Origin of the sequence: Micromonospora sp. PLK6-60 (assembly GCF_019890675.1) — a bacterium.
Lineage (GTDB): Bacteria > Actinomycetota > Actinomycetes > Mycobacteriales > Micromonosporaceae > Micromonospora.
The window spans coordinates 56,783-145,627 of sequence record NZ_JAIOAA010000015.1; the positions used below are offsets into that span (position 1 = coordinate 56,783).

Consider the following 88,845-nt stretch of genomic DNA (forward strand, 5'->3'; position numbering starts at 1 on the left):
CGCTGGCGGTGGCGTTCTCCACGGGCGCCGTGTCGCCGGCCGTCGGCGCCTCCGCCGCCGTCGCGTCGCCCGCGGCCTCGATCGCTGCGGCCTCGATCGCCGCGCCCCTGGCCCTGGATCGGCCGCCGACCCTCCGCACCGCCCTGACCGCCGCCGACCGGCCCGCCGTCGCCAGCCGGCCCGCCGCCGACCGGGACGGCCGCGACGTCGCGGCGTACGCCGTGCCGGTGCACGCCGGGCGGCGCGCCGCCCCGGTCGCGCTGCACCCGCGGGTCTCCCCGGTGGCGCCGGCCGTGCCCGCCGGCCGGCCGGCCGCAGTGGCCGGCTCGCGTGGGCCGCCCGCGGCCTGATCCACCGGCGGGCCGGGCGCCCGCCCACCGCGTCCCTCGACCTGACTTCCCGCACCCCGCCCGCGACGGCTCCCGTCCCGGCGGGTGCGGATCCTCTCCACCGCGTTCCGCTTCCGCGAGGTGCCGCCGATGAACACCGTTCTCTACCAGTTTCTGATCGAGGTCCCGCAGGCCGCCGCCATCTGGTCGGCGCTGCTCGTGCTCGCCCTGACCACCCTCGCCGTCCTGGTCGCCCGCCCGGAGCGGGACCGCCCGGCCGAGGAGCCCAGCGTCGCCGAGTTGGCCGCCACCGAGGCGGCCGACCTGCACCGGTACGCCGAGGAGGTGGCTGTGGCCGCCGGCGGGGCCGCCCAGACCGCCCGCCGACGGCGGGCCGAGTGGCTGGCCACCCAGGAGGCCGTGGACCTGGCCTGGCAGGCGTACGACGAGGCCGAGTCGGCCGCCCGCCGGTTCGCCGGCGCGGCCGCCCTGCCGGCGCCGCGCACCCCGCGTACCCCGGCCGAGTACGCCGCCCGCGAGCGGTGGCTGCACCAGGCGGTGATGGCCGCCCACTGGCGGGGTGAGCTGACCGCGCGGCAGGTCAGCGACGTGTTCGGGCGGCGGGACGGCTGGGATCCCCGCCGGCACCCGGCCGACCAGGAGATCGTGCTGGCCCGGGCGGTCCGGGACGGGAAGCTGGCCGTCTACCGTACGGCGAGCGAGCGGGAGCGGTCGGCGTGGCGGGCGGCGGAGCTCGCCGCGGAGTCGGCCCGCGCCCTGTCCGCCGAGGCGTACGCGGCGGCCGAGCGGCTGCGGCGCGACGTGGTCGTGCGGCCGCGCGCGGTCGCGGTGCCGGCCGCCCCGGCGGCGACCGCGACCCGCTGGCGGCCGGCCCGGGTGGGCTGAATCCGGCTACCTGTTGCGCGCCGGCGGAGGCGGGGCCCGATCGCGGCACGTTGTGCCCTCGCCACCTCGGGAAGGCCCGACATGCCGCACGCCGCACCCTCACCGCCTGGGGAAGGCCCGACATGCCGCACGCCGCACGCCGCACCGAGCGTCCGGCGTCCGGCGTCTCGCGTCCGGCGTTCCGCGCTGAATCGTTGCCAGGAATTCGGTGACCCCCGTCACCCGTTCCCGGAAACGGTCATCGCGCCCAGTCGGGGGCACAAATATGATCAATTTCGGGAATTGGGTGACGGTGCGTCCTGTTGTCGCCGTACCGTTCCGGAAAATGCGTCTGCCCCATTGAGCGAAGTCAGTGCCGGCTCGCGAAAACCGGCACTTTGCTGATCATGGTTTACGCAGGTGGCATGGGGTTGGCAGGGCGGTGACCGGCCAGTAGTGTCGGCGCGTCCGCTGCGGTTTTCGAGCGCGAAATGGCGACGCCGCGCGGGCCCGCCGAATCGACGATCACGAGCCGGGGACCCAGGTAGTTCCGGGGTGAATCCGCGAGCCACGGCCCGCGGTAGGGCGCTCTTCCCGCCCGAATCCGTCAGCTAACCCGGTAGGCGGTGTCGGAAGGAGTTCCACGCCCGTGCACCACCCCACCCCTCGGTTGTTCCGCCTCCACGGTGCCGCGGTGCCGTCGTCCGCCCCGGGCGGGCGTACGAGCTGAGCGCCGTTCGCCCCGCCGCCTTCGGGCGGCGACATCCCCGCGAGCGGTCCGCACCCCGGCCGACGTCCCCAGTCACGCGCGAGTCCCTCCGCGCGTCGGTCCGGTGCGCCGCTCTCCCCCCGTACCGTGGAGGAAACACGTGAAGCACCACTTGAAGCGGCAGCTGCGGCGCCTCGCCACCGAACGTCCGTACCAGGTCGTGGCCGCCTCGGCCGCGGCGCTCGTGGTGGCGTCCACCGGCGGTGCGCTGCTCGTCAACGCCGATGCCGCCGAGGCGCCGGCCCGGCCGGAGACCGCGGCGGTCGCCGAGATCGCCCCCCGGGCGAACGACGTCGCCAGCCGTGGTGAGGTGCGCGCCGCCACCACCCCGTCGGCCAGCCCCTCGGCCACCGCGTCGCCCACGGCGACCCCGACGCCGAAGGCCAGCCCCACCGCCAGCCCCGCCGCCACCGCGAAGGCGAAGGCGAAGGCGGCGGCGAAGAAGGCCCCGAACCCCGACCTGACCCCCGCGGCGAAGAAGCCGCCGGCGTCGAAGCTGCTCGACTACACCTACGAGGCGCAGACCACCTTCTACTACTGCGGCCCCGCCGCCGTCCGCAACGCGCTCTCCGCCAGCGGCGTGCGGAGCACCCAGGACGACCTGGCCGTCGCGCTCGGCACCACGGAGATGGGCACCAACTCCGCCGAGGACACCACCCGGGTGCTCAACCAGATGGTCAAGGGCAACCCGTACCGCACCACGATGTTCGCCGGCAGCCCGTCGGCCGGGCAGATCGACGGGCTGCGGGCCGACGTGGTGCGCAGCGTCGCGGCCGGGCGCGGGGTGGTGGCCAACATCGCCGGGGACGCCACCGACACCAACGGCGGCTGGCACTCGTTCCCGGGCGGCCACTACATCGCCGTGGTCGGCTACCAGGACAACGGCCGGACCGTCCGGATCGCCGACTCGGCGGACCCGTCCCTGCCGGCGTACTGGATCAGCGTCACCGACCTGGCGAACTGGATCGCCACCCGGGGCTACTCCGCCTGACGAGTACCGCCACACCGGGCGCCGGCTCCCACCCTCGGGAGCCGGCGCCCGACGCTTTCCCGACTCGTCCGCCCCGGGCCCTCGCCACCCGCTGCGGCCGGTGGCACACTGCCGCCTATGGCCGACGATCCACCGCTGCTGCTGCTCCTGCACGGCATGGGCGCCACCGGCGAGGTGTGGCTGCCGTGGGCGCCGCTGCTGGAACGGGACTGGGCCGGCCGCTGGCTGGCGCCCGACCTCGCCGGCCACGGCTGGACGCCCGGGCTGTCCGGATACACGTTCCAGGGGCTCGCCGGTCGGGTCGCCGAGGGGCTCGACGCCCGCGACCGGCTGGTCGTGCTCGGGCACTCGCTGGGCGGGGTGGTCGCGCTGGCGCTGGCCGCGCGCACCGCCGGGCTGCCGGTGGCGGCCGTGGTGGGTCTCGGGATCAAGGTCGCCTGGTCGGCGGCCGAGCTGGACAAGGCACGCGAGCTGGCCGACCGGCCGGTCACCTGGTTCGCCACCCGGGACGAGGCGGCCCGCCGGTACCTGCGGGTGGCCGGCCTGACCGGCCTGCTCGCCCCGGACCATCCGGTGGTCGACGCGGGGCTGCGCCGCGAGGACGGCCGGTGGCGGCTCGCCATGGACCCCGCCGCGTTCGCCGTCGGCGCGCCCGACCTGCCGGCCCTGCTGGCGGCCACCGACGTCCCGGTGCTGCTGGCGCGGGGCGAGCACGACCCGATGGTCACCGACGCGCAGCTCGAGAAGCTGGGCGTGCCGGTGGTCACCCTGCCCGGGCTCGGCCACAACGCGCACGTCGAGGACCCCTCGGCGGTGCTGGCCCTGGTCGAGCCGTACCGGTGAGCCACGGCCCGGCTCGCGCGTCGCACGGACGTCCGCCGGAGCGCCGCCGGAGACGGACGTAAGATCCCACGGGTGACGAAACGCCAGTCCTCCGTCGCGCCGACCGGCGAGGACACCAGCCGCACCGGCCCGCCCGACGTCCGCCCGTCGGACAGCGCACCTACGCAGCAGGAGCCGGCGGCCGCGGGCACCGGCGAGCCGCCGGCCGCGGGCACCAGCGACCCGGTGAGCGGTACGGAGCCCGCCGGCGACGCCCGACCCGCCGGTGCGGACGGACCCGCGGCCGGTGCCCCCGAAGTGGCCCGGCGGCCGTGGTGGCGCGGGTTCGGGCTGCTGGCCGGGCTGGTCTACCTGGCGGTGGCGCTGGTGGTCACCGGGCGCGGCTGGGCCGACCCGCACGGGACCTTCATGGGCACCCGGCCGGGCGACCAGAGCTTCAACGAGTGGATGCTGGCGCACGGCGCCCACGCCACCGTCCACCTGGACAACCCGTTCTTCACCACCCTGCAGAACGCCCCGGCCGGGGTGAACCTGATGACCAACGTGGGCATGCAACTGCCCGGCCTGGTGCTGACCCCGGTCACCCTGCTCGGCGGGGCGGCGCTGTCCTATCTGGTCTTCCTCACCCTGAACCTGGTCGCCACCGCCCTGGCCTGGTATCACGTGCTCTCCCGGCACGTGGTGCGGACCCGGGCGGCGGCGTTCCTCGGCGGCCTGTTCTGCGGCTTCGCGCCGGCCATGGTGTCGCACAGCAACGGGCACCCGCACATCACCGCCCAGTGGCTGGTGCCGTTCCTGTTGTGGCAGGTGGTCCGGCTGGCCCGGCCCGAGGGCAGCCCGGTCCGGATCGGGCTGACGCTGGGCGCGTTGGTCGTCGCGCAGTTCTTCGTCGGCCTGGAGATCCTGTTCCTGGTCGCGGTGGGGTGCGCCCTGGCCGCGCTGGCGTACCTGCTGCTGAGCCCGCGCCGGGCGGTGCGGGCGGCGCCCCGGGCACTGGCCGGCCTGGCGGTCACCGGCGTGGTGGTGGCCGTGGCGACCGCGTACCCGCTGTGGATGCAGTTCGCCGGCCCGCAGCACCGCACGGGCCACCCCGGCGACCACGACGTGTACGCCCTGAAGCTGGCCTCGTTCGCCGCGCACGCCACCCGGACCGTCTTCGGCGGCGACACCAAGGGCCTGATCGCCAACACAACCGAGGAGGCGAGCTTCTTCGGGGTGCCCGCGCTGCTGCTCGCCCTGGGCGTCGCGGTGCTCCTCGGGCGGCTGCTGGTGGTGCGGATCCTGGTCGCGGTGGGCGTGCTGACCGCGCTGCTCTCGATGGGCTCGACCTGGACCTGGGGCCGGGAACGGACGGACGTGCCGGCGCCGTTCGCGCTGCTGGCGCACCTGCCGGTCTTCGACTCGATGGTGATCGCCCGGTTCGCCCTGATCACCACGGTGACGCTCGGCCTGCTGCTGGCCCTCGCGCTGGACCGGCTGCTCACCGCCACCGCCGACGCCGCGCCCGCCCGACGGCGGGCGGTGCGGCTGGCGGGCGGGGCGGCGCTGGTCGCCGCGCTGCTGCCGATGGTGCCCACCCCGCTGCCCACCGAGGCACGCCCGCCGGTGCCGGAGTTCGTCACCTCCGGCGCGTGGCGCGCCCACGTCGCCGAGGGCCGGACGCTGGTGCCGGTGCCGGTGGACAACCTGACCTCGATCCGCTGGGGAGCCGCCGCCGTCGCCGGTTTCGCCGTCCCGCAGGGCTACTTCCTCGGCCCCACCTCACCCACCGACGACACCGGCCGCTGGGGGGTCGAGCCGCAACCGACGGCCGTGCTGCTGCGCGAGGTCGCCGAGGGCGACCACCGGGCGACAATCACCGAGGTGGAACGGGCCCGGGCGGTCGCCGACGTGCGGTACTGGCGGGCCGACGCGGTGGTGCTGCCGATGGACCACCCGCGCGCCGCCGAGTTGACCGCCGTGCTGGACGCCTGCTTCGGCCCGGGCCGCCGGGTCGACGACGTGCAGGTCTGGGACGTCCGCCCGCTGACCCGCTGACCGGCGGGCGGTGGGCGGCGGCCCGGTCAGGGCGACGACGTCCAGACCAGCGCCAGATAGCCGCCGAAGTACGCCGAGACGGCGGTCAGCAGGACGAGCACCGGATACGCCCGGCCCCGCCGCGCCCGGGCCAGCGCCCCGGCGACGGGCAGCAGCAGGGCGAAGGCGGGCAGCAGGAACCGGCCCTTGGAGTGGTAGTAGCCGGCGGCGCCGATCGTCGTCACCAGGAGCAGCCCGCTGTAGAGCAGCAGCGGCCACGGCTGCCTGTCCATGATGCTCAGCACGAGCAGGGTGAGCGCCGCCAGCAGCACCAGCGCCACCATGTAGTGCTGGAACCGGGAGGGCGAGTCGAGGATCTCGCCGGTCCGGCGGAGGGTGAACGCCCCGCCGTCGAACGACGAGTTCCAGCCCTCGCCCTGGATCCGGAACCAGCCGTCCAGGCCGCCGGTGCGGTCGCCCACCCAGACGATGAAGCCCAGCCAGCCCAGCGGCGCCAGGAGCAGCGCGGTCAGCGGTCGCCACCACGGGCCCTGCCGGCGGATCAGCGCGACCAGCGCGGCGAGGCCCACCACCGCGATCAGCGACGAGGCGGTCGGCCGGGTCAGGCCGGCCAGCAGGCAGAGCAGGCCCGCGGTCAGCCACCGGCCGGTCAGGACGGCGTACAGCGCCCACGCGGCGAAGGCGGTGAAGAGCGCCTCGGTGTACGCCAGCGACTCGACCACGGCGTGCGGCACGACGCCCCAGACCACGGCCAGCAGCACCCCGGTGCGGCGGTCGGCCAGGTGGTTGCCGATCGCGAACAGCCCCCAGGCGGCGGCGAGCGACCCGAGCCAGGAGACGGCCAGGGCGGCCTGCTGCGGGTCCATCGCCCAGGACTGGTCCAGCAGGCGCACCAGCCACGGGTAGAGCGGGAAGAACGCCATGTTGCTGTGCAGGCTCTCGGCGTGGTCGTAGCCGCGCGTGGCGATGCCCAGGTACCAGTCGCTGTCGTACCGGCCGGCGAGGATCCCCTGCAGCCGGACTCCGCGCGCGGAGCCCCAGATCCAGAGCGTCACCAGCCCCACCGCCCGGACCAGCGCATACCCGACCAGGGCCGGCCAGGCCAGGGCCAGCGCCGCCAGCGGCCCGCGGCGCGACCGCCGGGCCACCACGGCGGTGGCCGGCTCGTCCGGCGGGGTGTGGGAGGGCGTCGTCTCCGGAGGGTCGGGTACGGGGTGGGGCCCGGGATGGCTCGCCTCGTCGCGACTGCTTTCCGCTGCGACGTCCATGTCTGTTCCTTTTTGGGCGCTGCCCAGCCGGGCCCCGGTACGGGCCCCGGTGAAGCGTCTGATGATCAGGAAACTGCGCGATGCAGCCTAACAAGGCATCAAACGGCCGGCGGGTACCACCGGCAGATCGGCGGCGGCGAGTCGCGGCGGGCGGCGCGGATCAGGACAGCAGGTCCGCCACCGCGTCGGCGGCGGGGGCGTCCACCGGCAGCGCCTCCGCCGCGACCACCGCCGTCACCGGCAGCTCCCCGTACAGGTGGGGGAAGAGCGCGCCGCCGCGCGAGGGCTCCCACCGCAGTGCGGCGCCGAGCCGGTCCGGGTCCACGGTCAGCAGGGTCAGGCCGGTGGCCCCGGCGAAGTGCCGCCGCGCGGTCTCCACCACCTGGTCGGCGGCGGAGAGGTGGATGAAACCGTCCTGGTGGTCGACGGCGGAGCCGGTGAACCGGCCCCGGCCCAGGGCGTCCGCCCACTCCGTCGACGGCAGCAACTTGTAGATCACCCACTCAGCGTACGGCGGTGGCCGGCCCGCCACGGCCTGCGCGGTTTTCCCCCGACCGGCCGCGCCGGGGCGGCATGCTCAGGTGGAGCCGGCCGGTCGGCGCGGCGACGGACCGGCGCCGGGAGGACACATGGAGAGCTACCACGAGGACTGGACCGACGGGCAGCGCGCGGTGTACGACGAGTGCTACCGGGCGGGCGCCGAGTGGGCCGCCGACCCGGACACCCCCGACGAGGACCTCCAGCACCTGATCAATCTCGGTCAGGCGGACGACGACACCCTCGCCGACTCCGAAATCGACCACCCGGCGCTGGTGGACGCGGTCACCCAGGCCACCGGGGAGAACGTGACAAGCGTCCCGGCCAGTCACGACGACCCCGGCTTCCGGGGCTTCACCGACGGCGTACGCGACGCGGTCTCCGACGAGGTCTTCGGCCTGTAGACCGCGCGGCACCCTCGCGTCGGCCGGCGCGGACCGGCCCCGGTGCGCTGCCCGGCCGGCCCCTCCCGCCGGGCCGCCGCGTCTGCCACCATTCGTGGTCGACAGACCGACGAACGGGGGGTACCGGGTGCGCATCCTGCTGGTCGAGGACGACCGTCGGGTCGCCGCGGCCCTCTCGTCCGCGCTGACCCGGCGCGGCTACGAGGTGGAACACGCCGCCACCGTCGCCGCCGCGCTCTCCGCCGCCCCCTGTGACCTGGTGCTGCTCGACCTGACCCTGCCCGACGGTGACGGCACCGACCTGTGCCGGGAACTGCGCCGGCGCAGCAGCCAGCTCGGCATCATCGCGGTCACCGCCCGGGGCGAGGAACGGGACCGGGTGCTCGGCCTGCGGCTGGGCGCCGACGACTACGTGGTCAAGCCGTTCTCCATGGTCGAACTCCAGGCCCGGATCGAGGCGGTGCTGCGCCGGGCCGCGCACACCCGGCCGGAACGCAGCGTCATCGAGGCCGGCCCGGTCCGCATCGACGTCGAGGGCCGGGCGGTCACCGTCGCCGGCCGGGCGGTGGCCCTGACTCGCAAGGAGTTCGACATCCTGCTCTCGCTGGCCCGGCAGCCCGGCGTCGCCGTGCCGCGGGACCGGATCCTGCTCGACGCCTGGGGCACCACCTGGGCGGACCGGCACACCGTCGAGGTGCACGTGGGGTCGTTGCGCGGCAAGCTGGGCGACCCCACCCTGGTGGAGACCGTACGCGGGGTCGGCTACCGGCTCCGCGGCGAGTGAGGAGACCGGGTGCGTCGTCGGCTGGTGATCAGCTATCTGCTGCTGATGGCGCTGGTGCTCCTGGCGTTGGAGACCCCGTTGGCGGCCACCCTGGCCACCCGGGAGACCGACCGGGTACGCGCCGACCGGCTGGCCGACGCCACCCGGTTCGCCTCGCTGGCCCGCCCGGCGCTGCGCAGCGGCGCCCCCGGCTCGCTCGGCACCGAGCTGCGCGCCTACCACCAGCTGTACGGCATCGACGCCGCGGTGGTCGACCGGGAACGCCGCACGGTGGTCAGCTCGGCCGGCTGGCCGGTCGGTGCGGCCGGCGAGGAGGCGCTGGACGTCGCCCTCTCCGGCCAGCAGGTCAGCGGCCCGGAATCGGTCTGGCCCTGGGTGGACGGTCCGGTGGTGGTGGCGGTGCCGGTCAACGACGGCGGCGAGGTGCTCGGCGCGGTGGTGACCGCCACCCCGGCCGACCGGGTCCGCCGTACCGTGACCGCCTGGTGGTTGCTGTTGGCCGTGATCGGCCTGGTGGCGGTGTCGGCCTGCGTGCTGACCGCGTTCGGCCTGGCCGGCTGGGTGCTGCGCCCGGTGACCGAGTTGGACGCGGTGACCCACGAGATCGCCGAGGGTGACCGGGGCGCCCGGGTCCAGCACCGGCTCGGCCCGCCCGAGCTGCGCCGGTTGGCGGCCAGCTTCAACAACATGGCCGACGTGGTGTCGGACGTGATGGACCGGCAACGTGCCTTCGTCGCGCACGCCAGCCACCAGCTGCGTAACCCGTTGACCGCGCTGCGGCTGCGGGTGGAGGAGCTGGGGCCCAGCGTCACCGACCCGGACGGCCGGATCGAGCACCGGCTGGCGCTGGAGGAGACCGACCGGCTCGCCCTGGTGCTCGACGCCCTGCTCACCCTGGCCCGGGCCGAGCGGACCGAGAACGAGCGGGTGGTGGTGGACGCCGCGACGGTGGCCGCGTCCCGGGTCGCGGCGTGGCAGCCGCTGGCCCGGCATCGCGCGGTGACGCTGCGCCTGGCGGTGCAGACCACCCCGGCGTACGCCCGGACCGTGCCCACCGCCATCGACCAGTCGCTGGACGCGCTGATCGACAACGCGGTCAAGTTCAGCGGGGCCGGCGGGACGGTGACGGTGACCGTGCGGGGCGCCGACGGGGGGATCGGGCTGGAGGTGCGCGACACCGGTCCGGGCATGACCGAGAGCCAGCTCGGGAAGGCCACCGAGCGGTTCTGGCGGGCACCGGAGGCGCAGAATCTCGACGGCGCCGGGCTGGGCCTGACCATCGTCGCCGTGCTGGTCGACGCCTCCGGCGGCCGGCTGACCATGCGCCCGGCCGAGCCCCGGGGGCTGGCCGCCGGCCTCTGGTTCCCGGCGCCCGCCCGCGACCCGGCCGGCCCCGACGCCGCCCCGGACCCCGAGGGCGGTGACCCGGACGGCCCGGATCCGGCCGCCTCGGACCGCGCCGCCGCAGCGGTCGACCCCGCCCCGGCGGTCGCGACCCGCCCCGGTGATTCGTCCACGTCGCCACCCTCGTAGCGGCGGGCGAACCGCCCGCCGTCAGAGCGCGCGCCGGCCGGCGTCCGGGCCCGGCGCCTAGGCTCTCTCCGGCCGATCATTGCCCGGCTGCGGCGGGCCCAGACGGCGACCGGTGGCGTTGTCGGTTCGTCCGGATACAACATCGATATCCGGACGAACCGCTGCCTTGCCGGACCGCGCCTCGCACCGACTGATCGGCAGGACAGGGCCTAGTTGCGGGGCAGGTGAACGACGCGCAGGAAGGCCGGCACCAGCCAGGGGCGCGGGCCGCCGACGACGACATCGCGCCGGGCCAGCGCGCGCGGCACGCTGAGCCGGCCGAAGAGCATCAGGTTGAAGCGCGCCGGCCGGAACGTCACCCGGGCGTCGGGGCGGTCGCCGGCCGCGCCGAGGCGCACCCGGCCGTCGCGCAGGATCAGCAGCGCCGGCCGGGTGTGCGCGGACCGGAACTCCACGCCGATCGGCCGGCGCGGCCGGCGCGCCCCGGTGTCCAGCAAGGCGCCGTGGTCCCGGCGGATCATCTCGACCAGGAACTCGTCGAGGAAGAGGGCCGCGTCGGCGTCCGCCATCGGCCAGGGCCGGGACAGCGCCCGCGCGACGTCCCAGCCGTGCACCAGGAATTCGTTGACCAGGTGGGCGAGGAGACCGGTCGGCGGGACCAGCGCGCCGCCGAGCCAGCGGACCGCCCGGGCGTCGGCGGTGGCGCCGGTGCCTGCGGTAGTGGCGGCGGCGGTGGCGGTGGCGTCGGGGGTGGTGGTGGCGGCGGTGGCGGCCAGGAGCCGGTCCACCGCCACCTGGAGTTGGCCGGCCAGCCGTCCGGGGTCGCGCTCCGGCAGGTGCCGCAGGACGACCGCGTTGGCGTCCCGGACGGTGTCCACCGTGGTGCCGGCGAGCAGCCGGTCCAGGCCCGGCACGGGCAGCGGCGGCGCGCCGGGGTCGAGGAGGGCGCCGTAGTAGGCCGCGAGGGACAGCAGGTGGGCCGCGGTGTCGGCGACCGTCCAGTCCACGGTGGCCCGGGCGGTTCCGTCGCCGGAGGCGCGGACCAGCGCGGTGAACCGCTCGGCGGCGCGGCGGGTCGCGTCCCGGGCCCGCCGCCCGGCGTCCGGCAGCTCGACATCGGTCACATCTCACGCTGGCATGTCGGCCGCTCCGGCCGCATCTCCCAACCTGCCGTCGCGGCCGCCACCGCTGAGCTCCGGCTGGCGGCGCCGGCCGAATCCATGGTCGCCGGTGCGCACGCCCGGGGGCCGAGGACCGCTTCGGGCGGGCTCGGGGTCGGGCGGGCTCGGGGTTGGGTGGTTCGGGATCGGGTGGTTTGGGTCAGGCGCTTCGGGGTGGGGCCACGCTTCGGGGTGGGGCCAGGCCGGTTCCGGTCGCGCTGGCCCGGGAAGTCACCCGGCCTGCGGGCCTCGGGCCGGGAGCCGGCGGTACCTCATCCGCGCCCTACCAACTTGACCTCACCAACGAATCACCGACCCCGCTCATTGCCGCATGCGGGTGCGACCGAGCCGTCGAATGATTCGTTTACGACATCAAGTCGGTAGGGCGCGAACCGCACCCCTCACAGTCCAGGCCCTGGCGCGCCCGCCGCTGCGGCAAACCCGTCCCCAACAGCCGAGGCGGGGCCTTGGTGTTGGGCGCTTGGGGCGGGGCCGTGGTGCGGGGCGCTTGGGCGGGGCGCTTCGGTGGGGGCGGCTACAGGGGTCGCGCGGTCCGGGGCCGACGACCCTCATCGCCGGGTGGGCGGTCAGCGACCCCCGGCCGCCAGCCGCTGGGAGGTCAGGGCTTGGCGCGGCGGCTGTGCACGCCGGCCGCTGTGCACGCCGGCCGTTGGGCACGCCGGCCGTTGAGCACGCCGGCCGTTGAGCACGCCGGCCGTTGGGCACGCCGGCCGTTGGGCGGGCCAGCCGCTGGGCAGGGTCAGGGCTTGGTGCGGCGGTACCACTCGGCCGCACCCGGATGCAGCGGTACCGGGTCGGTGGCGATCGCCGAGCGGGGGCTGATCCGGCCGGCCGCCGGATGCGCCCGGGCCAGCTCGGTCCGGCGCTCCATCAGCAGCCGGGTGATCTCGCGGACCAGCGGGTCCGGCAGGTTCGTGGCGACGATCAGATAGTTCGGGTTCGCCACCGTGCTCACCGGCTCGGTCAGGTACGCCGACCGCGGCACGTCCCGGGTGACGTAGACCTCGCCGTGCGCGCGGCGCAGCCGCTCGGTCCACTCGCCCAGGTCGACCACGCGGGTGGCGGTGGTGGTGGTCAGCTCCCGCACCGCCCGCACGGGCAGGCCGCCGGAGAAGAAGAACGCGTCGACCCGGCCGGCGCGCAGCGCGGCCACCGAGTCGTCGAGGCCGAGGTGCTGCTGGCGGACCCGGCCGTCGAGCTGTGCCACGTCCAGCAGGCGGGTGGCGGTGATCGCGGTGCCGGAACCGGGCGCGCCCACCGACACCCGGCGCCCGGTCAGGTCGGCCAGCGTCCGTACCGGGCTGCCGGCGAGGGTGACCAGGTGCAGCAGGTCGTCGTAGACCCGGGCGACCGCCCGCACCCGCCCGGCCGACTCGGTGGTCAACGCGTCGGCCTGGGTGAACCCGAGCTCGGCCTGCCCCGAGCCGACCATCCGCACGTTCTCCTCGGACGCGGCGGTGACCACCACGCTCGCCCGTACCCCGGGCAGTTCCCGGTTGAGGATGCCGGCCAGCGACTCGCCGAAGGCATGGTAGACGGCGGTGGGGCTGCCGGTGGCGATCCGGATCGGGATCGGCCCGGCCGGCTCGTCCCGGCACGCGCCGAGCTGCGGCAGCGCCGCCAGCAGCAGCACGCACACCACCAACCGGGCCCACCCTCGGCGGCCCGGGCGCAGCCGGCCACGGTTCACAGGCAGCACTCTGCGCCGCCCGGCGTCGCGGTGCAAGCCCGGACGCGGGCGGTCGGCCGGACCGGGCGGGAACGTCCCGGTACGCGGCAACTCGGGCCGGGCGGTCCAATGCCCGGCGGTAGCTCGGGCCGCGCGGCGTAGGTCGGGGCCGGGCGGCGTAGGTCGGGCCGGGCGGTCGCCGCGCGGCGGTGGCTCAGGCGGGGGTGGCCGCCGGGGAGAGGGCGGCGCTGTCCAGGATCCGGAGCCGGTGCGGGCCGTCCGCGACCGACACCACGAAACAGCCGGCGCCGGGACGCAGCAGGGCGGGCACGTCCAGCAGGGCGGCGCCGCGGACCAGCACGGCGGCCAGCTCCCGGTCGACCAGCCGGACCCCGAGGATGTGCCGGCGGACGTGCCGGCCACCGGCCAGCAGCGCCGACCGCCAGGCCGCGGCGGCGAGCCGGGTACGCCACACCCGGCGCACGGTGGACGCGCCCGGCTGCGGGCCGAGCAGTTCCCGGCGGCCCTGCCGCCAGCCCGCCGCCACCAGTTCGGCGTACGCGGACCGGTGCGTCCCGGGCACCGCCAGCCGGTGCAGCTCGTAGCGGCGGCGCAGCCCGCCGGTGGTCACGTCGTGCTCCACCGGCACGTCCAGCCGGGCGAGCAGCTGGCGCATCCGGTGCGCCGCCTCCGGGCGGTTGAACTCGGCCGGCGCACCCCGGTAGGGCCCGGCGCCCCGGCGGCCGGTGTCGGCGGGCGGCGGCACGCAGCGGACGAGGCAGGCGACCTCGAAGGCGTCGGCGAGGGTGTGCCAGTCCAGTGGCGGCGCCGGGCGGGGCCGGTCGAGCAGCATGGTGTGCGGGGCCATCACGGTGCTCCTTGGGGCGTCGGGTACGTCTACCGTCGCCCGCCGCCGCCCGGGAGGAAACGGATCGGCCCCAGCCTTGAGCAAAATTTGCGGCTAGAGCTCCCGCACCACGACGTCCACCTGCCGGGGCCGGCCGGGCGCCGTCGGCTGCTCCAGCACCTCGTACTTCAGGTCGCGCAGCGCGGTGAGCAGCGCGGCGGCGGTGCGCGGCCGGGCGTCGGCGGTGAGCAGGTCGCGGACCAGCCGGCCCTTGGTGGCCTTGTTGAAGTGGCTGACCACCGAGCGGACCGGCGACCCGTCCACCTCCCGCTCGTGCAGCACCCGCACGGTCACCATCCGCTCGGCCAGCGGCCCGCGCGGTGCCCAGGTCGCCGCGTACGCGCCGGAGCGCAGGTCCAGCACCGGGCGTTGGCCGGCCGCCGCCGTCAGCGCCGGACCGAGCGCCCGCCGCCAGTACGCCGCCAGCGCGCCCACCCCCGGCAGCCGCGCCCCGATCGGGCAGCGGTACGGCGGGATCCGGTCGGCCAGCCGCACCGCGCCCCAGAGGCCGGAGCTGATCAGCACCGACCGGCGGGCGAGCCGCTCGGCGGCCGGCGGCAGCGTGGCCAGGTCCAGCGCCTCGTAGAGCACCCCGGTGTAGATCCGGGCGGCCGGGGCGGTGGCCGCGGCGCGCAGCCGGGCGTTGCGGCGCAGCTCGTCGCGCTGACCCTCGCTCAGGCCCAACGCCGCCAGGGCCGCCCGCTGGTCGGGGGCGGTGCTGGTGGCGATCAGCGCGTCGAGCACCTCGGCGCGGGCCGGGTTCAGCTCCGGCAGGGACAGCCGGGACAGGTCCAGCCGGCGGCCGGTCCCGGCGTCGGCCTTGCCCTCCGAGGGCGGCAGCAGGATGAGCACCGGGCCAGCGTACGGGCCGGGTCAGCGCCAGGGCCGGAAGGCCGGCTCGGGGTGGTACACCCGATAGCCGCCCACCTCGACCACGGTGGCGGTGGCGGCGCGGTCGCCGAGCAGCGCGCGCAGCCGCCGGTCGGCGGGGGAGTCGGCGGTCAGCACGTATCCCGGCCGGGCCGCCCCGGCCACCCGCGTCCAGTACGGCGGGTAGCGGTTCTGCCCCGGCGCGAGCTGGCCGTCGAGCACCGCGCAGGTCACCGCCTCACCGGTGTTGAAGATCAGCCGATTACAGGTCCAGTACTCGCCGTACACCTCCCGCAGCCCGTGCCGCCGCACCGCGTCGGCCAGCTCGCGGGCCCGCCGCTCGTCGGTGCGCGCCGCGCCCGTGCCGGTCACGAAGCCGACCGTGCCGACCAGTACGGCGGCGGTGAGCGCGGCCAGCAGGCCGGCGCCGAGGACCCCGCCGACCCGGGCGGCCACCCCGGCCGCGCCCCGGTGCAGCCGGGCGGCGGCGAGCCAGAGCGGCCAGAGCACCGCCGGCAGGGAGAGCTGGAGTACCGACAGGTAGCGGGCGTTGTCCAGCGGCCCGGTGGCGGCCAGCGGGCTGCGCACGTACGCCAGCAGGGTCAACCCGGCGCCGACGAGCAGCGCGAGGTGGGTGAGCGGGCCGACCCGGACGGCGGCCGGGCGGCCCGCGGTCCGGCGGTAGGCGACCACCGCGAGTCCCGCCGCGCCGACCAGCAGCAGCGGATACAGCAGCCCGAACCAGGACGGTACGCGGGCGCAGCCGGTCACCGGGCACAGCCCGGTGGCCAGCGGTACGCCCGTCAGCAGGCCGCCGGAGAGCCGCGCCGAAGCCGGCGGGGTGGCGCCGGCGGCCCCGCCGAGCTGCCGCAGCACCGACAGCGAGTCCTCGCCGGGCGGCGCGAGCAGGTTGTCCCAGAGCAGCGGTGCCGCGCCGAGCAGGAAACCGGCCAGCAGCAGCATCCCCGCCCAGCCGACCAGGTCCCGGCCGGCCACCGCGACCAGCAGTAGGCCGGCCACCGCCAGGTACGGCACGATCAGCCAGTCCGACCAGATCGACAACCCGGCGAGCAGGCCGAACAGGCCGATCGCCAGCCAGCGGCGGCGGATCCGCCGGTCGGCCAACCCTACCGCCACCAGCAGCATCAACAGCACCGCCGGCTTCACCTCGGGCCGGCCACCGACGGCGGTCAACTGGTCCCGCACCACCCGCTCGGAGCCGAGCGCGAGCAGCCCGACCACGAAGGCGGCGAACCACGGCGAGCAGATCCGCCGGGTCAGCCGGTAGGTCAGCCAGAGGAAGGCGGCGTAGAGCGCCAGCACCGGCAGCCGCAGCACCGGCCAGCTCGGCCCGGCCACCGCGATCAGCGGAGCCGCCAGGTAGGACTCGACGGTGCCCATGTAGCGCTGCCCGTAGAGGAAGACCGGATGCTCCCGGCCGGCGGCGATGTGCATCGCGGCCAGCCCGAACGTCGCCTCGTCGCTGTTCGAGGCGGGCAGCGTGGCCAGCACCAGGACCAGCCGGTAGCCGACGCCGCCCAGCCCGAGCAGCAGCGCGACCAGCGCCGGTGTGTCCGGACGCGGCCGCCACCGCCAGCGGTGCCGCACTGAGGTCGACACGACCACGCCCCCGTCGTCGTCCCGCCCGGAGTCTGTCACGTGCCGGGCGGCACGCGCGGCGGATCGGGCCAGCCGGTGGGCGGGCGCTCGCCTGGCCGCTGCCGGCGGGGTGTGGCAGGGTTGCAGCGTGCCACCTTCACCAGCCACCGGCGAGCTCGCCGTACCGACCCTGCACCGGGCCGCGCGGCTCGAGGACGCCGTCCACCAGTTGGTGGAGCGCCGGCTGCGGCGCACCGGCTGGCAGATGAAGATCGTCGCGTACGCCGGCTACGGCGCGCCGGGCTGGGCCCGGGTGATGTGCCGGGTGCTGCTCGGCCGGCCGGAGGCGCGCGGGAAGGGCAAGCCGGAGAAGGTACGCGGCTGGCGCAGCTTCACCACCCTCCCCGCCAAGCACGTCCGGGTCAAGATCGAGGCCGGCGGGGTGGTGCACGAGGCGCGCGCCGACCGCAGCGGCTTCGTCGACACCATGGTCGAGGCCGACCTGACCCCCGGCTGGGCCACCGTGCGCCTCAGCGTCGCCGACGCGGAGCCGGTGGAGGCGCTGGTACGCGTCGTCGACCCCAGCGTCCGGTTCGGCATCATCTCCGACATCGACGACACGGTCATGGTGACCGCGCTGCCCCGCCCGCTGCTCGCCGCGTGGAACACCTTCGTGCTGGACGAGCACGCCCGCACCGCCGTGCCCGGCATGGCGGTGCTCTACGAGCGGCTGGCCACCGCGCACCCCGGCGCCCCGGTGCTCTACCTCTCCACCGGGGCGTGGAACGTCGCGCCCACCCTGACCCGGTTCCTGTCCCGGCACCTCTACCCGGCCGGCCCGCTGCTGCTCACCGACTGGGGGCCGACGGCCGACCGGTGGTTCCGCAGTGGGCGGGAGCACAAGCGGGCCACCCTGGCCCGGCTGGCCCGGGAGTTCCCCGACGTCCGGTGGCTGCTGATCGGCGACGACGGCCAGCACGACCAGGAGATCTACCGGGAGTTCGCCGCCGCGCACCCGGAGAACACCGCCGCGGTGGCGATCCGCCGGCTCTCGCCCACCCAGGCGGTGCTGGCCGGTAGCCTGCCCGCGCCGGCCGGCCAGTCCTCGTCCGGCCCGGTCGGGCAGAAGTGGCTGTCCGCCCCGGACGGCGCCGGGCTGTGGAAGCTGCTGCGCGACGCCGGCCTGGTCTGAGGGTCGGCGAGCCGTACTCTGCACCGGCTCTGCGGTATCCGGCCGATGGGTGGCGTCGTTGTTCAGGTGCACCCCACCTGGCACGCCGGTATGCGGCCCGGAGAATGCGTTGAGGTCATGCAGACGTCCGTAGCGGAAAAGGTTTACAGCAACGAGGGGAACGCCCCCGTGGTCGACCTCGTGGACCGCAATGCGGTGACCGTGCTCGACGTCGGGTGCGGTGCGGGGGACAACGCGGCTCTCCTCCGCCGACGCGATCCAGGTAAGAAGATCTTCGGCGTCACCGGGTCACCCGCCGAGAGTCAGCTTGCCGCCAGGCACCTGGACGGTTGCTGGGTCGCGGACCTGGAACTCGACCTGCCCGAGGATCTGGAGAACAGCCGGTTCGACTGCATCGTCTTCAGCCACGTGCTCGAGCATGTGCGGGACCCGGCGGCTCTGCTCAGCCGCTTCGCCGGCATGCTCTCGCCCGGGGGATCCTGCGTCATCGCCGTGCCCAACGTGCTCAACTGGCGTGAGCGGATGCACTTCCTGCGCGGCAGGTTCGAATACCAGGAGACCGGGGTCCTGGATGCCACGCACCTACGCTTCTTCACCTACCGGACCGCCGTGCCGTTGCTTCTCGGTCGCGCGGCGGAGCTGCGGGTGGAACATGTGGGCGTCACCGGCCATCTGCCCCTGTCGCGGCTGCGTCGCATCCTGCCGAGCCGTGTCTGCGACCGCCTCGACGCGATCGGCTGCGCCCGCTGGCCCAACCTCATCGGATGGCAGATCCTCATCAAGGCCCGCCGCGACCTGTGACAGCCCGGGCGTGGTGGTCAGCTCGCCGAGGGGCGGAGCCAGAGCACGCCCAGCGGCGGCACCCGCAGCGCCGCCGACGAGGGCATCCCGTGCCACGGGACGTCCTCGGCGTGCACCGCGCCGAGGTTGCCGACCCCGGAGCCGCCGTAGTGGTGGGCGTCGGTGTTCACCACCTCGGTCCAGGTGCCGCCGGCCGGTAGCCCGATCCGGTAGTCCTCCAGCGGCAGGGCGGAGAAGTTCGCCACGCAGACCAGCGTCTGGCCGTCGGGGGCGATCCGGACGAACGAGACCGTGTTGTTGGCGACGTCGTCGCCGGAGATCCAGCGGAAGCCGGCCGGCTCGGTGTCCTGCGCCCACAGCGCCGGGGTGGCCCGGTAGGCCCGGTTCAGGTCGCCGACGAGCCGCTGCACCCCGGCCCGGGCGGGGTCGTGGGTCAGGTACCAGTCGAGGCCGCGCTGCTCGCTCCACTCCCGGTCGTCGGCCAGCTCGCAGCCCATGAAGAGCAGCTGCTTGCCGGGGTGCGCCCACATGTACGCCAGCAGCGCGCGGACGTTGGCCAGCCGCTGCCAGGTGTCGCCGGGCATCTTGCCCGCGAGGGAGCCCTTGCCGTGCACCACCTCGTCGTGGCTGATCGGCAGCACGTAGTTCTCGCTCCAGGCGTACGCCAGGGAGAAGGTGAGCTGATGGTGGTGGTGCTGCCGGTAGATCGGGTCCTTCGAGGTGTAGAGCAGGGTGTCGTGCATCCAGCCCATGTTCCACTTGAACCCGAAGCCGAGCCCGCCCTCGGCGGTGGGCCGGGTGACCCCCGGCCAGGCGGTGGACTCCTCGGCGATCATCAGCACGCCCGGGTGGTGCTTGTAGACGGTGGCGTTGGTCTCCTGGAGGAAGGCGATCGCCTCCAGGTTCTCCCGGCCGCCGTGCACGTTCGGCGCCCACTGCCCCTCCTGGCGGGAGTAGTCCAGGTAGAGCATCGAGGCGACCGCGTCGACCCGCAGGCCGTCGACGTGGAACTCGTCCAGCCAGTAGAGCGCGTTGGCGACCAGGAAGTTGCGCGCCTCCCGGCGGCCGAAGTCGAAGACGTACGTGCCCCAGTCGGGGTGCTCGCCGCGGCGGGGGTCGGGGTGCTCGTAGAGCGGGGTGCCGTCGAAGCGGGCCAGGGCCCACTCGTCCTTGGGGAAGTGCGCCGGCACCCAGTCGAGGATCACCCCGATGCCGGCGGCGTGCAGCCGGTCGACCAGGTGGCGGAACTCGTCCGGGTCACCGAAGCGGGCGGTGGGGGCGTAGTAGCCGGTGACCTGGTAACCCCAGGACCCGCCGAACGGGTGTTCCATCACCGGCAGGAACTCCACGTGGGTGAAGCCCAGCTCGGTGACGTACGCGGTGAGCTGCTCGGCCAGCTCCCGGTAGCTCAGCCCGGGCCGCCAGGAGCCCAGGTGCACCTCGTACACGCTCATCGGCTCCTGGTGCGGCTGCCGCCGCGCCCGCCGGGCCAACCAGTCGGCGTCGCCCCACTCGTACCTGGAGTGGTGCACCACCGAGGCGGTGGCCGGCGGCGCCTCGGTGCGGGTGGCCATCGGGTCGGCCTTGTCCCGCCACTGCCCGTCGGCGCCGAGGACGCGGTACTTGTAGCGGGCGCCGGCCGGCACCCCGGGCACGAAGACCTCCCACACCCCGCTGGAGCCCAGCGAGCGCATCGGCCAGCCGTCGTCCGGGCCCCAGCCGGTGAAGTCACCCACCACCCGAATCCCGCGCGCGTTGGGCGCCCAGACGGTGAAGGCCACCCCCTCGTCGAAGACCCGGGCGCCGAGCGCCTCCCACAGCCGCTCGTGCCGGCCCTCGCCGATCAGGTGCAGGTCCAGCTCGCCCAGCGTCGGCGGGTAACGGTAGGGGTCGTCGAGCACCGCGCCGTCCACCTCGACCCGGTAGTCGAGCACCTCACCTGGCACGTCGGCGGCGAAGACACCGGCGTCGTGCACCCGCTTCATCGGGTGCCGCTCGTCGCCCACCAGCAGGGTCACGTCGGTGGCGCCGCGGCGCAGGGTGCGCACCGTCGTCCGCCCGCCGGCGGGGTGCGCCCCCAGCAGCGCGTGCGGATCGTACGACTGGCCGGCGATCAGCTGCTCCATCGGGCGTCCTTCGGGGCGGGTGCGGTCGGGGCGGCGCCGCGCTTGCGGCCCTTGCCGCGGCGCGGGCGCGACGTGGCGCCGGCCGGGGCGGGCTCGCCCGGCAGGCCGTCGGGCTGGGCGGGCCGGGTCGCGGCGGTGCCGCCGGACAACTCCTCCGGCACGGCCGCCACGGTCAACTCCACCGGGGCGGCGACCGCCGGCTCGGGTGCGGGTGGTGGCGCCGGGCGGCGGACCGTCAGCACGTGCGCGGGTTGCAGGTACGGGTCGAGCCGCACCGCGTTGCGCTGCCCCCAGTCGTAGCTCGCGCCGGTCAGCTCGTCGCGCACGCCGAACCGCTCGTGCCAGTCGAAGCCCAGCGCCGGCATGTCGAGGGTGGTGTTGCCCCACTGCACGGTCTGCGGGTCGAACGAGCAGACCACGATCACCGTGTTGCCGGTCTCCGGGTCGTGCTTGGACCAGCAGAGCAGCGCCGGGTTGTCGATGTCGTGGAAGCGCAGATTGCGCAGCCGGTGCAGGGCCGGGTTCTCCCGGCGGATCCGGTTGAGGGTGGCGATGAACGGCGCCAGCGAGCGGCCCTGCGCCTCGGCACCGGCCCAGTCCCGGGGGCGCAGCTCGTACTTCTCGTTGTCCAGGTATTCCTCGGCGCCGGGGCGGGCGGTGTGCTCGAAGAGCTCGAACCCGGCGTACATGCCCCAGGAGGGGCTCAGCAGCGCGGCCAGCACCGCCCGGATCTTGAACATCGGCGGGCCGCCGTGCTGCAACGACTCGTGCAGGATGTCCGGGGTGTTGGGCCAGAAGTTCGGCCGCATGTAATCCGCCGCCGCGACCAGCTCCTCGCAGTATGCCCGCATCTCCGCCGCCGACGTGCGCCAGGTGAAGTACGTGTACGACTGGGTGAAACCGATCTTGCCCAGCCCGTGCATGATCGCCGGCCGGGTGAACGCCTCGGCCAGGAAGAGCACGTCCGGGTCGACCCGCTTGACCTCGGCGATCAGCCAGTGCCAGAAGTCGAACGGCTTGGTGTGCGGGTTGTCCACCCGGAAGATCTTGATGCCCTCGCCGACCCAGTGCAGCACCACCCGCAGCACCTCGGCCCGGATGCCCTCGGGGTCGTTGTCGAAGTTCAGCGGATAGATGTCCTGGTATTTCTTGGGCGGGTTCTCCGCGTACGCGATGCTGCCGTCGGCCCGGGTGGTGAACCACTCCGGGTGCTCGGTCACCCACGGGTGGTCCGGGGCGCACTGCAACGCCAGGTCCAGCGCCACCTCCAGGCCCTCGTCGGCCGCGGCGGCGACGAACGCGCGGAAGTCCGCCGGCGTACCCAGGTCGGGGTGGATGGCGTCGTGGCCGCCCTCGGCGGCGCCGATCGCCCACGGCGAGCCCACGTCGTCGGGCCCGGCGGTGAGCGAGTTGTTGCGGCCCTTGCGGTTGACCCGGCCGATCGGGTGGATCGGCGGCAGGTAGAGCACGTCGAAGCCCATCGCCGCGACCCCGGCCAACCGGTCGATCGCGGTCCGGAAGGTGCCGGAGCGCGCCGGCTCGTCGATCGTCGCCGGCACCGCCCCCTCCGAGCGGGGGAAGAACTCGTACCAGGCGGAGAAGAGCGCCCGGGGCCGGTCCACCCAGATCCGGTGCCGTTCACCGGTGGTCACCAGCTCCCGGACCGGGTGGTCCCAGAGCAGGTCGGCCAGCTCCAGCGCCGGGGCCACCCGGCGGGGCAGGTCCAGCGCGGTGTCCGCCAGCGCCGCGACCGCGGCCCGCACCCGGTCGGCGTCCGCCGCCGGCACCAGGTCGACCGCGGCGGTCAGCACGCGTACGCCCTCGGCCAGGTCGTTGCCCAGCTCGGCCGCCCCCTGCCCGGCGGCGATCTTCTTGGTCACCGCGTTCTGCCAGGTCAGGTACGGGTCCTGGAACGCCTCGACGGCGAACACCCACTCACCGACCGCGTCCGGGCGGATGACGGCGTGCCAGGTGTCCTGGCCGGGCTCGCCGGGACGCATCCGGGTGAACGGGCGGGCGCCGCCGTCCGGGCCGAGCCAGACCACGTTGCAGCCCAGCGCGTCGTGCCCCTCCCGGTAGGCGCGGGCCGACACCGGCACGAGTTCGTCGACCACCGCCTTGGCCGGGTAGCGACCGCAGGCGACGGCGGGGGAGACGTCTTCGATGGGGAACCGTCCGCTCACCCGCTCAACCTACTGCGCGAGATCGCTTCGCGCTCGGCTCGGCGGCTGCCCGCTACCCCCTGGAAGGACCGCCTTACCGACAGGCCGCACCTGGGCCTTACCCCGGCCGCGGGCGCCCCGACATGCCGCCCATCGGGCCTACCTCGGCCGCAGGCGCGCCGAGATGCCGCACATGGGGCTTACCTCGGGCGGGGATGCCCCGACATGCCGCGCATGGGGCTCAATGTCTCGGCCGCGGGCTCCCCGTCGCGCGGTGACCGTGCCGGGTGCCCCTCGTAGGCTACGAACTTGATGTCGTAGACGAATCACCCCGCCGGAACGATGCGGACTAACGCGGCATCCCGTTTCCCGGCTGATTCGTTCACGACATCAAGTTCGTAGTGTGCGGAGCGCCTACCCTCGGGCTCGCGGCGAGGAAACTCACCCCTGGGCGGGCGGCTCCGGTGCCACGAACGACCCCTTGCCCTGGTGCACCTCGATCCAGCCCCGCTCGTCGAGGATTCGAAGGGCCAACCTGATCGGCGTCGCACTGGCCTTGTACTGCTCGCACAGCTCAGCGATGGATGGCAGTTTGTCTCCGGGTTGCAGCGCACCGGACTGAATCGACGTGATCACGTCGGCGATGACCTGTTCGTAAAGCGGTTTTCTCGGCATGGAACGGCCGCCTCTCGTCAGCCCTTCGAGCATGCCATCCGACTCAGCATTCTGTGCATGGTGTGTTGACTCTGTACTCACTGCACTCTAAGTTGGCGAACGAGGCCCTCTCGTCAGCAACGGAGCGCCTCGACCAGGCGGGGCGGCGTTGAAGCTGCCCCGCCTCCGGACAGACGCTGGAGGAGGCAGGGATGCAGGAGTGCCCGCACGATGGGCCGCTGCCGTCGGCGTATCCGGCGGCTGGCTGGTGAACGACCTTCCGGTGGGCCGCCGGGTCGCCCATTGGCGGGTGCGGCGGAACATGACGCAGCAGCAGTTCGCCGACCGGCTCGGCAAGTCGAAGAGCTGGGTGGACAAGGTCGAGCGGGGCGTACGAAATCTGGAGCGGGTGTCGAGTCTGCGCGAGGTCGCCGACGTGCTCCGGATCGACGTGGAGGTCCTGCTGGCCGACCGGGACAGGCAGCCGTCGCGTACTGTCCCGGGCGTGGCACGGGTGCGGGCCGCGCTGGCCCGCTACCACGTCCCGGTCCCCGGCCGGCCGGCCGACGTGGCCGAGCTGCGGGCCCGCCTGGCGCACGCGGAGCAGACCTACCGGCATGCCCGTTACCCGGCGTTGCTCGTCGCGCTGCCGGACCTGCTGGGCGCCGCGCGTGCGGCGCGGGCGGCCCGACCGGGGCCGACGGCGGACGGGCTGCTGGTGGCCGGGTACGGGCTGGTGGCCCTGGCGCTGCTGAAGGTCGATCAGGGGGAGCTGGCCTGGCTGGCCGCCGATCGGGGCATGGCGGTGGCCGCCGCCATGGACGATCCGGGGGCCGTCGCCCGCGCCACGGTGCCGCTGAGTCAGGTGCTGCGGTTCGTCGGCCGGCGACGGTCCGCGCGGGAGGCCGCCGTGGTGGCCGCCCGCAGGCTCGCGTCGGCGCCGCCCGGCGGCGATCCGTCGCCCGGCCCGTCCCTGCTCGGGACCTTGTTCGTGCAGGCCGCCCTCGCCGCCGCCGGCCGGGGGGACGAGCGCGGCGCCGAGGACCTGCTCGACCGCGCGGCGTCCGCCGGGGACACCGGAGCCCCCGGCCGGGCGGCGGTCGAGGCCGCCCGGGTGGTGGCCGCCGCCTCCCTCGGTGACGTCACGGCGGCGACGGTGCGCCACGAGCGGTTGATCGCCGGTGACGAGTGGCGGTGGCTGCCACCCGAGCACCGGGCCGCGTACCTGCTCGACGCCGCCCGCGCGTACGCGGTGGCCGGCGACCCGGTCCGGGCGGGGCGGACGGTGCTGGAGGCGGAACGCACCGCCCACGGCGAGGTGCACGACCGGCCGGCGGTCCGGGAGCTGGTCGCGGTCGTGGCGCGTACCGGCGCGGCCACGGCCGCCCTGGATCGGCTCGCCGCCACCCTGCACGTCACCTGAAACTGGTGGAAGGGTGCGTCAGCCGAGGTCGTGCTCGGCCGGGCTGGTGTTCAGCACCCAGGCCAGCGGCATGGTGGCCCGCACCGCATACTGCTCGCCGTCCAACTGGTGCATCGTCACGGTCTGCGCCGCGTCCTGCTCCACGACCCAGTATCGCGGGATGCCGGCCGCCGCGTATTCGGCCCGCTTGGTGACCGTGTCGATGCCCTCGGAGCCGGGCGAGACGATCTCGGCCACGAGGAGCACGTCGCCGGTCGGCAACCACACGCCGTCGGCCTGCGCCTTGCTCCACACCACCAGGTCGGGGATGCGACCGCCGACCCCGCCGCGGCGACCCGGGATGCGCAGCCCGACCGCCTGGGCGAGGTGATCCGCCGGAATGCCGCCCTGGGCCAGCCACACCATCAGCCGGGTCGCGACGATCGCATGGGCGTATCCCGGCGGCGGCATGATCGAGAGAACTCCCTCGGGACTGATCTCGTACCGATGGTGCTCGTCCGCGGCCATCATCGCGGTCAGGTCGTCGAGCGTGACGATCGGCGGCATCGACCTGCCCACCGCCTCCGAGCTCATGCCGGCATCCTACCGGCCGGACACCGTCCCACCCGGCAGCTGCTCACCGCGCCGCGCCCACCGACCGGTACACCTCCAGCGTCCGGGCCGCGACCGCGTCCCAGGAGAAGTGCTCGACCGCCCGCCGCCGCCCGGCGAGCCCGAACTCCTCGGCCCGCTTCGGGTCGGCCAGCAACTCGTTGAGCCGGGCCGCGAGGTCCGCCTCGAACCGCGCCGGGTCCAGCGGAGTGCCGGAGCCGTCGCCGGCCTGCTCGATGGGGACCAGCTGGCCGGTGTCGCCGTCGGCGACCACCTCGGGGATGCCGCCGGTGGCGGTGGCCACCACGGCCGTCTCGCAGGCCATCGCCTCCAGGTTGACGATGCCCATCGGCTCGTAGACGGACGGGCAGACGAAGATCGTGGCGTGGGTGAGCACCTGGATCACCTCGTGCTTGGGCAGCATCGCCGCCACCCAGATCACCCCCGAACGGGTGGCCCGCAGCTCGGCGACCAGCTCCTCCACCTCGGCGGCGAGCTCCGGGGTGTCGGGGGCGCCGGCGAGCAGCACCAGCTGGGTGTCGGCGGGCAGTTCCCGGGCCGCCCGCAGCAGATACGGCAGGCCCTTCTGCCGGGTGATCCGTCCGACGTACACCACGCTGGGGCGGGCCGGGTCGATGCCGAGCCGGTCGACGACGTCGGTGCCGTGGTCCGGGGCGTACTGGGTGGTGTCGATGCCGTTGTAGACCACCCGGACCCGGTCCGGGTTCACCGCCGGGTAGGCGGTGAGCACGTCCCGCCGCATCCCCTCGCTGACCGCGATCACCGCGTCGGCGGCCTCCACCGCGGTCCGCTCGGCCCAGGAGGAGAGCGCGTACCCGCCGCCGAGCTGCTCGGCCTTCCACGGCCGCAGCGGCTCCAGGCTGTGCGCGGTCAGCACGTGCGGCACCCCGTACAGCAGCTTCGCGGTGTGCCCGGCCAGGTTGGCGTACCAGGTGTGGCTGTGCACCACGTCGGTGCCGGCGCAACCGGCCGCCATCTCCAGGTCGACGCCCATCGTGCGCAGCGCGGCGTTCGCACCGGCCAGGCCGGCCGGCTCGGCGTACGCGGTGACGCCCGGCTCGGTGCGGGGCGCGCCGAAGCAGTGCACCCGTACGTCGGCGAGCCGGCGCAGCTCCCGGGCCAGGTACTCGACGTGCACCCCGGCGCCGCCGTACACCTCCGGCGGGTACTCCCGGGTGAGCAGGTCGACGCGCAGCCCACGCGAATCCGTCATGCCCGGCACCCTAACGCGGAATCCCGTTCCGCACCCGGCGCGGATCTGTGCGGCGTACGAGTGGTGAAGTCGGGGCGGGATGGTTAGCGTCGGTACATGGCAGCAAAGGTGCTCGCGATCGTGTTGGCCGGCGGCGAGGGCAAGCGACTCATGCCGCTGACGACGGACCGGGCCAAGCCCGCCGTCCCGTTCGGCGGGATGTACCGGATGGTCGACTTCGTGCTCTCGAACCTGGCCAACGCCGGCTTCCTCAAGATCGTCGTGTTGACCCAGTACAAGTCGCACTCGCTGGACCGGCACATCACCAAGACCTGGCGGATGTCGACCCTGCTCGGCAACTACGTCACGCCGGTGCCCGCCCAGCAGCGCCGCGGCCCGTGGTGGTTCGCCGGCTCGGCCGACGCGATCTACCAGAGCTTCAACCTGATCAACGACGAGCAGCCGGACTACGTGATCGTCTTCGGCGCCGACCACATCTACCGGATGGACCCGCGGCAGATGGTGGAGGACCACATCGCCTCCGGCGCCGGGGTCACCGTGGCCGGCATCCGCCAGCCGCTGTCCTCGGCCGACCAGTTCGGCGTCATCGAGGTCGGCGAGGACGGCCGGCGGATCCGCGCCTTCCGGGAGAAGCCGACCGACGCGGTCGGCCTGCCCGACGCGCCGGACCAGGTGTACGCCTCGATGGGCAACTACGTCTTCACCACCCGGGCGCTCTGCGAGGCCGTCGAGCGCGACGCGGAGGACCGGAGCAGCAAGCACGACATGGGCGGCAGCATCATCCCGATGCTGGTCGAGCGGGGCGAGGCAAACGTCTACGACTTCAAGGACAACGAGGTGCCCGGCAGCACCGACCGGGACCGCGGCTACTGGCGGGACGTGGGGACGCTCGACTCGTTCTACGACGCCCACATGGACCTGATCAACGTGCACCCGGTGTTCAACCTCTACAACTTCGAGTGGCCGATCTACACCGAGCAGCCGCCGTACCCGCCGGCGAAGTTCGTCCACCAGTGGGGCGAGCGGGTCGGCCGGGCGGTCGCCTCGATGGTCTCGCCCGGCGCGGTGATCTCCGGATCGCTGGTGGAGAACTCGGTGGTCTCGCCCAAGGTCAAGGTCCACTCCTGGGCGCACGTGGACGGCGCGGTGCTGATGGAGGGCGTCGAGATCGGCCGGCACGCGGTGGTCCGCCGGGCCATCCTGGACAAGAACGTCTTCGTCCCGGAGGGCGCCGAGATCGGCGTGGACCTGGAGAAGGACCGGCAGCGGTACACCGTCTCCGACAACGGCATCGTGGTGATCGGCAAGGGCCAGCGCGTCGAGCCGTGAGGCACGTGTGACCTCGGCCCCGGCCGGGAAAGAACCACCGTCCCACCGTCCCTGGAGGTAGCAGCAGTGGCCCATCCCCGTGCCGGACAGCCCGCCCGGCCCGCCGACCTGGTCGACGTGCCCCGGCTGGTCACCACCTACTACGCCGAGCACCCGGACCCGAGCGACCCGGCGCAGCAGGTCTCCTTCGGCACCTCGGGGCACCGGGGTTCCAGCCTGCGCAACGCCTTCAACGAGGACCACATCCTCGCCGTCACCCAGGCGCTCTGCGACTACCGGCGGGAGCAGGGCCTGGACGGGCCACTCTTCCTCGCCCGGGACACCCACGCCCTCTCCGCCCCGGCCGAGGCCAGCGCGCTGGAGGTGCTGGCCGCCAACGAGGTGACCGTGCTGCGGGACAGCCGGGACGGCTACACCCCCACGCCGGCCCTGTCGCACGCCATCCTCACCCACAACCGGGGCCGCACCAGCGGGCTTGCCGACGGCATCGTGATCACCCCGTCGCACAACCCGCCCGACGACGGCGGCTTCAAGTACAACCCGACAAACGGCGGGCCGGCCGACACCGACGTCACGAAGTGGATCCAGGACCGCGCGAACGCCATCCTGGCCGCCGGGGGCAAGGAGGTGAAGCGGATCCCGTACGCCCGGGCCCGCGCCGCCGACACCACCGGGACGTACGACTTCCTCGCCGGCTACGTCGACGACCTGCCCTCGGTGCTGGACATCGACGCGATCCGGGACGCCGGGGTGCGCATCGGCGCCGACCCGATGGGCGGGGCGAGCGTGGCCTACTGGGGCGAGATCGCCGAGCGGCACCGGCTGGACCTGACCGTGCTCAACCCCACGGTCGACCCGACCTGGCGGTTCATGACCCTGGACGGCGACGGCAAGATCCGGATGGACTGCTCCTCGCCGAACGCGATGGCCTCGCTGATCGCCGCCCGCGCCGACTACCAGGTCTCCACCGGCAACGACGCCGACGCCGACCGGCACGGCATCGTCACCCCGGACGCCGGGCTGATGAACCCCAACCACTACCTGGCCGTCGCCATCGGGCACCTGTTCCGCACCCGCACCGGGTGGGGCCCGGCCGCCGCCGTCGGCAAGACCCTGGTCTCCTCCTCGATGATCGACCGGGTCGCCGCGGACCTGGGCCGGCCGCTGCTGGAGGTGCCGGTGGGCTTCAAGTGGTTCGTGCCGGGCCTGCTCGACGGCGCGGTCGGCTTCGGCGGCGAGGAGAGCGCCGGCGCCTCCTTCCTGCGCCGCGACGGCAGCACCTGGACCACCGACAAGGACGGCATCCTGCTCTGCCTGCTCGCCGCCGAGATCATCGCCAGCACCGGCCGCACCCCGAGCCAGCACTACGCCGACCTGGCCGAGCGCTTCGGCGCGCCCGCGTACGCCCGGATCGACGCCCCGGCCACCCGCGAGCAGAAGGCGGCGCTGGGCAAGCTCTCCCCGGAGCAGGTCACCGCCGCCGAGCTGGCCGGCGAGCGGATCACCGCCACGCTCACCGAGGCGCCCGGCAACGGCGCGAAGATCGGCGGCCTGAAGGTGACCACCGAGTCGGGGTGGTTCGCCGCCCGGCCGTCCGGCACCGAGGACGTCTACAAGATCTACGCCGAGTCGTTCCAGGGGCCGGAGCACCTGGCCCGGATCCAGGAGGAGGCGAAGGCGCTGGTGGACGGGGTGCTCGCCACGGCGTGACCGGACGGACGGTCAACAGGGCGGGTCCAGCTCCCGCTGGGTGTACGGCTGTCGCAGCTCCTCCGGGAGCAGCTCCCGCAGCTGGTCGGGCAGGAACGGCAGGTCGAGCAGGCTCAGCTTGAGCTGGTTGCGTTCCTGGTAGCGCACCGGGTCGAAGCGGACCACCTGCCCGGCGTCCGGCCGGTAGCGGATGTCCACCGTCCCCTCGGTCGCCGCGTCGTTGATGACGACGCCGTCCATCTCCACCGCGACCGACGCCGAGTGCGGCCGCAACTCCAGCCGGATGGTCTCCTCGGGGGAGAGGACCAGCGGCCGGGAGATGCCGGACATCGGCGCCGACGGGGTCACCACCACCGCGTGGGTGGCGGGGGAGACCAGCGGCCCGCCGGCGGCGTAGCTGTACGCGGTTGAGCCGGTGGGCGTGCTGATCACCAGGGCGTCGCAGCGGTAGTAGCCGTACCGCTGGCCGTCCACGGCCAGGGTGGCGGTGACGAAGCCCGACCCGGGCTGGCGGATCAGCGCGATGTCGTTGAAGGCGACCACGTCGTCGCCGCACACGTCGCAGGCCAGGCAGGCGTGCGACTCCACGGTGAAGTCCTTGGCCAGCAGCCGGCTCAGCGCCTCCGGCAGCTCCGGCGGCGCGACCTCGACGAGAAAGCCGAGCCGGCCCAGGTGCACGCCGAGCACCGGCTTGGGATCGCGTACGGCCGAGCGGAGCGCGCCGAGCATGGTGCCGTCCCCGCCGATGCTGATCAGGGCGTCCGCGCGGGTGGCCAGCTCCGCCTCGGGCACCGGCTCGACGGTCGCCGGCACCCGGTGCCGGTCCTCGGCGCGCACCAGCAGCGACTTGCGGTTCCTCGTCGCCCACCGCTCGATGATCCCGACCACCTCGGTGACGTCCCGGGTGGGGTGCAGCACCAGACCCAGCCCCGCCATCCGTACAGCTCACCACATCCGGGTCGGACCCGCCTCCGGTAACCGGAAGGTGCGCCGGCGGTGGGGTCACCGCCGGCGCACCTTCGGTCGTGCTGTCGTCGCCTAGCGGCGCTTGTGCAGGTGCTTCAGCGACTTGGCGACCAGGTCGTCCCGGGCCGCCGGGGCCAGCCCCTCCAGCCCGAAGCCGAGGTAGACGGTGTCCGCGGTGACCACCGCCGCCCCCTCCTCGAACGCCTGCTGGCTGCGGGTCCAGTTGTTCGGCGCGGTGGCCGAGCCGGCCGGCGCCGCCGCGACGGTCCAGCCGCCCAGGTCCGCCTCGAACGAGGTCTCCGAGACGACCGCCCCGTCGGCGATCACCCGCGCGTCGTCCAGGAAGACGCCCAGGCCCTGGGTGCCCCAGTCGGAGACGTACGAGATGGCCACCTCGACCTGCTTGCCGGCGTACGCCGACAGGTCGATCTTGAATTCCTGCCAGCCGCCGGAGGAGCCGGTGGCCGCGTTCCAGCTGCCCGTGCTGCCCGTCGGGGAGCAGTCCGCGCCCTGGTAGTGGGCCAGGAACGGGTGCAGCTGCGCCACCCAGCCCGACTGGCAGCTCTCGCCGGTGCCGGTGTCGGTGTGCCCGTTGGCGTCCGGCAGCGTGGTCCAGTTGTCGCTGCCCACCTCGTGCGCCTCGACGATCATGTAGTCCCAGTCCGACTCGATGTCGTACGAGGTGAAGAAGCGCAGCTCACCGCTGCTCGCCCCGGTCAGGTCCACGGTCCGGGCCAGCCGCTTGTAGGACTGGTCCGACCGGTCGCTGTACAGGTACCACGCGCCGGTGCGCGGGTCGAACGGCGCGCCGCCCGGCCGCACCCAGTCCACCGTCGCCGAGCTGGCGAACTGCGGGAACTTGTCCGGCTTCAGGAAGCTGGACGTGGTGAGGAAGGACGCCGTGTGGTCCTGGTTGCCGGCCGAGCCGGGCGCGTTGAGGTCGCCGGCGAAGCCGTTGAAGGCGCCCGCCGAGCCGCGCACCGGGTACGGGTCGCCGTCGGCCGAGGTGCCACCGTCGCTGACGTAGTTGTACGCGCCCAGGTAGTACTGCTGGAAGTCGTTCAGCAGCGGCAGGCAGGCCACGTCGTTCGGGTTGGTGCACTCCGGCGGGGCGCCGGGCCGGTAGGCGTACGACCCGTTGGCGGCCTGTGCGAACAGCGCGTACTTGCCGCTGACCAGGACCTTGCCGCCCTCGTTGAGGTAGTCCCGGACGGCCAGCTCGGTGGTCAGCGCCGCCTCCGCCGCCGTGCCGGCGACCTGGCCGGGGGAGCGGAGGATGATGTCGTCGCCGGTCTCCCAGATCACCGTCTGGTAGTGCGACAGCACGCCCAGCGGGTGCGGGGCGGTGCGTCCCATGGCGTCGAAGTCGTACACGTTCGCCTTGTGTCCGGCCTTGCGCACGGAGTCCGCGATCTGGCCGGCGTACTTGGCGGTGGGGCTGTTCTGGGCCGGGCTCAGGCCGGTGGTGTCCTCCATCGCCAGCACCAGCACGTCGCCGCCGATGTCCTGGTGGACCCGGTAGGTGAAGTGGCTGCTGGCGGTCGGGCCCTTGCCGGGCTTGACCCCGGTGAACCAGACCTCGACCCGGTCGCCGGGCTTCGTGCCGGTGACCGTGCCGCGCAGTTCGGCGTAGTAGTCGTTGTTGTCGTCGCCGTAGCGCTCACCGCCGCGCCACTCGTGGACCTTCACCGTCTTCGGCCGCCCGCCGTTGACCACGTAGTGCATCCGGACGTCCTTCAACGCCCGCCGGGCGATCGTGGCGACCTCCTGGGTCCGCCCGTACGAGGTGTCGAACGCGTCCACCACGAAGTCCGGGGTGCTGCGGCCGACCACCGACACCGGGTCGTCCGGGTCGGCCGCCGACTTGGCCACGGCGAGGGCGAACGGGAGGTTCTTGGCCACCTCGGCCGAGATCAGCTTCTCGTCGTCCGGGAAGATGAAGCCGCTGACGCAGTCCGCCGGGTCCCACTGGTCGTTCGGGTCGGACGCCGACGCGCTCTGGCAGGTGGACATCTCCGGGGTGAAGGCGAGCGTCTTGTAACGCGCCTGCGCGTAGCCGTCGGTCTCGCCGTTGGTGGTGTACAGCTCGGCGGAGATGTCCGGGTCGTAGCCGGGAATCGCCGAGTGGGCGTCGTCGCCGGCCATCGTCTCGTAGATGACGTCGTCCGGGGTCGGGGTGCTCACCTGCCAGCCCACGCCGTAGAGCAGCAGCTCCGCGGCGGAGTGATAGTTGATCATGAACTTGAAGCCGACCCGCTTGAACAGGCGGTCCAGCGCCTTGGTCTCCGGCTCCGAGTTCGGCGCGGTGCCCCGGTAGGTCTCGCTGGTGATGTCCGGCGAGGACCCCTCGTCGTCGTAGCCCCACTTGTAGCCGAAGTTGCGGTTCAGGTCGACGCCGTCGGCGCTGGTGAGCTGCCCGTCGCCGTCGTTGTCCCGCAGGTTCTTGCGCCACAGCCGGTTGCCCGGGGTGAAGGTGTAGTCGTAGCCGTCGGGGTTCGCCACCGGCAGGAACCACAGCTCCCGGCTGTCCACCAGGGAGGTGATCTCCTTGTTCTTGCCGTAGTTGTCCAGGTAGTGGTGCAGCAGCCGGCGGGTCATCTCCGGCGTGATCCACTCCCGGGCGTGCTGGTTGCTGGCGTACAGCACCGCCGGGCGGGTGCCGTCCGGCACCGAGCGGGCGTTCTTGGTCACCTTGACCGCGAGGATCGGCTTGCCCTGCACGGTGGTGCCGATGGTCTCCAGCTTGGCCAGCTTCGGGAACCGGGCCACCGTCGCGGTCAGCTCGTCCCGGATGCCGCCCGGCTCGCTGTACGACCGGAACGCCTTCCAGCCCGCGGCGGACTGCTCGCGCAGCACCTGGGAGGCGTCCTTGCCGCGGATCTTCTTGACCCGCAACGGGACGCCCGCCCCGGTCAGCCGCTTCGCCTCCCGCCGGCTGAGCACCGTCTCGACCTGGGTGCCCGCCGCGCCGGTCTGCACCGTGTCGTGCCCCAGGTCGACCCCGGCCGCGCGCAGCTTCTCCAGCTGCTCCGCGTTGACCGTGCCGACGTACACCTCCAAGCTGTCGCGGCCGACCGGATCGGACGGTGGTCGCGCGCTGGCCGGAGCGGTCAGCGCCAGCGCGCCGACCAGAGTGAACACGCCGGCGATCGCCAGCCGTCTGCGCCTCATCGCGCCCCCTTCATGAAGGACCTGTGGCTCGGAGCCTTCCTGTGACACCGAATGCATGTCAATGACTCGATAAGTCATTTCCGTGGCGACGGGCAAGGTGTCCCGTGGCTTATCCGGCAAATGGTCCGGCGGCGGTTTCTTTGTGCCGGATGTGCTCGTTGAGGACTTCGTACCGCGGGACGTCGGCAACCGGCCGACCCGCTCCTGGCCAGATGATCGGAAGGTCGTCATGAGCAGTAGAGGCTGGCGCTCGGGGATCGCCAGGATCACGCCTCCCGTCGTTCGGGAGTGGCGGCGATCCGTCGTCGTCGCCCGCACCCGTCGCCGCAACGCCGCGAGGTCGACCACCGACGTGTTCTCCGAGATCTACGCTCGCGGGACCTGGGGGCGCGCCGACGCGTACGACTCCGGTACCGGGTCGTGGGGGGTGGTGGCGCAGCGCTACGCCGAACACGTCCGCAAGCTCGTCGCCGACCTCGGCGCGCGGTCCGTGGTCGACGTCGGCTGTGGCGACTTCCGGGTGGCCGAGCAGTTCGTCGACTGTGTCGAGTCGTACCACGGCGTGGACGTGGTGCCGGCGGTGATCCAACGCAACAGCGAACGGTACGGGAGCAGCCGGATCCACTTCTCCGTGGCCGACGCCGCCGTCGATCCGCTTCCGACCGCCGACATCTGCCTGATCCGCCAGGTGCTCCAGCACCTCTCGAACGGGCAGATCGCGGCGATCCTCGACCGGTGCCGGCAGTTCTCCGCCGTGGTGGTGACCGAGCACTGGCCCGCACCCCAGGTCATGACCGTGCCCAATCGCGACAAGCCGCACGGCCCGGACGTCCGGCTCGACTCGGGCTCCTGGGTGGACATCGCCGCGGCTCCATTTCATTGTTCGCCGGTGCACGAGACGCTCCGACTGTCCGGGGAGCCGGCGCTGTACCACCCCGGCGAGACGATCCGGACGTTCGTCTGGCGGCCGGAGACCTCGACGGGCCGGCGCGCGGATTCCCTCTTCCGCACGTGACCGATCGAGGGTGGGCGTGAATTGCCCTGATAAATACTTTCACCCGATATTTTGCGGTCAGGCGTGTCGTAGTCGCTCGCGGCGGACCGCCGTACGACCGCTGATGCGATGTTCTCTCGACAAAGGCAGGCAGGCCGAGTGAAGCAGATCGTCCAGTCCGTGTCCGACGGCGAGCTGAGGGTCGTCGAGGTTCCGCAGCCCGAGCCGGGCGCCACCGAAGCCCTCGTCGCCACGCGCAGGTCACTGCTCTCCGCGGGGACCGAGCGCGCCGTGCGCGAACTCGCCTCGGCGAGCCTGCTGGCCAAGGCCCGGGCCCGGCCCGACCTGGTCCGCCAGGTGGTCAGCAGGGCGCGGACGGCCGGCGTGCGCTCCACCCTGGCCGCCGTGCGCAGCCGACTCGACGAGGACATGCCGCTGGGATACAGCGCCGCCGGCGTCGTCGTCGCCGCCGGCGCCGCGACCGACGGCCTCCGGCCGGGAATGCGGGTGGCGACGGCGTCCGCCGGGCACGCCGAGTACCAGGCGGTGCCCGCCCTGCTCGCGGTGCCCGTCCCCGAGGCGGTGTCCGACCAGGCCGCCGCGTTCGGCGCGGTCGCGGCCATCGCCCTGCAGGGGCTACGGCAGGCCGAGGTCGGCGTGGGTGGCTCGGTCGCGGTCGTCGGTCTGGGCCTGGTCGGTCAGCTCACCGTACGCCTCGGCCTCGCCGCGGGGCTCAACGTCATCGGCGTCGACCTGCGCGACTGGACCGCCGAGCTGGCCACGACGGCAGGCGCCACCGGGCTGGTCGAGGCGGGCGCGGCGACCACCGATCAGATCCTGGAACTGACCCGGGGCCGAGGCGTCGACGCGGTCCTGATCACCGCGGCGACCCGCTCGTCGGAGCCGGTCGCCCGCAGCACCGAGATCGCCCGCGACCGGGCCCGGCTGGTGGTGGTCGGCGACGTCGGCCTGGAACTCGACCGCCGCGGCTTCTACGAGCGCGAACTGGACCTCCGGTTCGCCCGCAGCTACGGGCCGGGCCGCTACGACCGGGCGTACGAGGACTGGGGCGTCGACTATCCCGTCGGCCACGTGCGGTGGACGGCCCGGCGCAACATCGAGGCGTACCTGGACCTGGTGGCCAGTGGGCGGGTGACGGTCGACGACCTGGTCACGCACGTCTTCGACGTCGAGCGGGCGACGGCCGCCTACGAGGTGCTGGCCGCCGACCCCCGCTCGCTGGCGGTGCAACTCAGCTACGCCGCCCCGGCGCAGCCGAACCGTACCTCGATCACCATCCGGCCCCGCCGCGTCACCTCGAGCCCGCGCGCCGGCCTGATCGGCGCCGGCACGTACGCCAAGGCGACCTTCCTGCCCGCGCTGAAGGCGGCCGGCTGGGCGGACGACCTCGCCGCCGTCACCTCCGCCAAGGGTCTGACCGCCCGGCACGCCGCGGAACGCCACGGGATCCCACTCGTGCTGCCGACCGCCGACGACCTGCTGGCCCGCGACGACATCGACACGGTGTTCATCCTGAGCCGGCACGACTCGCACGCCGAGCTGGTGGTGCGGGCGCTCGACGCCGGCAAGCACGTCTTCGTGGAGAAGCCCCTCGCGCTGACCCAGGACGAGCTCGACGAGGTCCGGGCCGCCTACGACCGCAACTCGGGTCACCTCTTCGTCGGCTTCAACCGCCGGCATGCCCCGATGGTCGTCCAGGCGGAGAAGGCGCTGACCGGCGGTACCGGGCCGCTGAGCATCACCTACCGGGTGAACGCCGGGACGCTGCCGGACACGCACTGGTACCACGACCGGCGCCAGGGCGGCCGGGTCCGCGGCGAGGTGTGCCACTTCATCGACCTCGCGTCCTGGCTGGTGGGCGAGCAGCCCGGCGCGGTCCACGCGTACGGCAGTGGGCGCGGCGAGCCGGGGCTGGAGGAGGACGTCAGCGTCCTGCTCGGCTATCCCGACGGGTCGACGGCGACGATCACGTACTGCACCCGGGGGCACCGGGGCACCGCGAAGGAACGGCTGGAGATCCTCGGTCGTGGGCACACCGTGCTGATCGACGACTTCCGGCGGCTGGAGATTGACGGCCGGGAGGTGAAGCGGGTGCCGGCCGGCAAGGGGCACCGGGAGATGCTGGTCCGGATGCGTGCGGCGGTCAGCCGTGGCAGGCCGGACGAACGAGGGCTCGGGGCGTCGTTCGGGGCGACGAGTGCGGCGCTGTCGGTGGTCGCCGCCCTGGCCGGCGTCGAGGGCCTTCCGTCGCGTCGGCTGACGCAGGTGGTGGCCGCGAAAGCCGCCGAAAGCACGTTCAGCGCATGAGCGTGGAACCGACGGGCGTCCTCGGTCCTTTCGGAGGTGACTGCGGCGGGCTGGCGACGACGCGGTGTGGCCGTTCGTGACGGGGATGAGGAAGCCCATGCATGAGTCTGGTGTAGCCGACAAGGTTCGGGTCGGCGTGTTCGTCGGTCATTTCATTCCGGCATACCGATCGGGTGGACCCATCCGAAGCCTGGCGGCGATCACGGCGGACCGTGATTCCGGCGTCAGCTACGCGGTGTTCACCCGCGACCGGGACGCCGGCGACCGGCAGCCATTCGCGCTCGCGCGTCCCCGGGAGCTTGTCGAGGTGCGGGGCCGGCGGGCGATGTACGTCGACATCGAAAGGCCGGTGGCCTACCTGCGGGCGCTGTACCGGTTCGGGCGCTACGGGCACGACGTCTACTACTTCAACAGCCTCTGGAACAGGCCGTTCACGCTGGTACCGCTGGCACTCATCTACCTTGGTCTCATTGCGCGCCGTCCGGTGTTGCTCGCGCCGAGGGGCGAGCTGCTGTCCGGTGCCCTCGGCCGGAAGTCAAGGCGGAAGCGGGTCGGGCTGCTCCTGATGCGGTCACTGCTGACCAGGCTGGGCGTGACGCTGCACTGCACCTCCGCCGCGGAGGTGGACGGGGCGAGAAGACTGCTTCCTGGAGTGCCCGTCGAACTCATTCCCGATGCTTTCGACGCCGATGAGTCGACCGCTGCGGAGTCGCCGAGTGAGGCGGCACCGGTCACGGGGCTGCGGGTCTGTTATTTCTCGCGGATCCACCCGCACAAGAATCTTGCCGGCGCGATCTCCGCGCTCGGAGAGGTGCCCGACCCGGTGCACCTGCGGGTGATCGGTCCCGTCATCGACGACGGCTACCACCAGCACTGCCGGGCGCTTGCCGCAGGGCTGCCGGCGCACATCCGAGTCGAATTCGTGGGATCGATTCCACACGAGGAAACCGCCGCCGCCCTGTCCTGGGGGCACGTCCTCCTTCTTCCCACCAAGGGCGAGAACTTCGGTCACGCGATCCGGGAGGGGATGGCTGCGGGGTTGTGCCCGGTGCTCCGACGGGACGCCGTGGACCGACGTGGCGCGCCGTGCCGGCGGGGTCGCCCTGCCGTGGTGGGACACGCACGGTTTCGCGAGGCACCTCTCGGCGCTGGCACGCATGTCCGGGCAGGAACTCCACGCGCTGCGAGCCAAGGTGCACGGCGCCTACCGGTCGTGGGTCGTCAGCCAGGTCCCCAGCCAGCTGCTGATGGACGAACTCTTCGTGCGCCTGACCGGCAGGGTGCCCACGGCCCTGGTCGAGGTGGGCGGTCGCGCCGGCGGCGTGCGGTAGGCGAAGGTGAAAGGCTCGCTGGCCTCGTCCTTCGGGACCTGACCCCGGTAGTGGAAGGAACCTTCCAGGCCCCGACCCGATGAACATGACATGGGGCGGGGACGGCGAACCGCAACGAATATTGCGAGGAACGAATGCAGAACCAAGATCGGCCGGACGGAGTGCGCGTCGGTGTGTTCGTCGGGCACTTTCTCCCGGCGTACCGCGCCGGCGGTCCCGTTCGTAGTCTGTCGGCGATCACGGCGCCTCGCGACTCCGGCGTCACCTACGTTGCCTTCACGCGGGACCGGGACTACGGGGACTCCGCGCCCTTCGCTGGCGCACGAGCGGGCGAGGTGGTCCGATTCCACGAGCGGAATGTCATGTATGTCGATATCGCGCGACCGGCAGCCTATCTGCGCGCCCTCCGCCGATTCACCAGGATCGACCACGACGTCTACTACTTCAACAGCGCCTGGAACAGACCCTTCACCCTGGTGCCCTTGGCGCTCATCAGCCTCGGCGTGATAGCCCGACGACCGGTGCTGCTCGCGCCGCGAGGCGAGCTGATGCGCGGCGCGCTCGACTTCAAGGGCTGGCGGAAGCGGGCCGGCCTGCTCGTGCTCCGGGTCCTGCTGGCCCGGGTCGGGGCCACGATTCACTGCACCTCCGAGGAGGAGGCGGCCAGCGTCCGCAAGCATCTGCCCGGTCGACCGATCGAACTGGTCGCCGACGCCTTCGAGGCCGAAGATCGTCTCCCCGCCCCGCAACCGGACGCGCCGACCCCCTCCGACACGCTGCGCGTCTGTTTCTTCTCTCGCATCGACCGGAAGAAGAACCTGACGGGTGTGCTGGCGGCGATGGCACAGGTCACCGAACCGGTGCATCTGCGCGTGATCGGGCCCGCCTCGGACCAGGCATATGAACAGCGATGTCGGGACATGGCCGCGAAGTTGCCAGGCCACATCCGAGTGGAGTTCATGGGCCCCGTCCCGCATGAGCAGGCGGCGGATGCGCTCTCCTGGGCCCACGTGTTCTTCTTCCCCACCAAGGCCGAGAACTTCGGCCACGTCGTTCGGGAGGCCATGGCGGCAGGATTATGCCCGGTCATCTCCGACACGACGCCGTGGACGGACCTGGCGCGTCGCGCCGGCGGCGTCGCGTTGCCCTGGGCGGACACGAACGGCTTCGCGCGGCACCTGTCGGTACTGGCCCGCACGCCGTCCGAGGAACTCGGTTCCCTGCGGGCCAAGGTCCTGGACACGTACCGGTCGTGGGCGGCCAGCCAGGTGCCCAGCCCGGTACTGATGGATCGGCTGTTCGAGCGCCTGGCCCGCGAACCGGCCGCAGCTCCGGGCGTTGTGGCTGCCGTGGGGCCGCAGCGCGGCAGTGCTGGTGCCCCGGCGAGCCAACCGCGGGTGGGCGGCAGCGCTCTCGACACCGACGAGCACCACGACCGCCACGCACCTTCAGGGGGCCGGTAGCGGCGCGGTCGCTGGCTCCCTCCACGGTGACGCCGGGGCCGGAGCGAGCGCCTGCGTCAGAGCCGAGCGCCAGTGGGCCGGTGGTGGCAGGCCCGCCGCCGTCCATCGCCGGTGGGCCAGCACGCTGTAGGCCGGGCGGGCGGCCGGACGGAGGTAGCGGTCGCTGGTGGTAGGGCGGATCCGGTCGGGGTCGAGGCCGCGAAGTGTGAAAACGGCACGGGCCAGGCCGTACCAGGTGGTTTCGCCCGACGCCGTGCCGTGATAGACGCCGGGAGCGGCCTGCCCGGCCAGTGCGGCGTCGGCCAGCGAGCTGAGCAGTGCGGCCAGTTGACGAGACCAGGTGGGCTGCCCCCGCTGGTCATCCACCACCTCAAGCCGTTCGCGCTCCTCGGCCAGGCGCAGCATCGTGGACACGAAGTTGGGCCCGTGTGCGCCGTAGAGCCATGCGGTACGCACGACGAAGCCGGCGTGCGGGAGAAGCCGGGAAACGGCGACTTCTCCGGCGAGCTTGCTGCGGCCGTACGCGTTGATCGGGGAAGTGCTGGCATTCTCCGCATACGGCTGAGTCGCTTTGCCGGAGAAGACGTAATCGGTGGAAACATGAATCAGGCGGGCGTTGGTCGCCGCGCACGCCCTGGCGAGATTGCCGACGCCGTCGCCGTTGACGGCGGTGGCTGCCTCCTCCTGTGTCTCGGCGCCGTCGACGTCCGTCCACGCCGCGGCGTTGATGACCACGTCATGGCCGGCGACCGCTGTCTGTACCGCGACGGAATCCCTGATGTCGAGGTCCCCGCGCGTGGTGGCGGTCACTGAGAGATCGCTTCGGGATCCCAGCACCGCCAGCAGATCCCGTCCCAGCATGCCGCCCGCGCCGGTCACCAGAAAACGGTTCATCCGGCGACCCCCACCCGCCCCGTTTCTGCAATGAAATTCACCATTTGCGGAGCGGTCGATGCGTCATCCGCGCTGCGGAGGTTCCGGGCCGACCGTGCGTTCACGAACCGGTCAGAATCGACGTCAGCGATTTGAGTCAACATGATCCGAGTCTAAGCCAGATTTGCCGTCCTGCCCGTGTTGTCGACCGGTTCATCTCGATGGTCCGGTAGCATCCGAGCATGCGCGGAATCGTTCTCGCGGGTGGGACCGGTACCAGGCTTTGGCCGATCACACGTGCGGTGTCAAAGCAACTCATGCCGGTCTTCGACAAGCCGATGATCTATTACCCGCTCGCCACCTTGATCATGGCTGGCGTGCGAGAAATACTCATTATCACCACCCCTGAGGATCAGGAGCAGTTTCGCCGGCTGTTGGGCTCCGGCGCGCAGTTCGGTCTGCGGCTGGAATACGCTTCGCAGCCCAGACCGGAGGGCATCGCGCAGGCCTTCGTCATTGGCGCCGACTTCATCGGCGGCGAAACCGTGGCGCTGATCCTCGGCGACAACATCTTTCACGGCGTCGGCCTGGGCCGCCAGCTCAGCGGCAATTCGAACGTCATCGGCGGAAAGATTTTCGCCTACCCGGTTGCCGACCCCGGGGCGTACGGGGTGGTGGACTTCGACACCACCGGTCGCGTGCTGTCGATCGAGGAAAAGCCCGTCCACCCGAAGTCGCGCTACGCCGTTCCCGGGCTCTACTTCTACGACAACCGGGTGGTCGACATCGCCCGCAAACTCACTCCCAGCGCTCGCGGCGAACTGGAGATCACGGAAATCAACGAGATCTACCGGGAGTGGGGCGAACTCGCGGTGACCGTCCTGGCCCGCGGAACCGCATGGCTGGACACCGGCACCTTCGCCTCCATGGTGCAGGCTGCCGAGTTCGTGCGGGTCATCGAGGAGCGCCAGGGCATGAAGATCGGCTGCCTCGAAGAGGTCGCGTGGCGTGCCGGCCTCATCGGCGACGAGCAGTTGCGGGTGTTGGCCGAGCCGCTACTCAAGAGCGGATACGGCAGTTATCTGCTGGGTCTGCTGTCGGCGCAGGGTGTGAGGAACTGAGCCGATGAAGATTCGCCCGTTGAGCATAGAAGGGGCCTGGGAGATCACCCCGCAGCAGTACGGCGACCCCCGCGGGATGTTTCTGGAGTGGTACCGCGGTGACCGACTGGCCGCCGCGGTGGGACATCCGCTCCGATTCGCCCAGGGAAACCTGTCGGTGTCCGCGCGGGGCGTGGTCCGTGGCATCCACTTCGCTGATGTTCCCGTCGGCCAGGCCAAATACGTGACCTGCGTACGCGGGAGGATCCTCGACATCGTCGTGGACGTCCGAGTGGGCTCCCCGACCTATCGGCAGTGGGAAGCAATTCCGCTGGACGATGTCGACCGACGGGCGGTATACCTCGCGGAAGGACTCGGGCACGGATTCTGCGCGTTGACCGAGGACGCGACATTGAGCTACCTCTGCTCCACCACCTACGACCCCGGGACAGATCGTGCGGTGCACCCGCTCGACCCCGAGCTCGCCATCGAGTGGCCGACCGCGGCGCCGTTGCTGTCCGCCCGGGACACCGCCGCGCCCACCCTGGCCCAGGCGCGCCGCTCGGGGCTGTTGCCCGATCACCAGAAATGTCAGTCGTACGCGGCGAGCCTCAACTCCGGCGGCGCAGATCATCGCGACGGACGCTAGTTTCCGAGGCGTCAGCTGTCCACGAACAGGAAGTTGGGAAAGAGCGATTTTCACCGAAACGCGCAGTGGTGCATCGTCGAGCGCCGCCCTGAACCACGGCAAGGTGGGCCGGCGGAAGGTCGCCCTCGTCACCCATGGCCTCGCGCACGGTGGGGGAGTGCCGGCTGTGGTGAGGTGGCTGCGGGACGGACTCGTGGCCGCCGGAGGTTACTCGGTGGATCTCTACGACCTGGCGACGTCCAGCAGCGATCGGGCGAGTCGGCGCCTCGTCGCGCCACAGTCGTGGATGCGGCGCAGCCTGCGCAGCGGCGGCGAGGGTCCGTTCTCGCACGAGCACTGGGGTGCGAACGCCGTCGAGTTGGAGATCATGCGCTACCGCCCCCGCCGGGAGTTGACGAGCGCTCTGCGCGACTACGACCTGATACAGGTGGTCGCCGGCTCCCCGGCATGGGCGTCCGCCGTGCTGGAGGCGGGCGTTCCGGTGGTGCTTCAGGCGGCAACCATCGTCGAATGGGAGCGGCGGGCGAGCCTGGCCACCGACGCGACCGCCCTTCGCATGTGGCGCGGCGCCATGACGCACCTGACCTCACGAGTCGAGCGGTACGCGGTCCGCGAGGCTGATGCCGTCCTCGTGGAGAACGCGGAAATGCTGGAGAGAGTCCGCGCCCTCGGCCAGGACCGAGTCATCAAGGCGGCGCCCGGGGTCGACACGACGTTCTTCTCGCCATCTCCCGCCGGATGGCAGCGAAACGGTCAGCTACTTTCCGTGTGCCGCCTGGCTGATCCGAGGAAGGGGATCGACCGGACCATTCTTGCCTATGCCGAGATGGCCCGGCGGGCGCACTCCGTGCCTCCGCTGGTGCTGGCGGGTGGGGGCACGTTGTCGATGTCGAACCAGGCGCTGATCGCGGATCTGGGTCTGACGGACCGGGTGGTCGTTCGCTCGAATATCTCGACTGTCGAATTGCTCGCACTCTACCGATCGGCATCGGTCTTCGTGCAGACGTCCTATGAGGAGGGCCTGGGGCTGTCCGTGCTCGAGGCCATGGCGTGCGGTCTACCGGTGGTGGCGACGGAAACTGCCGGGAGCAGGGAAACGATAGCCCACGGGGAAACTGGCTGGTTGACCCCGCAGAGCCCCACCTCGGCGGTGCCGGAGGGTATCGCAGACCGGGTGCTCGAAATTTTGGCTGATCCACGGTGTGACCTCGGGCCACGTGGACGGAAGCGATGCCTGGCCAACTTCTCGGCGCGGGTGGCTCTCCGGCGTTTCACCGACACCTACGACGCACTGCTCGGTCGATAGGTCCAGCATGGCCGGAGGGTGGCCGCCGGCGGGTCCGGCAGCCACCCTCGCGCGGGTGACTACCAACTCATGATGCGGGCGGGAAGTGGTTCGTCCGGGAGCGGTCCCTCCGCCGCACTCGGCTTACGCCACCAGGCGTGCCGCAATGCCATCAGGCCGAGTCGCAACCTGGTCGTGTCGCGCCGTTTGAGGATGTCCCCCACTGCCATTCGGGGCAGCAAGGACACGGCCCAGATCCAGTTCAGGAGGGCGGCGCCCACACCGAAGTTCGTCCTCGCGAACCAGACGCGATTGCGGATGGTGTAGTAGGTCCAGCGGCTACCCGACATGACGCGGGAGCCATGATGCGTGGCCGGCGCGTCGCCACAGCAGAGCACCCGCCAACCGGTCCGGCGCGCCCGGACGCACAAGTCGGTGTCCTCCGCGCCGATGAAGAAGGATCCGTCGAGACCGACGTCCTCCACTACTTCCCGCCTGATGAACATCACCGCTCCCGTGACCCAGTCACAATCCACTGTCCGCGGGCCCGGGTCGATCAGCACCCGTGGTGCGCGACGCCAGGCGGAGAAGCGTGCCGCGCCGGACTGGAGCGAGCCGTCTTCGTGCCGCAGGATCGGGCCGACGATCCCCACGCCGGGCTCGCTGAACAAGGTATCCAGGCAGCGCTCGAACGAGTCACGGGGCAGCACGATGTCGGTGTTCAGCAACAGCAGGGCCCTCGCGGACCGCCCGCGGGCGGCCAGCATGAAAGCGTCTCCGTACCCCAGGTTGCGGTCGGGGACGATCCACTCGACGCGGTCGTCGACCTCGGCCGGGCGAGGTGCCCGGTCGTTGGCGACGACCACCACCTCGGTGCCGTACTCGACGATATCGTTGACCAATTTTATTGTCGGCGTGAGGTCGCCGTAGTGAACAATGACGGATGTCGACGTTGCCATTCGAGCTCCGAGTTCCGCGCTGAGGTTCTCTGTTTGTCAGGCAGATTGTAGGGTCGTGGATGGATTCCGACGTGCGGCAATGAAAAAGATTGTCGAGGAAAGAAGGTAGCCGACTCCCGGCACCAATGCGACGACGCCGATCGGCCAGTCTCCCAGATGTGCCAGACCGAAGCCCGCCGCGACCGCGATCAGGCTCGGGAGCCGGTAAATGCTGGTCCGCACGCCGTGGCCTGCCATCAGGCATTCATGGACGAGCAGATAGTCGAGTGACTGCAGTATGCCCACGAAGCAGAGAGCTGCTACGACAGGAACTGAAGGCAGGAAGCTGGCGCCGTACAGGGCGCTTACCCACAGGCCGCTGGACACGGCTAGTGGAACCGCGACGATCGCAGCGGTAGCGGATGTCCGCCGCAGTTCCTTCCGCAGTTGGAGGTGGCGATCCGTCAGCTCCCGGCCGCGACGCGCGAACCAGTGCATTCCTTGCGACTGGCCGGCGGCCATCACCGCACTCTGCGCCGCGATGCCGACCGCGTAGAAGGCGACAAGCTCATGTGGAAAAAGCACGGTGACCGCGAGTAGGTCGAGGCGGTACTGCGCGAAGGTCACGACACCGCCGGGCGCCAGGCGAAGGGAGTCGCCGAGCAGGCGACGGTGGGAAGCCCCGGTGGACGACCGTCCTCGCTCCGCATGCGTCACGACCCACAGGGCCACTGCCGCCGTCTGCAGGCCGGCGATGCTGACCAGCCAGACGGCCGTCGACTGCGTGCCCAGGAGCGTGAGAGCTGCCATGGCCAGCAGTGCCGCCACTTGTGGCGCGAGGCGGGCCAGGTTGAACTCGACGCCCATCCGGCCCATCCGCTGCGCCTCGGACGGGCCGATGGAGCCGAGCTGGGTTGCCGCCGCGATCAGCATCGCGGCAACGACGATGATCCAGGGTGGCCGCCACATCGCGGCGAGGCCGGCCACGAGGACGAGCGCGACCGCGAAGGTCGCCGCCAGCGGCGTGAGCAGCTGGCGGAGCTTGTGGCGTCCCGGTGTCGACCTGTCGAGCACGAGCGCCTGCGGCAGACCACCGAGGGCGAGAATCCCCAGCGTCGCGACCCACGTCTGCCAGGTGATGTACTCGCCGCGGCCGGCGGGGCCGAGAGCTCGGGAGATGATGACACTGGTGAGCACCCCGCTGAGCAGCAAGGTGCCGTTGGTGAGCAGCGTCCCGAGGCGGGCGGCGCGTCTCCGGAGCGAACGGCTGGTTCCCGGGCGAACCGGTTCCTGGACGGGGGGCCGACCGGAGCCACTGACGAGCGATGATGACATCTGATCAGCCGGCGACCGGAGGCGGGGGGAACGACGCGGGCCGCTTCGTGCCGGCCTCGGCGAGCAACCGGGTGAGCAGGTCGGCGAGCGCGGTCGACATGGCGGTCCGCGACTGGTTGGCGCGTACCCATTGCTGGCCGGCGGCGCCCAATTTCGCAAGTTCGTCCGGGCTGGCCTGGGCGGCCTGGCTGAGGCCGTGCGCCAGATTTCCCGGATCGACGACGTTGCCCGCTCCCGCCCTGATGACGAGATCACCCACGACCCCGGGGCTGTTGGTGACGACCGGGAGGCCCGCGGCCATGTAGTCGAACACCTTGTTGGGGCTGACCCCGACGCGGAACAGCTCGACGTCGGCGAGCACGTGCAGGCCGACGTCCGCGGCGTGGAGAAGGTCGGGCACCTCGGTCTTCGGGATCGGGTCGAGGAACCGTATGTTGCGGATGCCCTGAGCCGCCGCCTGCAGGCGGGGCTTCTCCGCGCCTGAGCCCACGAGCACGATGTCCAGATCGGGGACCGCCCTGGCCGCGTGCACGAGCAGGTCGAGTCCGTTGGCCGGCCCGTGCGCGCCGGCGTAGACGGCCGTGCGCCGGGTGAATCCGTACCGCTGCCGGAGCGCGTCGCGGGGACCGCTGGGCACGAAGTCCTCGGGGTCGGCGGCGTTGGGGATGAAGACGATCTTCTCGGCCGCCACGCCCGTGACCTCGATCGCCGCCCGCACACCCGGTGCCATGATCACTATTCGGTCCGCCTGCCCATAGAGGAACCGCTCCAGGCGCGCCAGCGCCCGGTACGCGGGCGAGGTCTCGGACAGCCTCCCCATGTCCAGCAGGACGCGCGGCCACAGGTCGCGGATCTCCAGCACGAACGGCGTGCGCCGCAGCGCCGCGACCAGCCAGCCCGAGAGGCCGGCCAGCAGGTGTGGCGACGACGCGTAGACCACGTCGGGTCGGGGTTGCCGCAGGCCAGCCGCCGTGGCGGTGACCGCGAAGCTGGCCCAGTTGACGACCCGACCCAGCCCGTTGCCCCGATATGGAGTCACCGCGACCGGGTGGAATCCGGGTTCGGGCCGCTGCGGCCGGCCGGTGGTCAGGTTGCGACGGGCCGCGACGATCACGTACGACCAGCCGGGCAGCCGGCTGAACAGCTCGACATGTCGGGTACCGCCCGGGTAGCCCCGGGGCACGGCGAAGTGGTTGAGCACGAGGACCCGGCGTCGGCTCATCGCGGCGCTCGTACCTGGTGGACCTGCCCGGAGGCGAGGTGGGTCACGTCCAGTGTGGCGGCGGCGGGACTCCAGGTCACCGCCAACCGAAGACCATCGAGCACCCCCGCTTCGGACTGTGACCGGGCCACCCTGCCCAATCCCCACACCATGGTGTCGGCCCGGTTCTCGACCGTGATCCAGGTCGCCGGCTCCCAGCGTCCGTAGGTGCGGCTGTGCCACCCACCGAACGGCGTGGACCGCCCGCGCACCGTCGAGTGACCGTCCAGGCCGAAGAGATCGAGCTTGCTGTCGCCGGCGACCAGTGTGCCGCCGGCCACCGAGACGTCCGGGTGCAGCGGAACGGTCAGTGACCAGTGCCCGACGGTCGCCGGCCGGTCGGCGAACTCGACGATCGCCAGGTAGTGGTCGGCCACCACGACGGCCCGGCCGACCCGCACCGGTCGCTCGCCGCGCGCGTACGCGTCGTGCCAGCCGAAGAGGATGGTGCGGTCCGGCAACACGAGCGGTGACCCGAGGTGACCGCGGCCGGTGTTCAGCCAGCGGAACGCGCGGTGCGGCACGAGCTGGTCCCGGCCGTCCGGCCGGCGCACCGGGTGGGCGGCCGAGGTACGCAGGCCGTTACGCACCTCCAGCGGACCGTTGTACGTGCCCGTGCCCGGGTCGGCGATCAGCCAGTTGCCGTCGTGCCGCACCCACACCGAGGTCAGGTCGGCGTGCCCGTGCGAGGGGCCACCGTCGACCTTGAACCACACTCGCCAGGGGCCGCGCTCGACCCGGGCGATGCCGCCCGAGGTCGTCACGGGTGGGGTGCGGACGGCTGAGGTGACGTCGCCTTCCGGGGGCGGCGCGGGCGCGTACCAGGCCAGCTCGTCGAAGTCGGCGTACCACCGCGCCGGCACGTGTTCACCGGACAGCACCAGGCCGAGCGCGACCGAACCGGCCACGTCGAGCGGATCGCCGGAGGACGCGAGCACCCGTCCCTCGTCCCAGTCGCCGTACTGCGGGACGTCGCCGTCGAAGACGCCGAGCCGAGCCAGGTGCAGGCTGGCCGCGTGCAGGTCACGGCGTACGCCGGACGGTGCCCCGCCGAGCAGCACCCGCACGATGAGCATCTCGAGAACGAACCGGTGGTACGACAGGGAATCCTCGATCATCCGGCCGTCGGGGGCCATGTGCCGGCGCAGCTGGGCCGCGAACATCCGCTCGCCGGTGCGCGCCCACCACCTGGCGCCCCGCGCGCTGGGGAACATCCGGGACAGCACGATCAGCCCGAGTGCGTCGCCCAGCATGTGGTTGTTGCGCATGCTGCTCAACGTGTAGGGCAGCTCGACCGTCAGGTGGCGGGCGCTGGCCAGCAGCAGGCTTTCCATGGCGGCCACCAGGTCGCCGGGCAGGCGCTCGCCGGTCAGTTCGAGGACCTGGCTCCAGGCGATCGCGCGTAGGGCTAGTTCGAGGCTTGAGTACCAGTTCACGCCCCGTTCGGCCGGGGACTGCTCGCACCAGGACCGGAGCAGGCCGGTCAGGCCGTCCAGCCAGGGCCCGTCCGGGTCGATGCGGGCGGCCCGGGCCAGGACGACCAGGTCCCGGTGGCGGGCCACTTCCCAGGTGTGCTTGACGTCGGACAGCCGCGCCTCGGACCGGATGTCGATCCGCCACCACGGCTCGCGCTCGGGCCACCGCCGTCCGGTGAGCGGGTCGGTGGACCACGGCACGGAAAGGCCGGTAGCTACCCGCCGCCCGAAGGCTCGGGGTCCGTCACGCAGCACGCTTCGGGCGTCGTCCAGGCATCGGTGGCGGGGACCGTCGTCGAGCGGCGGTGGGCCGGTCAGGGGTACCGGGGTAGCCGGGTGGTGACGGTGTGTCTCGCCGCGGAACAGGACGGCGTGGAATCCGCTGCGCTTGGACGCCTCGTACACCGCGCGGATCGGTGCCGACAGGCCGAGCGCGCGGGTGTCCGCGGCGATCGCGCGCAGACCGATTCTTGGCATCGAACTCCTCCTGGGCGGGTGACGTCGACACCCGCAGTCCGTCTCAGTCGGGGTGAGTGGCGTGCTGGCCGGGAGCGGCGATGAATCCCTCGATCGCGGCGAGGACCAGGGTCGTGTCCGCCTCGGTCAGGGCGGAGCCGCTGGGCAGGGTCAGCCCGGTGGTGAACAGCTTCTCCGCCGCGCCGGTCAGCAGGGCCTCCGCGTCCGAGTAAGCGGGCTGCAGGTGCATCGGCTTGAAGACCGGCCGGGTCTCGATGTCCCGGGCGGCGAGATACTCCCCGAGTCGGCCCGGCTCCCAACCGGTACGCGCCGAGTCCACCACCACTGTGGTGAGCCAGCAGTTCGCCGCCCGGTCCTCGGCTCCGAGCACCTGCACGCCCGGCACCGGGGCGAACAGTTTCTCGTAGCGTTCCCGCAGGTGCCGGCGCCGGGCCACCATGCCGTCGAGACGACGCAGCTGGGCCAGCCCGATCGCGGCGAGCAGGTTGCTGAGCCGGTAGTTGTAGCCGACCTCGGTGTGCTCGTAGTGCGGCACGGGCTGGCGCGCCTGCGTGGCGAGGTACCGGCAGCGGGCCAGGAGTTCCGGCTCGTCGGAGAGCAGCATGCCGCCACCCGAGGTGGTGATGATCTTGTTGCCGTTGAAGGACAGCACGCCGATGCGGCCGAACGAGCCGGCCGGACGCCCGGCGTGGGTGGCGCCCAGCGCCTCCGCGGCGTCCTCCACGATCGGTACGTCGAAGCGCTCGCAGAGGGGCACCAGCGTCGAGTAGTCGGCGCACGAGCCGAAGAGGTCCACCGGCACGACCGCCCCGACCCGCTCACCGCGATCGCTCAACCGGGTCAGCAGCTTCTCGACCAGGGCGACGTCGAGGTTGCCCGTCAGCGGGTCGCAGTCGACGAGGACCGGCCGGGCTCCGGTGTACCGGACCGCGTTGGCCGTGGCGACGAAGGTCAGCGTGGGGACGACGACGACGTCGCCGGGGCGGACTCCCACCGCCAGCAGCGCCAGGTGCAGGGCGGCGGTGCCGGAGCTCACGGCGACCGCTCCCCGGGTGCCGGTCCGGGCGGCCGTCTCCCGTTCGAACGCGTCGAGCTCCGGACCGACCGGTGCGACCCAGCCCGAACGCAGGGCGGCGACGAGGTACGACTCCTCGAGCGGCCCGACGTCGGGCGGTGACAGGTGGATGGTCCGACTCATCGGGCTCCTCCGGACGGTGTCGCCATGCCGTGATCCGATCCGGCGGTCCTGACGTCGACGCCCGTGCCGAGGAACTCGGGGGCGGTGGCGTGTCCGGGGGCGGAGATGCCTTCGCGACGGAGCACGGGGCGCACGGTCGCCAGGAGAATCGACAGGTTCAACCGGAGGCTGCGGGTGTCGACGTACTCGACGTCGAGGTCCAGCTTCTCCGCCCAGCTCAGGCTGTTACGGCCACGGATCTGGGCCAGGCCGGTCATGCCGGGCCGGACCTCGTGGCGGCGGGCCTGCCAGGGGGAGTAGCGGTCGAGGTACTCGGGAAGCAGCGGTCGGGGACCGACGAGGCTCATCTCCCCCCGTAGCACGTTCCAGAGGGTGGGCAGTTCGTCCAGGCTGGTGGCGCGCAACCAGTTCCCCAGCGGGGTGAGCCGGTCCCCGACGTCGAGCGGGCTCTGGTGCGGACCCGGCGGACGCATGGTGCGGAACTTGACCACGTCGAAGCATCGCCCGTGCAGCCCGGCGCGACGCTGCCGGAACAGCACCGGTCGGCCGAGCCGTGCCGCGACCAGCGCGGCCACGACCGCGATCACCGGCGCGGCGAGAACCAGCAGCAGCGCGGCGACGGCGACGTCGAGGACCCGCTGACCGCGGTCCGGCCGCTGCCGCTGCCGGGGACGAGGGCTTGCGTCGACCAGACCGCTCATGGGCACCCTCCGACCTCCCGTGGGCAGAGACGCAGATCATTGAAACCGGCATCAAGGAAAAATCACCAGATGACTCGCAAGAACGACAGTCAACGTACGGATCAACCTCGGAAGGGCCGCTGGGGAAACGGTCTACCGCCCGAAGACTCGATCGCGGGGTGGACCCTGCGCTGTCGGCGGCCACGGGCCTCTTGCTCGACGGCAAGCAAAACGCATGTTTGTCCCGATCTGGGCGTTTATCCTCCGATTGGGAATGACGGATGATGACCACGGAACGGGGCTACGGGTGACTGTGCTACCTGCGGGATGCCGGGTGTTGATAACCGGCGGCACTGGATCGTTCGGGCAGACGATGGTGCGGCGCCTGCTCGACCAGGACGCCCACGAGATCCGGGTGTTCAGCCGGGACGAGGCCAAGCAGGACGCCATGCGGCACCGGCTGGGCGACGACCGGGTGCGGTACTACCTCGGCGACGTGCGGGACGTCGACTCGCTACTGCGGGCCAGCCGCGACGTGGACCACGTCTTCCACGCCGCCGCCCTCAAACAGGTGCCCTCCTGCGAGTTCTTCCCGCTCGAGGCGGTGCGCACCAACGTCCTCGGCTCGGCGAACGTCATCGAGGCCGCCGAGCGGAACGGCGTGCGATCGGTGGTGGTGCTGAGCACCGACAAGGCCGTCTATCCGGTGAACGCCATGGGCATCAGCAAGGCGCTGATGGAGAAGGTCGCCCAGGCGCACGCCCGGAACAACCCGCGCAGCCGCACCAGCGTCTCCTGCGTGCGGTACGGCAACGTGATGTACTCCCGCGGCTCGGTCATTCCGCTGTTCCTCGAGCAGATCAAGGCGGGGCGGGCACCCACCGTCACCGAACCGACGATGACCCGCTTCCTGATGTCGCTCGCCGACTCCGCCCAGCTGGTCGAGCACGCGTTCGCGCACGGGCGCCCGGGCGACGTGTTCATCCGTAAGGCGCCCGCCTGCACCATCGGCGATCTCGCCGAGGCCGTCTGCCGGCTCTTCGACGTGCCGCCGAAGCTGGACGTGATCGGGGTGCGGCACGGCGAGAAGCAGCACGAGACCCTGGCCAGCCGGGAGGAACTCGCCCACGCCGACGACTTCGGCGACTTCTTCCGGGTGCCGGTCGACGCCCGTGACCTGAACTACTCGCTCTATGTCAGCGAGGGCGATCCGGGCGCCGCCCTGATGGCGGACTTCACCTCGGCGAACGCGTTCCGGCTAGACGTACCGCAGATCATGGAGCTGCTGATGACGCTGCCCGAGATCCGGGCGGAGCTGGCGCTGCGGGATCCGGTGCTGGCGTGCTGAGGCTGGCGCTGACCGGGGGCGGCGGCTTCCTCGGCTGGCACGTCCGGGTGCTGCTGCGGGCCCTCGGCTGGCCGGAACCGGTGCTGCTCACCCGGGCCGACCTGGCCGACAGGGCGACGGTCGCGGCCAAGGTCAGCGGGGTGGACCGGGTGCTGCACCTGGCCGGAGTCAACCGGGCGGACGATCCGGGGGAGGTGGCCGCCGGCAACGTCCGGCTGGCGACCCGGCTGGCCGAGGGGCTGGCCGCTGCCGCGGTGCCGCCCGGATCGGTGGTCTTCGCCAACTCGGTGCAGGCGGGCAACGGCACCCCGTACGGGGACGGCAAGGCGGCCGCCGCGCGCATCCTGGCGGGCACCGGGCTGCCCGTGGACGACGTGCCGCTGCCGAACCTGTACGGCGAGCACGGCCGCCCGTTCTACAACTCCGTGGTGGCCACCTTCTGCCGGCTGCTCGCCGACGGACAGCGGCCGGAGATCCAGCAGGACCGGCAGGTGGACCTGGTGCACGTCACCGACGCCGCGGCTCGCCTGCTCGGCGTCCCGGCGGCGGCCTCGTGGGATCCGGCGCTGCCGGCGCTCCGCGTCGGCGTACGGGAGCTGGCCGAACGGCTCGGCGTGATGGCCGCCGGCTATCGGGTGGGGGACATCCCGGCGCTGGACGACCGGCACCAGGTCCGGCTGTTCAACACCTACCGCTCGCACTGCTTCCCGGCGCACTATCCGCTGCCGCTGACCCGCCGCCGGGACGCGCGGGGGGAACTGGTCGAGACGGTACGGGCGCACGGGGGCGCGGGGCAGACCTTCTGCTCCACCACGCGGCCGGGCAGTACCCGGGGGGAGCACTTCCACCTGGCCAAGGTGGAGCGTTTCGTCGTCCTGCGCGGCACGGCGGAGATCAGCCTGCGCCGGGTCGGTGACGGCACGGTGGTGCGGTTCCCGGTCTCCGGAGCCGAGCCCGTCCTGGTCGACATGCCGACCATGTGGGCCCACAAGATCGTGAACACTGGCACCGACGAGCTGGTGACCCTGTTCTGGGCCAACGAGCTGTTCGACCCGGCCCGGCCGGACACCTGGCCGGAGCCGGTGGAGCTGTCCTCGACGACACCGGTGGCGGTGCCGGGATGAGGATCGGCCTGGTCTCCCAGTGGTACGCGCCCGAGGGCGCCTTCGTCCCGGGCAACCTCGCGCACGGCCTGGCCGACCGGGGGCACGAGGTCCGCGTGCTCACCACCTTCCCGAGCTATCCGCACGGCCGGACCTTTCCCGGGTGGCGGCAGCGCTGGTCGCACCGCGAGCGGCACGGGGCGGTGACGATCCGGCGGGTGCCTTCCTACCCGAGCCACGACACCTCGCCGGTGCGGCGCGCGCTCAGCTTCGCCTCGTTCGCGGCCGCCAGCACCCTGGCCGGCGTCCGCGCCCTACGCGACGTCGACGTCACGTACGTCTACCACCCACCGCCGACCGCCGCGGCCGCGGCCGCCGTGCACCGGCTGGTCCGGGGGACACCGGTCGTCCTGCACGTGCAGGACCTGTGGCCGGAGTCCGTACTCCGGTCGGGAATGGCGCCCACCGGCCCGGCCGGACGGGTCTTCGCCCGTAACCTGACCCGGCTGATGCGGGCCACCTACCGGCTGGCCGCCGCCATCGTGGTGATCTCGCCGACCATGGCCGACCTGGTGGTGCGGCACGGCGCGGACCCGGACCGGGTGCGGGTGGTGTGGAACTGGACCGACGACGGGTTGTTCCGGCCGGTGCCGCCGTCCCCGCAGGCCCGGGCCGCCCTCGGGCACCGCGGCCGGACGACGGTGATGTTCGCCGGCAACATCGGCCTGCTGCAGGGAATCGAGACGGCGATCCGGGCCGCCGCGACGATGCGGGACCGGATGGACCTGGTGGTGATCGGCTCCGGCACCGACGAGGACGCCGCCCGCCGGCTCGCCGTCGAGTTGGGAGCCGACAACGTACGCTTCCTCGGCCGGCAGCCCGCGGACCGGATGGCCGCTCTCTACGCCGCCGTCGACTGGCAGCTCGTCTGCCTGCGTGACCTGCCCGAACTGGCCGGCACCATCCCGTCGAAGCTGCAGGCGGCGCTGGCCTGCGGGGTGCCGGTGATCGCCTCGGCCGGCGGCGACACGGCGGCGTTCGTCGGGTCGACCGGGGTGGGACTGGTGGCGGCTCCGGCGGACCCCGACTCGCTCGCCGCCCGGTTCGCCGAGGCGGCGCGGATGCCCGCCGCGACCCGGACGGGGCTGGGCACGCGGGCCCGTCAGGTCTATCTGGAGCGCATGTCGCTGCGGGTGGGCGTGGACCAGTTCGAGGACATTCTCACCAAGACCGCCGAGCGGAGAGGCCGCCGATGACCCGGGTCATGACAGTGGTCGGCACCCGGCCCGAGATCATCCGGCTGTCCCGGGTGATCTCCCGGCTGGCGGAGACCGTCGACCACGTGCTGGTGCACACCGGCCAGAACTGGGACAGCAGCCTCTCCGATGTCTTCTTCAAGGAGTTGCGGCTGCGGGAGCCGGACCGGTTCCTCCGGGTGGACACGTCCTCCCTGGGGCGGGTCCTGGGAGGCGTACTGGCCGGCACCGAGGCGGCGCTGGCCGACCTGCGACCCGACGCCCTGCTGGTGCTCGGCGACACCAACAGCTGCATCGCCGCCCTGATGGCCCGGCGGATGCGGGTGCCCGTCTACCACATGGAGGCGGGCAACCGCTGCTTCGACCTCAACGTGCCGGAGGAGACCAACCGCCGGTTGGTCGACCATGTCGCCGACTTCAACCTGGTCTACACCGAGCACGCCCGCCGCAACCTGCTCGCCGAGGGGCTGCACCCGCGCCGGATCCTGCACACCGGGTCGCCGATGCGGGAGGTGCTCGCGCACTACCGCGCCGACGTCGAGGGCTCCACCATCCTCCGGCAGCTCGACCTCGCCCCGAACGGCTACTTCGTGGTCAGCGCGCACCGGGAGGAGAACGTCGACCATCCGGGCCGGCTGCGCCGGCTGCTCGACTGCCTGGCGGCGGTCCGCGACCGGTGGGGGTTGCCGGTGCTGGTCTCCACCCATCCGCGCACCCGTAAACGGCTGGAGGCGCTCGCCCTCGCCCCGGCCGCCCTCGACGGCATCTCGTTCCACGAGCCGTTCGGGCTCTTCGACTACGTACACCTGCAGAGCAGGGCGTACTGCACGCTCTCCGACAGCGGGACGATCAGCGAGGAGGCGGCGATTCTCGGCTTTCCCGCGGTGACCCTGCGCGAGTCGATCGAGCGCCCCGAGGCGCTCGACGCCGGTGGCATCATCATGACCGGGCTCGACCCGGCGGGCGTGGTGGAGGCGGTCGAGGTCACCGTGCGGCAGGTCACCGCGAGCGGGGTGCCCTGCCCGGCGGACTACGACGTGCCCGACACCTCCCGCCGGGTGGTCGATTTCATCCTGTCGACCGTCCGCCGGCACCACGACTGGGCCGGAATCCGCCGCTGAGTCGTCTGCGACGTCGTACGGGAGCGTGCGGGTCAGCGCCAGCCGTCGCCCGCCTCGAGCCGCAGGCTGAGCAGCGTCGCCAGCGGCATCGACTCGCCGTCCCGGCCGCCCCGACCGACCACCAGCGGCGGTGCGGACGGCTCCGGCCGGGCCCCGAGCAGCCGGGACCGCAGGCTCGCCGGCACGGTCAGCAGGTAGAACCGTCCCTCGGTGTCCACCGCCCGGGTCCGGGCCCGGTCGACGTACCAGCCGGTGAGGTGGGTGCGGTAGCGACCGCGCCCGTCGTAGGACGCCACGGTGAGCCGCTCGGTGCGCAGGCCGCGCCGGGTCGCCTCGGCGGCGAACCCGGCCACCAGCTCCGTCGCCTCGGCCTGCTCGGTCGCCCGCTGGCGCGCGTCCGCGTCGGCGTGCGCGCGCACCGCCTGCCGCTGCCGTTCCCGCCACCGCTGGCCGTCGTCCGTCACCCTCTGGACGGTACGCGGGGCGCGCGCCGCCGGGTGCCTGGGTCAGCGGGCCGGCACGCCCTTGACGATCGTGTCGGGCAGGACGTCCCGGGTGACGCAGGCGCCCGCACCCACCACGGCGTTGCGGCCGACGGTGCGGAACTGGAGGATGGCCGCCGTGGTGCCGACCATCACGGCCTCCGCCAGCCGGCAGTAACCCGACACGGCGGCGAGCGGATTGACCGAGACGTAGTCGCCCAGCTCGACGTCGTGCCCGATGGTGCAGTTCTGGTTGAGATGCACGTGCCGGCCGAGCACGACGTTGGTGGTCACCCGGGCGCCGCCGAAGGCGACCAGCCCTTCGGCGAAGACGCAGTCCGGTCCGATCTCGGCGTTCGGGTGCACGATGGTGGCGGCGGGGTGCCCGTATCCGCGGATGCTCTCGTCGGTCAGGCGACGCCGGCGAGGGTCGCCGACGCCCAGCGCCACGTGCGTCCCGGGAGGCGCGTCCGCCAGCCACCGGGTCGGGCCGAGGAGCCGCATGTCCATCTGGTGCACGAGCTTCACGTTGCCCTCGAGCGGGCAGTCGTCGACGAAGCCGAGCACCCGCCAGACCGGACCGTCACCGGCGCGGGCGTTGATCGCCCGGACGATGCCGAAGAGCTCCCGGCCCATCCCGCCCGTACCGACGATCACCAGGTCCGTCGGGCGACCACCTCCGGTCGGCACGGCCCGAGGTGGGTGCGGATCCGGCATCGGCAGATGGCTCCTCGCGTGAGCGGTCGGCTGGCTTCGCACCGCTCAACGATCCGGCGGTCCGCCGGTTCCGCGTGCCGACGATGGGCGGGGGCGGGCCCGGCGGCGCGCTCAGGCCAGACCGGCGCGGCGCAACGCCTCGGCCATCTCGCTGTTGGCGGGGGCCGGGGCGCCCTTGCCCTGCCGCTGCTGCGAGCCGCCCCGCGCCCCGCTGCGTTCGCCGCGGCCGGCCTCGGTCCCGCGCCGACCGCCGCCGGCCGCGCGCCGGCCACCGTCGTCGCGGTGCCCGCCGCCACCGGAGCCACCCTGGCCGCCCCGGGGTCCACCGCGCTCCCGACGCCCCTCGCCACCGCCACCCGCCGGCGTCTCGTCCTCCAGCCGCAGGGTCAGCGAGATCCGCTTGCGCGGCACGTCCACGTCGAGCACCTTCACCCGCACCACGTCACCGGACTTCACCACGTCCCGCGGGTCCTTGACGAAGGTGTGCGACATGGCCGACACGTGCACCAGCCCGTCCTGGTGCACGCCGACGTCGACGAACGCCCCGAACGCGGCCACGTTGGTGACCACGCCCTCCAGCAGCATCCCCGGCGCCAGGTCGCCGATCTTCTCCACCCCCTCCACGAAGGTCGCGGTCCGGAACTCCGGGCGCGGGTCGCGGCCGGGCTTCTCCAGCTCGGCGAGGATGTCGGTGACGGTGGGCAGGCCGAACTTCTCGTCGACGAAGTCGGTGGCCCGCAGCCCGCGCAGGATCGCCGACCTGCCGATGACCGCGCGCAGGTCCTGCCCGGTGGAGGCGAGGATCCGCCGCACCACCGGGTACGCCTCCGGGTGCACGCTTGACGAGTCGAGCGGGTCGTCGCCGCCGGGGATGCGCAGGAAGCCGGCGCACTGCTCGAACGCCTTCGGCCCGAGGCGGGCCACCTTCTTCAGCTCCGAGCGGGTGCGGAACGGGCCGTTGGCGTCCCGGTGCAGCACGATGTTCTCGGCCAGCCCGGCGCCGATGCCGGAGACCCGGGTGAGCAGGGGAGCGGACGCGGTGTTGACGTCCACGCCTACCGCGTTGACGCAGTCCTCGACCACCGCGTCCAGCGAGCGGGACAGCTTCACCTCGGACAGGTCGTGCTGGTACTGGCCGACGCCGATCGAGCGCGGATCGATCTTGACCAGCTCGGCGAGCGGGTCCTGGAGGCGGCGGGCGATGGAGACCGCGCCGCGCAGCGACACGTCCAGCCCGGGCAGCTCCTGCGAGGCGTACGCGGAGGCGGAGTAGACCGACGCGCCGGCCTCGGAGACCATCACCTTTGTCAGTTTCAGCTCCGGGTGCCGCTTGATCAGGTCGGCGGCGAGCTTGTCGGTCTCCCGGCTGGCGGTGCCGTTGCCGATGGCGACCAGCTCGACGCCGTGCGCCGCGGCCAGCGTGGCCAGCGTGTGCACCGAGGCGTCCCACTGCCGGCGCGGCTCGTGCGGATAGATGGTGTCGGTGGCGACCACCTTGCCGGTGGCGTCGACCACGGCCACCTTCACCCCGGTGCGCAGGCCCGGGTCCAGACCCATGGTGGCCCGGGTGCCGGCCGGCGCGGCGAGCAGCAGGTCGCGCAGGTTGGTGGCGAAGACCCGCACGGCCTCCTCCTCGGCCGCCTGCCACAGCCGCATCCGCAGGTCCGCGCCGAGGTGGATGAGGATCCTCGTACGCCAGGCCCAGCGCACCGTGTCGGCCAGCCACTTGTCGGCGGGGCGGCCCTGGTCCCCGACCCCGAACCGGCCGGCGATGGCCGCCTCGTAGCGGGTGGGCCCGGTGACGACCGCGTCGGCGTCGCCGTCGGGTTCCGGGGCCATGGTCAGGTCGAGCACGCCCTCCTTCTCGCCCCGGAACATGGCCAGGATCCGGTGCGAGGGCAGCTTCGGGTACGGCTCGGCGAAGTCGAAGTAGTCGGCGAACTTGGCGCCGGCGGTCTCCTGCCCCTCGCGTACCCGGGAGACCAGCCGGCCGCGCGACCACATCTGCTCGCGCAGCGTGCCGATCAGGTCGGCGTCCTCGGCGAACCGCTCGATGAGGATGTGCCGGGCGCCCTCCAGCGCGGCGGCGGCGTCCGCGACGCCCTTGTCGGCGTCGACGAACCCGGCGGCCGTCTCCCGAGGATCCTGGGTCGGGTCGGCGAGCAGGGTCTCCGCCAGGGGTTCGAGGCCGGCCTCGCGGGCGATCTGCGCCCGGGTCCGCCGCTTGGGCTTGTAGGGAAGGTAGATGTCCTCCAGCCGGGACTTCGAGTCGGCCGCCATGATCTGCGCTTCGAGGGCCTCGTCGAGCTTGCCCTGCGACCGGATCGACTCCAGCACCGCGGCTCGCCGCTCGTCCAGTTCGCGCAGGTAGCGCAGCCGCTCCTCGAGGGTGCGCAGCTGCGCGTCGTCCAGCAGGCCGGTGGCCTCCTTGCGGTAGCGGGCGATGAACGGCACGGTGGCGCCGCCGTCGAGCAGTTCCACGGCCGCCCGCACCTGGCGTTCGGCGACGCCGATCTCCTCGGCGATGCGCTGGTGAACAGACTGGGTCACGATCTTGATCCGCCTTCGCTCTGGGTTCCGCGACCGATTCTGCCGCCCCACCCCTGGATGCAAGGAGGGGCCCCTTGTTAACGCCGGGCGTTGTACAGGGGCCCCCTGTTAACCAATGGCGGGCCCGACGCGGCGCGCGTGCCGGTGCCGTCCGGCTATCGTGGCGATCATGGAACAACCTGCGGATCCGCGGGCCCGTCGGCTCTTCGGCGGCAGTGCCCGGGCGCTCGGCGACCTGGCGGCCAGCCCGTTCCGGGCCGACCGGGACCGGATCGTGGCGTCGCCGTTCTTCGCCCGGCTGAACGGGGTCACCCAGGTGATCAGTCCGTCCGGGTCGGGCCTGCTGGTGCACAACCGGCTCACCCACAGCCTGAAGGTGGCGCAGGTGGCCCGGGCGATCGCCGAGCGGCTCACCGCCGACGACGAACACCGCGCGCTGCTGGACAAGCTGGGCGGCTGCGACCCGGACGTGGTGGAGGCCGCCGCGCTCGCCCACGACCTCGGGCATCCGCCCTTCGGCCACCTGGGGGAGCGGGTCCTCGACCGGCTGGCCCGGACCCGGCTCGGCCTCACCGACGGGTTCGAGGGCAACGCCCAGTCGTACCGGATCGTCACCAGCACCGAGATCCGCGGCGCGGCGACCACCGGCCTGGACCTGACCGCGGCGGTCCGGGCGGCGATGCTGAAGTATCCGTGGACCCGCCTCGACCACCCCGACCCGCATCCGCGCACCCTCGACCCGGCCCCGCGTGGTGCGGCCGTCCCGCCCGACGATCCGGAGAGCGGGTCGCTGAAGTTCGGGGCGTACCGGACCGAGCTGGACGACCTGCGGCAGGCCCGGGAGCCGTTCGCCGGCCGGATCGCCGACTGGCAGCAGACCGTCGAGGCGTCGATCATGGACACCGCCGACGACATCGCGTACGCCATCCACGACGTGGAGGACTTCTATCGGGTCGGGGTGCTCCAGCAGGGTGCGGTGGCCGCCGAGCTGATGGCCTGGCAGCGCGAGGTCGACCACTTCCGTACCGCCACCGACGGCGGCCTGGACGGCGCGTCGCGGCGGCCCGGCGCGGCGATCGAGCGGCTGCGCCGGCAGCTGCACCGCAAGGACTCCTGGATCGCCGACGACGAGGCGTTCGCCGCCGCCGTGGAACACGTCCGACAGGAACTGGTGGAGGGGCTGCTCGCCTCGCCGTTCGACGGCTCGATCGAGGCCGAGCAGTACGTGGCCCGCTTCTCCGCCCGCTGGTCCACCCGGTTCGTCGACGCGATCCGGGTGAGCGCCGACCCGCACGTGCGCTCGGGGCACGTGCTGCTGGCCCGGCCGCAGTGGCACGAGGTGCAGGTGCTCAAGTTCGTCCACCACCGGTTCGTGCTGGCCCGCCCCGACCTGGCCCTGCACCAGCGCGGCCAGGCCCGGCTGCTCGACACCCTGGTCGAGGCGCTGTGGGAGTGGCTGCTGGACCCGGAGGAGGAGTCCCGGCTGCCCCGGCGGCTGCACGACCTGGTCGAGTTGGCCGAGGCCGAGCTGCACCCGCGTACCCCGGACCGGGTGGGCCGGGCCCGCGGGCGGGCGATCATCGACTTCGTCGCGCAGCTCACCGACGGGCAGGCGGTGGCGATGCTGGACGCGCTGTCGGGACGGTCCGGGGCGCTCTGGACCGACGCTTTCGTGTTGTGATCCGGGGACAGGTCCAGGGCGGGGCCCGGGCGAGCGGACGCTGTTACTCGACCTACACCAGCTGCCGGGCCAGGGGTGCCGATGCCGAACCCTGACCGGGGAGCTGTCCTCGCTGTGGACCAGCCGTCGCGATCCGGGCGCGTCGTTCCGCCGGCGGGTCGATGACCAGGAGCCAGAGGAGCAGCCACACCACCGTTGCCACCCGGTTGGACGTCAGCATGGGCTGCCCGAGATTTCCGATGGTGATCAGCAGCAGCAGGCTCCCACCGAGTTGGCTCGTCACGCGGCTCACCCGGTGACGGTTCCGATACCAGCGCAGGCCCAGTAGCACGAGCACTGCGGTGTGCAGGAGGACGCCGCAGAGGCCGGTGAGCACGAGAGCCTCCAGCCAGCCGCTGTCATAGGGAACATCGAGTCCGCGCAGCCCCAGGCCGAACCACGGCGCGTGGTCCAGGACGATGCTCGCCGACCCGTTGACGGCCGATTGACCCCCGAATCTGTCGGCCGTGTACAGGGCGACCAGACCGGTCTCGCTGCGATCAGGGCGCAGCCAGTCGTCGAGCAACCTTCCACCGATCGCGGTGGTCGAGCCGCTCGACTGGTACCGGTAGAAGGCGATCACACCGAGCGCGACCAGCGCGGCCCAGGTTCGGCCCCGCCAGTTGTTGAAGCGCCAGACCTGCCAGAGGGCTATCGGCATGCCCACGATGAGGAAGACCTTCGACGCGGCGAGTAGCCCGCCGATGGCGAGCACGACACCGACAATCACCAATCGGAGCGGCTGGTGCTTGAAGAACCAGACGGCGATGATCAGGCCCAGCGAGTACATGACGCCCGCCTCCGCAGGCTGATTGAAGATGCCCCCGAAGCGGTCCATTCCGGTCGCGAGCACCGCCACCGGTGTCAACCCGCCCGTGCCGCCCCAGAAGTGGGACAGCAGCGGCGACATGTCTCGGGTCAGTGACAGGTAGGAGAGGACGGTGTTCAGGCACAGTGCCATCATCAGGGTGTAGCCGGCGAGTCGAATCAGGCGATCACGGCCGCCGTCTCCGAGGACGACGGCTCCGATGACGAGTACGGCGACGGGAAGCGCGAGGTTGTCGATCGCCGCGAATCCGTCAGTCCTGACGTTGAGGGCCTGACTCTCGGCGCCCGGCGCCACCATCGCCACCACCAACTGGGTGGCGAGCAGGGCCCCGATCACGCCTGCCGCCGCCGGTGCCCGCCCGAGCCGGTGGGCCCCGACGACCAGGGCCAGGGCGCAGGTGGCATAGACCACGAGCTGCTCGGTCCGCAAGCCCGGTAGGCCGGTGTACGGGCCGAAGGCCGCGGCGACCATCAGCACCACGATCACTTCCGCCGCCCGTTGACCCGGGGCGTGTCCTCTACCTTGCACGGCAGGTCTCCAGGGCAATCGCGAGGGCGGGCGGCCATCCCTTCCTACCAGCCCGAGCGTCGGTATCGGCCCGTTTCGGGTAGACGGAGTGTCGATCTTCTGGTTTCGACACCTTCTGTGCTTTGTCGGGTTTAGATCCTTATTGGCCTATGATGCCGGCGTGGGCATGGTGGTCCCTGGGACGCCGGCCAGGACGTGGAGGGAGTTCGGATGACCAAGCGGATCGTCTGGGTCAGCTTCGACACCATCGGGCGGGACTGCCTCGAAGCGGCCGCGGAGGTGGGCGCGGAGATCGCCGGCGTCGTGACGCTGCCCGGCCCGGTACGGCCGGAGGTGTCCGGCATGTGCCGCTTCGACGAGGTGGCCGACCGGTACGGAGCGGAACTCATCGAAGCCCGCAACGTCAACGACCCGGAGTGCGTCGAGGCCGTCCGCCGGTTGGCCCCGGACAGCCTCTGGGTGGTCGGCTGGTCGCAACTGCTCCGCGACGACCTGCTCGCCATTCCGCCGCACGGGACCTTCGGCATGCACCCGACCCTGCTGCCCCGGCACCGGGGACGCGCCCCGATCCCCTGGGCGATCCTGACCGGTCTGGCTCGGACGGGCGTGACGCTCTTCGAGATCCCCGAGGCGACCGCCGACTCCGGGGCGATCGTCGGACAGGCGGTGGTGGACATCGCTCCGGACGAGACCGCCACCACGTTGTACGACAAGTGCGCGGCGGCGCACCTCGCGCTGGTCCGCGAGTTCTTTCCGCAGATCGCCGCCGGCACCGCTCCCCGCATCCGGCAGGACCCGTCGCGGGCCAGCCACTGGCCCAAGCGCGTCCCGTCGGACGGCCTGATCGACTGGGAGACCCGCGCCGGTTACCTGGACGCCTGGGTGCGGGCTCAGACCCGCCCCTATCCCGGCGCGTTCACCTGGCTCGGCAGCGAGCGGGTGGTGATCTGGGCGGCGCGCCCCGAGCCGACGGATCGGACGGCGGCGGCCGGTACGGTGCTCGCCCACCGTGCCGAGGGCGTGCTGGTCGCCGCGGGCGACGGCGCGCTGCTGGTGAGCGAGGCGACGGTGGGTGACCGGCCGGCCGCTCGTGGCCCCGAACTGCACGCCCACCTCGAGCAGGGTGTGGTGCTCGGATGAGCCGCGTCCTCGTCTTCGCCGCCCACCCGGACGACGAGATCCTCGGCATGGGCGGCACCCTGGCCCGCCACGCCGACCGGGGCGACGCGGTACGCATCTGCTGCGTGACCGATGGATCGTCCACCCAGTACGCCGGCGACCTGGAGATCCTCCGGCAGAAGCAGCAGGAGGCGCGCAAGGCGGCCGAGACGCTCGGGGTGACCGACTACGTGCACCTCGACCTGCCGGACATGCGTCTGGACACGCTGCCGCACGTCGAGGTCAACCGGGTGGTGGAGCGGCAGATCGCCGAGTTCCAACCGGACACCGTCTATTCCGTGCAGGCCGACGTCAACCTCGATCACCGCACGGTGTTCGAATCGGTGGCGGTGGCCACCCGGCCGGTGCCGGGGCAGACGGTACGGCGGCTGCTCACCTACGCGCCCACCTCCAGCACGGAGTGGACACCGGCCCCGGTGACCTGGTGGCAGCCGAACTGGTTCGTCGACATCTCGGCCACGCTGGAGCGCAAGCTGGAGGCGTTCCGGCACTACCGTTCCGAGTGGCGGGACTGGCCGCACCCCCGCAACGACCGCGCGCTGCGGGTGCACGCCGAGCACTGGGGCACCGTGGTCGGACGGGACGCCGCGGAGCCCTTCATGCTCGTCCGCGGCGTGGAGTCGGACTGAGGCGGGTCAGGCGACCGCCTGCCACCACCCGTCCACCGCCGGCGGATCGTCCACCACCACCCGCTCGCCCGGCCGGGGCACCGCCAACCGCACGTCGCGCGCCTTCGCCTCGGCCCAGAGCCGGTCCACCGGCTCCGACCAGTCGTGCAGGGCGAGGTTGAAGGTCGCCCAGTGCACCGGCACGAACAGCCCGCCGCGCAGGTCGAGGTGGGCGGCGACGGCCTCCTCGGGGAACATGTGGATGCTCGGCCAGGCCCGGTCGTACGCGCCGATCTGCATCAGCGTGACGTCGAACGGGCCGTGCTCGGCGCCGATGGCGGCGTACCCGTCGAAGTAGCCGGAGTCGCCGGTGTAGAAGACCTTCCGGTGCGCCCCGGCGATCACCCACGAGCTCCACAGCGTGCCGTCGCGGCGCAGCCCGCGCCCGGAGAAGTGCTGGGCGGGGGTGGCGGTCAGGGTCAGCCCGCCGACCTGGTGCTGCTCGGACCAGTCCAGCTCGACGATCCGCGTCTCGGGCACCCCCCAGCGCTCCAGGTGGGCGCCGACGCCGAGCGGGACGACGAACGGGGCGGACTGCTGGGCGAGCAGCCCGCGCACGGTCGCCATGTCCAGGTGGTCGTAGTGGTCGTGGGAGATCAGGATGGCGTCCAGCGGCGGCAGCTCGTCGAGGCGTACCGGGGGTTCGTGGATGCGCCGGGGGCCGACCGCCGCGGAGGGGGAGCAGCGGTCGCTCCACACCGGGTCCAGCAGCACCCGGCGGCCCTCGATCTCGACCAGGGTGGAGGCGTGGCCGTACCAGACCACGTTGAGTTCGCGGTCGGTGTCGTCGCCGGCCGGGACGCGAGCGGGGCGCAGCAGCGGGACGGCCGCGCCCGGGCGGCGCTTCTGCTTGCCGAAGACCAGCTCCTTGACCAGGTTGCGGCCGGGGTCGGCGACCATCGTCCGGGTGCCGGCGGGGTTGTGGAAGACGCCGTCGCGGAACTGCGGCGACCGCGCCGCCCGCTCGGCCCGCCGGCCGGCGAGCCGCCCGCCGAGCTGGGCGGGCACGTCCCGCGCCGTCCAGGCCAGGCCGGCCACCGCGGCCAGCCCCGCCATCCGCCACAACCGGCCGCCGCGCGCCCGCTCGATCGTCCGCTCCGCGTCGCCCATGCGCCGTCCTCTCCGCCAAGGTCTCTCGTACACGCTAGTCACCCGGCGCCCCCCGCGCCCACCTGCCGGCGCGGGGAAGGATTCAGCCGTCGCGGCGCAGCGCGGCGGCGGCCGAGCCGCCGACCGCCTGGGCGGCCCGCGCGCCCCGCAGCAGGGCGTTGCCGCCCACGGTACGGACCAGCCGGGGCAGGTCGGGCAGCCAGCCGCCGCGTACCGAGGCGTTGGCCGGGTCCGGGGTGAACACCACGCCGTCGGTCGGCGGTACCGGCCCGCCGGTCAGCCCGGCGGCGCGCATCAGCGGGCCGACCAGCACGTCGTACAGGCCGGGCAGCAGGGTGAAGCCGAACCGCATGACCACGTTGGCCCGGCCCACCGAGACCTCCCGACGGGGCCGGTCGGCGCAGTCGACGATGGCCCGGGCGACCCGTTCCGGGGTGGTGACCGGCAGCGGCGGCCGACCCGCCCGGCCCAGGTGGTTGGCCGCCCGCTGGTAGACCGGCGTGTCCACGCTGCCGGGGTTGACCAGGCAGATGTGTACGCCGGGCAGGTCCCGCGCCTCCTGTTGCAACGCCCGGGCCAGGCCCTGCAACCCCCACTTGCTGGCGACGTAGCCGCTCATGTACGGCGCGGTGACGTGCCCGAGCACCGAGCCGGTGAGGATCAGGGTGCCGCCCCCGGCCTCCTTGAAGTGGCGCAGCGCCACCCGGGCGGCGCCGGCGGCGGCCAGCAGGTCGGTGCGTACCACCTGTTCGAAGACCGGCTCGGGCAGTTCCTCGAACCGCCCGTACGCCATCACGGCCGCGGTGTGCAGCCAGACGTCGATCCGGCCGAAGCCGGTCACGGCGGCGGTCGCCAGGGCGTCCAGCGCGCCGGGCTGGGTGACGTCGGTGGGGACCGTGAGGACCTCCGCGCCCGCCCGGCGGCACTCCCGGCCCGCCTCGGCCAGCGTCCCCGGGTCCCGGGCCGCGAGGACCAGGCGGTCCCCGCGGCCGGCGAACTCGTGGGCGGCGGCCCGGCCGATGCCGCTGGTCGCCCCGGCGATCACCACCACCCGGCTCACGGCGCGAGCACGACCTTGACGCAGCCGTCCTCCTTCTTCTGGAACATCTCGTACGCCTGCGGCGCCTGCTCCAGCGGCAGCCGGTGGGTGCGCAGATCCTCGACGCCCAGCGGGTCGTCGTCGCCGGCGAGCAGCGGCATGATCTCGTCGGTCCAGCGGCGGACGTGGCACTGGCCCATCCGCAGCTGGATGCCCCGGTCGAACATCTCCATCAGCGGCATCGGGTCCTGCTCACCGCCGTACACCCCGGAGATGGAGACGGTGCCGCCGCGGCGCACGGCCTTGAGCGCGGCGTGCAGCACCACCAGGCGGTCCACCCCGGCCTTGTCGATCATCGGCTGGGCCAGCTTGTCCGGCAGCAGCCCGGCGGCGGTCTGGGCGAACTTGCCGACCGGCGCGCCGTGCGCCTCCATGCCGACCGCGTCGATCACCGCGTCCGGGCCCCGGCCGTCGACCAGGTCGATCAGCGCGCCGGGCACGTCGTCGAGTTGGGTGACGTCGAGCGTCTCGATGCCGTGCCGGCGGGCCATCTCCAGCCGCTCCGGCACCAGGTCGAGGCCGATCACCCGGCCGGCGCCGAGGTGGCGGCCGATCCGGGCGCAGAACTGGCCGACCGGTCCGAGCCCGAAGACGGCCAGGGTGCCGCCGGGCGGGGTGTCGGCGTACTTCACCGCCTGCCAGGCGGTGGGCAGGATGTCGGAGAGGTAGAGGTACCGCTCGTCCGGGCCGGTCTCCGGGATCTTGATCGGGCCGACCTGGGCCTGCGGGACGCGCAGGTACTCGGCCTGCCCGCCGGGCACCGAGCCGTAGAGCGAGGTGTAGCCGAACAGCGAGGCGCCCTTGCCCTCGGCGGTCACCTGGGTGATCTCGCACTGCGCGTAGAGCTGCCGCTGGCACATCCAGCAGTCGCCGCAGGAGATGTTGAACGGGACCACCACCCGGTCGCCGGGCTTGAGCCGGGTCACCCCGGGGCCGACCTCCTCGACCACGCCCATCGGCTCGTGGCCGAGGATGTCGCCCGCCTTCAGGTACGGCCCGAGCACCTCGTACAGGTGCAGGTCGGAGCCGCAGATCGCGGTGGAGGTGATTCGCACGATCGCGTCGGTCGGCGCCTCGATGCGGGGATCGGGTACCTCCTCCACCCGGACGTCCCGCTTGCCCTGCCAGGTAAGTGCCTTCATGCCCTGATTCCCCTCTCGGTGCCGTCCATGGGACTGCTACCCGGCAGGGCGCGCTTGAACCGACACGCCCCGCGCCGTCCGCCACCGGGGCCCGCGGTGGCCGAGCGCGCGCGTGCCCGTGCGCGCTCACCGACGGTCACCCTCCCGTCCGTTGGGTACGCCACCCCGCAGGCTTTGCTCTGCTGCCGCCGAGGCAACAGGCACGAAGAGTGATCGGGCGGGGGTCATCCACCAGCCTGCCGCCGGGGGAGATGGCCTGTTCAGGCGGGTGTTGCCTGGGCGGAAGCAGAGCAAAGCCTGGGGGGTGGCGGTTGGGCCGGGCGGCTGGAGTCGCGCAGAGTCACCGGCGTCGTCCTGCGACTGGGGGTAACCGTGAGTGACGGTGACCGGCGAGGCGCGCACGACCGGCGAGGCGCGCGTGCGGACCGGGCTGGTCGTGCGGGTCAGGCTGGTCGTGCAGGTCGGGCTGGTCGTGCAGGTCGGGCTGGTCGGGCTGGTCGTGCGGGTCGTGCAGGTCGTGCAGGTCGTGCGGGTCGTGGGCGAGCCGGCGCGGCGTGGGCGGGGGTGCCGCACGTGACGAGCGCCGGCCGTCGGGCCCGCTGAGGGGCGCGACGGCCGGCGCTCGCCGGGATGTTCGCCGGGTCAGGAACCCGGGGTGTCGCCGCGCTTGGCGGTCGCCGCGAGGTAGTCGCGGTTGAGCCGGCCGATGGTGTTCAACGGGATGCCCTTCGGGCAGACCGCGGTGCACTCACCGGCGTTGGTGCAGCCGCCGAAGCCGGCCTCGTCGTGCGCGTCGACCATGCCGATCACCCGGGTGTAGCGCTCCGGCTGGCCCTGCGGCAGCAGCGAGAGCTGAGTGATCTTGGCGGCGGTGAAGAGCATGCCGGAGCCGTTCGGGCAGGCGGCCACGCATGCGCCGCAGCCGATGCAGGCGGCCGACTCGAAGGCGGCGTCCGCGTTGGCCTTGGCCACCGGGGTGGCGTGCGCCTCGGGGGCGCTGCCGGTCGGCGCGGTGACGTACCCGCCAGCCGCGATGATCTTGTCGAAGGCGCTCCGGTTGACCACCAGGTCCTTGATCACCGGGAAGGCGCGGGCCCGCCACGGCTCGATGTCGATCGTCTCGCCGTCTTTGAACTGCCGCATGTGCAGCTGGCAGGCGGTGGTGCCGCGCTGCGGCCCGTGCGCGTCGCCGTTGATCATCAGGCCGCACATGCCGCAGATGCCCTCGCGGCAGTCGTGGTCGAACGCGACCGGCTCGTCCCCGTCGAGGATCAGCCGCTCGTTGAGCACGTCGAGCATCTCCAGGAACGACATGTCCGGGGAGACGTCCTCGACCTGGTAGGTCACCATCCGACCCTTGTCGTCGGGGCCGCTCTGGCGCCAGATGCGCAGGGTCAGGTTCACTTGTAGCTCCGCTGCGTGGGGTGGACGTACTCGAACTTCAGGTCTTCCTTGTGCAGCACCGGCCGGTCGCCGCCGGCGTACTCCCAGGCCGCCACGTAGGCGAACCGCTCGTCGTCGCGCTGCGCCTCGCCGTCCGGGGTCTGGTACTCGCCCCGGAAGTGGCCGCCGCAGGACTCCTCGCGGTGCAGGGCGTCGACGCACATCAGCTCGGCCAGCTCGAAGAAGTCGGCCACCCGGCCGGCCTTCTCCAGCGACTGGTTGAGCCCCTCGCCGTCGCCCGGCACCCGGACCCGCTGCCAGAACTCCTCGCGCAGCGCCCGGATCTCGTCGATCGCCTTGCGCAGCCCGGCGTCGGTGCGCTCCATGCCGCAGTGTTCCCACATGATCTGGCCCAGCCGGCGGTGGAACGAGTCGACCGTGCGGTCGCCGTTGACGGCGAGCAGCCGGGCGATCCGCTCCTCGACGTCGCGCCGCGCGGCGACCGCCTGCGGGTGGCTCGGCTCCACCTTCTCCAGCGGGTTCGACGCCAGGTAGTTGGCCAGCGTGTTCGGCAGCACGAAGTAGCCGTCGGCCAGCCCCTGCATCAGCGCCGAGGCGCCGAGGCGATTCGCGCCGTGGTCGGAGAAGTTGGCCTCACCGATCACGAACAGACCGGGGATGGTCGACTGGAGGTCGTAGTCGACCCAGAGGCCACCCATCGTGTAGTGCACGGCGGGGTAGATCCGCATCGGCGCCTCGTACGGGTCCTCGCCGGTGATCCGCTCGTACATCTCGAAGAGGTTGCCGTACTTGGCCTCGATGGCCTTGCGGCCGAGCCGGTCGATCGCGTCGGCGAAGTCCAGGTAGACGCCGAGCCCGGTCGGACCGACCCCCCGGCCCTCGTCGCAGACGTTCTTCGCGGCCCGGGAGGCGATGTCCCGCGGCACCAGGTTGCCGAAGGAGGGGTAGATCCGCTCCAGGTAGTAATCCCGCTCGTCCTCGGGGATGTCCCGCGGGGCGCGGTCGTCGCCCTTGGCCTTCGGCACCCACACCCGGCCGTCGTTGCGCAGCGACTCGCTCATCAGGGTCAGCTTCGACTGGTGGTCGCCGGAGACCGGAATGCAGGTCGGGTGGATCTGGGTGTAGCAGGGGTTGGCGAAGTACGCGCCCTTGCGGTGCGCCCGCCAGGCGGCCGTGACGTTGCAGCCCTTGGCGTTGGTGGAGAGGTAGAAGACGTTGCCGTAACCGCCGGAGGCGAGCACCACCGCGTCGGCCATCTCGGTGCTGATCTCACCGGTGACCATGTCCCGCACCACGATGCCCCGGGCCCGGTCGTCGACGACGACCAGCTCCAGCATTTCGTGGCGGGCGTTCATCTCCACGTTGCCCAGGCCGATCTGCCGCTCCAGGGCCTGGTACGCGCCGAGCAGCAGCTGCTGGCCCGTCTGGCCCCGCGCGTAGAAGGTGCGCTGCACCTGCGCGCCGCCGAAGGAGCGGGTGTCGAGCAGGCCGCCGTACTCGCGGGCGAACGGCACGCCCTGGGCGACGCACTGGTCGATGATGTTTACCGACACCTCGGCGAGCCGGTGCACGTTCGACTCGCGGGAGCGGAAGTCGCCGCCCTTGACGGTGTCGTAGAAGAGCCGGTGCACCGAGTCACCGTCGTTGCGGTAGTTCTTGGCGGCGTTGATGCCGCCCTGCGCGGCGATCGAGTGCGCCCGGCGCGGGCTGTCCTGGTAGCAGTAGGACTTGACGTGGTAGCCCTGCTCGGCCAGGGTCGCCGCGGCCGAGCCGCCGGCCAGGCCGGTGCCGACCACGATGACGGTCAGCTTCCGCCGGTTGGCGGGGTTGACCAGCTTCATCTCGAACCGGTGGCGGTCCCACCGGGTCTCGACCGGGCCGTCCGGGGCCCGGGTGTCGGCGATCGGGTCGCCTTCGGTGTAGAGGTCCATGTCAGGCCACCAATCCGGTGAGTACGGCGAACGGGACCAGCAGGTAGCCGGCGCAGAGCGCGACGGCGAAGACCAGTGCGGCGGTACGCGCCCGGCGCTCGCCCTTCGGGGTCTGCTGCCCGAGGCTGCGGAACGCGCTGAAGGCGCCGTGGCGCAGGTGGAAGCCGAGCGTGACGATCGCCAGGGTGTAGAAGGCCGTGACGTACCAGCGCTCCGGCGCGAAGTCGGCGACCACGTTGCCGTACGGGTTGGCCGGGTCGCCCTGCGGGTTCAGGTGCCCCGTGGTCAGGTCCAGGATGTGGTAGATCACGAAGAGCAGGATGATCACCCCACCCCAGCGCATCGTGCGGGCCGCGTAGCTGCCCTGGACCTTCTTGCGGTGCGCGTACTTCACCGGGCGGGCGGCACGGGCGCGCAGCGCCAGCACGGTCGCGGCGACGATGTGCGCGACCACGGCTCCGGTGAGCACTGCGCGCTGGATCCACAGGTACCAGGTCTCGGGCAGCAGCGGTGTGCCGATGCTGCGCAACCAGTGCGCGTAGTGGTCGAACGACGTCTCGCCGGTGAAGATCTTCAGGTTCCCCAGCATGTGCACGATGAGGAACAGCGCCAGCAGGATGCCCGTCACCGCCATGACGGCCTTGAGGCCGACGTTCGAGCGGATGGGCGACCGAGTTTTCGTGATTACCACATGCCCGACGCTAGGAGCAGTTTGATCAGTCGTCCAATGCATCGACCTCGCAGTCTTGATAGCCGTAAGCTATGTAGATGCAGCTCCATCAGCTTCGGTACTTCGTGGCGGTCGCAGAAGTACGACATTTCACCCAAGCGGCCGATCTGGTGGGCATAACCCAACCCTCGTTGAGTAAGCAAATTCACGCCCTGGAGGCCGACCTCGGGGCCCCGCTCTTCGAGCGGGTAAGGGGCAACATCGCCCTCACCGCGGCCGGCGAGGTGCTGCTGCCACTCGCCAAGCGGATCCTCGCCGACGTCGACACCGCCACCCGGGAGGTGCAGGAACTGGTCGGGCTGCGGCGCGGTCGGGTCCGGCTCGGCGCCACCCCCAGCCTGGCCACCTCGCTCGCCCCGCCGGTGCTGCGCCGGTTCCGCGACGCCCACCCCACCGTCGACCTGCGGGTGGAGGAGGGCGGCTCGCAGGACCTGGTCCGCGACCTGCTCCGCGGCGACCTCGACCTGGCGCTGATCATCATGCCGGCCGCCGGCACCGACCCCGGGCTGCGCACCGACCCGATCCTGCGGGAGAGCCTGGTGGTCGCCTCGGTCGACCCGCTGCCGGCGGCCGGGGAGACCGGCGAGCTGCGCATCACCGACCTGCGCGACCAGCCCCTGGTCATGTTCCGCGAGGGGTACGACCTGCGCGACGCCACCCTGCAGGCGTGCCGGGCGGCCGGCTTCGAGCCGAGCCTCGCCGTGGACGGCGGGGAGATGGACGCGGTGCTCAGCTTCGTCGAGGCGGGGCTCGGCGTCGCGGTGGTCCCCGGCATCGCGGTGGCCCGCCGCCCCGGCATCCGGGTCACCCGCCTCGCCCCGCCCGGCGTCCGCCGGACCATCGCGGTGGCCCGCCGCCGCGACGTGGTCCCCACCCACGCCGGCCGCGAACTGCGCCGCATCCTGCTGGAGTACGTCCACGACGCCACCACCGCCGCCGAACTCCCGCCCGGAGTCGAGCCGCTGTAGTGGTGCTGCCGTCAACGGATCGCGGGCCCCGGCAGCCGGCTGTCGCGTCGATGGCGGGGTCGGTTGCTCAGCGTCCCTCGGCGTCGTCCATCGCCCGGTAGATCCGCTGCTCGGACACGGGATACGGGGTGCCGAGCGCCTGCGCGAAGACGTTCACCCGCAGCTCCTCGATCATCCAGCGGATCTGCCGGGCCGCCGCGGACTGCCGCTTGGCGGGCGGCAGCGCGGCCAGCATGTCCTGGTACTCCCGCTCGACCACGGCGATCCGGTCCTGCTGCTGCTTGTCGCGCTGCGGGTTGCCGGGCAGCCGGTCCAGCCGCCGCTCGATCGCGGTGAGATAGCGCAGCAGGTCGGGCAGGCGGGCGTACCCGGCCTCGGTGAGGAACCCGGCGTGCACCAGGCCGTCGAGCTGCTTGCGGATGTCGGCCAGGGCGGCCACCACGGCCAGGTTCCGGGTGGCGCCGAGGCGCTGCTGCACCGCGTACCCGGCGGCGAGCACCTGCCGGGCCCGGTTCATCACCTCCACCACCGTGTCGACCAGGTCGGCGCGGACCCGCTCGCGCAGCGCGGCGAAGCCCTCGGCGTCCCAGGCGGGGCCGCCCGCGTCGGCGATCAGCTTGTCGATCGCCGCGCCGGCCGCGTCCTCGATCAGCGCCGGCACCCCGCCGTGCGGGTTGCGGGACAGCGCCAGCTTCGCCTCGTTGCTCAGCCGCCCCTGGAGGAACGTCGCCGGCGACGGCACGGTCAGCCGCAGCAGCCGCCGGGTGCCGGCCCAGTGCGCGGCCTCCTGCTCGGCCGGGGAGTCGAACACCTTCACCCCGACCGTGGCGCCCTCGTCGACCAGGGCCGGGTACGCGGTCACCGCGTAGCCGGCGCGGACCTGCTCGATGGTGCGCGGAAGATCCTCCATGGTCCACTCGCGCAGGCCCGTCCGGGCGACGTCCGGCGCGGCGGCGGCCACCACCTGGCGTACCTCCTGGCGGAGCTGGCGTTGCAGCGCGCCGAGGTCCTTGCCCTCGGCGACCGGCTTGTCGTCGTCGCCGAGGACCCGGAAGCCGACCCGCAGGTGCGCCGGCAGCTTCGCCGGCTCCCACGCCTCGCGTGGCACGGTGACGCCGGTCATTCGGCGCAGCTGCCGGGTGAGCGCGTCGAGCAGCGGCTCCTCGCCGGGGGTGATCGCGGCCAGGGCGGCCCGGGCGTAGTCGGGCACCGGCACGAAGTTGCGCCGGATCGCCTTGGGCAGTGACCGGATCAGCGCGATCACCAGTTCCTCGCGCAGCCCGGGCACCTGCCAGTCGAAGCTCTCCGCCGGCACCTGGTTGAGCAGCGGCAGCGGGATGTCCACGGTGACGCCGTCGGTGGGCGCGGTCGGGTCGAAGGTGTACGTCAGCGGCAGCGCCACCCCGTCGGCCCGCCACTCGTCGGGGTAGTCGTCCTCGTCCACCCCGCCCCGGCCGGCGTTGACCAGCAGCTCGCGGGTGAAGGTGAGCAGCTCGGGGGTTTCCCGCCGGGTCTTCTTCCACCACGAGTCGAAGTGCCGCCCGGAGACCACGTCGGCGGGGATCCGCTCGTCGTAGAACTGGAAGATCGTCTCGTCGTCGACCAGGATGTCGCGCCGCCGGGCCCGGTTCTCCAGCTCTTCCACCTCGGTCAGCAGCCGCTGGTTGTCCTTCCAGAACTGGTGGTGGGTCTGCCAGTCGCCCTCGACCAGGGCGTGCCGGATGAACAGCTCCCGGCTCAGGCCCGCGTCGATCCGCCCGAAGTTGACCTTGCGGGAGGTGACGAGCGGGATGCCGTACAGGGTGACCTTCTCGTAGGCCATCACCGCGGCCTGCTTCTTCTCCCAGTGCGGCTCGCTGTAGCTGCGCTTCACCAGGTGCTGCGCGAGGGGCTCCACCCACTCCGGCTCGACCCGGCCGGCGACCCGCCCCCAGAGCCGGGAGGTCTCCACCAGCTCGGCGGCCATCACCCAGCGCGGCGGCTTCTTGAACAGCGCCGACCCGGGGAAGATCGCGAACTTCGCGCCCCGGGCGCCCAGGTACTCGTGCTTCTGCGCGTCCTTGAGCCCGAGGTGCGACAGCAGGCCGGGCAGCAGCGACTGGTGCACCTTCGGGGTGTCGATCTCCTCCGGCAGGTCCGCGCCGACCCCGCGCCGGCCGCCGTCGGTCGCGGCCTCCGTCGCGCCGCGCCTGCCGCGTCGGCCGTCACCCGCTTCCGGCGTACGCAGCACCTGGCGCAACTGGCTGACGATGTCCTGCCACTCGCGTACCCGCAGGTAGTTGAGGTATTCGGCCTTGCACATCCGGCGGAACGCGCTGGACGACAGCTCCCGCTGCTGCTCGCGCAGGTACCGCCACAGGTTCAGGTACGCGACGAAGTCGGACTCGGAGTCGGCGAACCGGGCGTGCGCCTGGTCGGCCTGGGCCTGCTTGTCGGCCGGGCGCTCGCGCGGGTCCTGGATGGAGAGCGCGGCGGCGATCACGACGACCTCGGTGGCGCAGCCGTTGCGTTCGCCCTCGATCACCATCCGGGCCAGCCGGGGGTCGACCGGGAGCTGGGCCAGCCGCCGGCCCAGCGCGGTGAGCCGCTTCGCCGGGTCGGTCTCGGCCGGGTCGAGCGCGCCCAGCTCGTGCAGCAGGTTGACGCCGTCGGTGATGTTGCGGCGGTCCGGCGGGTCGATGAACGGGAACGCGGCGATGTCGCCGAGCCCGATCGAGGTCATCTGGAGGATGACCGAGGCGAGGTTGGTGCGCAGGATCTCCGGGTCGGTGAACTCCGGCCGGGAGTCGAAGTCCGGCTCGTCGTAGAGGCGGATGCAGATGCCGTCCGAGGTGCGCCCGCAGCGCCCCTTGCGCTGGTTGGCGCTGGCCTGCGACACCGGCTCGATGGGCAGCCGCTGCACCTTGAGCCGGCTGGAGTAGCGGGAGATGCGGGCGGTGCCCGGGTCCACCACGTACTTGATGCCGGGCACGGTCAGCGAGGTCTCCGCGACGTTGGTGGCGAGCACCACCCGGCGGTTGCTGTGCGGGGCGAAGACCCGGTGCTGCTCGGCGGCCGAGAGCCGGGCGTAGAGCGGGAGGATCTCGGTGCCCAGCAGCGAACGCCGGGACTGCACCAGCTTGCCCAGCGCGTCGGCGGTGTCCCGGATCTCCCGCTCGCCGCTGAGGAAGACCAGGATGTCCCCGGGCCCCTCGGCGGCCAGTTCCTCGACCGCGTCGCCGATGGCCTGGATCTGGTCGCGGACGTTCTCCTCGTCGGCCTCGTCCTCCGCCTCGGCCTCGGTGACCTCGACCAGCGGCCGGTAGCGCACCTCCACCGGGTAGGTCCGCCCGGAGACCTCGACCACCGGCGCCGGCTTGCCCCCGGCGTCGGCGAAGTGCTGCGCGAACCGGTCGGTCTCGATGGTCGCCGAGGTGATGATCACCTTGAGGTCGGGCCGGCGGGGGAGCAGCTGCCGCAGATAGCCCAGGATGAAGTCGATGTTGAGGCTGCGTTCGTGCGCCTCGTCGATGATCAGCGTGTCGTACTGCCGGAGCATCCGGTCGGTCTGCAACTCGGCCAGCAGGATGCCGTCGGTCATCAGCTTGACCAGGCTGTTGTCGCCCACCTGGTCGGTGAAGCGGACCTTGTAGCCGACCACGTCGCCCAGCTCGGTGCCGAGCTCGTCGGCGATCCGGTCGGCCACCGTGCGGGCGGCCAACCGGCGGGGCTGGGTGTGCCCGATCAGCCCGGTGATCCCGCGCCCCAGCTCCAGGCAGATCTTGGGCAGCTGGGTGGTCTTGCCGGAGCCGGTCTCACCGGCCACGATCACCACCTGGTGGTCGCGGATCGCGGCGGCGATGTCGTCCTTGCGCTCGCTGACCGGCAACTGCGCCGGGTAGGTGATCGCCGGCACGGCGCTCCGCCGGGCCGCCAGCCGCGCCTCGGCCCGGCCCACCTCGGCGCCGATCTCGGCCAGCGCCGACTCGCGCCGCTGCGGGTCGCGCAGCTTCCGGACTCCGTCGAGGCGCCGTTGCAGCCGGCGCTGGTCGCGGAACATCAGGGTGGGCAGCCGGCGGTGCAGGTCGCGGACGGTGTCGGGCGCGGCGGGTGCGGGTGGCGTGTGCATGTCGTCGCCAAGGATAGGCAGCCCGCCGCCCGACCGCTCCCGGGTTACCGGCCGGCACGCCACCGGCCCGGCTGACCGGGCAACCCGGCTGCGCCGGGCTAGAGTGACCGCCGACCGGTGGGGAGGACGGAGGCCGTGATGAAGGAGACCGACCGGGCCCTGGTGCAGGCCGCCACGGCGGTGGCGAAGCTGCGGTGCCGCAGCGAGAACCATTCCGTCGCGGCGGCGGTGCGCAGCGTCGACGGGCGGGTCTTCACCGGGGTGAACGTCTACCACTTCACCGGCGGGCCGTGCGCCGAGGTGGTGGCGCTGGGCGCGGCGGCGACCCAGGGCGCGGGGGAGTTGGAGACCATCGTGGCCGTCGGCAACGCGGGCCGGGGTGTGCTCGCCCCGTGCGGCCGGTGCCGGCAGGTGCTGTCGGACTACGTCCCGGGCCTGCGGGTGATCGTCGGGCCGATGGACGGCCTGCGGGTGGTGCCGGTCGCCGACCTGCTGCCCGAGGCGTACGTCTGGGCGGACCAGCAGCCGGACCCGGCGCTGTCGGTGCGTACCGGGCAGTGGCCGTTGCCGGCGGTGCCGGGCAGCCGGCCGGCCTCGGAGGACTGAGCCGGTCAGTCGCCGGACGCCACCTCCAGCATCGACCGGGGGACCGGCACGCTCTCGAAGCGTACGCTGCCCTCCGGCACCATCCAGCTCATCACCTGCACGGCGAGCCGGCCGGCCCGGACCGCCGGGTCGTTGGCGTACAGCTCGCGCGCCATCGCCGGGTCGACGCCGAGCACGGCGATGCCGCGCAGCCGGTCGTCGTCCTGACCGAGCAGCGGCCCGGCGGCGATCACGTGGCCGGCGTCCACCAGGCCGGCCTGGTGGGCCAGGTGGGCGTCCTGCAGCCGGTCGAGGGCGTCCTGGGGCAGTTCGGGGGCGTCGGCCGGCCGGACCAGGAGGACCACGGTGTGCTGGTCGAAGCGCATCCACCAAGGCTACGGCGATTCGCCTCGTCCGACGGGACGGATGCCACACCCCCCGCCGGTCAATTAGGTAAGGCTTACCTGGCTCGGCTAGGGTGGGGCCGCCCTCAGCACCGACCCGGGAGCATCGTGACCACCCTCGCCGTACGCCCTGCCGTCGCCCCCGGCGGGCCGCGCGGTCGCCGGCCGACCGTCGCCGCCGGCGCGGCGCTCGCACTGGCGCTCGTCGTGCTGGCCAGCCTCGCCCTCGGCAGCCGCCCGCTCGCCCCCGCCGAGGTGTGGCACGCGCTGGTCGCCCCCGACGGCGGCACGGCCAGCACCATCGTCCGCGAGTTGCGGCTGCCCCGGACGCTCCTCGGCCTGGTCGTCGGGCTCGCGCTCGCCGTCGCCGGGGTGCTGTTCCAGGCGCTCACCCGCAACCCCCTCGCCGAGCCGCGGATCCTCGGCATCAGCGCCGGCGCCTCGTTTGGCGTGGTGCTGGCCATCGCCGTCTTCGGCGTCGGCAGCCTCGCCGGGTACGTCTGGTTCGGCGTCGCCGGCGCGCTCGGCGCCGGCCTGCTGGTCTTCGCGGTCGCCACCCGCACCCGGGAGGGCGCCTCGCCGGTCACCCTCGCGCTGATCGGCGCGGCCCTCGACGCCAGCCTGGCCTCCCTGGTGTACGCGCTGCTCAGCATCGACGCCCGCACCTTCGAGGAGTACCGGTTCTGGGTGGTAGGCGGCCTCACCGGCCGGGACCTGCCGGTCACCGCGCAGGTGCTGCCGTTCGTCCTCGGCGGGCTGGTGCTGGCCGCCCTGGTCGCCCGGGGACTCGACGCGCTCGCCCTCGGCGACGACGTCGCCCGGGGCCTCGGCCACCGCGTCGGGCTGGTCCGCCTCGCCGGGGGCGCGGCGGCGGTGCTGCTCACCGGCGCCGCGGTCGCCGCCGCCGGGCCGATCGCCTTCGTCGGGCTCGCCGTGCCGCACCTGGCCCGGGCCCTGGTCGGCGCCGACCACCGGTGGACCCTCGCCGTCTCCGCCCTGCTCGGGCCGGCCCTGCTGCTCGGCGCGGACATCACCGGCCGGCTGATCGCGCCGCCCGGCGAGGTGCCCGCCGGGATCGTCACCGCGCTGATCGGCGCGCCGCTGCTGGCGTACCTGGTCCGCCGAGCCAAGGTCGTGACGGCGTGAGCCGGGCGGCGGTCGGTGAGCGTCGGCTTATGGGTGGCCTGCCGGGGCGGGCGCTGGTGCGGGTCGGGCCGGTCAGTCTCCAGGTCCGCCGGCGCGCCGTGCTCGTCGCGCTCGCCTCGACCGTGCTGCTCGCCGCCGCCGCGGTGCTCAGCCTCTCCCTCGGCACCCCGTACGTCGCCCCCGCCGACGTGCTGCGCGCGCTCTCCGGCGCCGGCACCCCGTACGACCTGGTCGTGCTCGACCTGCGACTGCCGCGACTGGTGCTGGCGGCGGTGGCCGGGGCGACCTTCGGCCTGGCCGGCACGCTGATCCAGAGCGTGGCCCGCAACCCGATCGCCAGCCCCGACGTGGTGGGCATCACCCAGGGCGCGGGCCTGGCGGCCACCGTCGCCATCACCACCGGCGCGGCGGCGGTGCTGGTGGCCCCGGCGGCGCTGCTCGGCGGGCTGGTCGCCGCGCTGCTGCTGCTCGCGCTCGGGGCCCGGCACGGGCTGGCCGCCCAGCGCTTCGTGCTGGCCGGGGTCGCCGTCGCCTTCGCGCTGCGGGCGCTGACCGAGGTGGTGCTGCTCTCCGCCGACCCGATCGACGGGCTGCGGGCGCAGATCTGGCTCATCGGCACGCTCGCCGGCAAGGGCTGGACCGAGACGTGGTGGATCGTGGGCACCCTGGTCGCGCTGCTGCCGGTGCTGGCCTGGGCCGGCTGGGCCCTCAACGCGACCGCCCTCGACGACGACACCGCCCGCGGCGTCGGGCTGCGCCCGGTGGCCCGCCGGATCGGCCTGGCCGCCACCGGCGTGCTGCTCGCCGCGGCGGTCACCGCCCAGGTCGGCGCGGTGGACTTCGTCGCCCTGGTCGCCCCGCAACTGGCCCGGCGGCTGGTCCGCGCCGAACGTCCGCCGCTGGTCTGCGCCGCGCTGGTCGGCGCGCTGCTGCTGGTGCTCGCCGACCTCGCCGGCCGGCGGCTGTTCGCCCCCACCCAACTGCCGGCCGGCGTGCTGACCGCCGCCATCGGCGGGCCGTACCTGATGTTCCTGCTCGTCCGCGGCCGCAGGCGGTCCGCGTGACGGCCACCCCGGCCGGAGGAGGCCCGATGCTCGCCACCCGTGACCTGGTCGCCGGCTACGACGAGCGGACCGTGCTGGACGGGTTGGACCTGACCCTGCCGGCCGACGCGTTCACCGTCATCGTCGGGCCCAACGCCTGCGGCAAGTCCACCCTGCTGCGTACCCTGGCCCGGCTGCTCACCCCGCGGCGCGGCACGGTGCTGCTCGACGGCACCGCGATCCGGGACCTGCCCACCCGCGAGGTGGCCCGGCGGCTCGGGGTGCTGCCGCAGAGCCCGCTGGTGCCCGAGGGGGTCACCGTCGCGGACCTGGTCGGGCGGGGCCGCCAGCCCTACCAGCGGTGGTGGCGGCAGTGGTCCGCGCAGGACGCCGAGGCGGTGGACCGGGCGATGACCCTCGCCGACGTCGCCGGCCTGGCCGACCGTCCGGTCGACACCCTCTCCGGCGGGCAGCGGCAGCGGGTGTGGATCGCGATGACCCTGGCCCAGGACACCGAGGCGCTGCTGCTGGACGAGCCGACCACCTTCCTCGACCTGGCCCACCAGGTGGAGGTGCTGGATCTGCTGCACCGGCTGCGCGCCGACCGGGGCCGCACGGTGGTCGCGGTGCTGCACGACCTGAACCAGGCCGCCCGGTACGCCGACCACCTGATCGCCATGCGCGCCGGCCGGGTGGTGGCCACCGGGCCGCCCCGGGAGATCCTCACCGCCGAGCTGGTCCGGGACGTCTTCGGGCTGGACTGCGTGGTGGTGCCCTGCCCGGTGACCGGCGCGCCCCTGGTGGTGCCCGGCCGGACCAGCCCGTCGCCGGCCCCGTCGCCCGGTGCCGCCGCGCCGTCCGCCGGCCCATCGACCGCCGCGCCCGTGCCCGTTGCCGACCCGTCGGCCGGTCCTGGCTCGTCGGCCGGATCCGTGCCCGTTGCCGGGTCGGCCGGCTCCGCCCCGAAGGGCCCGGCCGCGCCGGCCACCCGCAACGCCACCGACGACGCGGACCGCCCGCACGTCGGCCCGTACCCGAAAGGACACTGATGCGTCGACTCGCCGCCGCCCTCACCGCGGCCCTGACCCTCGGCGTCGGCCTCACCGCCTGCGGTGAGAGCGACCCCGTCGCCGGCACCGCCACCGGGGAGACCCGGGAGGTCACCCACGCCATGGGCACCACCAAGGTGCCCGCCGACCCGCAGCGGGTCGTGGTGCTCGACACGGACAAGATCGACACCGCGCTCTCGCTCGGTGTCACCCCGGTCGGCGCGGCCACCGCCGGTGAGGCGAAGAGCTGGCCGACCTACTTCGGTGCCGAGAAGCTCGCCGGGATCAAGGAGGTTGGGGTGCTCACCGAGCCCGACCTGGAGGCGATCAACGCGCTGAAGCCGGACCTGATCCTGGGCAGCAAGTTCCGCCAGGAGAAGTTCTACGACGAGCTGTCCGCCATCGCGCCGACCGTGTTCACCGAGAAGGTGGGCATCACCTGGAAGGAGAACCTCCTCCTCGACGGCCAGGCGCTCGGCCGGGAGCAGCAGGCGCGCGAGCTGCTGGCGGCCTACGAGAAGCGAGCCAAGGAGTTCGGCGCTGGGCTCGGCGACGCCGCGTCGCGCAAGATCTCCATCGTGCGCTTCATCCCCGGCAACATCCGGGTGTACGGCCCGGACTCCTTCTCCGGCATCGTCATCGGCGACACCGGGCTGGGCCGCCCCGAGCGGCAGCGCCTGGACGGCAAGGAGGACAAGCGCTTCGACCTGGTCAGCCCGGAGCGGGTGAACGAGGTCGACGGCGACGTCATCTTCGTCACCGCGTACGGCGAGAAGGCCGCCGCCGAGCAGGCGAAGGTGACCACCGGCAGCCTCTGGCAGGGGCTGTCCGCCGTGCAGGCGGGCAGGGCGCACGTCGTCTCCGACGAGATCTGGATGACCGGTATCGGCGTCGGTGCCGCCAACAAGATCCTCGACGACCTCGAGAAGTACCTGGCCAGCTGACCGCCCCACCCCCGCCGCGCCCGCGCCGCCCTCGCCGCGCCCCGCCGCGCGGGCGCGGGGCCCACCTCGCGGGTGGGCCGACGCTGGATCGTGGAAGTAGTGGCCTCGCCGTGCCGTGCAGGCCACTACTTCCACGATCGAGCGTGATCTTGCTTCGTTGGTCCTGTGGTGTGGCGGCGGGGGAGGAGCGGTCAGCGGCGGCGGTAGCCGCGGGAGCGCAGCGCCGCCCGGACCTCGGCCAGGAAGCCGTCGAAGTCGTCGCGAAGCCGCCGCGACGTCACGTGCAACACGATCCAGTCGTCGCCGAGCAGCCGATTCAACCGGCGGCGATCGCGGTGGAGCTGCCCGGGCTCGTCGTGCCACTGCCCGTCGTACTCGACCGCCACCTTGAACTCGGGCCATGCCAGGTCCAGCCGGGCGACGAAACGGCCAGCGGCGGTGACGATCCACTGGGTCTGCGGTCGGGGCAGCCCCGCCAGCACCAGCCGCACCCGCGTTCTCGATTCCTGCGGCGATTCGGCGCCCGCATCCGCCAGGCCGGCCGCCCGCAGCAGCGCACGCCAGCCGCGCTCCCCGGCGCGGTCGAGTGCGTAGCGGTGCAGCGCGGCAAGCGTGACGACCCGTCGGGCCAGGAGCGCGTCGATCACGACGACCGCCTCCACGACGTCCAGCCAGCGGGCGAGGTCCCAGCAGGTCCGCGCCGGGGAGGTCACCGGCAGGCCGGATCTTTCCACGACGTCGTCCGGGCAGACGTCGGCGTGATGCACACGTAGCCCCTTGACGGGGCCGCGTCGCCGGCTCGACGGGGCCGGCGAGGGCCGGTCGGCGCCGGTCGGCACCAGCACATCGATCGGATCCTCGGGCGAGGTGGCCGCCACCCCGTAGAGCGCCGCAGCGCTGCGGCCGGCGATGGCCGTGCCGGCCGGCACGAGCCAGCGGATCACGGCGCCGCAGCGGTGCGGATGACTGACCCGGATGCTGGCGTCGGCATAGACGTCTCGGAAGAGAGGCCGCCACGCGGAGCTGCGAAGATCATTTCGGGTGAGCAGGCCACCGCTGATCGCGGCGGAGCCACGGAAGATCCTGCCGCGCAGGGCGGGAGGTCGACGAGGTGCCTTGGGCATGCCGCCACCCTGCCGACCTGAGCTCTCACCCGCTGTCCCCTGTGGATAACCCCGTCCCCGTCCCCAAGATCGCGCTCAAACAAGGAAGTAGTGGCCTTGACGTGTCGTCGAGGCCACTACTTCCCATATCGAGCACGATCTTGCGGGTGCGGGTGCGGGTGCGGGTGCGGGTGCGGGTGCGGGCGGGGTGGGGCGGGCGCGGGCGCGGGGGGCGCGGGGCGATGGTGCGGGGCGATGATGCGGGGCGATGGTGCGGGGTGCGGACCGGTCAGGCGGCGGTGGACCAGATGGCGCGGAAGGCGGCCGCCTCGCCGGCCAGCCACTGCTCGACCTGCTCGGGCTTGACCGCCTCGGGCATCCGGTGGGCCTCGCCGCGGCGGACGTCGACCAGCACCGGCTCGGCGTGCGGCAGGACCGCGTCCATGTGCCGCGCCATCAGGTGCAGGGTGGCCAGGGCGGCCTCCTCGCTCGGCGGGGCCTCGTCGAAGTGCAGCCGGACCGCCTCGGCGCGGCCGTCGGCGTACCGGACGCCGAAGTGCGGGTTGATCTTGACAGGCAGGTCGCCCAGCATGGCCAGGGCGTCCCGGGTCTGGGCCAGGTCGACCTCGGCCGGCTCGCCGAGGGAGCGCAGCCACGCCGTCGCCCCCGGCACCAGGGCCTGGTAGAGCGGGCGCCACCGGGGCTTCACCAGGTCGGGCACCTGCTCCAGGTGGGTGCCGCCGGTGTGGAAGGCGATGTCGGCCTTGAGCGCCTTGACGAACTGGCCGTGCGGGTTGAACCCGTGCCGGCTGGCCCGCTGCTTGCGCAGGCCGCCCACGAAGGTGGCCTTGGTCGGCCCGGTGCGGTCCACGTACCGGGTGAAACCGAGGAGGGTGGCGTAGGGGGTGACAGGGGCGGTGGAGGTGGGCGCAGTCACGAGCATCCTCCCAGGTCAACAGCTCGATTAGTACATACATTCTAATCGACAAGGCTGACATCGCCCAGGGCACGAAAAGGGCCACCCGGACATCCCGGATGGCCCTTTTTCGCACGCTGTCTAGAGCTGGCCGACGTCGGTGATCCGGACGGCGGCGACCCCCGCCTCGTCGGAGGCGGCGAGGTCGATCTCGGCGCTGATGCCCCAGTCGTGGTCGCCCTCCGGGTCGTCCAGGATCTGCCGGACGACCCACTTGTCCCGGCCCTGCTCGATCATCAGCAGCGCCGGCCCGCGCGCGTCCGGCCCGACCCCGATCCCGTCATACGACTCGAAGTACGGCTCCAGGGCGTCCGCCCAGGCGTCGGCGTGCCAGCCGTTCGCGGCGTCCAGCTCGCCGAGCAGGTCCCAGCGGCGCAGGGCGGCCAGCTCCACCCGGCGGAACAGCGCGTTGCGCACCAGCACCCGGAAGGCGCGGGTGTTGCGGGTGACCGCCGTGGTCCGGTCCTCCAGCGACGCGGCGACCTGCTCGACGTCGGACGGGTTGCGCAGCCGCTCCCACTCGTCGATCAGGCTGGAGTCGACCTGGCGGACCAGCTCGCCCAGCCACTCGATGAGGTCGACCAGTTCCTCGGTCTTGGCGTCCTCGGGCACGGTCTGCCGCAGCGTCTTGTACGCGTCGGCGAGGTAGCGCAGCACCAGCCCCTCGGAGCGGGACAGCCCGTAGAACTGCACGTACTCGGGGAAGGTCATCGCCCGCTCGTACATGTCGCGGACCACCGACTTGGGGGAGAGCTGGTGGTCGGCGACCCAGGGGTGGCCCTGCCGGTACATCTCGTACGCGCCCTCCAGCAGCTCGGCCAGGGGCTTGGGCCAGGTCACCTCGTCGAGCAGTTCGAGGCGGGCCTCGTACTCGATGCCCTCGGCCTTCATCGCGGCGACCGCCTCGCCGCGGGCCTTGAACTGCTGCGCGGAGAGGATCTGCCGGGGGTCGTCCAGGATCGACTCGATCACGCTGAGCACGTCCAGGGCGTACGACGGGGACTCGGCGTCGAGCAGCTCGATGGTGGCCAGGGCCAGCGGCGACAGCGGCTGGTTGAGCGCGAAGTCGAGCTGGAGGTCGACGGTGAGCCGTACCCGGCGGCCGGTCTCGTCCGGCTCGGGCAGTTCCTCGACCACGCCGCCGGCCCGCAGCGCCCGGTAGATGGCGATGGCCCGGCGGATGTGCCGCCGCTGCGCGGCCCGGTCCTCGTGGTTGTCGGTGAGCAGGTGGCGCATCGCGGCGAACGCGTCGCCGGGACGGCCGATGACGTTGAGCAGCATCGAGTGGCTGACCTGGAAGCTGGAGGTCAGCGGCTCCGGCTCGGCCTCGACCAGGCGCTGGAAGGTCGCCTCGCCCCAGCCGATGGAGCCCTCCGGCGGCTTCTTCTTCACCACCTTGCGGCGCTTCTTCGGGTCGTCGCCGGCCTTGGCGAGGGCCTTCTCGTTCTCGATCACGTGCTCGGGGGCCTGCACCACCACCCGGCCCAGGGTGTCGTAGCCGGCCCGCCCGGCCCGGCCGGCGATCTGGTGGAACTCGCGGGCCTTGAGCAGCCGCGTCCGGACCCCGTCGTACTTCGAAAGACCGGTGAAGAGCACCGTGCGGATCGGCACGTTGATGCCGACGCCGAGGGTGTCCGTACCGCAGATGACCTTGAGCAGGCCGGCCTGGGCGAGGGTCTCCACCAGGCGGCGGTATTTCGGCAGCATGCCCGCGTGGTGCACCCCGATGCCGTGCCGGACCAGCCGGGACAGCGTCTTGCCGAAGCCGGAGGTGAACCGGAAGTTGCCGATCGCCTGGGCGATCATGTCCTTCTCGGCCCGGGTGCAGACGTTCACGCTCATCAGCGCCTGCGCCCGTTCCAGCGCGGCGGCCTGGGTGAAGTGCACGACGTACACCGGGGCCTGCTTGGTCTCCAGCAGCTCCTCCAGGGTCTCGTGCAGCGGGGTCATCGCGTACGAGAAGAGGAGCGGGACCGGCCGCTCGGCCGAGCGGACGACGGCGGTCGGCCGGCCGGTGCGCCGGGTCAGGTCGTCGACGAAGCGGGTGGTGTCGCCCAGCGTGGCGGACATCAGGACGAACTGGGCCTGCGGCAGCTCGATGATCGGCACCTGCCAGGCCCAGCCCCGGTCCGGCTCGGCGTAGAAGTGGAACTCGTCCATGATCACCTGGCCGACGTCGGCCCGCTTGCCCTCGCGCAGCGCCAGGTTGGCCAGGATCTCCGCGGTGCAGCAGATGATCGGGGCATCGGCGTTGACGCTGGCGTCGCCGGTGAGCATGCCGACGTTCTCCGCGCCGAAGACGTCGCAGAGGGCGAAGAACTTCTCCGACACCAGGGCCTTGATCGGCGCGGTGTAGAAGGTGGTGCGGTCGTCGGCCAGGGCGGCGAAGTGGGCCGCGATCGCCACCAGGCTCTTGCCGGAGCCGGTCGGCGTATTCATGATCACGTTCGCGCCGGAGACGATCTCGATGACCGCCTCCTCCTGGTGCGGATAGAGGTCGAAGCCGCGCTCGGACGCCCAGCCGGCGAACGCGTCGTAGAGGGTGTCGGGGTCGGTGCTCTTCGGCAGCGCGGCGGTGAGTGTCATGGCACCCCCATCGTGCCTGGATCATGGCCTCCCGCGCCAACCGGGCTGTGCAAGGAAGGGCACCTTATTAACGCCTCCGGTAGAGCAGGGGCCCCTTCTTAACACCTGGCGCCTGACGCTCGCGTTAATAAGGGGCCCCTGCTTTCAGGAACACCAGGTCGAAGACGTCGCGGCCGGCGGTCAGCGCCCGCCGCTCGAACTTGGTCACCGGACGGTGCGCCGGGCGCGGAGCGAAGCCGCCGTGCACGTCGACCAACTCCGGGTCGGCGGTCAGCGTCGCCCGCATCGACCCGGCGTACTCGGCCCAGTCCGTCGCGCAGTGCAGGGTGCCGCCCGGCGCCAGCCGGGACCGCAGCAGCGCCACGTGCACCGGCTGGATGATCCGCCGCTTGTGGTGCCGGGACTTCGGCCACGGATCCGGGAAGAAGACGTGCACCGCGTCCAGCGACGCCTCCGGCAGCGCCCGGACCAGGTCCAGCGCGTCGCCCAGCGCCACCCGGACGTTGCTCAGCCCCTGGCGGTGCACCAGGTCGAGCAGGTTGGCGATTCCCGGCGTGTGCACCTCGACCGCCAGATAATCTCGGTCCGGATCGGCGGCGGCCATCACCGCCGTCGCGTCCCCCATGCCGGAGCCGATCTCCAGCACCAACCGGGCCCGGCGACCGAACAGCGCCGCCGGATCGAACGGCCCGTCGAGGTCGGCGATGTCCAGGCCGTACGTCGGCCAGAGCCGGTCCAGCGCGTCGGTCTGCCGGCCGCTCATCCGGCCGCGGCGCGGGTGGAAGGTGCGGATCCGGGACGCGCGGTCGGCGACGGGGTGCGGGTCGGTGGAGGTCACAGCGATCCGAGGGTACGCGACGCTCCGCCGGATCGGATGTGGCAAGCGGCCAGGGGTGAGAGGATTCATCCCGTACGGCAGGACGGGCGGTCCGCTGCGCGGTACGGCCCATGGCGCCGGGAGGGCTCATGGTGTCAGTCACGCGCCTCGGTGCGGTGGTCGCCTTCGCGGCGTTCGCCGGCCCGCTGCCGGTGACCGCCTCGGCGGTGGCCGGTCCCGCGGCGCCGGCGGTCCGGCCGGCCCGGGCCGAGCCGGTCCCCGACCCCCAGACCGGGGACGAGGCGCAGCGACCAAGCGACGTGATCTTCGTCGAGGTGACCCCCGGCACGGTGGAGCCCGGCTTCCTGGTAGGCATCAGGGCGAGCTGCCGGGACAACTCGGTGCCGGCGACGGTCGTGTCGGACGCCTTCGGGCGGGTGCAGGTGCAGCCGCAGCGGGGCCTGCTCAGCGCCACGCCGATGGTGCGCGACCGCACCCGGCCCGGCAACTACCGGGTCAAGCTGGAGTGCCCCAACGACGGGACGGCCAGCACCATGCTCCAAGTGGTCAAGCGGGTCAACCCGACCCCAACGCCCACCCGGCAGCCCACGCACCGGTCGGTCCCGGGCCCGGCCACCGGCTTCGGCGGCACCGCCGACTCCGGCGGGTTCGGCGGCCTGCTCCTGCCGGGCGGCCTGGCGTTGACCATCGCCGGGGTGACCGTCGGCCTGGTGGCCCGCCGCCGGCCCAGCGGCAGCGCCCGGCGCTGAGGCCGGTCGTGGCGTCGCCCACCCACCCGCGACCGGCCCGTGGCCGGCGTCCCTCGGATGACGTCGACGCCGTCGAG

71 protein-coding genes, 1 pseudogene and 1 riboswitch (1 of these 73 running past the window's edge) are annotated in these 88,845 nt (G+C 72.8%); of the genes and pseudogenes, 35 read left to right on the top strand and 37 right to left on the bottom strand.

Translation table 11 applies throughout. The features are described 5' to 3' along the window. From K7640_RS23480 to K7640_RS23500, 5 genes are all read left to right on the top strand, one after another. On the top strand, window positions 1-350 hold the 3' portion of the coding sequence (locus K7640_RS23480) for a hypothetical protein (protein ID WP_308042645.1). Its footprint begins 37 nt before the window's first position; only the last 350 of its 387 coding nucleotides appear in the window; the start codon falls outside the window, past its left edge; the stop codon is at window positions 348-350. An 84-nt stretch (window positions 351-434) separates the two neighbouring features. Then, window positions 435-1,235, top strand: a complete 801-nt coding sequence (locus K7640_RS23485) for a hypothetical protein (protein ID WP_308042646.1) — start codon at window positions 435-437, stop codon at window positions 1,233-1,235. Between the two features lie 480 nt (window positions 1,236-1,715). Continuing rightward, window positions 1,716-1,855: riboswitch (cyclic di-AMP (ydaO/yuaA leader) on the top strand. Between the two features lie 228 nt (window positions 1,856-2,083). After that, window positions 2,084-2,974 (top strand): C39 family peptidase, encoded by an 891-nt coding sequence (locus K7640_RS23490; RefSeq protein ID WP_222957065.1) that lies wholly within the window; start codon window positions 2,084-2,086, stop codon window positions 2,972-2,974. A gap of 117 nt (window positions 2,975-3,091) precedes the next feature. Then, window positions 3,092-3,817, top strand: a complete 726-nt coding sequence (locus tag K7640_RS23495; protein ID WP_222957066.1) for an alpha/beta fold hydrolase — start codon at window positions 3,092-3,094, stop codon at window positions 3,815-3,817. A 72-nt stretch (window positions 3,818-3,889) separates the two neighbouring features. After that, window positions 3,890-5,854, top strand: a complete 1,965-nt coding sequence (locus tag K7640_RS23500; protein WP_222957067.1) for a hypothetical protein — start codon at window positions 3,890-3,892, stop codon at window positions 5,852-5,854. Window positions 5,855-5,880: 26 nt separating this feature from the next. Here K7640_RS23500 and K7640_RS23505 read toward each other — a convergent pair whose 3' ends face one another. Together K7640_RS23505 and K7640_RS23510 are read right to left on the bottom strand one after the other, a co-directional pair. Beyond that, window positions 5,881-7,122 (bottom strand): hypothetical protein, encoded by a 1,242-nt coding sequence (locus K7640_RS23505; RefSeq protein WP_255609815.1) that lies wholly within the window; start codon window positions 7,120-7,122, stop codon window positions 5,881-5,883. 160 nt (window positions 7,123-7,282) lie between these two features. Further along, window positions 7,283-7,621: a DUF952 domain-containing protein gene (locus K7640_RS23510; protein WP_222957068.1), complete on the bottom strand. Its 339-nt coding sequence runs from the start codon at window positions 7,619-7,621 to the stop codon at window positions 7,283-7,285. 130 nt (window positions 7,622-7,751) lie between these two features. Here K7640_RS23510 and K7640_RS23515 point away from each other — a divergent pair, with 130 nt between their 5' ends. From K7640_RS23515 to K7640_RS23525, 3 genes are all read left to right on the top strand, one after another. Next, window positions 7,752-8,063 (top strand): hypothetical protein, encoded by a 312-nt coding sequence (locus tag K7640_RS23515; RefSeq protein ID WP_222957069.1) that lies wholly within the window; start codon window positions 7,752-7,754, stop codon window positions 8,061-8,063. A 127-nt stretch (window positions 8,064-8,190) separates the two neighbouring features. Then, window positions 8,191-8,847: a response regulator transcription factor gene (locus tag K7640_RS23520; protein WP_374198115.1), complete on the top strand. Its 657-nt coding sequence runs from the start codon at window positions 8,191-8,193 to the stop codon at window positions 8,845-8,847. Window positions 8,848-8,856: 9 nt separating this feature from the next. After that, a complete protein-coding gene (locus K7640_RS23525; RefSeq protein ID WP_374198116.1) occupies window positions 8,857-10,380 on the top strand; it encodes an ATP-binding protein in 1,524 nt (507 codons plus the stop codon). A 209-nt stretch (window positions 10,381-10,589) separates the two neighbouring features. On the opposite strand, the gene K7640_RS23530 is transcribed toward K7640_RS23525, so the two are convergent. From K7640_RS23530 to K7640_RS23550, 5 genes are all read right to left on the bottom strand, one after another. Then, window positions 10,590-11,504, bottom strand: a complete 915-nt coding sequence (locus K7640_RS23530; RefSeq protein WP_222957071.1) for a hypothetical protein — start codon at window positions 11,502-11,504, stop codon at window positions 10,590-10,592. A gap of 796 nt (window positions 11,505-12,300) precedes the next feature. Next, on the bottom strand, window positions 12,301-13,251 hold the full coding sequence (locus K7640_RS23535; protein ID WP_308042647.1) for a TAXI family TRAP transporter solute-binding subunit: 951 nt from the start codon (window positions 13,249-13,251) through the stop codon (window positions 12,301-12,303). 193 nt (window positions 13,252-13,444) lie between these two features. Continuing rightward, window positions 13,445-14,098, bottom strand: coding sequence for a hypothetical protein (locus K7640_RS23540; protein WP_222957072.1), 654 nt, complete (start codon window positions 14,096-14,098; stop codon window positions 13,445-13,447). A gap of 93 nt (window positions 14,099-14,191) precedes the next feature. After that, window positions 14,192-14,989, bottom strand: a complete 798-nt coding sequence (yaaA, locus tag K7640_RS23545; protein WP_222957073.1) for a peroxide stress protein YaaA — start codon at window positions 14,987-14,989, stop codon at window positions 14,192-14,194. 21 nt (window positions 14,990-15,010) lie between these two features. Next, the gene (locus K7640_RS23550; protein ID WP_374198119.1) at window positions 15,011-16,633 is read right to left on the bottom strand and encodes a hypothetical protein; all 1,623 of its coding nucleotides are present in this window, start codon (window positions 16,631-16,633) and stop codon (window positions 15,011-15,013) included. 121 nt (window positions 16,634-16,754) lie between these two features. Between K7640_RS23550 and K7640_RS23555 the strand changes: the two genes are divergently transcribed. Together K7640_RS23555 and K7640_RS23560 are read left to right on the top strand one after the other, a co-directional pair. Then, window positions 16,755-17,798, top strand: coding sequence for an App1 family protein (locus K7640_RS23555; protein WP_222957075.1), 1,044 nt, complete (start codon window positions 16,755-16,757; stop codon window positions 17,796-17,798). Window positions 17,799-17,966: 168 nt separating this feature from the next. After that, on the top strand, window positions 17,967-18,599 hold the full coding sequence (locus K7640_RS23560) for a bifunctional 2-polyprenyl-6-hydroxyphenol methylase/3-demethylubiquinol 3-O-methyltransferase UbiG (protein WP_222957076.1): 633 nt from the start codon (window positions 17,967-17,969) through the stop codon (window positions 18,597-18,599). 17 nt (window positions 18,600-18,616) lie between these two features. Here K7640_RS23560 and glgB read toward each other — a convergent pair whose 3' ends face one another. The 3 genes from glgB to K7640_RS23575 form a co-directional block, all read right to left on the bottom strand. Beyond that, complete coding sequence (gene glgB, locus K7640_RS23565; RefSeq protein WP_222957077.1) at window positions 18,617-20,725, bottom strand: 1,4-alpha-glucan branching protein GlgB; 2,109 nt, start codon at window positions 20,723-20,725, stop codon at window positions 18,617-18,619. Beyond that, window positions 20,713-22,908, bottom strand: a complete 2,196-nt coding sequence (locus tag K7640_RS23570; protein WP_308042649.1) for a maltotransferase domain-containing protein — start codon at window positions 22,906-22,908, stop codon at window positions 20,713-20,715. The genes glgB and K7640_RS23570 overlap by 13 nt, the downstream gene beginning before the upstream one ends. Window positions 22,909-23,328: 420 nt before the next feature. After that, entirely contained in the window at window positions 23,329-23,595 is a 267-nt protein-coding gene (locus tag K7640_RS23575) for a winged helix-turn-helix domain-containing protein (protein ID WP_374198117.1), read from the bottom strand. A gap of 166 nt (window positions 23,596-23,761) precedes the next feature. On the opposite strand from K7640_RS23575, the gene K7640_RS30645 reads away from it, so the two are divergent. Next, complete coding sequence (locus K7640_RS30645) at window positions 23,762-24,964, top strand: helix-turn-helix domain-containing protein (protein WP_308042650.1); 1,203 nt, start codon at window positions 23,762-23,764, stop codon at window positions 24,962-24,964. An 18-nt stretch (window positions 24,965-24,982) separates the two neighbouring features. Here K7640_RS30645 and K7640_RS23585 read toward each other — a convergent pair whose 3' ends face one another. Beyond that, window positions 24,983-25,537: a Uma2 family endonuclease gene (locus K7640_RS23585; RefSeq protein ID WP_255609817.1), complete on the bottom strand. Its 555-nt coding sequence runs from the start codon at window positions 25,535-25,537 to the stop codon at window positions 24,983-24,985. 43 nt (window positions 25,538-25,580) lie between these two features. Next, window positions 25,581-26,789, bottom strand: a complete 1,209-nt coding sequence (gene glgA, locus K7640_RS23590) for a glycogen synthase (protein WP_255609818.1) — start codon at window positions 26,787-26,789, stop codon at window positions 25,581-25,583. A gap of 96 nt (window positions 26,790-26,885) precedes the next feature. Here glgA and glgC point away from each other — a divergent pair, with 96 nt between their 5' ends. After that, window positions 26,886-28,118 carry a glucose-1-phosphate adenylyltransferase gene (glgC, locus tag K7640_RS23595; protein ID WP_222957078.1) on the top strand — a complete coding sequence of 411 codons (1,233 nt, stop codon included), beginning with the start codon at window positions 26,886-26,888 and terminating at the stop codon, window positions 28,116-28,118. A gap of 66 nt (window positions 28,119-28,184) precedes the next feature. Next, the gene (gene pgm / locus K7640_RS23600; protein ID WP_222957079.1) at window positions 28,185-29,828 is read left to right on the top strand and encodes a phosphoglucomutase (alpha-D-glucose-1,6-bisphosphate-dependent); all 1,644 of its coding nucleotides are present in this window, start codon (window positions 28,185-28,187) and stop codon (window positions 29,826-29,828) included. Between the two features lie 12 nt (window positions 29,829-29,840). Here pgm and K7640_RS23605 read toward each other — a convergent pair whose 3' ends face one another. Together K7640_RS23605 and K7640_RS23610 are read right to left on the bottom strand one after the other, a co-directional pair. Then, a complete protein-coding gene (locus tag K7640_RS23605; protein WP_222957080.1) occupies window positions 29,841-30,764 on the bottom strand; it encodes an NAD(+)/NADH kinase in 924 nt (307 codons plus the stop codon). Between the two features lie 102 nt (window positions 30,765-30,866). Beyond that, a complete protein-coding gene (locus tag K7640_RS23610; RefSeq protein ID WP_222957081.1) occupies window positions 30,867-33,965 on the bottom strand; it encodes a M14 family metallopeptidase in 3,099 nt (1,032 codons plus the stop codon). A 229-nt stretch (window positions 33,966-34,194) separates the two neighbouring features. Here K7640_RS23610 and K7640_RS23615 point away from each other — a divergent pair, with 229 nt between their 5' ends. From K7640_RS23615 to K7640_RS23630, 4 genes are all read left to right on the top strand, one after another. Beyond that, window positions 34,195-34,980 (top strand): class I SAM-dependent methyltransferase, encoded by a 786-nt coding sequence (locus tag K7640_RS23615; protein WP_222957082.1) that lies wholly within the window; start codon window positions 34,195-34,197, stop codon window positions 34,978-34,980. A 138-nt stretch (window positions 34,981-35,118) separates the two neighbouring features. Continuing rightward, on the top strand, window positions 35,119-37,287 hold the full coding sequence (locus K7640_RS23620) for a bi-domain-containing oxidoreductase (protein WP_222957083.1): 2,169 nt from the start codon (window positions 35,119-35,121) through the stop codon (window positions 37,285-37,287). 85 nt (window positions 37,288-37,372) lie between these two features. After that, window positions 37,373-38,701 (top strand): glycosyltransferase family 4 protein, encoded by a 1,329-nt coding sequence (locus K7640_RS23625; protein ID WP_222957084.1) that lies wholly within the window; start codon window positions 37,373-37,375, stop codon window positions 38,699-38,701. A 51-nt stretch (window positions 38,702-38,752) separates the two neighbouring features. Then, window positions 38,753-40,081, top strand: a complete 1,329-nt coding sequence (locus tag K7640_RS23630; protein WP_222957085.1) for a glycosyltransferase — start codon at window positions 38,753-38,755, stop codon at window positions 40,079-40,081. Here K7640_RS23630 and rfbD read toward each other — a convergent pair. Further along, window positions 40,067-40,975, bottom strand: coding sequence for a dTDP-4-dehydrorhamnose reductase (gene rfbD / locus K7640_RS23635; protein ID WP_222957086.1), 909 nt, complete (start codon window positions 40,973-40,975; stop codon window positions 40,067-40,069). The genes K7640_RS23630 and rfbD overlap by 15 nt on opposite strands. 221 nt (window positions 40,976-41,196) lie before the next feature. On the opposite strand from rfbD, the gene rfbA reads away from it, so the two are divergent. The 3 genes from rfbA to K7640_RS23650 all read left to right on the top strand — a co-directional run bounded on the left by rfbA (window position 41,197) and on the right by K7640_RS23650 (window position 44,009). Beyond that, the gene (gene rfbA, locus K7640_RS23640; RefSeq protein WP_222957087.1) at window positions 41,197-42,075 is read left to right on the top strand and encodes a glucose-1-phosphate thymidylyltransferase RfbA; all 879 of its coding nucleotides are present in this window, start codon (window positions 41,197-41,199) and stop codon (window positions 42,073-42,075) included. Window positions 42,076-42,079: 4 nt separating this feature from the next. Next, window positions 42,080-42,703, top strand: coding sequence for a dTDP-4-dehydrorhamnose 3,5-epimerase family protein (locus K7640_RS23645; protein WP_222957088.1), 624 nt, complete (start codon window positions 42,080-42,082; stop codon window positions 42,701-42,703). A gap of 214 nt (window positions 42,704-42,917) precedes the next feature. Continuing rightward, window positions 42,918-44,009, top strand: a complete 1,092-nt coding sequence (locus tag K7640_RS23650; RefSeq protein WP_374198118.1) for a glycosyltransferase — start codon at window positions 42,918-42,920, stop codon at window positions 44,007-44,009. A 59-nt stretch (window positions 44,010-44,068) separates the two neighbouring features. Here K7640_RS23650 and K7640_RS23655 read toward each other — a convergent pair whose 3' ends face one another. From K7640_RS23655 to K7640_RS23680, 6 genes are all read right to left on the bottom strand, one after another. Continuing rightward, window positions 44,069-44,947, bottom strand: coding sequence for a glycosyltransferase (locus tag K7640_RS23655; protein ID WP_222957090.1), 879 nt, complete (start codon window positions 44,945-44,947; stop codon window positions 44,069-44,071). Between the two features lie 36 nt (window positions 44,948-44,983). Beyond that, window positions 44,984-46,138 (bottom strand): lipopolysaccharide biosynthesis protein, encoded by a 1,155-nt coding sequence (locus K7640_RS23660; RefSeq protein ID WP_222957091.1) that lies wholly within the window; start codon window positions 46,136-46,138, stop codon window positions 44,984-44,986. Between the two features lie 127 nt (window positions 46,139-46,265). Further along, the gene (locus tag K7640_RS23665) at window positions 46,266-47,483 is read right to left on the bottom strand and encodes a glycosyltransferase family 4 protein (RefSeq protein WP_222957092.1); all 1,218 of its coding nucleotides are present in this window, start codon (window positions 47,481-47,483) and stop codon (window positions 46,266-46,268) included. Further along, the gene (locus K7640_RS23670; protein ID WP_222957093.1) at window positions 47,480-49,474 is read right to left on the bottom strand and encodes a heparinase II/III family protein; all 1,995 of its coding nucleotides are present in this window, start codon (window positions 49,472-49,474) and stop codon (window positions 47,480-47,482) included. The genes K7640_RS23665 and K7640_RS23670 overlap by 4 nt, the downstream gene beginning before the upstream one ends. Before the next feature lie 43 nt (window positions 49,475-49,517). Continuing rightward, window positions 49,518-50,672, bottom strand: a complete 1,155-nt coding sequence (locus K7640_RS23675; protein ID WP_222957094.1) for a DegT/DnrJ/EryC1/StrS aminotransferase family protein — start codon at window positions 50,670-50,672, stop codon at window positions 49,518-49,520. Next, window positions 50,669-51,373 (bottom strand): sugar transferase, encoded by a 705-nt coding sequence (locus K7640_RS23680; RefSeq protein WP_222957095.1) that lies wholly within the window; start codon window positions 51,371-51,373, stop codon window positions 50,669-50,671. Before K7640_RS23680 ends, K7640_RS23675 begins: the two co-directional genes overlap by 4 nt. Before the next feature lie 253 nt (window positions 51,374-51,626). Here K7640_RS23680 and K7640_RS23685 point away from each other — a divergent pair, with 253 nt between their 5' ends. The 4 genes from K7640_RS23685 to wecB are packed head-to-tail and all read left to right on the top strand — an operon-like array spanning window position 51,627 to window position 56,180. Next, a complete protein-coding gene (locus K7640_RS23685) occupies window positions 51,627-52,700 on the top strand; it encodes a polysaccharide biosynthesis protein (protein ID WP_222957096.1) in 1,074 nt (357 codons plus the stop codon). Beyond that, window positions 52,694-53,824, top strand: coding sequence for an NAD-dependent epimerase/dehydratase family protein (locus K7640_RS23690; protein WP_222957097.1), 1,131 nt, complete (start codon window positions 52,694-52,696; stop codon window positions 53,822-53,824). Before K7640_RS23685 ends, K7640_RS23690 begins: the two co-directional genes overlap by 7 nt. Further along, a complete protein-coding gene (locus K7640_RS23695) occupies window positions 53,821-55,059 on the top strand; it encodes a glycosyltransferase family 4 protein (protein ID WP_222957098.1) in 1,239 nt (412 codons plus the stop codon). Before K7640_RS23690 ends, K7640_RS23695 begins: the two co-directional genes overlap by 4 nt. Continuing rightward, entirely contained in the window at window positions 55,056-56,180 is a 1,125-nt protein-coding gene (wecB, locus tag K7640_RS23700; RefSeq protein ID WP_222957099.1) for a non-hydrolyzing UDP-N-acetylglucosamine 2-epimerase, read from the top strand. The genes K7640_RS23695 and wecB overlap by 4 nt, the downstream gene beginning before the upstream one ends. A 32-nt stretch (window positions 56,181-56,212) precedes the next feature. On the opposite strand, the gene K7640_RS23705 is transcribed toward wecB, so the two are convergent. The 3 genes from K7640_RS23705 to K7640_RS23715 form a co-directional block, all read right to left on the bottom strand. After that, window positions 56,213-56,644: a hypothetical protein gene (locus K7640_RS23705; RefSeq protein ID WP_222957100.1), complete on the bottom strand. Its 432-nt coding sequence runs from the start codon at window positions 56,642-56,644 to the stop codon at window positions 56,213-56,215. A 42-nt stretch (window positions 56,645-56,686) separates the two neighbouring features. Continuing rightward, a complete protein-coding gene (locus tag K7640_RS23710) occupies window positions 56,687-57,379 on the bottom strand; it encodes a sugar acetyltransferase (protein WP_222957101.1) in 693 nt (230 codons plus the stop codon). Between the two features lie 111 nt (window positions 57,380-57,490). Then, the gene (locus K7640_RS23715; RefSeq protein WP_308042651.1) at window positions 57,491-59,929 is read right to left on the bottom strand and encodes a Tex family protein; all 2,439 of its coding nucleotides are present in this window, start codon (window positions 59,927-59,929) and stop codon (window positions 57,491-57,493) included. A gap of 169 nt (window positions 59,930-60,098) precedes the next feature. Between K7640_RS23715 and K7640_RS23720 the strand changes: the two genes are divergently transcribed. Next, window positions 60,099-61,610 carry a deoxyguanosinetriphosphate triphosphohydrolase family protein gene (locus K7640_RS23720; protein ID WP_222957103.1) on the top strand — a complete coding sequence of 504 codons (1,512 nt, stop codon included), beginning with the start codon at window positions 60,099-60,101 and terminating at the stop codon, window positions 61,608-61,610. A gap of 52 nt (window positions 61,611-61,662) precedes the next feature. Here K7640_RS23720 and K7640_RS23725 read toward each other — a convergent pair whose 3' ends face one another. Next, window positions 61,663-62,964, bottom strand: coding sequence for a hypothetical protein (locus K7640_RS23725; RefSeq protein ID WP_222957104.1), 1,302 nt, complete (start codon window positions 62,962-62,964; stop codon window positions 61,663-61,665). 252 nt (window positions 62,965-63,216) lie between these two features. On the opposite strand from K7640_RS23725, the gene K7640_RS23730 reads away from it, so the two are divergent. Next, window positions 63,217-64,146 carry a methionyl-tRNA formyltransferase gene (locus K7640_RS23730; RefSeq protein WP_222957105.1) on the top strand — a complete coding sequence of 310 codons (930 nt, stop codon included), beginning with the start codon at window positions 63,217-63,219 and terminating at the stop codon, window positions 64,144-64,146. Further along, window positions 64,143-64,814 (top strand): PIG-L deacetylase family protein, encoded by a 672-nt coding sequence (locus tag K7640_RS23735; protein ID WP_222957106.1) that lies wholly within the window; start codon window positions 64,143-64,145, stop codon window positions 64,812-64,814. Before K7640_RS23730 ends, K7640_RS23735 begins: the two co-directional genes overlap by 4 nt. Window positions 64,815-64,820: 6 nt before the next feature. Here K7640_RS23735 and K7640_RS23740 read toward each other — a convergent pair whose 3' ends face one another. The 3 genes from K7640_RS23740 to K7640_RS23750 form a co-directional block, all read right to left on the bottom strand. Then, window positions 64,821-65,963, bottom strand: coding sequence for an MBL fold metallo-hydrolase (locus K7640_RS23740; protein ID WP_222957107.1), 1,143 nt, complete (start codon window positions 65,961-65,963; stop codon window positions 64,821-64,823). A gap of 82 nt (window positions 65,964-66,045) precedes the next feature. Continuing rightward, entirely contained in the window at window positions 66,046-67,023 is a 978-nt protein-coding gene (locus K7640_RS23745; RefSeq protein ID WP_222957108.1) for an SDR family NAD(P)-dependent oxidoreductase, read from the bottom strand. Further along, window positions 67,020-68,204 (bottom strand): zinc-dependent alcohol dehydrogenase, encoded by a 1,185-nt coding sequence (locus tag K7640_RS23750; protein ID WP_222957109.1) that lies wholly within the window; start codon window positions 68,202-68,204, stop codon window positions 67,020-67,022. Before K7640_RS23750 ends, K7640_RS23745 begins: the two co-directional genes overlap by 4 nt. Before the next feature lie 382 nt (window positions 68,205-68,586). Between K7640_RS23750 and K7640_RS23755 the strand changes: the two genes are divergently transcribed. Then, window positions 68,587-68,781, top strand: coding sequence for a hypothetical protein (locus K7640_RS23755; protein WP_222957110.1), 195 nt, complete (start codon window positions 68,587-68,589; stop codon window positions 68,779-68,781). 65 nt (window positions 68,782-68,846) lie between these two features. Here K7640_RS23755 and K7640_RS23760 read toward each other — a convergent pair whose 3' ends face one another. The 3 genes from K7640_RS23760 to K7640_RS23770 are packed head-to-tail and all read right to left on the bottom strand — an operon-like array spanning window position 68,847 to window position 72,272. Then, complete coding sequence (locus K7640_RS23760) at window positions 68,847-69,608, bottom strand: succinate dehydrogenase/fumarate reductase iron-sulfur subunit (RefSeq protein ID WP_222957111.1); 762 nt, start codon at window positions 69,606-69,608, stop codon at window positions 68,847-68,849. After that, entirely contained in the window at window positions 69,605-71,539 is a 1,935-nt protein-coding gene (locus tag K7640_RS23765) for a fumarate reductase/succinate dehydrogenase flavoprotein subunit (protein WP_222957112.1), read from the bottom strand. The genes K7640_RS23760 and K7640_RS23765 overlap by 4 nt, the downstream gene beginning before the upstream one ends. A 1-nt stretch (window position 71,540) precedes the next feature. Beyond that, the gene (locus tag K7640_RS23770) at window positions 71,541-72,272 is read right to left on the bottom strand and encodes a succinate dehydrogenase cytochrome b subunit (RefSeq protein ID WP_222957113.1); all 732 of its coding nucleotides are present in this window, start codon (window positions 72,270-72,272) and stop codon (window positions 71,541-71,543) included. 35 nt (window positions 72,273-72,307) lie between these two features. Between K7640_RS23770 and K7640_RS23775 the strand changes: the two genes are divergently transcribed. Beyond that, on the top strand, window positions 72,308-73,237 hold the full coding sequence (locus K7640_RS23775) for a LysR family transcriptional regulator (protein WP_222957114.1): 930 nt from the start codon (window positions 72,308-72,310) through the stop codon (window positions 73,235-73,237). A 67-nt stretch (window positions 73,238-73,304) separates the two neighbouring features. Here the strand turns inward: K7640_RS23775 and hrpA are convergent, their stop codons facing one another. After that, a complete protein-coding gene (gene hrpA, locus K7640_RS23780) occupies window positions 73,305-77,345 on the bottom strand; it encodes an ATP-dependent RNA helicase HrpA (RefSeq protein WP_222957115.1) in 4,041 nt (1,346 codons plus the stop codon). A gap of 138 nt (window positions 77,346-77,483) precedes the next feature. Here hrpA and K7640_RS23785 point away from each other — a divergent pair, with 138 nt between their 5' ends. Continuing rightward, entirely contained in the window at window positions 77,484-77,951 is a 468-nt protein-coding gene (locus tag K7640_RS23785) for a cytidine deaminase (protein WP_222957116.1), read from the top strand. Window positions 77,952-77,956: 5 nt separating this feature from the next. On the opposite strand, the gene K7640_RS23790 is transcribed toward K7640_RS23785, so the two are convergent. Beyond that, window positions 77,957-78,316 (bottom strand): YciI family protein, encoded by a 360-nt coding sequence (locus K7640_RS23790; protein WP_222957117.1) that lies wholly within the window; start codon window positions 78,314-78,316, stop codon window positions 77,957-77,959. 126 nt (window positions 78,317-78,442) lie between these two features. Here K7640_RS23790 and K7640_RS23795 point away from each other — a divergent pair, with 126 nt between their 5' ends. The 4 genes and pseudogenes from K7640_RS23795 (at window position 78,443) to K7640_RS23810 (ending at window position 82,516) form a co-directional block, all read left to right on the top strand. Then, window positions 78,443-79,480, top strand: a complete 1,038-nt coding sequence (locus K7640_RS23795) for an iron ABC transporter permease (protein WP_222957118.1) — start codon at window positions 78,443-78,445, stop codon at window positions 79,478-79,480. Between the two features lie 29 nt (window positions 79,481-79,509). After that, window positions 79,510-80,544: an iron chelate uptake ABC transporter family permease subunit gene (locus tag K7640_RS23800; protein ID WP_255609820.1), complete on the top strand. Its 1,035-nt coding sequence runs from the start codon at window positions 79,510-79,512 to the stop codon at window positions 80,542-80,544. Between the two features lie 26 nt (window positions 80,545-80,570). Beyond that, window positions 80,571-81,404, top strand: a pseudogene (locus K7640_RS23805) (ABC transporter ATP-binding protein); the annotation flags it as partial. A 167-nt stretch (window positions 81,405-81,571) separates the two neighbouring features. After that, entirely contained in the window at window positions 81,572-82,516 is a 945-nt protein-coding gene (locus tag K7640_RS23810; RefSeq protein ID WP_222957119.1) for an ABC transporter substrate-binding protein, read from the top strand. Window positions 82,517-82,707: 191 nt separating this feature from the next. Here the strand turns inward: K7640_RS23810 and K7640_RS23815 are convergent, their stop codons facing one another. From K7640_RS23815 to trmB, 4 genes are all read right to left on the bottom strand, one after another. Next, window positions 82,708-83,640, bottom strand: coding sequence for a type IV toxin-antitoxin system AbiEi family antitoxin (locus K7640_RS23815; protein WP_222957120.1), 933 nt, complete (start codon window positions 83,638-83,640; stop codon window positions 82,708-82,710). Between the two features lie 268 nt (window positions 83,641-83,908). After that, window positions 83,909-84,556 carry a hypothetical protein gene (locus K7640_RS23820; RefSeq protein ID WP_222957121.1) on the bottom strand — a complete coding sequence of 216 codons (648 nt, stop codon included), beginning with the start codon at window positions 84,554-84,556 and terminating at the stop codon, window positions 83,909-83,911. 120 nt (window positions 84,557-84,676) lie between these two features. Continuing rightward, complete coding sequence (locus K7640_RS23825; protein WP_222957122.1) at window positions 84,677-87,181, bottom strand: RNA helicase; 2,505 nt, start codon at window positions 87,179-87,181, stop codon at window positions 84,677-84,679. A gap of 124 nt (window positions 87,182-87,305) precedes the next feature. Then, complete coding sequence (trmB, locus tag K7640_RS23830) at window positions 87,306-88,019, bottom strand: tRNA (guanosine(46)-N7)-methyltransferase TrmB (RefSeq protein WP_222957123.1); 714 nt, start codon at window positions 88,017-88,019, stop codon at window positions 87,306-87,308. Window positions 88,020-88,147: 128 nt separating this feature from the next. Between trmB and K7640_RS23835 the strand changes: the two genes are divergently transcribed. After that, on the top strand, window positions 88,148-88,768 hold the full coding sequence (locus tag K7640_RS23835; protein ID WP_222957124.1) for a hypothetical protein: 621 nt from the start codon (window positions 88,148-88,150) through the stop codon (window positions 88,766-88,768). The last annotated feature ends 77 nt before the right edge of the window (window positions 88,769-88,845 follow it).

Bases quoted from the DNA above. Each gene is read 5' to 3' on its own strand.
- K7640_RS23495 (WP_222957066.1), top strand. From the start codon at position 3,092: ATGGCCGACGATCCACCGCTGCTGCTGCTCCTGCACGGCATGGGCGCC.
- K7640_RS23505 (WP_255609815.1), bottom strand. From the start codon at position 7,122: ATGGACGTCGCAGCGGAAAGCAGTCGCGACGAGGCGAGCCATCCCGGG.
- K7640_RS23515 (WP_222957069.1), top strand. From the start codon at position 7,752: ATGGAGAGCTACCACGAGGACTGGACCGACGGGCAGCGCGCGGTGTAC.
- K7640_RS23540 (WP_222957072.1), bottom strand. From the start codon at position 14,098: ATGGCCCCGCACACCATGCTGCTCGACCGGCCCCGCCCGGCGCCGCCA.
- glgB (WP_222957077.1), bottom strand. From the start codon at position 20,725: ATGGAGCAGCTGATCGCCGGCCAGTCGTACGATCCGCACGCGCTGCTG.
- K7640_RS23575 (WP_374198117.1), bottom strand. From the start codon at position 23,595: ATGCTCGAAGGGCTGACGAGAGGCGGCCGTTCCATGCCGAGAAAACCG.
- K7640_RS23585 (WP_255609817.1), bottom strand. From the start codon at position 25,537: ATGAGCTCGGAGGCGGTGGGCAGGTCGATGCCGCCGATCGTCACGCTC.
- glgA (WP_255609818.1), bottom strand. From the start codon at position 26,789: ATGACGGATTCGCGTGGGCTGCGCGTCGACCTGCTCACCCGGGAGTAC.
- glgC (WP_222957078.1), top strand. From the start codon at position 26,886: ATGGCAGCAAAGGTGCTCGCGATCGTGTTGGCCGGCGGCGAGGGCAAG.
- K7640_RS23605 (WP_222957080.1), bottom strand. From the start codon at position 30,764: ATGGCGGGGCTGGGTCTGGTGCTGCACCCCACCCGGGACGTCACCGAG.
- K7640_RS23610 (WP_222957081.1), bottom strand. From the start codon at position 33,965: ATGAGGCGCAGACGGCTGGCGATCGCCGGCGTGTTCACTCTGGTCGGC.
- K7640_RS23615 (WP_222957082.1), top strand. From the start codon at position 34,195: ATGAGCAGTAGAGGCTGGCGCTCGGGGATCGCCAGGATCACGCCTCCC.
- K7640_RS23625 (WP_222957084.1), top strand. From the start codon at position 37,373: ATGAGGAAGCCCATGCATGAGTCTGGTGTAGCCGACAAGGTTCGGGTC.
- K7640_RS23630 (WP_222957085.1), top strand. From the start codon at position 38,753: ATGCAGAACCAAGATCGGCCGGACGGAGTGCGCGTCGGTGTGTTCGTC.
- rfbD (WP_222957086.1), bottom strand. From the start codon at position 40,975: ATGAACCGTTTTCTGGTGACCGGCGCGGGCGGCATGCTGGGACGGGAT.
- rfbA (WP_222957087.1), top strand. From the start codon at position 41,197: ATGCGCGGAATCGTTCTCGCGGGTGGGACCGGTACCAGGCTTTGGCCG.
- K7640_RS23645 (WP_222957088.1), top strand. From the start codon at position 42,080: ATGAAGATTCGCCCGTTGAGCATAGAAGGGGCCTGGGAGATCACCCCG.
- K7640_RS23655 (WP_222957090.1), bottom strand. From the start codon at position 44,947: ATGGCAACGTCGACATCCGTCATTGTTCACTACGGCGACCTCACGCCG.
- K7640_RS23665 (WP_222957092.1), bottom strand. From the start codon at position 47,483: ATGAGCCGACGCCGGGTCCTCGTGCTCAACCACTTCGCCGTGCCCCGG.
- K7640_RS23670 (WP_222957093.1), bottom strand. From the start codon at position 49,474: ATGCCAAGAATCGGTCTGCGCGCGATCGCCGCGGACACCCGCGCGCTC.
- K7640_RS23675 (WP_222957094.1), bottom strand. From the start codon at position 50,672: ATGAGTCGGACCATCCACCTGTCACCGCCCGACGTCGGGCCGCTCGAG.
- K7640_RS23680 (WP_222957095.1), bottom strand. From the start codon at position 51,373: ATGAGCGGTCTGGTCGACGCAAGCCCTCGTCCCCGGCAGCGGCAGCGG.
- K7640_RS23685 (WP_222957096.1), top strand. From the start codon at position 51,627: ATGACGGATGATGACCACGGAACGGGGCTACGGGTGACTGTGCTACCT.
- K7640_RS23695 (WP_222957098.1), top strand. From the start codon at position 53,821: ATGAGGATCGGCCTGGTCTCCCAGTGGTACGCGCCCGAGGGCGCCTTC.
- wecB (WP_222957099.1), top strand. From the start codon at position 55,056: ATGACCCGGGTCATGACAGTGGTCGGCACCCGGCCCGAGATCATCCGG.
- K7640_RS23710 (WP_222957101.1), bottom strand. From the start codon at position 57,379: ATGCCGGATCCGCACCCACCTCGGGCCGTGCCGACCGGAGGTGGTCGC.
- K7640_RS23720 (WP_222957103.1), top strand. From the start codon at position 60,099: ATGGAACAACCTGCGGATCCGCGGGCCCGTCGGCTCTTCGGCGGCAGT.
- K7640_RS23730 (WP_222957105.1), top strand. From the start codon at position 63,217: ATGACCAAGCGGATCGTCTGGGTCAGCTTCGACACCATCGGGCGGGAC.
- K7640_RS23735 (WP_222957106.1), top strand. From the start codon at position 64,143: ATGAGCCGCGTCCTCGTCTTCGCCGCCCACCCGGACGACGAGATCCTC.
- K7640_RS23740 (WP_222957107.1), bottom strand. From the start codon at position 65,963: ATGGGCGACGCGGAGCGGACGATCGAGCGGGCGCGCGGCGGCCGGTTG.
- K7640_RS23750 (WP_222957109.1), bottom strand. From the start codon at position 68,204: ATGAAGGCACTTACCTGGCAGGGCAAGCGGGACGTCCGGGTGGAGGAG.
- K7640_RS23765 (WP_222957112.1), bottom strand. From the start codon at position 71,539: ATGGACCTCTACACCGAAGGCGACCCGATCGCCGACACCCGGGCCCCG.
- K7640_RS23770 (WP_222957113.1), bottom strand. From the start codon at position 72,272: ATGCATTGGACGACTGATCAAACTGCTCCTAGCGTCGGGCATGTGGTA.
- K7640_RS23775 (WP_222957114.1), top strand. From the start codon at position 72,308: ATGCAGCTCCATCAGCTTCGGTACTTCGTGGCGGTCGCAGAAGTACGA.
- hrpA (WP_222957115.1), bottom strand. From the start codon at position 77,345: ATGCACACGCCACCCGCACCCGCCGCGCCCGACACCGTCCGCGACCTG.
- K7640_RS23785 (WP_222957116.1), top strand. From the start codon at position 77,484: ATGAAGGAGACCGACCGGGCCCTGGTGCAGGCCGCCACGGCGGTGGCG.
- K7640_RS23790 (WP_222957117.1), bottom strand. From the start codon at position 78,316: ATGCGCTTCGACCAGCACACCGTGGTCCTCCTGGTCCGGCCGGCCGAC.
- K7640_RS23800 (WP_255609820.1), top strand. From the start codon at position 79,510: ATGGGTGGCCTGCCGGGGCGGGCGCTGGTGCGGGTCGGGCCGGTCAGT.
- K7640_RS23810 (WP_222957119.1), top strand. From the start codon at position 81,572: ATGCGTCGACTCGCCGCCGCCCTCACCGCGGCCCTGACCCTCGGCGTC.
- K7640_RS23815 (WP_222957120.1), bottom strand. From the start codon at position 83,640: ATGCCCAAGGCACCTCGTCGACCTCCCGCCCTGCGCGGCAGGATCTTC.
- K7640_RS23825 (WP_222957122.1), bottom strand. From the start codon at position 87,181: ATGACACTCACCGCCGCGCTGCCGAAGAGCACCGACCCCGACACCCTC.
- K7640_RS23835 (WP_222957124.1), top strand. From the start codon at position 88,148: ATGGTGTCAGTCACGCGCCTCGGTGCGGTGGTCGCCTTCGCGGCGTTC.